This window comes from Polaromonas sp. AER18D-145 (assembly GCF_002379095.1).
Classification (GTDB): domain Bacteria; phylum Pseudomonadota; class Gammaproteobacteria; order Burkholderiales; family Burkholderiaceae_C; genus Polaromonas.
Genome location: NZ_NBZV01000004.1, coordinates 1 through 111930, shown reverse-complemented (window position 1 = coordinate 111930; position 111930 = coordinate 1). Strand labels below are relative to the sequence as shown.

General features: G+C 65.3%; 108 protein-coding genes and 1 riboswitch (1 of these 109 only partly in view). Of the genes, 69 read left to right on the top strand and 39 right to left on the bottom strand.

All coding sequences use genetic code 11. The annotated features are described in order from the left end of the window. The 4 genes in view from mobB to B7G52_RS04045 are tightly spaced (at most 1 nt apart) and all read left to right on the top strand, a layout consistent with a single transcriptional unit that may run on beyond the window. Positions 1 to 421: the 3' portion of a molybdopterin-guanine dinucleotide biosynthesis protein B gene (gene mobB / locus B7G52_RS04060; protein WP_096696374.1), read on the top strand. It extends 113 nt beyond the left edge of the window; 421 of the gene's 534 nt are visible here — the last part of the coding sequence; the start codon falls outside the window, past its left edge; the stop codon is at positions 419 to 421. Beyond that, complete coding sequence (gene glp, locus B7G52_RS04055) at positions 418 to 1692, top strand: gephyrin-like molybdotransferase Glp (protein WP_096696373.1); 1275 nt, start codon at positions 418 to 420, stop codon at positions 1690 to 1692. Before mobB ends, glp begins: the two co-directional genes overlap by 4 nt. Beyond that, on the top strand, positions 1689 to 1940 hold the full coding sequence (gene moaD / locus B7G52_RS04050; protein WP_096696435.1) for a molybdopterin converting factor subunit 1: 252 nt from the start codon (positions 1689 to 1691) through the stop codon (positions 1938 to 1940). The genes glp and moaD overlap by 4 nt, the downstream gene beginning before the upstream one ends. A gap of 1 nt (position 1941) precedes the next feature. Beyond that, positions 1942 to 2502, top strand: coding sequence for a molybdenum cofactor biosynthesis protein MoaE (locus tag B7G52_RS04045; RefSeq protein WP_096696372.1), 561 nt, complete (start codon positions 1942 to 1944; stop codon positions 2500 to 2502). Positions 2503 to 2637: 135 nt separating this feature from the next. Here the strand turns inward: B7G52_RS04045 and B7G52_RS04040 are convergent, their stop codons facing one another. Next, complete coding sequence (locus tag B7G52_RS04040; RefSeq protein ID WP_096696371.1) at positions 2638 to 3132, bottom strand: MarR family winged helix-turn-helix transcriptional regulator; 495 nt, start codon at positions 3130 to 3132, stop codon at positions 2638 to 2640. 141 nt (positions 3133 to 3273) lie between these two features. Between B7G52_RS04040 and B7G52_RS04035 the strand changes: the two genes are divergently transcribed. Then, positions 3274 to 4278, top strand: coding sequence for a tripartite tricarboxylate transporter substrate binding protein (locus tag B7G52_RS04035; RefSeq protein WP_096696370.1), 1005 nt, complete (start codon positions 3274 to 3276; stop codon positions 4276 to 4278). Positions 4279 to 4368: 90 nt separating this feature from the next. Further along, positions 4369 to 5607 carry a flavin-dependent oxidoreductase gene (locus B7G52_RS04030; protein WP_096696369.1) on the top strand — a complete coding sequence of 413 codons (1239 nt, stop codon included), beginning with the start codon at positions 4369 to 4371 and terminating at the stop codon, positions 5605 to 5607. Between the two features lie 45 nt (positions 5608 to 5652). Here B7G52_RS04030 and B7G52_RS04025 read toward each other — a convergent pair whose 3' ends face one another. After that, complete coding sequence (locus tag B7G52_RS04025) at positions 5653 to 6270, bottom strand: hypothetical protein (RefSeq protein ID WP_096696368.1); 618 nt, start codon at positions 6268 to 6270, stop codon at positions 5653 to 5655. A 334-nt stretch (positions 6271 to 6604) separates the two neighbouring features. Here B7G52_RS04025 and clpB point away from each other — a divergent pair, with 334 nt between their 5' ends. From clpB to B7G52_RS04000, 5 genes are all read left to right on the top strand, one after another. Continuing rightward, positions 6605 to 9205 (top strand): ATP-dependent chaperone ClpB, encoded by a 2601-nt coding sequence (gene clpB / locus B7G52_RS04020; RefSeq protein WP_096696367.1) that lies wholly within the window; start codon positions 6605 to 6607, stop codon positions 9203 to 9205. A gap of 190 nt (positions 9206 to 9395) precedes the next feature. Continuing rightward, positions 9396 to 9791: a type II toxin-antitoxin system RelE/ParE family toxin gene (locus tag B7G52_RS04015; RefSeq protein ID WP_096696366.1), complete on the top strand. Its 396-nt coding sequence runs from the start codon at positions 9396 to 9398 to the stop codon at positions 9789 to 9791. Continuing rightward, positions 9763 to 10113, top strand: a complete 351-nt coding sequence (locus tag B7G52_RS04010) for a DNA-binding transcriptional regulator (protein ID WP_096696365.1) — start codon at positions 9763 to 9765, stop codon at positions 10111 to 10113. The genes B7G52_RS04015 and B7G52_RS04010 overlap by 29 nt, the downstream gene beginning before the upstream one ends. A 240-nt stretch (positions 10114 to 10353) precedes the next feature. Continuing rightward, positions 10354 to 10848, top strand: coding sequence for a GNAT family N-acetyltransferase (locus tag B7G52_RS04005; protein WP_096696364.1), 495 nt, complete (start codon positions 10354 to 10356; stop codon positions 10846 to 10848). Between the two features lie 66 nt (positions 10849 to 10914). Next, on the top strand, positions 10915 to 11496 hold the full coding sequence (locus B7G52_RS04000) for a trans-aconitate 2-methyltransferase (protein WP_096696363.1): 582 nt from the start codon (positions 10915 to 10917) through the stop codon (positions 11494 to 11496). A gap of 49 nt (positions 11497 to 11545) precedes the next feature. Here the strand turns inward: B7G52_RS04000 and B7G52_RS03995 are convergent, their stop codons facing one another. Together B7G52_RS03995 and B7G52_RS23530 are read right to left on the bottom strand one after the other, a co-directional pair. Beyond that, positions 11546 to 11977 (bottom strand): GNAT family N-acetyltransferase, encoded by a 432-nt coding sequence (locus B7G52_RS03995; protein WP_170954673.1) that lies wholly within the window; start codon positions 11975 to 11977, stop codon positions 11546 to 11548. Next, positions 11968 to 12198, bottom strand: coding sequence for a hypothetical protein (locus B7G52_RS23530; RefSeq protein WP_170954672.1), 231 nt, complete (start codon positions 12196 to 12198; stop codon positions 11968 to 11970). The genes B7G52_RS03995 and B7G52_RS23530 overlap by 10 nt, the downstream gene beginning before the upstream one ends. Positions 12199 to 12258: 60 nt before the next feature. On the opposite strand from B7G52_RS23530, the gene B7G52_RS23215 reads away from it, so the two are divergent. Then, entirely contained in the window at positions 12259 to 12897 is a 639-nt protein-coding gene (locus B7G52_RS23215) for a hypothetical protein (RefSeq protein WP_141397379.1), read from the top strand. Positions 12898 to 13089: 192 nt separating this feature from the next. On the opposite strand, the gene B7G52_RS03985 is transcribed toward B7G52_RS23215, so the two are convergent. After that, the gene (locus tag B7G52_RS03985; protein ID WP_096696360.1) at positions 13090 to 13338 is read right to left on the bottom strand and encodes a DUF3297 family protein; all 249 of its coding nucleotides are present in this window, start codon (positions 13336 to 13338) and stop codon (positions 13090 to 13092) included. Between the two features lie 63 nt (positions 13339 to 13401). Beyond that, positions 13402 to 14115: a YebC/PmpR family DNA-binding transcriptional regulator gene (locus B7G52_RS03980; protein WP_096696359.1), complete on the bottom strand. Its 714-nt coding sequence runs from the start codon at positions 14113 to 14115 to the stop codon at positions 13402 to 13404. Between the two features lie 306 nt (positions 14116 to 14421). On the opposite strand from B7G52_RS03980, the gene B7G52_RS03975 reads away from it, so the two are divergent. Beyond that, complete coding sequence (locus B7G52_RS03975) at positions 14422 to 17001, top strand: cation-translocating P-type ATPase (protein ID WP_096696358.1); 2580 nt, start codon at positions 14422 to 14424, stop codon at positions 16999 to 17001. Between the two features lie 61 nt (positions 17002 to 17062). Here the strand turns inward: B7G52_RS03975 and B7G52_RS03970 are convergent, their stop codons facing one another. Both B7G52_RS03970 and B7G52_RS03965 read right to left on the bottom strand, forming a co-directional pair. Continuing rightward, the gene (locus tag B7G52_RS03970; RefSeq protein ID WP_096696357.1) at positions 17063 to 17767 is read right to left on the bottom strand and encodes a glutathione binding-like protein; all 705 of its coding nucleotides are present in this window, start codon (positions 17765 to 17767) and stop codon (positions 17063 to 17065) included. Between the two features lie 131 nt (positions 17768 to 17898). Continuing rightward, entirely contained in the window at positions 17899 to 18570 is a 672-nt protein-coding gene (locus B7G52_RS03965) for a hypothetical protein (RefSeq protein WP_141397378.1), read from the bottom strand. A gap of 291 nt (positions 18571 to 18861) precedes the next feature. Between B7G52_RS03965 and B7G52_RS03960 the strand changes: the two genes are divergently transcribed. The 10 genes from B7G52_RS03960 to B7G52_RS03915 all read left to right on the top strand — a co-directional run bounded on the left by B7G52_RS03960 (position 18862) and on the right by B7G52_RS03915 (position 28531). After that, the gene (locus tag B7G52_RS03960; protein ID WP_170954671.1) at positions 18862 to 19659 is read left to right on the top strand and encodes a LytTR family DNA-binding domain-containing protein; all 798 of its coding nucleotides are present in this window, start codon (positions 18862 to 18864) and stop codon (positions 19657 to 19659) included. A 154-nt stretch (positions 19660 to 19813) separates the two neighbouring features. Next, on the top strand, positions 19814 to 20677 hold the full coding sequence (locus tag B7G52_RS03955) for a xanthine dehydrogenase family protein subunit M (RefSeq protein ID WP_096668270.1): 864 nt from the start codon (positions 19814 to 19816) through the stop codon (positions 20675 to 20677). A 43-nt stretch (positions 20678 to 20720) separates the two neighbouring features. Next, on the top strand, positions 20721 to 21209 hold the full coding sequence (locus tag B7G52_RS03950; RefSeq protein WP_096696434.1) for a (2Fe-2S)-binding protein: 489 nt from the start codon (positions 20721 to 20723) through the stop codon (positions 21207 to 21209). Positions 21210 to 21238: 29 nt separating this feature from the next. Further along, on the top strand, positions 21239 to 23641 hold the full coding sequence (locus B7G52_RS03945) for an aerobic carbon-monoxide dehydrogenase large subunit (protein ID WP_096696354.1): 2403 nt from the start codon (positions 21239 to 21241) through the stop codon (positions 23639 to 23641). 65 nt (positions 23642 to 23706) lie between these two features. Beyond that, entirely contained in the window at positions 23707 to 24309 is a 603-nt protein-coding gene (locus tag B7G52_RS03940; protein ID WP_096696353.1) for a CoxG family protein, read from the top strand. A 163-nt stretch (positions 24310 to 24472) separates the two neighbouring features. Continuing rightward, a complete protein-coding gene (locus tag B7G52_RS03935) occupies positions 24473 to 25405 on the top strand; it encodes a MoxR family ATPase (RefSeq protein ID WP_096696352.1) in 933 nt (310 codons plus the stop codon). Between the two features lie 9 nt (positions 25406 to 25414). Continuing rightward, a complete protein-coding gene (locus tag B7G52_RS03930) occupies positions 25415 to 26587 on the top strand; it encodes a VWA domain-containing protein (protein WP_170954670.1) in 1173 nt (390 codons plus the stop codon). 39 nt (positions 26588 to 26626) lie between these two features. Then, on the top strand, positions 26627 to 27301 hold the full coding sequence (locus B7G52_RS03925) for an NTP transferase domain-containing protein (RefSeq protein ID WP_096696350.1): 675 nt from the start codon (positions 26627 to 26629) through the stop codon (positions 27299 to 27301). Next, positions 27298 to 27996, top strand: coding sequence for a TIGR02466 family protein (locus B7G52_RS03920; protein WP_229676310.1), 699 nt, complete (start codon positions 27298 to 27300; stop codon positions 27994 to 27996). The genes B7G52_RS03925 and B7G52_RS03920 overlap by 4 nt, the downstream gene beginning before the upstream one ends. A 58-nt stretch (positions 27997 to 28054) precedes the next feature. Then, a complete protein-coding gene (locus B7G52_RS03915) occupies positions 28055 to 28531 on the top strand; it encodes a PaaI family thioesterase (protein WP_096696349.1) in 477 nt (158 codons plus the stop codon). 54 nt (positions 28532 to 28585) lie between these two features. Here the strand turns inward: B7G52_RS03915 and B7G52_RS03910 are convergent, their stop codons facing one another. The 5 genes from B7G52_RS03910 to hutU form a co-directional block, all read right to left on the bottom strand. Then, on the bottom strand, positions 28586 to 29377 hold the full coding sequence (locus tag B7G52_RS03910) for an ABC transporter ATP-binding protein (RefSeq protein WP_096696348.1): 792 nt from the start codon (positions 29375 to 29377) through the stop codon (positions 28586 to 28588). Between the two features lie 2 nt (positions 29378 to 29379). Next, on the bottom strand, positions 29380 to 30153 hold the full coding sequence (locus tag B7G52_RS03905; protein ID WP_096696347.1) for an ABC transporter permease: 774 nt from the start codon (positions 30151 to 30153) through the stop codon (positions 29380 to 29382). 214 nt (positions 30154 to 30367) lie between these two features. Continuing rightward, on the bottom strand, positions 30368 to 31312 hold the full coding sequence (locus B7G52_RS03900; protein WP_096696346.1) for an ABC transporter substrate-binding protein: 945 nt from the start codon (positions 31310 to 31312) through the stop codon (positions 30368 to 30370). Positions 31313 to 31366: 54 nt separating this feature from the next. Continuing rightward, positions 31367 to 32920: a histidine ammonia-lyase gene (gene hutH / locus B7G52_RS03895; RefSeq protein ID WP_096696345.1), complete on the bottom strand. Its 1554-nt coding sequence runs from the start codon at positions 32918 to 32920 to the stop codon at positions 31367 to 31369. A gap of 103 nt (positions 32921 to 33023) precedes the next feature. Next, a complete protein-coding gene (gene hutU / locus B7G52_RS03890; RefSeq protein ID WP_096696344.1) occupies positions 33024 to 34742 on the bottom strand; it encodes a urocanate hydratase in 1719 nt (572 codons plus the stop codon). Between the two features lie 95 nt (positions 34743 to 34837). Here hutU and hutC point away from each other — a divergent pair, with 95 nt between their 5' ends. The 9 genes from hutC to B7G52_RS03845 all read left to right on the top strand — a co-directional run bounded on the left by hutC (position 34838) and on the right by B7G52_RS03845 (position 42785). Continuing rightward, on the top strand, positions 34838 to 35548 hold the full coding sequence (hutC, locus tag B7G52_RS03885) for a histidine utilization repressor (RefSeq protein WP_096696343.1): 711 nt from the start codon (positions 34838 to 34840) through the stop codon (positions 35546 to 35548). 46 nt (positions 35549 to 35594) lie between these two features. Next, a complete protein-coding gene (locus tag B7G52_RS03880; protein WP_096696342.1) occupies positions 35595 to 36155 on the top strand; it encodes a HutD family protein in 561 nt (186 codons plus the stop codon). Continuing rightward, positions 36152 to 37366, top strand: a complete 1215-nt coding sequence (gene hutI / locus B7G52_RS03875; RefSeq protein ID WP_096696341.1) for an imidazolonepropionase — start codon at positions 36152 to 36154, stop codon at positions 37364 to 37366. Before B7G52_RS03880 ends, hutI begins: the two co-directional genes overlap by 4 nt. Before the next feature lie 191 nt (positions 37367 to 37557). After that, positions 37558 to 38301, top strand: a complete 744-nt coding sequence (locus B7G52_RS03870) for an IclR family transcriptional regulator (RefSeq protein WP_096696340.1) — start codon at positions 37558 to 37560, stop codon at positions 38299 to 38301. Positions 38302 to 38321: 20 nt separating this feature from the next. After that, positions 38322 to 39065, top strand: a complete 744-nt coding sequence (locus B7G52_RS03865; RefSeq protein WP_096696339.1) for a transporter substrate-binding domain-containing protein — start codon at positions 38322 to 38324, stop codon at positions 39063 to 39065. Between the two features lie 24 nt (positions 39066 to 39089). Beyond that, positions 39090 to 39758 carry an amino acid ABC transporter permease gene (locus B7G52_RS03860; RefSeq protein WP_096696338.1) on the top strand — a complete coding sequence of 223 codons (669 nt, stop codon included), beginning with the start codon at positions 39090 to 39092 and terminating at the stop codon, positions 39756 to 39758. Beyond that, positions 39755 to 40519: an amino acid ABC transporter ATP-binding protein gene (locus B7G52_RS03855; RefSeq protein ID WP_096696337.1), complete on the top strand. Its 765-nt coding sequence runs from the start codon at positions 39755 to 39757 to the stop codon at positions 40517 to 40519. The genes B7G52_RS03860 and B7G52_RS03855 overlap by 4 nt, the downstream gene beginning before the upstream one ends. Positions 40520 to 40609: 90 nt before the next feature. After that, positions 40610 to 41410: an N-formylglutamate deformylase gene (gene hutG / locus B7G52_RS03850; protein WP_096696336.1), complete on the top strand. Its 801-nt coding sequence runs from the start codon at positions 40610 to 40612 to the stop codon at positions 41408 to 41410. Next, on the top strand, positions 41400 to 42785 hold the full coding sequence (locus B7G52_RS03845; RefSeq protein ID WP_096696335.1) for a formimidoylglutamate deiminase: 1386 nt from the start codon (positions 41400 to 41402) through the stop codon (positions 42783 to 42785). The genes hutG and B7G52_RS03845 overlap by 11 nt, the downstream gene beginning before the upstream one ends. Positions 42786 to 43013: 228 nt before the next feature. Here the strand turns inward: B7G52_RS03845 and B7G52_RS03840 are convergent, their stop codons facing one another. Beyond that, positions 43014 to 44318, bottom strand: coding sequence for an amidase (locus tag B7G52_RS03840; RefSeq protein ID WP_096696334.1), 1305 nt, complete (start codon positions 44316 to 44318; stop codon positions 43014 to 43016). Positions 44319 to 44519: 201 nt separating this feature from the next. Between B7G52_RS03840 and B7G52_RS03835 the strand changes: the two genes are divergently transcribed. The 6 genes from B7G52_RS03835 (at position 44520) to B7G52_RS03810 (ending at position 49579) form a co-directional block, all read left to right on the top strand. After that, positions 44520 to 45947, top strand: a complete 1428-nt coding sequence (locus B7G52_RS03835; protein ID WP_096696333.1) for a coniferyl aldehyde dehydrogenase — start codon at positions 44520 to 44522, stop codon at positions 45945 to 45947. Positions 45948 to 45999: 52 nt separating this feature from the next. Beyond that, positions 46000 to 46776, top strand: coding sequence for a molybdate ABC transporter substrate-binding protein (gene modA, locus B7G52_RS03830; protein WP_096696332.1), 777 nt, complete (start codon positions 46000 to 46002; stop codon positions 46774 to 46776). Positions 46777 to 46782: 6 nt separating this feature from the next. After that, positions 46783 to 47448, top strand: a complete 666-nt coding sequence (gene modB / locus B7G52_RS03825; protein ID WP_096696331.1) for a molybdate ABC transporter permease subunit — start codon at positions 46783 to 46785, stop codon at positions 47446 to 47448. Beyond that, positions 47445 to 48599: an ABC transporter ATP-binding protein gene (locus B7G52_RS03820; RefSeq protein ID WP_096696330.1), complete on the top strand. Its 1155-nt coding sequence runs from the start codon at positions 47445 to 47447 to the stop codon at positions 48597 to 48599. Before modB ends, B7G52_RS03820 begins: the two co-directional genes overlap by 4 nt. Before the next feature lie 70 nt (positions 48600 to 48669). Further along, positions 48670 to 49125, top strand: coding sequence for a YiiD C-terminal domain-containing protein (locus tag B7G52_RS03815; protein ID WP_096696329.1), 456 nt, complete (start codon positions 48670 to 48672; stop codon positions 49123 to 49125). Positions 49126 to 49141: 16 nt separating this feature from the next. Further along, on the top strand, positions 49142 to 49579 hold the full coding sequence (locus B7G52_RS03810) for a DUF2784 domain-containing protein (protein ID WP_096696328.1): 438 nt from the start codon (positions 49142 to 49144) through the stop codon (positions 49577 to 49579). Positions 49580 to 49674: 95 nt separating this feature from the next. Here B7G52_RS03810 and B7G52_RS03805 read toward each other — a convergent pair whose 3' ends face one another. The 4 genes from B7G52_RS03805 to B7G52_RS03790 all read right to left on the bottom strand — a co-directional run bounded on the left by B7G52_RS03805 (position 49675) and on the right by B7G52_RS03790 (position 53795). Then, positions 49675 to 50568, bottom strand: coding sequence for a CAP domain-containing protein (locus B7G52_RS03805; protein WP_096696327.1), 894 nt, complete (start codon positions 50566 to 50568; stop codon positions 49675 to 49677). Positions 50569 to 50711: 143 nt separating this feature from the next. Beyond that, positions 50712 to 52055: a (Fe-S)-binding protein gene (locus B7G52_RS03800; protein ID WP_096696326.1), complete on the bottom strand. Its 1344-nt coding sequence runs from the start codon at positions 52053 to 52055 to the stop codon at positions 50712 to 50714. Next, positions 52052 to 52732, bottom strand: a complete 681-nt coding sequence (locus B7G52_RS03795; protein ID WP_096696325.1) for a hypothetical protein — start codon at positions 52730 to 52732, stop codon at positions 52052 to 52054. Before B7G52_RS03795 ends, B7G52_RS03800 begins: the two co-directional genes overlap by 4 nt. A gap of 163 nt (positions 52733 to 52895) precedes the next feature. Beyond that, a complete protein-coding gene (locus B7G52_RS03790; RefSeq protein ID WP_170954669.1) occupies positions 52896 to 53795 on the bottom strand; it encodes a helix-turn-helix domain-containing protein in 900 nt (299 codons plus the stop codon). 91 nt (positions 53796 to 53886) lie between these two features. Between B7G52_RS03790 and B7G52_RS03785 the strand changes: the two genes are divergently transcribed. Next, complete coding sequence (locus B7G52_RS03785; RefSeq protein WP_096696431.1) at positions 53887 to 55137, top strand: MFS transporter; 1251 nt, start codon at positions 53887 to 53889, stop codon at positions 55135 to 55137. On the opposite strand, the gene B7G52_RS03780 is transcribed toward B7G52_RS03785, so the two are convergent. The 10 genes from B7G52_RS03780 to B7G52_RS03735 form a co-directional block, all read right to left on the bottom strand. Then, on the bottom strand, positions 55134 to 56171 hold the full coding sequence (locus B7G52_RS03780; RefSeq protein WP_096696324.1) for a glycerophosphodiester phosphodiesterase: 1038 nt from the start codon (positions 56169 to 56171) through the stop codon (positions 55134 to 55136). The two genes, B7G52_RS03785 and B7G52_RS03780, sit on opposite strands and share 4 nt — an antisense overlap. Before the next feature lie 61 nt (positions 56172 to 56232). Next, positions 56233 to 56802: a DNA-3-methyladenine glycosylase gene (locus B7G52_RS03775; protein ID WP_096696323.1), complete on the bottom strand. Its 570-nt coding sequence runs from the start codon at positions 56800 to 56802 to the stop codon at positions 56233 to 56235. A 7-nt stretch (positions 56803 to 56809) separates the two neighbouring features. Continuing rightward, complete coding sequence (locus tag B7G52_RS03770; protein ID WP_096696322.1) at positions 56810 to 57715, bottom strand: DMT family transporter; 906 nt, start codon at positions 57713 to 57715, stop codon at positions 56810 to 56812. 10 nt (positions 57716 to 57725) lie between these two features. After that, positions 57726 to 58328 (bottom strand): DUF6064 family protein, encoded by a 603-nt coding sequence (locus B7G52_RS03765; RefSeq protein WP_096696321.1) that lies wholly within the window; start codon positions 58326 to 58328, stop codon positions 57726 to 57728. A gap of 3 nt (positions 58329 to 58331) precedes the next feature. Next, positions 58332 to 59234 carry an aldo/keto reductase gene (locus B7G52_RS03760; RefSeq protein WP_096696320.1) on the bottom strand — a complete coding sequence of 301 codons (903 nt, stop codon included), beginning with the start codon at positions 59232 to 59234 and terminating at the stop codon, positions 58332 to 58334. A 70-nt stretch (positions 59235 to 59304) separates the two neighbouring features. Next, complete coding sequence (locus B7G52_RS03755; protein WP_096696319.1) at positions 59305 to 60207, bottom strand: sugar phosphate isomerase/epimerase; 903 nt, start codon at positions 60205 to 60207, stop codon at positions 59305 to 59307. Between the two features lie 92 nt (positions 60208 to 60299). Next, positions 60300 to 61487 (bottom strand): dihydrodipicolinate synthase family protein, encoded by a 1188-nt coding sequence (locus B7G52_RS03750; RefSeq protein ID WP_096696318.1) that lies wholly within the window; start codon positions 61485 to 61487, stop codon positions 60300 to 60302. A gap of 63 nt (positions 61488 to 61550) precedes the next feature. Next, positions 61551 to 62714, bottom strand: a complete 1164-nt coding sequence (locus B7G52_RS03745) for a Gfo/Idh/MocA family protein (RefSeq protein ID WP_096696317.1) — start codon at positions 62712 to 62714, stop codon at positions 61551 to 61553. A 119-nt stretch (positions 62715 to 62833) separates the two neighbouring features. Further along, positions 62834 to 63823 carry a tripartite tricarboxylate transporter substrate binding protein gene (locus B7G52_RS03740; RefSeq protein WP_096696316.1) on the bottom strand — a complete coding sequence of 330 codons (990 nt, stop codon included), beginning with the start codon at positions 63821 to 63823 and terminating at the stop codon, positions 62834 to 62836. Positions 63824 to 63958: 135 nt separating this feature from the next. Beyond that, the gene (locus tag B7G52_RS03735) at positions 63959 to 64618 is read right to left on the bottom strand and encodes a TetR family transcriptional regulator (protein WP_096696315.1); all 660 of its coding nucleotides are present in this window, start codon (positions 64616 to 64618) and stop codon (positions 63959 to 63961) included. A 142-nt stretch (positions 64619 to 64760) separates the two neighbouring features. Between B7G52_RS03735 and B7G52_RS03730 the strand changes: the two genes are divergently transcribed. Next, entirely contained in the window at positions 64761 to 65069 is a 309-nt protein-coding gene (locus tag B7G52_RS03730) for a hypothetical protein (RefSeq protein WP_096696430.1), read from the top strand. A 177-nt stretch (positions 65070 to 65246) separates the two neighbouring features. Beyond that, positions 65247 to 66950: a thiamine pyrophosphate-binding protein gene (locus tag B7G52_RS03725; protein ID WP_096696314.1), complete on the top strand. Its 1704-nt coding sequence runs from the start codon at positions 65247 to 65249 to the stop codon at positions 66948 to 66950. A gap of 132 nt (positions 66951 to 67082) precedes the next feature. On the opposite strand, the gene B7G52_RS03720 is transcribed toward B7G52_RS03725, so the two are convergent. Next, a complete protein-coding gene (locus tag B7G52_RS03720; RefSeq protein WP_096696313.1) occupies positions 67083 to 67538 on the bottom strand; it encodes an SWIB/MDM2 domain-containing protein in 456 nt (151 codons plus the stop codon). Positions 67539 to 67939: 401 nt separating this feature from the next. Between B7G52_RS03720 and rraA the strand changes: the two genes are divergently transcribed. After that, positions 67940 to 68479, top strand: coding sequence for a ribonuclease E activity regulator RraA (gene rraA, locus B7G52_RS03715; protein WP_096696312.1), 540 nt, complete (start codon positions 67940 to 67942; stop codon positions 68477 to 68479). Positions 68480 to 68496: 17 nt separating this feature from the next. On the opposite strand, the gene B7G52_RS03710 is transcribed toward rraA, so the two are convergent. Beyond that, positions 68497 to 69189, bottom strand: coding sequence for a helix-turn-helix transcriptional regulator (locus B7G52_RS03710; protein WP_096696311.1), 693 nt, complete (start codon positions 69187 to 69189; stop codon positions 68497 to 68499). 63 nt (positions 69190 to 69252) lie between these two features. Here B7G52_RS03710 and B7G52_RS03705 point away from each other — a divergent pair, with 63 nt between their 5' ends. Then, positions 69253 to 70347, top strand: coding sequence for a cytochrome P450 (locus tag B7G52_RS03705; protein WP_141397377.1), 1095 nt, complete (start codon positions 69253 to 69255; stop codon positions 70345 to 70347). Positions 70348 to 70359: 12 nt separating this feature from the next. Next, positions 70360 to 70704: an antibiotic biosynthesis monooxygenase gene (locus B7G52_RS03700; protein ID WP_096696309.1), complete on the top strand. Its 345-nt coding sequence runs from the start codon at positions 70360 to 70362 to the stop codon at positions 70702 to 70704. Positions 70705 to 70718: 14 nt separating this feature from the next. Here the strand turns inward: B7G52_RS03700 and B7G52_RS03695 are convergent, their stop codons facing one another. From B7G52_RS03695 to B7G52_RS03685, 3 genes are all read right to left on the bottom strand, one after another. After that, positions 70719 to 71537, bottom strand: a complete 819-nt coding sequence (locus B7G52_RS03695) for a sulfite exporter TauE/SafE family protein (RefSeq protein WP_096696308.1) — start codon at positions 71535 to 71537, stop codon at positions 70719 to 70721. 302 nt (positions 71538 to 71839) lie between these two features. Then, positions 71840 to 72205, bottom strand: a complete 366-nt coding sequence (locus B7G52_RS03690; RefSeq protein WP_096696307.1) for a cell division protein ZapA — start codon at positions 72203 to 72205, stop codon at positions 71840 to 71842. Further along, on the bottom strand, positions 72202 to 72462 hold the full coding sequence (locus B7G52_RS03685; protein ID WP_096696306.1) for a cell division protein ZapB: 261 nt from the start codon (positions 72460 to 72462) through the stop codon (positions 72202 to 72204). The genes B7G52_RS03690 and B7G52_RS03685 overlap by 4 nt, the downstream gene beginning before the upstream one ends. A 36-nt stretch (positions 72463 to 72498) precedes the next feature. Further along, positions 72499 to 72788: riboswitch (cobalamin riboswitch) on the top strand. Between the two features lie 82 nt (positions 72789 to 72870). Here B7G52_RS03685 and B7G52_RS03680 point away from each other — a divergent pair. From B7G52_RS03680 to B7G52_RS03590, 19 genes are all read left to right on the top strand, one after another. Further along, entirely contained in the window at positions 72871 to 74697 is a 1827-nt protein-coding gene (locus B7G52_RS03680) for a TonB-dependent receptor domain-containing protein (protein WP_096696429.1), read from the top strand. Positions 74698 to 74709: 12 nt separating this feature from the next. Further along, a complete protein-coding gene (locus tag B7G52_RS03675; RefSeq protein ID WP_096696305.1) occupies positions 74710 to 76044 on the top strand; it encodes a cobyrinate a,c-diamide synthase in 1335 nt (444 codons plus the stop codon). Continuing rightward, positions 76041 to 76841, top strand: a complete 801-nt coding sequence (locus tag B7G52_RS03670; RefSeq protein WP_096696304.1) for a cobalamin-binding protein — start codon at positions 76041 to 76043, stop codon at positions 76839 to 76841. The genes B7G52_RS03675 and B7G52_RS03670 overlap by 4 nt, the downstream gene beginning before the upstream one ends. Continuing rightward, a complete protein-coding gene (cobU, locus tag B7G52_RS03665) occupies positions 76834 to 77421 on the top strand; it encodes a bifunctional adenosylcobinamide kinase/adenosylcobinamide-phosphate guanylyltransferase (protein WP_096696303.1) in 588 nt (195 codons plus the stop codon). Before B7G52_RS03670 ends, cobU begins: the two co-directional genes overlap by 8 nt. Continuing rightward, positions 77418 to 78326 carry an ABC transporter substrate-binding protein gene (locus B7G52_RS03660; RefSeq protein WP_096696302.1) on the top strand — a complete coding sequence of 303 codons (909 nt, stop codon included), beginning with the start codon at positions 77418 to 77420 and terminating at the stop codon, positions 78324 to 78326. Before cobU ends, B7G52_RS03660 begins: the two co-directional genes overlap by 4 nt. Further along, positions 78323 to 79342 (top strand): iron ABC transporter permease, encoded by a 1020-nt coding sequence (locus tag B7G52_RS03655; RefSeq protein WP_096696301.1) that lies wholly within the window; start codon positions 78323 to 78325, stop codon positions 79340 to 79342. Before B7G52_RS03660 ends, B7G52_RS03655 begins: the two co-directional genes overlap by 4 nt. Before the next feature lie 23 nt (positions 79343 to 79365). Further along, positions 79366 to 80133 carry an ABC transporter ATP-binding protein gene (locus tag B7G52_RS03650; protein ID WP_096696300.1) on the top strand — a complete coding sequence of 256 codons (768 nt, stop codon included), beginning with the start codon at positions 79366 to 79368 and terminating at the stop codon, positions 80131 to 80133. 26 nt (positions 80134 to 80159) lie between these two features. Continuing rightward, positions 80160 to 80741, top strand: a complete 582-nt coding sequence (cobO, locus tag B7G52_RS03645; protein WP_096696299.1) for a cob(I)yrinic acid a,c-diamide adenosyltransferase — start codon at positions 80160 to 80162, stop codon at positions 80739 to 80741. Next, the gene (bluB, locus tag B7G52_RS03640; protein ID WP_096696298.1) at positions 80738 to 81409 is read left to right on the top strand and encodes a 5,6-dimethylbenzimidazole synthase; all 672 of its coding nucleotides are present in this window, start codon (positions 80738 to 80740) and stop codon (positions 81407 to 81409) included. The genes cobO and bluB overlap by 4 nt, the downstream gene beginning before the upstream one ends. A 56-nt stretch (positions 81410 to 81465) precedes the next feature. Next, a complete protein-coding gene (locus B7G52_RS03635; RefSeq protein ID WP_096696297.1) occupies positions 81466 to 81942 on the top strand; it encodes a MotA/TolQ/ExbB proton channel family protein in 477 nt (158 codons plus the stop codon). Beyond that, entirely contained in the window at positions 81939 to 82310 is a 372-nt protein-coding gene (locus B7G52_RS03630; RefSeq protein ID WP_096696296.1) for a DUF2149 domain-containing protein, read from the top strand. Before B7G52_RS03635 ends, B7G52_RS03630 begins: the two co-directional genes overlap by 4 nt. Next, positions 82307 to 86479, top strand: a complete 4173-nt coding sequence (gene cobN / locus B7G52_RS03625; protein ID WP_096696295.1) for a cobaltochelatase subunit CobN — start codon at positions 82307 to 82309, stop codon at positions 86477 to 86479. Before B7G52_RS03630 ends, cobN begins: the two co-directional genes overlap by 4 nt. Continuing rightward, entirely contained in the window at positions 86479 to 87483 is a 1005-nt protein-coding gene (gene cbiB, locus B7G52_RS03620) for an adenosylcobinamide-phosphate synthase CbiB (RefSeq protein WP_371328991.1), read from the top strand. Before cobN ends, cbiB begins: the two co-directional genes overlap by 1 nt. Next, positions 87483 to 88499, top strand: a complete 1017-nt coding sequence (locus tag B7G52_RS03615; RefSeq protein WP_096696294.1) for an aminotransferase class I/II-fold pyridoxal phosphate-dependent enzyme — start codon at positions 87483 to 87485, stop codon at positions 88497 to 88499. The genes cbiB and B7G52_RS03615 overlap by 1 nt, the downstream gene beginning before the upstream one ends. Beyond that, entirely contained in the window at positions 88496 to 90079 is a 1584-nt protein-coding gene (locus B7G52_RS03610; protein WP_096696293.1) for a cobyric acid synthase, read from the top strand. Before B7G52_RS03615 ends, B7G52_RS03610 begins: the two co-directional genes overlap by 4 nt. Positions 90080 to 90180: 101 nt before the next feature. Continuing rightward, a complete protein-coding gene (locus tag B7G52_RS03605; RefSeq protein WP_096696292.1) occupies positions 90181 to 90606 on the top strand; it encodes a potassium channel family protein in 426 nt (141 codons plus the stop codon). Between the two features lie 93 nt (positions 90607 to 90699). Beyond that, complete coding sequence (locus B7G52_RS03600) at positions 90700 to 93009, top strand: ATP-dependent DNA helicase (RefSeq protein ID WP_096696291.1); 2310 nt, start codon at positions 90700 to 90702, stop codon at positions 93007 to 93009. Between the two features lie 322 nt (positions 93010 to 93331). After that, positions 93332 to 94087 (top strand): Crp/Fnr family transcriptional regulator, encoded by a 756-nt coding sequence (locus B7G52_RS03595; protein ID WP_096696290.1) that lies wholly within the window; start codon positions 93332 to 93334, stop codon positions 94085 to 94087. A 2-nt stretch (positions 94088 to 94089) separates the two neighbouring features. Further along, the gene (locus tag B7G52_RS03590) at positions 94090 to 96009 is read left to right on the top strand and encodes a PAS domain S-box protein (protein ID WP_170954668.1); all 1920 of its coding nucleotides are present in this window, start codon (positions 94090 to 94092) and stop codon (positions 96007 to 96009) included. A 2-nt stretch (positions 96010 to 96011) separates the two neighbouring features. Here B7G52_RS03590 and B7G52_RS03585 read toward each other — a convergent pair whose 3' ends face one another. The 5 genes from B7G52_RS03585 to B7G52_RS03565 form a co-directional block, all read right to left on the bottom strand. After that, on the bottom strand, positions 96012 to 96389 hold the full coding sequence (locus B7G52_RS03585) for a cyclic nucleotide-binding/CBS domain-containing protein (RefSeq protein ID WP_096696288.1): 378 nt from the start codon (positions 96387 to 96389) through the stop codon (positions 96012 to 96014). A 45-nt stretch (positions 96390 to 96434) separates the two neighbouring features. Then, a complete protein-coding gene (ppsA, locus tag B7G52_RS03580; RefSeq protein ID WP_096696287.1) occupies positions 96435 to 98873 on the bottom strand; it encodes a phosphoenolpyruvate synthase in 2439 nt (812 codons plus the stop codon). A gap of 81 nt (positions 98874 to 98954) precedes the next feature. Continuing rightward, on the bottom strand, positions 98955 to 99905 hold the full coding sequence (locus B7G52_RS03575) for a 1-phosphofructokinase family hexose kinase (RefSeq protein ID WP_096696286.1): 951 nt from the start codon (positions 99903 to 99905) through the stop codon (positions 98955 to 98957). 47 nt (positions 99906 to 99952) lie between these two features. Then, positions 99953 to 103027 carry an FAD-binding and (Fe-S)-binding domain-containing protein gene (locus tag B7G52_RS03570; RefSeq protein WP_096696285.1) on the bottom strand — a complete coding sequence of 1025 codons (3075 nt, stop codon included), beginning with the start codon at positions 103025 to 103027 and terminating at the stop codon, positions 99953 to 99955. A 7-nt stretch (positions 103028 to 103034) separates the two neighbouring features. Next, a complete protein-coding gene (locus B7G52_RS03565; protein WP_096696284.1) occupies positions 103035 to 103730 on the bottom strand; it encodes a GntR family transcriptional regulator in 696 nt (231 codons plus the stop codon). 113 nt (positions 103731 to 103843) lie between these two features. Between B7G52_RS03565 and B7G52_RS03560 the strand changes: the two genes are divergently transcribed. The 4 genes from B7G52_RS03560 to B7G52_RS03545 all read left to right on the top strand — a co-directional run bounded on the left by B7G52_RS03560 (position 103844) and on the right by B7G52_RS03545 (position 108302). Beyond that, complete coding sequence (locus B7G52_RS03560; RefSeq protein ID WP_096696283.1) at positions 103844 to 105064, top strand: alanine--glyoxylate aminotransferase family protein; 1221 nt, start codon at positions 103844 to 103846, stop codon at positions 105062 to 105064. Between the two features lie 106 nt (positions 105065 to 105170). Then, the gene (locus tag B7G52_RS03555) at positions 105171 to 106139 is read left to right on the top strand and encodes a tripartite tricarboxylate transporter substrate binding protein (RefSeq protein WP_096696282.1); all 969 of its coding nucleotides are present in this window, start codon (positions 105171 to 105173) and stop codon (positions 106137 to 106139) included. Between the two features lie 151 nt (positions 106140 to 106290). Next, positions 106291 to 107529 carry a CaiB/BaiF CoA-transferase family protein gene (locus tag B7G52_RS03550; protein ID WP_096696281.1) on the top strand — a complete coding sequence of 413 codons (1239 nt, stop codon included), beginning with the start codon at positions 106291 to 106293 and terminating at the stop codon, positions 107527 to 107529. Continuing rightward, positions 107526 to 108302 (top strand): enoyl-CoA hydratase/isomerase family protein, encoded by a 777-nt coding sequence (locus B7G52_RS03545; protein WP_096696280.1) that lies wholly within the window; start codon positions 107526 to 107528, stop codon positions 108300 to 108302. The genes B7G52_RS03550 and B7G52_RS03545 overlap by 4 nt, the downstream gene beginning before the upstream one ends. 9 nt (positions 108303 to 108311) lie before the next feature. Here B7G52_RS03545 and B7G52_RS03540 read toward each other — a convergent pair whose 3' ends face one another. Then, positions 108312 to 109211 (bottom strand): LysR family transcriptional regulator, encoded by a 900-nt coding sequence (locus B7G52_RS03540; protein WP_096696279.1) that lies wholly within the window; start codon positions 109209 to 109211, stop codon positions 108312 to 108314. A gap of 184 nt (positions 109212 to 109395) precedes the next feature. Here B7G52_RS03540 and B7G52_RS03535 point away from each other — a divergent pair, with 184 nt between their 5' ends. Then, positions 109396 to 110277: a MaoC family dehydratase N-terminal domain-containing protein gene (locus B7G52_RS03535; protein WP_096696278.1), complete on the top strand. Its 882-nt coding sequence runs from the start codon at positions 109396 to 109398 to the stop codon at positions 110275 to 110277. A 141-nt stretch (positions 110278 to 110418) separates the two neighbouring features. Further along, positions 110419 to 111588 (top strand): acyl-CoA dehydrogenase family protein, encoded by a 1170-nt coding sequence (locus B7G52_RS03530; RefSeq protein WP_096696277.1) that lies wholly within the window; start codon positions 110419 to 110421, stop codon positions 111586 to 111588. Positions 111589 to 111930 lie beyond the last annotated feature (342 nt).

Genomic DNA, 111930 nt, shown 5'->3' with positions numbered 1-111930 from the left:
CCACCACAGCTTCGACATCGACCAGCCTGGCAAGGACACCTGGCGCCACCGGCAGGCCGGGGCCTTCGAGGTGGTTGTGGCCTCGGACAACCGGCTGGCGCTGATCCGCGAGTTCGAGCAGCCGAGGGTGCTCTCGGTGCACCACCTGATCGCCGAGCTGTACGAAGGCGTGGACTGGGTGCTGGTGGAGGGTTTCAAGAGCAGCGACCTGCTCAAGGTCGAGGTCTGGCGCGCCGACTCGGGCCAACCGGTGCGTTACCCGGACGACGATTTTGTGGTCGCGATTGCCACCGACTCGCCGGACCGGCTGCCCGAAACCACCCTCAGGCCGGTGCTGGATTTGAACGACGCCGATGCCGTCGCGGGCTGGTTGATCGAGAATCACGAACGATTTGTCTACTGCGCCGAGTTGTATGCATGAACGCTTCCGCCTTCACCTCCACTTCCCCCGCTGCGAAACCGGCCACGCGCCCGCTGCTTAAGGCCCTCGACGAGGCGCTGGCCGAGTTGCTGGGCCGCGCCACGCCGCTGGCGGGCAGCGACACCGTGTCCACCTTCGACGCCGACGGCCGGGTGCTCGCCGAAGATGTGGTTTCGGCGCTGCAGGTGCCGCCTGAAGACAACAGCGCCATGGACGGTTATGCCGTGCGTGCCGCCGAGCTGGCCGACGAGGGGGTGGTGCTGCGCGTGTCGCAACGCATTGCGGCCGGCAGCAGCGGCAGCGCGCTGGAGCCCGGCACGGTTGCCCGCATTTTTACCGGCGCGCCGATTCCGGCCGGCGCCGATGCGGTGGTGATGCAGGAAGACTGCGAGCCGCTCGCCGATCGCGAAGGGTATGTCAGCGTCCGGCAGCTTCCCAGGCCCGGCCAGTGGATACGCCGCGCCGGTGAAGATGTCACGCGCGGTGCCACGGTGCTCTCAAAAGGTGAGCGACTCACGCCCGCAGCGCTTGGGCTGGCGGCCAGTATTGGCATGGACCGGCTGCAGGTGGCGCGGCGCCCGCGGGTGGCGCTATTTTCCACCGGCGATGAACTGGTGATGCCCGGCGAGGTGGCGCCTGCACAGATGCGTCCCGGCGCCATCTACAACTCCAACCGTTTCTTTCTGCGCGCCTTGCTGCTGCGCCTGGGCTGCGAGGTCAGCGACCTGGGCATCGTGCCGGACCAGCGCGACGCCACGCTGGACGCGCTGCGCAGCGCCAGCCAGGCCCATGACCTGATCCTGACCAGCGGCGGGGTGTCCGTGGGCGAGGAAGACCACATCAAGCCGGCGGTGCAGCAGCTCGGCTCGCTCGATCTCTGGCAGATTGCCATGAAGCCGGGCAAACCCTTTGCCTATGGCCGGGTCGGTGCGGCGCACTTCATGGGACTGCCGGGCAACCCGGTCTCGAGCTTCCTGACCTTCCTGCTGCTGGTGCGGCCTTTTCTGCTCAGGCTCCAGGGTGTGCCTGACGTCGCTACCAAATCAATAGCGGCTGCCGCCCATTTCACCTGGCCCCGGGCCGATAAACGCCGTGAATTCCTGCGGGTGCGGCGCAATGCCGGCGGCGGGCTGGACCTGTTTCCCAACCAGAGTTCGGGCGTGCTGACCTCGGCGGTCTGGGGCGACGGCGTGGTGGACAACCCGTCGGGCCAGACCATCGCGCATGGCGACACCGTGCGTTTCATCGCTTTTTCGGAATGGCTGGCATGAACATCACCGTCAGGTATTTTGCGTCCGTGCGTGAAGCCATCGGGCAGGGCAGCGAGCAGATCGTCACCGCAGCCGCCAGCCTGGCCGCCCTGCGCGACGAACTGATCGCGCGCGGCCCGGCGTATGCCGAGGCGCTGGCGCGCGGCAAGTCGGTGCGCATGGCGCTCAACCAGGTCATGAGCGACGAATCGGCGGCGCTGACGGACGGCTGCGAAGTCGCCTTCTTTCCGCCAGTGACAGGGGGCTGAGATGGCCGATCGCGTGAACATCCAGACCGGCGACTTCAATCTCGCCGGGGAGATCGCCGCGCTGCGCGCCAACGACAAGCGCGTCGGTGCCGTCTGCAGCTTCATTGGCACGGTGCGCGACCGCAATATGGCCCCCACGCTCGGCACTGACGTGTCCTCGCTGCCCCCCGAGGGGGCTGAACTTGCTCGGGGCGGCCCTTCGCTGCGTTCGACGGCTGTGCCCGAAGTGCTTTCCATGGAACTCGAGCATTACCCCGGCATGACGGAAAAAGCCATCGAGGCCATGATTGACGAGGCCATGGTGCGCTTCGATATTTTCGGTGCCCGCGTGATCCACCGCGTCGGGCTGCTGCAGCCGCTGGACCAGGTGGTCATGGTGGCCGTGACCTCGGCGCACCGCGGCGAGAGTTTCCAGGCCTGCGAGTTCCTGATGGACTACCTCAAGACCCAGGCGCCGTTCTGGAAAAAAGAGCAGACGCCGGACGGCGCGCGCTGGGTTGATGCACGGGTCAGCGACGACGCGGCACTGGCCAAGTGGGGCATCCAGGCCTCCAATGCCTAACGCAATACTGTTCACATGCCGTTCGGGCTGAGCCTGTCGAAGCCTTGCAGCCCTTCGACCCTTCGTCAAGCTCGGGACAGGCCGAGCTCAGGGTGAACGGAGCTAACTGAACAGCTTGCGCCTGGACGCCCGGCTTCAGGCTTGCGCATCGGCTTCCTGGTTCGGCGGAACAAACGCTGCGCGCGCGTCGTTTTCCAGCCCCATCGTCAGCAATTGCAGCAACTCCAGCAGCTGGCCCTGTTGCGCCCTGCTCAACGGTGCCATCAGGCGGTCATAGGCGCGGTCGGCCGGTTCCTGGGCCTGCTCGAGCAGCTTCTGTCCCGCGGCTGACAGGCACACCGCCAGATTGCGCCGACTGGCCGGTGCTGGCGCGCGTTCTATCAGGCCCCGCGTTTCCAGGCCGCGCAGCACCCGCAGCACCGTCACCTTGTCGAAACCCAGCGCACGCGCCAGCGTGGACTGGTCCAGCCCCGGCGTGGCGCGCAGCACGCTGAGCACGCCGAACTGTGCCGGTGTCAGCCCCACGCTGCGGCATTCGTCCTCAAAAACGGCGGTCGATATCTGGTGTGCGCGGCGCAGCAGGAAGCCGGGGCGGGCATAAAGTTGGGAGAGTTTGTGGAATGTGAGCACGGCAGTAAAAATTTCTCGTCGACCCTGGCTTCAAGGACCTGTCCGCCAGTGCTTGGCAGACAGGTCCTAAGGGAATTCATGGATTGTGCCTTGTCGCTTCAGGCCAATAATTGTTAGCATGCAAACCTGAAAGGATGTTTGATGCAGATCAGTATTTCTTCACGCCGGCGGCTGGCGGTCAAGCTGGGGCTCCTGCTTGTCACGGCTGGCGCCAGCGCGGGCGCCTTGGCCCAGACCGCCCAGGCGCCGGTCCTGCCGCAGGCGCCGATTCGCCTGATCGTGCCTTTCACACCCGGCACCGGCATTGACCTGATTGCCCGCACGCTGGGCCCCAAGCTGTCCGAGCGCCTGGGACGGCCGGTGGTGGTGGACAACCGCGCCGGCGCGTCCGGCAACATCGGCACCGAGGCCGTGGTGCGTGCCGCGCCCAACGGCAGCACGCTGCTGGTGACGGTCAACACGCTGGTGATGAATGCCAGCCTGTACCCGCAACTGGCCTTCGACCCGGTGAAAGACCTGACCCCGGTGACGCTGACCAGCTGGGGCCAGTTGCTGCTGGTGGCCCACCCGAAGAGCGGTTTTAAAAGCGCCTCGGACCTGGTGGCGGCGGCGCGCCAGAAGCCCGGCCGCATCAACTACGGCTCGCCCGGGGTCGGCACGCCGCACCACCTGGCGATGGAGTTGTTCAAGACCACGGCGGGGGTGTTTGTCACGCACATCCCGTACCGCGGCACGGGGCCGGCGCTGACCGACCTGCTCGGCGGCCAGATCGAAACCATGTTCCTGCCCATCCACGTGGCCTTGCCGCATGTGAAGTCCGGCCGGCTGGTGGCGCTGGGCATTGGCAGCGACAAGCGCCACGCGCTGTTGCCCGACGTGCCGACGCTGGCCGAGGCCAGGGCCGGCAAGGTCAACGTGGACATGTGGTACGGCATTTTTGCGCCACCGGGCACCTCGCCCGAACTGGTCGCCCTGTACAACCGCGAGATCCGCGAGATCCTGCTGAGCGACGAGGTCAAAAAAGCCTTCCAGACCCAGGGCATGGACCCGACCGGCAGCACGCCGGGCGAGTTCAAAAGCCTGGTTGAACTGGATGCGAAGCGCTGGGCCGGGTTGATCCAGGCCCAGGGCATCACCGCGAACTGATCTGCTCCTGAATAGATAGCTGATGGTGCCCGTCTGTAAAGGGTTGGCGGCCATTCTGATCCATCAAACGGGGAAACCCACGAGAACACCATGAACATAGCCATCGTCGGCGGCGGCATAGGCGGGCTGAGCCTGGCGCTCGCGCTGCATCAACGCGGCATCCAGAGTGAGGTTTTTGAAACCGTGCCTGAGATCAAGGAGCTCGGTGTCGGCATCACGCTGCTGCCGCACGCCATGCGCGAGCTGGCGGCGCTCGGCCTGCAGCAGCAGCTCGAAGCCGTTGGCATCGAAAACGAGGAAAGCGTGTTTTTCAACCGCTTCGGCCAGTTCATCTACAGGGAGCCGCGCGGCCGCCATGCCGGCTACGCCTTGCCCGAGATCGGCATTCCGCGCGGCAAGCTGCACCGGCTGCTCCACGAGGCCGCGCTCGAGCGCCTGAGCCCCGATGCCATCCACACCAACCGCCGCTGTGTGCGTGTGGAGCAGGACGAGAACGGCGCCACCCTGCATTTCACGCAGACTTCCAGCGGCATGAGCCTGCCGCCGGTGAAAGCCGACGTGGTGATTGCCTGCGACGGCGTCAACTCCACACTGCGGCGCCAGTTCTACCCTGACGAAAAAGTCGCGTTTGCCGGCATCAACACCTGGCGCGGCGTGACGCGGCACCAACCCATCCTGACCGGCCGCAGCTACATGCGTGTGGGTTCCATCGACACCGGCAAGATGGTGATTTACCCCATCGTCGACAAGCTGGACGACGAGGGCCACCAGTTGATCAACTGGGTCGCCGAGATCCAGCGGGACAACGCAGCCATGAATGACTGGAACCACAAGGGCGATCTCAAGGATTTCCTCGGCATCTTCAAGGACTGGCGCTTTCCGTGGCTGGACGTTCCTGCGCTGATTGCCAACGCCGAGCAGATCCTCGAGTACCCCATGGTCGACAAGGACCCGGTGCCGCAGTGGACCTTCGGCCGCGTGACCCTGCTGGGCGACGCGGCGCACCCGATGTACCCGCGCGGCTCCAACGGCTCGGCCCAGGCCCTGATCGACGCGCGCGTGCTGGCCGAACAGCTGGCGCTGCAGGCCGGTGGCGATGCACGGGCCGCGCTGCAGGCCTACGAGCAGCTGCGGCTGGCCCCCACCGCGAACATCGTGCTGACGAATCGCTCGGTGCCGCCCGATTTCATCAACATCAAGGTCGACGAACTGAGCGGCGGCAAGCCTTTTGCGGACATCGATGCGCTGATCAGCCAGCAGGAGCTGCGCGCGATTTCGGACCACTACAAACAGGTGGCCGGCTTCTCGCTGGAGGCGGCCACGAAGTAGGGCGGGCAAGGGCCGGCGCGGGTGCCATGCGGAACCCGCAAGACCTCAGTTCAGGTACCGGGGCCGTGGCAGGTCAACGGGCAGATCGGCAGGCTCGGTGTCGGGCGCGGCGTCCTGCACCAGGGCATCATGAGGCACGGCCGCAGCGGCTGCCGGCACCGTGAGCCACTGCGAGAGCTTCACGCTCTGGTGCAGCAGATGCAGCAGGCCGTTGCTCAGCTGCGGGTCCATCATCACCTGGAAATCGCGCACCGTGGCTTGCCCGGGTAGCTTTTCAAACAGCTGCAGGCGCAGCTGGCCATTGCCCATCAGGGTGACCTTCACCTCGGTCAGCAGCAAGGGTTCGGGGCCCAGCTGTACGTCGGCGGGCGGGCCGGGCTGGTCGCGGTAAGGGGTTTCAAAATCCCCGCTGCGCAGCATCGCTTCTTTCTGGAAGCTTGTCAGCAGCTGGCCGCGCTGCTCGTCCAGGCTGGTGGCCGCCTCGTGGGGGGTGGCCGCCTTGCGGGTCTGGTCGGCCGCGGTTTTGTCGAGCACGGGCAGCAGCGCCAGCGCCAGGCGCCGGGTGAGCCATGCACGCAACTCGCCGCCGTCGCGGCCGTTGATGCGGATCATCAGGCGGTCCTGCTCCTGGACGTAACTGACCGACACCTGGTGAATGTTCATGGACTGATTTTAATCCGCCGCCTGTTCGCCGGTGTGCTTGATCTCCGTCAAGCCGCACTCTCGCCAAGCTGTGCATAAAGGGAAGCGCTGAACAAGTCCCCTGCGGCGCGCGATCAGCCGGGCTCGGGCGGTCTGCTGCGTTGAATTTCTTGCCAATAGCCAGCTATTGGCTGCGAAATCCGCCTTGCATCCCATCCCGATCCGGCTGCCGCGCCTCCGCAAGGACTCATTCAGCGCTTCCCGAGGAGCAATCAACCCGGTGGTGAGCAGGGGCTATTGAAAACCCCCGGGTCCAGCCCCAGATCTTCAGCAATCAAATTCACCAAGGGACGCCATGCGCCAGGACAAACTCACCACCAAATTCCAGGAAGCGCTCAGTGACGCACAGTCGCTCGCCCTAGGCAATGACAACGCCTACATCGAGCCGGTGCACCTGCTGGCCGCCATGCTGGGCCAGGAAGACGGCCCGAAGGCGCTGCTGCAGCGCGCTGGTGTCAATGTGGCCGCCTTGCAGGCCGCCACCGACGCCGCCGTGAAAAAGCTGCCGACGGTGTCGGGCCAGGAGCAGATCCAGGTCGGCCCCGAGCTCGGCAAACTGCTGCAGGCCACCGAAAAGGAATCCATCAAGCGCGGCGACCAGTTCATCGCCGGCGAGCTGTTTTTGCTGGCGGTGGCTGACAGCAAGGCCGAGGTCGGCCGTCTGGCCAAGGAAGCCGGCCTGACACGCAAGGCGCTGGAGGCGGCCATTGATGCCGTGCGCGGCGGCCAGGGCGTGGACAGCCCGGAGGCTGAAGGCCAGCGCGAAGCCCTCAAAAAGTACACCATGGACCTGACCGAGCGCGCCCGCATGGGCAAGCTGGACCCGGTGATCGGCCGCGACGACGAGATCCGCCGCGCCATCCAGGTGCTGCAGCGCCGCACCAAGAACAACCCGGTGCTGATCGGTGAGCCCGGCGTCGGCAAGACCGCCATCGTTGAAGGCCTGGCCCAGCGCATCGTGGCCGGCGAGGTGCCCGATTCGCTCAAGGGCAAACGTGTGCTGAGCCTGGACATGGCCGCGCTGCTGGCCGGTGCCAAGTTCCGCGGCGAGTTTGAGGAGCGCCTGAAAACCGTGCTGAAAGAACTGGCCAAGGACGAGGGCCAGACCATTGTGTTCATCGACGAGCTGCACACCATGGTGGGTGCCGGCAAGGCCGAAGGCGCGATGGACGCGGGCAACATGCTCAAGCCCGCGCTGGCGCGCGGCGAGCTGCATTGTGTGGGCGCGACCACGCTGGACGAATACCGAAAGTACATCGAAAAAGACGCCGCGCTCGAACGCCGCTTCCAGAAAATCCTGGTCGGAGAGCCGACGGTGGAGGCGACGATTGCCATTCTGCGCGGCCTGCAGGAAAAATACGAGGTACACCATGGCGTGCAGATCACCGACCCGGCCATCGTCGCCGCGGCCGAGCTCAGCCACCGCTACATCACCGACCGTTTCCTGCCCGACAAGGCGATCGACCTGATCGACGAGGCGGCGGCCAAGATCAAGATCGAGATGGATTCCAAGCCCGAGGTGATGGACAAGCTGGACCGCCGGCTGATCCAGCTGCAGATCGAGCGCGAAGCCGTGCGGCGCGAAAAAGACGAGTCCTCGCAGAAACGTTTCGGCCTGATCGAGGAAGAAATCACCAAGCTGCAAAAGGAAATCTCCGACCTCGACGAAATCTGGCAGGCCGAAAAAGCCCAGGCGCTCGGCTCCAAGGACGTCATGGAAGAAATCGACCGCATCCGCTTCCAGATCGAGGAGTTCACGCGCAAGGGCGACTTCAACAAGGTGGCCGAGCTGCAGTACGGCAAGCTGCCCGAACTCGAAAAACGCCTGAAGGAGGCGCAGGACACCGAAGACAAGAAGGGCGCAACCAGCGCGCCCACCCTGCTGCGCACCCAGGTCGGCGCCGAAGAGATCGCCGAGGTCGTGGCGCGTGCCACCGGCATCCCGGTCAGCAAACTGATGCAGGGCGAGCGCGACAAGCTGCTGCTGATGGAGGGCAAGCTGCACGAACGCGTGGTCGGCCAGGACGAAGCCATCGGTGCGGTCGCCAACGCGATCCGCCGCTCGCGCTCGGGCCTGAGTGACCCGAACCGCCCGACCGGCTCTTTCCTGTTCCTCGGCCCCACCGGTGTCGGCAAGACCGAACTGTGCAAGGCGCTTGCCGGCTTTCTGTTCGACAGCGAAGACCACCTGATCCGTGTCGACATGAGCGAGTTCATGGAAAAACATTCGGTGGCCCGACTGATCGGTGCGCCTCCGGGCTATGTGGGTTACGAGGAAGGCGGCTACCTGACCGAAGCCGTGCGGCGCAAGCCCTACAGCGTGCTGCTGCTCGACGAGGTGGAAAAAGCCCACCCCGATGTGTTCAATGTGCTGTTGCAGGTGCTCGACGACGGCCGCCTGACCGACGGCCAGGGCCGCACCGTGGACTTCAAGAACACCGTGATCGTGATGACCAGCAACATCGGCTCACCCATCATCCAGTCCATGGTCGGCCAGCCGTATGAAGACGTCAAGGAAGCGGTGGAGGGCGAGCTGAAGAACTACTTCCGCCCCGAGTTCCTGAACCGCATCGACGAGACCGTGGTGTTCCATTCGCTCGACGCGAAAAACATCGAGTCCATCGCGCGCATCCAGCTCAAGGTGCTCATGGAGCGGCTGCAGAAGATGGACCTCACGATGGAGGTGTCGGAAGCGGCGATTGCCGAACTCGCGAAGGTCGGTTTCGACCCAGTGTTCGGCGCGCGACCGCTCAAGCGTGCGATCCAGCAACGGATTGAAAACCCGCTCTCCAAGCTGCTGCTCGAAGGGCGCTTCCTGCCCAAGAGCACGATCCCGGTGGATGTGGACCCGGTGCGCGAGCCCGGTGTGTTCAAGTTCGATCGCACCACGCATTGAGCTCGCACTGAGCCCTTAATGAGCCCCGGAGGCGGCGCGGGTTGCTATTGAATCAGTAGCTGCTTGCGCCCGCCGAATAAGGGCTGGCGGCCTGTTCTATGGATGAAAATCCGAAACCCCGCTTTTGCGCGGGCAAAAGCGGTTTTTTTTTGAGGATGCATACTGAGGTACTAAGTGGCATAATTTGAAAATGAAGCGAGTGTTCAAAACCCGTCATTTCAGCCGCTGGATGCGTAAAACAGAATTGACCAATAGCGCCTTGTGCGCTGCAGTGACGGAAATGGCGCAGGGTTTGATTGATGCCGAATTAGGTGGCAGTGTGGTCAAGAAGCGCATCGGGATAGCGGGCCGCGGCAAGCGCGGGGGTGTCAGAACGCTTATCGCGACCAATAAAGGCGATCGATGGTTTTTCGTTTTCGGTTTTGAAAAAAATGATCGAGCGAATATTGCAGACGACGAACTTGAGGCCTTGCAGGGTATTGCCGAGCAGTTGCTAGCCAGATCAGGCCCGGAGCTCGATCAAGCCGTTATAGATGCATCGTTAGAGGAAATTTGCCATGACCCCAAAAAATCAGACCCAAGTTAAAGCCCGAAGTACCAAGGCCAAAAGCCCGATCTTTGACGCTGTGCACGAAACCGCTCGCGATTTTCATCGCCTCGGATTTATCAGCAAGCGCAACATGCATCAATTCGATGCGTTGTGTATGGAGTCCGTCCCCGACTATGACAGCGAGAAAATCCGTGCCCTGCGCGATCACCTTCAGCTTAGCCAGGCCGTGCTCGCCGCCGTTTTGAATACCAGCCTGTCAACCGTGCGCAAATGGGAGGGTGGAGAAAAGCACCCGAGTGGCCCATCTCTCAAATTGCTGAGTCTTCTTGACCGCAAAGGATTGGAAGCGGTTCTTTGACGGATTTTTTGCCGGGCGGGAAGCTGGCGGAAGGCCAAGCTGAGCGATTAGATGCTATTAAATAAGTAGCTGCTTGCGCCCGCCGAATAAGGGCTTACGGCCTGTTTGATGCATGAAAACCTCTATAATCCGCTCTTGCGCAAACAAAAGCGGGTTTTCGTTTGGGCAGATGCTCGCACAGCGGCCGCCCGGTTTGGATGTCAAGATCGGCGTTAAGCTGCTGGCATTTCTGACGGGGTGATGAGCGTGACGCTGTCGATAAGGAAAGCAACTTCAGCCGATGCAGACGGTCTCTGGCAAATCCTTGAACCCATCATCCGCGCGGGCGAGACCTACGACTTTCCGCGCGAGACAAGCCGGCAAGATGCCCTTCTGGCCTGGCTGGCGCCCGACAACCAGTGTTTTGTGGCCTGCGAGGGCGACACGCTTCTGGGCACCTATGTGTTGCATCCCAACCGCAAGGGCGGTGGGGCGCATGTGGCGAACTGCGGCTACATGACCGCAAGCGATGCGAACGGCAAAGGGGTGGCACGCGCCATGTGCGCGCACTCGCTTGAAGTCGCCCGCGCAGAAGGATTCCGCACCATGCAGTTCAACTTCGTGATCGCAAGAAACCACCGGGCCGTCAAGCTCTGGACGGGAATGGGCTTCGAGACCGTGGGCCGGATACCAGAGGCATTTCTTCACCCGGTGCACGGATACACGGACGCGCTGGTGATGTACCGGCGCCTGTAAAGTCACGTCGTGGCTCGCGGTTTCAATCCGCACTTTTCCGGGATATATCGAAGGCGTCTACAAATAATGTTCACCGATCCCTGGCTCAATCGATGGCTTTCTCTTGTGCTTGAGCGGGCAAACTCCGGCCCCGTGCTTGAGATCGGATGTGGCCACGGAGACGACACGGCTGTCCTTGCCGGCGCCGGGTTGAAGGTCCACGCTTTCGATCTTTCCAGTGTTTCGGCCGGCATCACGAAGGTTCGTGTACCGGCGGCGGCGGTTGAGTGCAGAGACGTGCGAGAGCCCTTCCCCGAGGTGGCACATGAGCTGGGGGTCGTCGTTGCCAGCCTGTCGATTCACTATTTTTCCTGGTCCGAGACGCAAGCCCTGGTAACGCGCATCCGTTCAGCCTTGCGTCCTGGCGGTGTCCTTCTTTGCCGGCTCAACTCGGACCAGGATCACAACTTCGGCGCCAGCGGCCACCCTGAAATCGAGCCCAAATTTTTCATGGTCAAGGGTGAGCCCAAGCGCTTCTTCGACGAGGCCGCGATTACTTCACTCTTTGCAGAAGGCTGGAACAGGCTTTCGCTTGAGCACTTCGTCACCAAAAAGTACGTCAGGTCCAAAGCCCTTTGGGAAGTGGTTCTTGAGCGCACGGATGCTTGAGTTTTCGCAGGGTGGACTTCTTTGTTGGGCTGACCTGAGCGCAGGCAGGTCAATCGCCCAGAAGCTTGTGCAGAAAGTGCCTGTCGTGAAGCTTGTCGATGCCCCGATAACCATGCAGAACACCTACCTCTTCGTATCCGACCTTCGGATAGAAATCAGGGGCCTGAAAGCTGAACGTGTTCAGGACAGCGTGCTTGCATCCCCGTTGAATGGCCTCGGACTCGGCCGCAGCCAGAATTTTTGACCCAAGGCCCGTCCCCCGATGCTCGGGTGCCACCCACAGGAAATACACGTCTAGGTAGTCCCAGTAGGTTTTGCCCGTAAGGCCACCCATGAGCGTGCCGTCATCTGCGCGCGCGAAGACGCAGAGCGTCCTGAAGACGCCTTCCGTGTGCGCGCGGTTATGTGCACGGACTTGAGCAGCGATGAGTTCCTCGTCTGCGGGTGTCGGCGACTCGGTCACTTCCAGACTCATTTGCATTTGTGTTCCGCTTTCAAATTGAATTGAGGCGTGTTCGGTGGAGTCCGATCCGCAGTCCATTGTCCTCTTTGAAAAAACGAGCAGAGGGAACGCCCGCCACTATGCTCAATTGAATCAGTAGCGGCCTGCGATTTTCCTATGGGCAATAGCTCGATATCCTTGCTTCGTTCTTCATTAGTGGCATGGGGAATAGGATCCGCCAAAGCAGGATAGGTCTTCACTTATGCTCCTGATCACCGCCCCACATTTGGCGATTGGTCATGCACGAGCTACCATAAGCCATGAACCCGCCAGATCTACAGCAAGCCTTATTAGATTCATTTTCCAAAGAGGCGACGGCCAACACACAGCGGTATGAACAAGCCGCTATTGGCGAAATTATTCGAGCAATGGCCTCTGCGAGTCCAACCTTAGACTCCTATGTCAACTGGTGCTTGGCGGGAACTGGTGCCACTACTGCACTATTGGCAGGCAACTTGGATAAAGTTGAGACTCTACTTGGAAGCGGCCTCACGACAGCCCTTTTTGCCTCATTGGTGTTATCCATCCTATGTGGCTCAGCCTCAAAATTCCTGTCGATAAGGCTTCAGGTCGGAACAGCGGTGACAAAACACATTGCCGCCGCAATTGGCCCTCTCAGTGACGAGTTTCATAAAAAACGTCGCGCGCTGATGCAAGAAGCTTCCGGAGCAGGAATTCAACTTCCAAATACAGTGGATCCCGACCGTTTTAAGACGGCGGTGGTTGAGGTTTTTCCGGCCTTTTATAGAGGCTTTGTGCGACGGCAGATCGAGGCCGTGGCAGAGGATGCCATGCGACCCCACAAAATGATGGCGGCGCAACTCGTCTGGCAGTTTTTGTGGTGCGTAGGACAGGTAGCATTTATAACCCTTGCCGTACTCTGCATCATCTTGGCCTAGCGATCGACCAGCGCACCGTGGACTAATAGCCTCTTTTGACTGACTCGTTCCGGATACATTCTTGCAGCGAAGGCTCTAGTAATAGTCGATCTAGGTCAGGCTGGGTGATCATGCCGACCAGCCGCTCGCCGCTGCCGATGATCGGGATGTGGTGGTGCCCGGTGCTGGCAAACAGGGGGAGCAGGGGGCCGCTTACTTGTAAAACGCCTCGACCTTGCCCTTGAGCTTGATCATCAGTGGCTGGCCCTTGCGGTCCAGCGCCTTGCCGGCGGGAACCTTGACCCAGCGTTCGCTGATGCAGTATTCCTCGACGTCCGTGCGCTCCTTGTCGTTCAGGCGGATGCCGATGTCGTGTTCGAACACGGCGGCGACATGGTGCGGGCTGCGCGGGTCGATCGACAGGCGGTCGGGCAAAGGGGTGCGTTCAGTGGTGTCGTTCATGGATATTTTTTGGGTTGGCGCGAATTGGTAGCCATTTTCCCTGATCTGGGCCGGGTCTCCGCTTCAACCCCCCAGGCCGGCAAACACATTCTGCACATCGTCGTTGGCGTCGATGGCGGCCAGGAAGGCTTCCACTTCTTCCAGATCCGCGGCGCCCAGGCTGGCCGGGTCGACGGGGTTCTTGGCCTTGTAGCCGAGTTTGGCCGACAGGACGGTAAAACCCTGGGCCGGCAGCGCGCGGCTGACCAGGTCGAGGTCGGTCGCATCGGTCAGAAACATCGTGGTGCCGTCTTCATCACCGGGCTCGAAATCCTGGGCACCGGCCTCGATCGCGGCCAGTTCCGGGTCGGCGCCGGCGGCCGCAGGTTCGGCTTCAATGATGCCGATGTGGTCGAAATCCCAGGACACCGAGCCGGAGGTGCCCAGTTGCCCCTTGCGGAACAACACGCGCATTTCAGGGGCCGTGCGGTTCAGGTTGTCGGTCAGGCATTCGACCATGACGGGGACGCGGTGCGGTGCGAAACCTTCGTAAATCACGTGTTCATAATGAACCGTGTCCCCCGTGAGGCCGGCACCCTTCTTGATGGCGCGCTCCAGGGTGTCCTTGGGCATGGAGACTTTGCGGGCCTGCTCGACGACCAGCCGCAGGCGTGCGTTCGATGCCGGGTCGGCGCCATTGCGCGCCGCGATCATGATGTCCTTGGCCAGTCGGCCAAACAGTTTGCCCTTGGCATTGGCTGCCAGTTCCTTGCCTTTTGCTTTCCACTGCGCGCCCATGCTTGAAATTCCTTGGTGTTGCGGCGCTTGCATGCGCCTGGCTGGTTCGGGGTGATGGGGTCATGCGCGTTTTTTGAAATGCCGCGCATCACCCAAGGCTTCTGGTTATACACCCATCCCCGGGGCGGTTCCGGCCGTCTGCGGAGGGGCGGGCGTAGGGGACCCTATTCCTGGCCGGTTAAACGCAGACTCGTCTACCATCCGAAAATGAGAGCCATGCCGCCGTGGCCGCCACTTGCCTAAACCCGGACCGAAAAACAGGCCATGCCCACTCCAGCGCCTCACCGGCCCCAGCCCCCCAGCGGCATGCCCGAGGCATTTTCCCGCCAGGGCCTGAGTGCAGGCGAGGCCGCACGCCGCCTCGCCGATCAGGGGCCCAACCTGCTGCCCGGCAGCGAACCCAAGTCCACCGCTGCCATCGTGCGCGAAGTGGTCACCGAACCGATGTTCCTGATGCTGCTGGCCGCCGGTGGCATCTACCTGGCGCTGGGCGACCGGGGTGAGGCGCTGTTCCTGTTGAGCTTTGTGTTTGTGGTCATCGGCATCACGCTGGTGCAGGAGCGCAAAACGCAGCGCGCGCTGGAGTCGCTGCGCGACCTGTCGGCCCCGCGTGCCCTGGTGATACGGGACGGCCAGGAGCAGCGCATTGCCGGACGCGAGGTGGTGCTGGGTGACTTGCTGGTGTTGCACGAGGGCGACCGCATTGCCGCCGATGCGCTGCTGGTGGACGGCCAGCTGGAGGTTGATGAATCGCTGCTCACGGGCGAGGCCGCGCCTGTGACCAAGCTGCCGGCACTGGGGGCCGGGGATGCCACCGCCCCCGCGCCGGGCGGCGACGGCACGCCAGGCCTGTTTGCCAGCACCGTGGTCACGCGCGGCGTGGGTCTGGCCGAGGTTTGCGCCACCGCTGCCCACACCGCGGTCGGGCGCATCGGCACCGACCTGGCCGCCACCACCGAGCCGCCTTCGGCGCTTCAGCAGCGATCGCGCAAGCTGGTGCGCCAGCTCGGTGTGGCCGCGCTGCTGCTGGCCAGCGCCCAGGTCCTGCTGGGCTGGTGGTGGAACGACCGGCCGCTGCTGGAGAGCCTGCTCTCCGGCATTGCGCTGGCCATGGCCATCCTGCCCGAGGAGATCCCGGTCATCCTCACCGTCTTCCTGGCGCTGGGCGCGTGGCGCATCTCCCGGCACAAGGTGCTGACGCGGCGCGTCACCGCCGTTGAGGCGCTGGGCGCCATCACCGTGCTCGCGGTGGACAAGACCGGCACGCTGACGGTGAACCGCATGGCGGTGGCCGAGCTCGCCACGGCCGACGCGAACTTCCGGCCGGAAGATGCCGACAGCCTGGTCGAAGAATTCCACCCACTGGTGGAATTTGCCATGCTGGCCACGCCCGGTGATCCGTTCGACCCGATGGAAAAGGCCATCCAGCATTTTGGCCACCACTGGCTGGCCGGTACCGAGCATGTGCACCACGGCCGCCAGCCCGAGTTTGAATACGCGCTGTCCGGAGAAATTCTGGCTATGACGCGCGTGTTTGCCAGTGCCGACCCCTCGCAGCACCTGCTGGCCACCAAGGGTGCGCCTGAGGCCGTGGCCGACCTGTGTCACCTCGACGCGGCGCAGCGCGATGCCATCGGCCGGCAGGTGGAAATCATGGCAGAACGCGGTCTGCGCGTGCTCGGCGTGGCGCGCGGGCGCTGGAGCGGGCAAGCCACCGCGCCGGACGCGGCGCCACCCTGGCCGCAAAGCCAGCACGATTTCGATTTCGAGTTTCTCGGCCTGGTCGCCCTGGCCGACCCGCCACGCGCCGAGGTGCCTGCCGCGCTGGCCGAATGCCGGCAGGCCGGTGTGCGCGTGATCATGATGACCGGCGACCACCCCGCCACGGCCCTGGCCATCGCGCGCCAAGTCGGCCTGTCGGAGCGCCCCGACTTGATGACCGGCGCCGAGATCGAAGCCCTGGACGATGCCGCCCTGCGCCAGCGGCTGCGCCATGTGGACCTGTGCGCGCGCCTGAAACCCCAGCACAAGCTGCGCCTGGTGCAGATGCTGCGCACCGATGGCGAGGTGGTGGCCATGACTGGCGACGGCGTCAACGACGCGCCCGCACTCAAGGCCGCAGACGTGGGCATTGCCATGGGCGAGCGTGGCACCGACGTGGCACGCGAGGCCGCCGCGCTGGTGCTGCTCGACGACAGCTTTGCGCGCATCGTGGCCGCCATCCGCCAGGGCCGGCGCATTGACGACAACATCCGCAAGGCCACGCGCTTTGTGTTTGCCGTGCACGTTCCCATCATCGCACTGGCGCTGGTGCCCACGCTGCTGCAATGGCCTGCGTTGTTGCTGCCGGTGCATATCGTGCTGCTACAGCTGTTGATCGACCCGACCTGTGCGGTGGTTCTGGAGGCTGAGCCTGAAGCCCCCGGCCTGATGGAGCGTCCGCCCCGCCCGGCGAGCGACTCCCCCTTTGCGCCGGCTGCGCTCGCCTACGCGGTGTTGCAGGGCGTGGGCATCGCGGTAGTGCTGCTTCTATGCACCGCGTGGTTGAGCGCCCATGGCGGGAGTGCTGCGCAAATCCGGACAGTTGTGTTTGGCACGCTGGTGCTGAATGTACTGCTGCTGATTTTGGCCAACCGCAACCCGGCCCGACCTGCCTTTCTGTCGGCAATGGCGCCAACGACCTGGCTATGGCGCATTGCCTCTGCGATGGTCACGCTATTGGTGGCGGTGCTCGGCCTGCCGTGGCTGCGGGGCCTGATGGGGCTTGCCCTGCCGGGCGCCCGGGAACTGGCGCTCGCGGCCGTGCTGGTGGCACTGTGTCTGGTCTGGCTGGAACTGGTGCGGATGCTGGGGCAGCGCCTGGGTCGTGCAAGGCGTGGCAACTAGAGCCCAGCTGAACCCTGTTGTGCGATTCATGCCCTGTGGACTTTGCCCACAGGCATGGCGGTCATGTCCGCGCCGGTATGCCCAGACCCTTGATGACCGCCGGCCGCGCCACAAAGGTTTCCAGCACGCGCAGCACGTTCGGAAAGTCCTTGATGCCGACCAGCTCACCGGCCGCGTAGAACCCGATCAGGTTGCGCACCCAGCCGAAGGTGGCGATGTCGGCGATGGTGTAGTCGTCGCCCATGATCCAGGTCCGGCCGGCCAGCCGCCGCTCCAGCACACCGAGCAGCCGTTTCGATTCGGCCACGTAGCGGTCGCGCGGGCGCTTGTCGTCGTAGTCCTTGCCGGCGAACTTGTGGAAGAAGCCGAGCTGGCCGAACATCGGGCCGATGCCGCCCATCTGGAACATCAGCCACTGGAGGGTTTCATAACGGCCGGCGGCGTCAGGCGGCAGGAATTTCCCGGTTTTTTCGGCCAGGTAGATCAGGATGGCACCGGACTCGAACAGGCCCAGCGGCTTGCCGCCCGGGCCGTTCGGGTCGAGGATGGCCGGGATCTTGTTGTTGGGGCTCAGCGAGATGAACTCCGGTGACATCTGGTCGTTGGTGGCAAAGTCCACCAGGTGCGGCTCGTAGGGCAGGCCGGTTTCTTCCAGCATGATCGAGACCTTGACGCCGTTGGGCGTGGGCAGTGAATAAAGCTGGATGCGCTCGGGATGCAGTGCCGGCCATTTACGGGTGATGGGAAAGGCGGAGAGATCGTTCATGGCGGGGTGGTGCTGTCCGGGGTCGGCTGTTGTTTGAACGGCAACTGTAGCCCAAGCCCGCGACAGGTGTGTTCGTATTCCGCGCTGCGGCGGGACCGCCGGTGTGACAGGCTTTTGGCGACGCGGCCCGGTCAAACGCGGTTGCGCAGGGTGAAGAAACCCCGGTACAGCGCCACACTGATCACCATGCCCCAGGTCATGCCGACAAACATGCCACCCAGCATGCCGGGCAGGGTGCTGTTTCCGGCCGGCAGCGGCCAGCGCGAAAACCACAGCGCGCCGGCTGTCATGCCGACCAGCATCCAGCCGGAACACAGCAGGTTCTGCGCAAACAGTGAACACAGGTAGCGACCGCAATGGGGCCGGAGCAGCCTCAGGCTGGGGATGGCGAGCAGCCCCCCGGCCAGCATGCCCGCATGCATGCCGGGCAAAAACTCAAGGTGCAGCCGGAGGCTGTCCACGAAGCCGAGAGACGTGGCCTGGGCACACAGGCTGTCCAGCCGGGCGGGACCTGCCTGGTAGACGTCGTACAGCAAGCCCAGCAACATGCCCCCGAAGCCGAGCGATAGCATCACCTGGGGCGGCGACAGCCCGACTCGTTGCGGACGCACCCAGGCCAGGGCAGCGCAGCCCGCAGCCACGGCTGCCAGTGTCAGAACCACGATGGTGGGAAGGTCTTTGTTGCCGGCCGCGCCGGACTGGCCCAGCGACCAGAGTGTCAGCCCGGCGAGCAGCACCAGAACCGCCGGGGTGAGGGCGGCCGAACCCATGCCGCGCGCCAGCCAGTGAGGGTGGGTGTTCACGGGACTTGTCATTGCATCTGCCCTGTCTTCCGAGGGGGCGGCGCACGGTTTATGTACTCGGGTAAACCCCGTAGCGACACGGCCGCAGCCGCATCAACATCCCGTGGCCGAGGTTCAAAAGAGGGGCGCATTGGCTTCTTCATGAGTCAAAACTCTAGCCGCTGCCCGGCTTGGAGGCCCAGCGTGTTAACGAAGCGCGCTTGGGATGCATGAGTGCCCGCCTGGCGGCACGAAAGCGATCCCGGCGCGTGGTTTGCAATGGTTTTGGCCTGCCTACAACATGGTATTTTGATGAAAACCTGTCCCGCTGGTTCCCCGTCGCCCGGGCCGTCAAGCTCGTGGCTTTATCTGCTGGAGCGTTTTGACGTCGGCGTGGTTCATCTTGACCTTGAGCTGCGGGTGATGGGCATGAATGACTACGCACGGCGCAGCCTGCCTGTGGCCGAAAAAATGCCGTTTGGCAAACTCGTGACCTCCTTTCATCCCGAAGCGGCCAGGGCCAAGGTGAAGTTTCTGCTGGGACAGGCCGAGTGCCCGGTGAACAACGCGCCGCCCATGGCCATGATGATCAATATCCCGGACCGGATGCTGCTGATCAAGGTGTCCAAGATCGGCGACGCCCAGGGCGCCACGACGGGCTACACCCTGGTGTTTTATGACATCACCGAGGTGGTCAGCCAGGAAGTCGAAGGTGGAGCCACGCGCAGCGCGCGTGAAGGCGGCGAAAAGCGCCAACTGCGCAAGATTCCGACCATCAAGCAGAACCGGGTGCTGCTGGTGGATGTGCCCAGTGTCTCCTTCATCCGTTCCGAGGGGCACTACACCTGGGTGCATACCGGCCACGGCAACCAGTTCTGCAACCTCAATATTGGCGACCTCGAGACCCGGCTCGATCCGCAGCTGTTCCTGCGCGTGCACCGCAGCTACATCGTCAATCTGTCCCATGTCGACGAAATCGTGCGCGGCGACGGCCGCATGACGCTGCGCATGATGGGATCCCCCCCGGTCGAGATTCCGGTGTCGCGTGCAAGCGCGCCGCGCCTGCTGGAGCAACTGGGGCTGACGGACGCCATACCGGCCAAAATCTGATCCGCAGATTTTCATGCATGACGAATTTTCATTCGTGCAATCATGCTGCCGTTCGTGCGGTGTGAGCGACGGTTGATTGCTTAGCTTCCCCAGCCGAATCGGCTGGCGCTAGAGTCGCGCTTCTAAAGGCCCCTGGGCCGCATAAGGAGACAACGTGATTCCACCCTCATTTGCGTACCACGCGCCCCGCTCCATTGGCGAGGCGCTTTCCCTGCTGACCGAGCTGGGCGACGATGCCAAGCTGCTCGCCGGCGGACACAGCCTGCTGCCCATGATGAAGCTGCGTTTTGCCCAGCCGGGCGTGCTGATCGACATCAACCGGATTCCCGAGTTGCGCGGGATCCGCGAGGAGGGCGGCAAGATCCGTATCGGCGCGATGACGACCGAAAGCGAGCTGATTGCCTCCCCGTTGCTGCAGGAGCGTCTGCCGCTGCTGGCCGAGGCGGCCCGCCTGATCGCCGACCCGCAGGTGCGCAACCGCGGCACCATAGGCGGCGACATCGCCCACGGCGACCCGGGCAACGACCACCCCGCGATTGCGATGGCGCTTGATGCAAGCTTTGTATTGCAGGGACCGGCGGGCGAGCGCCAGGTGCTGGCCGTCGATTTTTTCCACGGCACCTACATGACGGCCTTGGCCGAGAACGAAATCCTGACCGCCATCCTGGTGACGCCTTTCGCGTCGGGTACCGGTTATGCCTACCAGAAGCTCAAGCGCAAAACCGGTGACTGGGCCACGGCCGGTGCCGCCGTGGTGATGCGCATGGCCGGCGGTGTGGTGACGCAGGCCAGCATAGGCCTGACCAATGTGGCGCCGACGGCGCTGCGTGCCCGCGATGCCGAGAAGGCGCTGATCGGCCAGCCTGTCAATGACGCCTCGCTGGCCGCGGTGGTGCAGGCGGTGCGCGCGGTGTGCGACCCGGCGGAGGACTTGCGCGGCGATGTTGAGTACAAGACCGCGATGGCCGGTGAAATGGCGAAACGCGCCATTCTTGCCGCTGCCGCGCGCTGCCGCTGAACCCGCAGAAGAAGAACAAGCAGATCAACAGGAGACCCAGGCGATGATCAAGAAAATTGTTTCCATGACCCTCAATGGCCGCAAGGTGGAAGAGGCGGTCGAACCGCGCACGTTGCTCGTGCACTTCCTGCGCGAGAAGATGAGCCTGACCGGTGCCCACATTGGCTGCGAAACCAGCCACTGCGGCGCCTGCACGGTGGACATTGACGGGCAGTCCGTCAAGAGCTGCACGCATCTTGCCGTGCAGTGCGACGGCAGCGAGATCAAGACCGTGGAGGGGCTGGCCAATGCCGGCGTACTGCATGCGGTGCAGGAAGGCTTCTACAAGGAGCATGGCCTGCAGTGCGGTTTCTGCACGCCGGGCATGCTGATGCGCGCCTACCGCTTCCTGCAGGACAACCCGGACCCGACCGAAGAGGAAGTGCGTGTCGGCATGTCGGGCAACCTGTGCCGCTGCACCGGTTACCAGAACATCGTCAAGGCGGTGCTGCACGCCGCCCGGGTACTGCAACAAGACAAAGTCGCCGCGTAAGCGCAGGCGCCCATCCAAAGGAGACACGAATGAACGCACCAATGAGTGATCGGGAAAAGGCCCTGATGGGCATGGGCGAGTCGCGCCTGCGCAAGGAAGATGCACGCTTCATCCAGGGCAAGGGGAATTACGTCGATGACATCAAGCTGCCCAACATGGTGTTCATGGACATCGTGCGCTCGCCGGTGGCCCATGCCCGCATCAAGCGCATCAACAAGGAAGAGGCGCTGAAGATTCCCGGCGTGCTGGCCGTGCTGACTGCCGAAGACCTCAAGCCGCTCAAGCTGCACTGGATGCCGACCCTGGCCGGGGATGTGCAGGCGGTGCTGGCCGATGAAAAAGTGCACTTCCAGATGCAGGAAGTGGCGGTGGTGATCGCCGAAGACCGTTATGCCGCGGCCGACGGCGTGGAAGCCGTCGAGGTGGAATACGAGGAGCTGCAGGCCGTGGTGGACCCGTTTGAGGCACTCAAGCCCGGGGCGCCGGTGCTGCGTGAAGACCTGGCCGGCAAGACCGACGGTGCGCACGGCAAGCGTTACCACCACAACCACATCTTCACTTGGGATGCCGGCGACAAGGAGGCCACCGATGCCGCCTTTGCCAATGCGGCCGTCACGGTCAAGCAGGACATGTTCTACCCGCGCGTACACCCCTGCCCGCTGGAGACCTGCGGCGCGGTCGCCTCGTTCGATCCGGTGCGCGGCGAACTGACGACCTGGCTGACCAGCCAGGCGCCACACATCGTGCGCACGGTGGTGTCCATGCTCTCGGGCATTCCCGAGTCCAAGGTGCGCATCATCTCGCCGGACATAGGCGGCGGCTTCGGCAATAAGGTGCCGATCTACCCCGGCTATGTGTGCGCCATCGTGGCTTCCATCGTGCTGGGCCGGCCCGTGAAGTGGATCGAAGACCGCATCGAGAACATCTCCAGCACCGGCTTTGCCCGGGACTACCACATGACCGGCGAGCTGGCCGCCACCGCAGATGGCAAGATCCTGGCGTTGCGCACCAATGTGATCGCCGACCATGGTGCCTTCGACGCCTGCGCCGACCCGACCAAGTTCCCGGCCGGCATGTTCCACATCTGTTCGGGTTCCTACGATATTCCGGCCGCCTACTGCAAGGTGGACGGGGTCTACACCAACAAGGCGCCGGGCGGCGTGGCTTACCGCTGTTCGTTCCGCGTCACCGAGGCGGTGTACCTGGTCGAGCGCATGGTCGATGTGCTGGCGCAGAAGCTCAATATGGACAAGGCCGAGATCCGCGCCAAGAACTTCATCAAGCGAGAGCAGTTTCCTTACACCTCGGCCTTTGGTTTTGAGTACGACTCGGGCGACTACCAGACCGCGCTGGACAAGGTGCTCAAGGCGGTGGACTACAAGGGTCTGCGCGCCGAGCAGGAGGTCAAGCGAGCTGATCCGAATTGCCCGACGCTGATGGGCATCGGCCTGGTTACCTTTACCGAGGTGGTGGGCGCAGGCCCCAGCAAGATTTGCGACATTCTCGGCGTGGGCATGTTCGATTCGTGCGAGATTCGTGTGCACCCGACCGGCAGCGCGATTGCCCGCATGGGCACCATCTCGCAGGGGCAGGGGCACCAGACCACCTATGCACAGATCATTGCCACCGAACTGGGTATTTCGTCTGAAGTGATCCAGGTTGAGGAGGGCGACACCCACACGGCCCCCTACGGCCTGGGCACCTATGGTTCGCGTTCCACACCCGTGGCGGGTGCGGCCATTGCCATGGCGGCGCGCAAGATTCACGCAAAGGCCAAGAAGATTGCAGCCCACCTGCTGGAAGTCAGCGAGGCCGATCTCGAGTGGGAAATCGACCGTTTCAAACTGCGTGGCAATGACGACAAATTCAAGACGATGAAGGACATCGCCTGGGCTGCTTACAACCAGCCGCCACCCGGACTGGAGCCAGGGCTGGAGGCCGTGCATTACTACGACCCCCCCAATTTCACCTTCCCTTTTGGCGCTTACTTGTGCGTCGTGGACATTGACAAGGGCACGGGTGATACCAAGATCCGCCGCTTCTATGCGCTCGACGACTGCGGCACGCGCATCAACCCGATGATCATCGAGGGCCAGATTCATGGGGGTCTGACCGAGGGTTTTGCAGTGGCGATGGGGCAGCTGCTGTCGTTTGACAAGCAGGGCAACATCCAGGGCAATACGCTGATGGATTACTTCCTGCCGACCGCAGTGGAAACGCCAAAATGGGAAACCGACTACACGGTGACTCCCTCTCCGCATCACCCGCTGGGGGCCAAGGGTGTCGCCGAGTCCCCCCACGTGGGTAGCATCCCGACGTTCACGAGCGCCATGGTCGATGCGTTTGCGCACCTTGGGGTGACCCACTTCAATATGCCACACACCTCCTACCGCGTGTGGCAACAACTCAAAGCCGTCGGCATCGCCATCTGAGATCAGTTTGACCAGGGCGGGTGCACCGCAATGCACCCGCCCTCTTGTATTTTTAGAAAGAATCCATGGAAGTTGTCCTCGATAAAAAGTACCCGGTTGCCGCCGGTCTTGATGCCGGCTGGGCTGTGCTCTCGAATATGCATGAACTTGCCACCTGCATGCCCGGTGCGCAGATCACCGAGGAAATTGATGCCACCCATTACAAGGGCAGTGTTCGGGTCAAGGTGGGTCCGGCGGTCGCCGCCTTTGCCGGCACCATTGAAATTCTGATCCTGGACCCGGTGGCGCGCACCCTGAAGATGATGGGCAAGGGCGCCGACAAGGGCGGTTCTTCCGCCTCCATGGAGCTGACCGCCAAATTGGTAGCGGCAGAGAATGGCCACAGCACGCTGGAGGGGCATGCCGAGGTCATCGTCAACGGCAAGTTTGCCCAGTTTGGCGGCCGCATGATGACGTCTGTGTCCGACATGATCCTGATGCAATTCGCCGAGGTCTTCTCGCAAAAGGCGCAAGCGCTGCAAGGGGCTGCGACATCTGCGGAGGGTACCGGGGCTGCGTCGGCGGCAGTATTTGCTGCGCCGATCGTGGCAAAAGAATTTAACGCGCTAGCCTTCATTTGGGCCTTGATCCGGAAATTCTTTGCGGACTTGTTCGGTCGCAAAAACTGAGTGACCGGGCATTATCGAGAAGTTCATTAATCATGACAGGCACCTCCCTACCGTTCGCCCTGAGCTTGTCGAAGGGTCCTTCGTCCTTGCTCAGGACAGGCTTCGACAGGCTCAGCCCGAACGGTGTGGTGTCATGAGTTACGAGAACGTCAATAGTCACGCGATGCCACTGACTGATGCGCCGCCCACGCCCGAGGGTTTGCGCGAAAGCCTGTTCAATGCGGGCTATATTGCCGACGAAGACCTGGCAAGTCTGATCTGGATGGGGCTCACGCTGGAGCGTCCGCTGCTGATCGAAGGCGAGGCCGGCGTCGGCAAGACCGCCATTGCAGGCGCCTGCGCGCGTGCGCTGGGCCGGCCGCTGCTCCGCCTGCAGTGCTACGAAGGCCTGGACCTGAGTCAGGCCGTTTATGAGTGGAACTACAGCCGCCAGTTGCTGGAGATCCGGCTTGCCGAAGCGGGCCAGGGGGACCGTGCGGCGCTGCGTGACAACCTTTTTTCAGAAGCCTTTTTGCTGGAGCGGCCGCTGTTGCAGGCCATCCGTTCGCCGGAGCCCTGTGTGTTGCTGATTGACGAGATTGATCGCGCCGACGAGGCTTTCGAAGCCTTTCTGCTCGAGATGCTGTCGGAGTACCAGGTGACCGTCCCCGAGATTGGCACACTCACCGCGCGCAGCAAGCCGCTGGTGATTTTGACCAGCAACGGCACGCGCGACTTGTCGGATGCATTGCGTCGGCGCTGCCTGTTTCATTACCTCGATTTCCCGACGCTGCTGCGCGAGACGCAAATCGTCCGCACGCTGGTACCCGAGGCGGCCACCCGGCTGGTCGAGGAGGCGGTGGCTTTTGTCCAGCGCCTGCGTAAGGAAGACCTCGACAAGACGCCCGGCGTGGCCGAAACGCTGGACTGGGTGCGCGTGCTCTTTCATCTCGGTCATGGTGAACTGCCGGTGGACCCGCAGTCGCTGGTGCCCACGCTGGCCGCCTTGCTCAAGACGCGCAATGACCGCTGGCAGGTCACCGCCGAACGTGTGGGCAAGCTGGTCGATGGTCCGCGCATAGCGCAGGACGTCGGTGTGGCTGGTGCGATGAAATAAACCATGGCAATGGCTGCTGCCGTTACCACCGCCACGGACCCGAGGCAGCGCCTCGGCGAGTTTGCCCACTACCTGCGCGAACACGGCTTTGCGCTGGGTTATGCCGAGGTCGGGTTGATGGCCCAGGCTGCAGCCGCCTTGCCGCTGTCGCAGTGGCCCCGTATCGAGGCCTTGTGGCGCGGTATCGCCTCCGGCAGCCACAAGCAGTGGCTCAGGTACCCGGATTTGCACCAGGCCTTCTGGTTCCCGCACAAGGTCCGGGGCGCTGTCCGCAGCTCGGGCATCAGCCGGCGCGCCCGTTCGCTGCCCGAGCTGGTGCAGCAGATGCACAGCGAGATGGGCAACACAGCACCGGGCGAAGCCCGGTCCACGCTGGGCATGGCCGACCAGCCGGGCGAGGGCGAGCTTGAAGCCAGCGACGCACCGCCGCGTGCCCAAGGAGGCGCCAGCCGCACCGATGCGTTCGAGGAGCGTGATTTTGCCGACTGGCTGCTGTCCGACATGGACCGATTCGAACCCCTGGTCGAGGCTTTCAAGCGGCGGCTGCGTACTCGCCTGCTGCGCCGCCTGCAACGCCACCGGGACAGCGGCGTCATTCATCTGCGGCGTTCGATGCGTTCGGCGCTGTCCACCGGCGGGGAGCTGGTGCAGCTGCACCATGTGCGCCACCAGCGCCGCCAGCCGCGTGTGGTGGCGCTGGTGGACGTGAGCCGTTCCATGGAAGTGCACGCACAATTTTTCCTGCGGCTCACGCGCGCCTTCGTCGAGGTCATGGATGCACGGGCTTTTGTGTTCCATACCCGGCTCGCCGAGGTCACGCCGCTGATGAAGCGGCGCAGCGAACGTGTGCAGGACAAGATCAACGCGGTGACCTTCGGCTTTGGCGGCGGCACCCGCATTGCCAGTTGCCTGCACGAGGCGTTGCACCAGCACCTGGGTCGCTCCCTGGGTCGTGGGGACCTGTTCATGGTGTTCAGCGATGGTTTTGACACCGATGAACCCGAGGCCCTGGCCGGGGTGCTGGCGCAGGTGCGTGCCCGCGGTGCCCGCGTCTGCTGGTTGCACCCGACGGTGCAAGTACCCCAGTCGGCGGCGATGGCACTGGCTGCGCCTCATGTCACGCGGTTCATGCCGGCGCACAATCTGGCCAGCCTCGAGCGCCTGTCCGAGCTGCTGGCGTGAAGCATTTTTCTGACGTTTACAACTTCTGGAATCACAACCATGGGATGCCTGCTTAAACAAGGTGGCGGACTGTATGCCCGCCTGCGGGTCGGCGCGGTGTTGCTGGCCGCCGGCGAGGGGCGGCGTATGGGCGGCGTGAGCAAGCCTCTGATCCGCCTGCAGGGCGTGCCCCTGATCAACCGGCAGCTGATTGCGCTCAGCGGCGCCGGGGTGGACGAGGTCGTGGTGGTTACCGGCCATGCGCGTGATGCCATCGAGGCGCAGGTCCGGAGTTTCCCGGTCACGCTGGCGCACAACGCCGACTATGCCCAGGGCCAGCAAAGCTCGGTGCGGGCCGGTCTGGCGGCGCTTCGCGGCAATTTTGACGCCGTGTTCATCGTGCTGGCCGACCAGCCCCTGATCGGGTCGGCCGATCTGGTCGAATTGATGGCGGCCTTCAAGAAGCGCCCCTCGGGCAATCTCGTGGTGCCTGTCGTCAAGGGTCAGCGCGGCAACCCGATCCTGCTGGACGACGTGGCGCTGGCCCAGGTCCTGGCCAGCGATACCCATCTGGGTTGTCGCCAGCTCATCGAGCGTCAACCCGAGCTGGTGTATGCGTTTGAAACCAGCAATACCCGTTTCACCACCGACCTGGACACCGTCGAAGATGTGCTGCAACTGGCACAGCGTACTGGCTGGAAGCTGGAGCTGCCTTCCGGTGAGCTTGCTGCGTGAAGCTGGCTGTGGCCGACGGCGCGCTGCAGTGGCATTGGCCGGTCCCACTGGCCGTGCACCGCTTTGCTGGTGCTTCCGAAGTCAATCCGGTGCTGGCCCGGGTGTTTGGCGCCATGCGTGCCACGGATGCTGCGGCACCGGGGGGCAACTTCTACGCCAGCGCTGACGATCTGCTGCGCCGGGTGGATCTTCCGGAGTTCCATGCGCTGCTCAAGTTCATTGCCGCGTCCCTGCAGGCCACGGCGCAGCAGGCCAATGCCGGCGTGTGGCCGGCGGGCCGTCACGGGCTGCAGCTTGAACTGATGGGGGTGTGGTTCCAGATCCAGAACGGTGCAACTTTCCATGACATTCACACCCATGGGAACTGCTCGTGGTCGGGGGTGTATTACGTGCAGATCGATCCGGTGGCGCAGCGTCGGCAGCACCCCGACTTCGGCGACCTCAACGGCGCCACGCGCTTTTACAGCCCGATGTTCCCATTGCTGGGCGGTGCACACATCGACACGGGCAATGCCTGGTTGCAGCAGGCCACTCTGGACGTGACGCCGCAGGAGGGCGAACTCGTCCTGTTTCCCGCCATGCTGGCACACAAGGCCATGCCTTACGCCGGTGAGCGGGACCGCATCATCGTTTCCTTCAACGCGCAAATTCGCGCACCGGACGGGGACCAGCTGTTCCACTACGCGGGCACTTGAGTCACCGAGCAGTCGCCGAGCGGACGGGCCGCAAGCCGCGCCCGGGTTAGCATGAGGAATGCCTGACACCACCTCTTCCTGCGCTTCCGCCGTCCCCGATGGTTTTGTTCCTGTTCGTGTCGGTGGCCCCTTTATCGAGGTCAACGGCCCGTTTCACGCGAGGCTGGAAGGCCAGCGGCTGCTGCTGGGTTTTCGCGTCGAGGAGCGCCACAGCAACCCGCTGCAGATGTGCCACGGCGGCATGCTGGCGTCGTTTGCGGACATGCTGCTGCCCTGCGCGGCGATGTACCAGACCGACACCGACAGGCGCTTTCTGCCGACCATCAGCCTGCAAATCGATTACCTGGCGCCGGCCAGGCTGGGGGCGTGGGTGCAAGGCCAGGCCGACATCCTGCGCAGCACGCGCAACATGATTTTTATTCAGGGCCTGGTGACGGCCGACGGTGAGCCGGCCTTGCGCATCAGCGGCATCTTCAAGCAGGGCCCGCTGATTAGCGACGGCAAGGATCGCGACCCATTTTTGCTACGAAGTTGATAGCTGCTGACGCAAGCAAATAAAGGGCTGGAGGCTTCTTTTGCTTGAAATGAATCAGGCGGCCTCGGTCAGCAGACCGGCGGCACGCTGCACCTCGATGCGGATCTCTTCGGTCAGCCGCGCCTTCAGTTCGACAAACACCGGCGTGGTTTTGACCGAATAGTGGCGCGGGTGGGCGATCGGCACCGGCAGGTCGCACTTGATGCGGCCAGGGCGCGCGCTCATCACCACCACGCGGTTGCCCATGAAGATGGCCTCGTCGATGTCGTGGGTGACAAACAGCACGGTCTTGCGTTCAGCTTCCCAGATGCCCTGCAGCAGTTCCTGCATCAGCTCGCGGGTCTGGTGGTCCAGCGCGCCGAAGGGCTCGTCCATCAGCAACATGCGCGGGTCGTTGGCCAGGGCTCTGGCCAGCGCGGTGCGCTGCTGCATGCCGCCCGAGAGCTGTTTGGGGAAGTGGTTCTCGAAGCCCTTGAGGCCCACCTTCTGGATGAAGGGCCGGGCAATCGCGTGCTGCTCGGCCAGCGGCAGGCCTTTTTCGCGCAGGCCGAAGCAGACGTTCTCAAGAATGCTGAGCCAGGGGAACAGCGTGTAGCTCTGGAACACCATGCCGCGGTCGGCGCCGGGGCCGCTGACGGGTTTGCCGTCCAGTGTGATGCTGCCGGTGCTCGGCGTATCCAGGCCGGCGACCATGCGCAGCAGCGTGCTTTTGCCGCAACCCGAGGGCCCGAGGATGGTGATGAAGTCGTTCTCGGCCACGCTGAGGTCGGTGGCCTGCAACGCCACCGTGCCGCCGTTGGCCCCGGCGAAGGTCTTGGAGATCTGGGAAATTTCGAGGATGTTCATGGTCACAGTCTTGCCCAAGGGAACAGCTTGCGGTTCAGGGCCTTGAAGGCAAAGTCGGTGACCAGGCCGATGATGCCGATCACGATGATGCCGAAGATGATCTGGTCGGTGGCCAGCAGCGCCTGGCTGTCGGTGATCATGTGCCCGATGCCGCTGGACGCGCCTATCAGTTCGGCGACGATCACATAGGTCCAGGCCCAGCCCAGCACCATGCGCAGGGTCTCGGCAATCTCGGGTGCGCTGCTGGGCAACAGCACCCGCGTGACGATGCCGCGGTCGCCCGCGCCCAGCGTGTAGGCGGCTTCGACCAGGTCGCGCCGGGTGTTGCCCACACTGACCGCGAACATCAGCACCAGCTGGAAAAACGAGCCGATAAAAATCACCGCCAGCTTTTGCGCCTCGCCAATGCCGGCCCAGAGGATCAGCAGCGGAATGAAGGCCGAGGCCGGCAGGTAGCGCGCAAAACTCACGAAGGGTTCAAAAAATGCTTCGATGGGTTTGTAGGCGCCCATCAGCACGCCCAGCGGCACGGCCAGCACGGCAGCAATCAAAAAGCCGCCCAGCACGCGCCACACCGTCATACCGATGTCCTTGATGAAGCCCTGGTTGGCCAGCAGGTCGTAACCCGAGCGCACCATGGTCACCGGGTCGGCCAGGAAAGTCTTGGACACGTAGCCGCCAAACGTGGCGAAGGCCCAGACCGCGAAGAACAGGATGAAAAAACTGATCCCGAGCATGATGCGCATCCCGGGGTTCACCGCTTGAAGAGGTTTCATGCAAGACCCTTAAGGCACGCCGCAGCTCCTCGATGGCCTCTTGCGGCGCAGCGTGGACGACCGGAACCGTCCGCGCTAGGGTATGCATGCGGCCTTTTCATCAACCAAGCAGGGGCCGCGGGGCTGGCTTTGCCAGACCACAGGCGCAGCGTCCCCTTTTTCCATGCAAGGGGCAGGGCGCCGCCGCAGGCTCGCAGTGAGCAACCGTGGGGGCTCATTTGATAAAACGCGTGTCGGCGAGCTTGCTCATGTCGGGCAGGGCCTTGATGACACCGGCTTCGAGCAGCAGGTCGGCGGCTTCCTTGCTGAAGGCAGCGTGTTCGCCGGCAAAAAACTTCTGGTTGGCGGCGCGGTCCTGCCAACGCAGGTATTTCTGGCTGGCTTCGAACTTGTCGGCCGGCTGCTTCACGTCGGCGCCCATGATCTCGAAACTCTTCTGCGGGTCTTTCTTGATCATGTCCAGCGCTTCGAAGTAGCTGTCGGCCAGCGCCTTGGCGGCTTTCGGGTTGTCGGCCAAAAACTTGGGTGTGCAGCCCACGGTGTCCATGATCATCGGGTAGTCGAGTGTGGTGGCGATGATCTTGCCGGCTTCCGGTTTGGCACGCACCGCACCCAGGTAAGGCTCGTAGGTCATGGCGGCGTCGATGCCGTCGGTGCCGGCAATCATCGCGTTGGCGGCGGCTTGCGGCTCGAGGTTGACGATCTTCACGTCTTTCGGGCTCAGGCCGTTTTTCTTGAGCATCCAGGCCAGGGTGAACCAGGGCGCGGTGCCGGGCGCGCTGGCGGCCACGGTTTTGCCCTTGAGGTCGCTGATTTTGGCGATGTTGGGTTTGACCACCATGCCGTCGGCACCATAACTCTTGTCGAGCTGGAAAATCTGCGTGGTGGCCACGCCATTGGCGTTCCAGACGATCCAGGTCTCCACCGTGGTGGCGGCGCACTGCACGTCACCCGAGGCAATCGCGAGGTGGCGGTCTTTTTGCGGAATTTTCTTGATTGTCACGTCGAGGCCGTTCTTCTTGAAGATGCCGGCTTCCTTGGCCAGGGTCAGCGGCGCAAAGCCGGTCCAGCCCGACATGCCCAAAGTGATTTTGGTTTCCTGCGCCTGTGCGGAGACACAGACCAGGGCGACGAGGGACAGGGTCAGCAGCTTCTTCATGGGAACTCCTTGGGTTGACTTGTGAAGGGAAGGTGATCGGAGGGTATGCAGTGTTCATGCCAGCTTCAGGGCGTGCAGCTCGGGCATGTCGGCATCCAGTGCGCGTGCAATGTCACCGCTTGCCACAAGGTGGTGCACGGCTTCCATGTCGCGCGCCAGGCTGCGGTCTTCCATCATGGCCGGCGAGACGATGCGGATCAGGCGCAACACACGCTCCAGCGGCGCCGAGCTTTTGAGCGGGCGCAAAAATTCAATGCCCTGGGCCGCGGCCAGCAGCTCGATGCCGACAATATGCGCCGTGTTGCGCAGCATGGGCTGCAGGCGCCGGGCTGCAAAGGTGGCCATGCTGACGTGGTCTTCCTGGTTGGCCGAGGTTGGCAGGCTGTCCACGCTGGCCGGATGCGCCAGCGACTTGTTCTCGGACGCCAGCGCGGCCGCCGTGACGTGCACGATCATGAAGCCGGAGTTGAGCCCGGCATCGGGCGTGAGGAAAGGCGGCAGGCGCGACACCACGGTATCGACCAGCATGGCGATGCGGCGCTCGGTGATGGCGCCGATTTCTGCAATCGCCACGGCCAGCGCATCGCAGGCCAGCGCGACCGGCTCGGCGTGAAAGTTGCCTCCGGAGAGCAGGCTGCCCTCGTCGGCAAACACCAGCGGGTTGTCGGTGACGGCATTGGCCTCGATCGCCAGCACCCTGGCGGCGTAACGCATCTGGTCCAGGCAGGCCCCCATGACCTGCGGCTGGCAGCGCAGGCAATACGGGTCCTGCACGCGGTCGTCGTTGTCGAGGTGGGATTTGCGGATCTCGCTGCCGGCCATCAGCGCGCGGTAGGCCGCGGCGCAATCGATCTGCCCGGGCTGGCCGCGCACCGCATGAATACGCGGGTCAAACGGGCCGTCGCTGCCGCGCGCGGCGTCCAGCGTCAGGGCACCCGAGATCACCGCCGCTTCAAGCAGGCGCTCGGTGGCAAACAGTGCATCGAGCGCCAGTGCGGTCGAGACCTGCGTGCCGTTGATCAGCGCCAGGCCTTCCTTGGCCGAGAGCTGCAGGGCCGGCAGGCCGGCCTGCTTCAGCGCGGCGGCGGCCGGCAGGCGCTGGTCCTTGTAGAAAACTTCACTTTCGCCGATCAGGGGCAGGCACAGGTGCGCCAGGGGTGCCAGGTCGCCCGAGGCGCCGACCGAGCCCTGGCAGGGAATGACCGGGCAGATGCCGTGGTTGTGCAGATCAAGCAGCGCGTCGATGACCTCTTCGCGCACGCCGGAATAACCACGTGCCAGGCTGGCCGCCTTGAGCAGCAGGATCAGGTGCACCACACGCCGGGACAGCGGCTCGCCCACGCCGACGGCATGCGAGCGCAGCAGCTTGAGCTGCAAAATGGCCAGGTCTTCCTTGGCGATGCGCGTGTTGGCCAGCTTGCCGAAGCCGGTGTTCACGCCGTACACCGCGGCGCCACCGCTGGCCGCCCGGTGCACCAGTGCGGCGCTGGCACGCACGCCCGGGCGGCAGGCGGCGTCCAGCCGGACCGGTGGTGGCACGACCGCGCACAGGCGGCGCAACTGCGCCATGGACAGCTGGCCGGGAATCAGGAGTTCTTTGTCAGGCATGGTATTTTTTTGTCTCCGTTCGCCCTGAGCTTGTCGAAGGGTTCCCATGCAATTCGGGACAGGCTTCGATCCTTCGACAAGCTCAGGACAGGCTTTGGTGGGTTCAGCCGATCATGGGCAGGTTCAAACCGTTTTCTTTCGCACTGGCTTTGGCGATCTCGTAGCCGGCATCGGCATGGCGCATCACGCCGGTGGCCGGGTCGTTGAACAGCACCCGTTCAATGCGTTCTGCCGCTTCGTCCGTGCCGTCGCAGACGATGACCACGCCCGAATGCTGCGAATAACCCATGCCGACGCCCCCGCCATGGTGCAGGCTGACCCAGGTGGCGCCGCTCGCGGTGTTGAGCAGGGCGTTGAGCAGCGGCCAGTCGCTGACGGCATCGCTGCCGTCCTTCATGGCTTCGGTTTCACGGTTCGGCGAGGCGACCGAGCCGCTGTCGAGGTGGTCGCGGCCGATCACGATGGGCGCCTTGAGCTCGCCCGATTTCACCATCGCGTTGAAGGCCAGGCCAGCCAGATGCCGCTCGCCCAGCCCTATCCAGCAAATCCGTGCCGGCAGGCCCTGGAAGCTGATGCGTTCTTCGGCCATGTCCAGCCAGCGGTGCAGGTGCTTGTTCTCGGGGAAGAGTTCTTTCATCTTCGCATCGGTCTTGCGAATGTCTTCGGGGTCGCCGGAGAGGGCCACCCAGCGGAAGGGGCCGACGCCGCGGCAAAACAGCGGCCGGATGTAGGCCGGCACAAAACCGGGGTAGTCAAACGCGTTGGCGACGCCGAAGTCCTTGGCGACCTGGCGCAGGTTGTTGCCGTAGTCCACCGTCGGGATGCCCATGGCGTGAAATTCGAGCATGGCCCGGACGTGGACGGCACAGGATTCGCCTGCAGCTTTCGTGAGTGCCGCATGTTGCGCCGGGTCTTTCTGCGCGGCCTGCCATTGCGCCACGCTCCAGCCCGCGGGCAGGTAGCCGTTGATGATGTCGTGCGCCGAGGTCTGGTCGGTGACGAGGTCGGGGCGCATGCCGCCGGCCGCGGCGCGGCGTGCCAGTTCGGGCACGATCTCGGCGGCATTGCCACACAGGGCAATCGACACCGCTTCCTTGCGGCTGGTGTGGTGCTTGATCAGCGTCAGGGCCTCGTCGAGGTCTTTGGCCTGCTTGTCGACGTATCTGGTGCGCAGCCGGAAATCGATGCGCGACTGCTGGCATTCGATGTTGAGCGAACAGGCGCCGGCAAAGGTCGCGGCCAGCGGCTGCGCGCCGCCCATGCCGCCCAGGCCGGCAGTCAGCACCCAGCGGCCGGCCAGCTCTCCGCTGAAATGTTGCCGGCCGGCTTCGATAAAGGTTTCGTAGGTGCCCTGCACGATGCCTTGTGTGCCAATGTAAATCCAGCTACCAGCTGTCATCTGGCCGTACATCATCAGCCCGGCGCGGTCGAGCTCGTTGAAATGCTCCCAGGTCGCCCACTTGGGCACCAGGTTGGAGTTGGCGATCAGCACACGCGGCGCGCCGGGGTGGGTACGGAAGACGCCGACCGGTTTGCCTGACTGCACCAGCAGGGTCTCGTCGGGCTTGAGTTTTCGCAGCGAGTCGAGGATGGCGTCGAAGGCCGGCCAGTTGCGCGCGGCCTTGCCGATGCCGCCGTAGACCACGAGTTCGTCGGGGTTCTCGGCGACTTCCGGGTCCAGGTTGTTCTGGATCATGCGGTAGGCCGCTTCGATCTGCCAGTTGGCGCAACTGAGGGTGCTGCCGCGCGGCGCACGCACCGGCCTGGCCTTGCTGTCGAGGAAAGGGGTTTGTGAAAGGTCTGACACGGGTGGCTCCTTCATGGCTGTCTTGCCGGGCGGGGTAAAACTCGCAAGATTCGTTCCGGTAAATCCTAGTTGTCTATACAACTTGTGTCAACTGGGGTAATCTACGGCTTATGGCAAAACCCCTGTTGCCTGCCTATGAGCAGGTCAAGGCCTTCATCAAGACGCGCATCAGCGCCGGCACCTGGAAGCCCGGCGACCCGGTGCCCAGCGAGGCGGCGCTGGCGGCGCAGTTCGGCATCAGCCGCATGACGGTTAACCGTGCCCTGCGCGAACTGACCGCCGAGGGCATGGTGACGCGTGTGCAGGGTTCGGGCACGCGCGTGGCCGAGCTGCACCGCATCTCCTCCCGGCTCACGATTCGCGACATTCATGAAGAAGTGGTGGAGCGCGGCCATGTGCACACCACCCGGGTGCTGATGGTGGAGGCCGAAAAGGCCAGCGCCGACCTGGCCAGGACGCTGGGCCTGCGCACCGGCGCCCGGGTTTTCCACACCATGCTGGTGCATCTTGAAAACGGTGTGCCCATCCAGTACGAGGACCGCTACGTCAATCCGGCGGCGGCGCCCGATTTCCTGGAAACCGACTTTACACGGACCACGCCCACCCACCACCTGCTGCAACATGCACCGCTGACCGAGGCCAGTTATTCGATCGAGGCCTGCCTGCCCAGCGCGCAGGAGGCCAGACAGCTGGGCATCAAGCGCGGCGATCCCTGCCTGGCCATGATGCGGCGCACGGTCAGCGGGTCCCATGTGGCCAGCGTGGCCCGGTTGATTTATCCTGGCACGCGTTACAGCTTTGCAGGACAATTTCAGGCATGAATGGACACCCATTCCCAACGCGAACCCGTCAAGCGGAGGTCACCCCATGAGCTGGCAAAACATTCCCCTGGAAGAGGTGGCGCCCACGGCCTGGCGCAACGGCGGCGGCATCACGCGCGAATTGCTGGCCTGGCCCACCGCCGAGGACTGGGACTGGCGCATCTCGGTGGCCGAGGTTGAAAAAAACGGGCCGTTTTCGCGCTATGAAGGGGTGCAGCGCTGGTTCGCCGTGCTGGGTGGCGCGGGTGTGCGGCTGACGCTGGACGGGCAGATCCGGGAGTTGACGCCGCAAGGCGAGCCGCTGTGTTTTGACGGTGCCCTGGCCTGCAATTGCGAACTGATCGACGGTCCCACCGAAGACTTCAACCTGATGCTCAAGAACGGGCGTGGCAGCGCGCGCCTGGTCCGCGTTCTGGGTGCGCTGGATGTGGAGGTCAAACCGGGCACACGCGTCGCCGTGTATGCCTGGGACGAGCCGGTGACCGTGCAGGTCAACAGGAAGTTTGTGACGGTGCCGCCGCACACGCTGGCCTGGCGTGCGCTGGCCGACGGGGCTTCGGTGCGCATTGAAGCAACAAGCGCGCTCTGGATGGAAATGGCACGATGACGGTGCAGCTCTGGCGGCATTGCCGCGTGGCCACCCTGCAGCCTTCGCATCCCGCGCCTTACGGCCTGATCGAGGACGCGGCCCTGGTGCTGGAGGGCGGACGCATCGCCTGGGTCGGGCCGCGCCGCGAGTTGCCGGCGGACCTGGCGGCACGCTGCACAGGCGAGCACGATGCCGGCGGCGCGCTGGTCACGCCGGGCCTGATTGATTGCCACACCCACCTGGTGTACGGTGGCGACCGTGCCCACGAGTTCGAATTGCGCCTGCAGGGCGCGAGTTATGAAGACGTGGCACGCGCCGGCGGCGGCATCAATTCGACGGTGAAAGCCACGCGCGCCGCGACCGAGGCGGAACTGGAAGTGCAGAGCCTCAAGCGCCTGCGGGCGCTGGTCGCCGAAGGCGTGACCACGCTGGAGATCAAGTCGGGTTATGGCCTGGCATTCGAGCACGAACGCAAGGCCTTGCGCGTGGCGCGTGGACTGGGCCGTAGCCAGCCGGTGGACGTCCGCACCACCTTTCTGGGCGCCCACGCCATTCCCCCCGAGTTTGCCGGCCGCGCGGATGCTTACGTGGACGAGGTGGTGCGCATGTTGCCGCTGCTGCATGCCGAAGGCCTGGTCGATGCGGTTGATGCGTTTTGTGAACGGATAGCCTTCAGCACGGGGCAGACCGAACGGGTGTTTCAGGCGGCCCACGCACTGGGCCTGCCGGTCAAGCTCCATGCCGAGCAGCTCAGCGACAGCGGCGGCGCTGAGCTCGCCGCGCGTTATGGCGCGCTCAGCTGCGACCACCTGGAGTGGCTGGGCGAACAAGGGGCCGCCGCGATGGCGGCCGCCGGCAGTGTGGCCGTGCTGCTGCCCGGGGCGTTTTATTTTCTGCGTGAAACAAAACTGCCGCCGGTGGCCCTGCTGCGCCAGCACGGCGTGGCGATGGCGATCTCCACCGACTGCAACCCCGGCAGCTCGCCTTGCACCTCGCTGCTGCTGATGCTCAACATGGCCTGCACGCTGTTTCGCCTGACGCCCGAGGAGGCGCTGGCCGGCGTCACCCGCCACGCGGCGAAAGCGCTGGGGCTGGACGATCGCGGTGTCATCGCCCCCGGCAAACGTGCCGACTTCGTGTTGTGGGATGTGGCCCATCCCGCGCAACTGGCCTGTGCCCTCGGCGCCAATCCGCGCCTGCAGACGGTGTTCAAGGGTGAGCTGGTATGAGTTTTGCGGCGCACCGCAGCACAAGGACGGCGCCGGCATAGTCTCGATGCCGGCCATGCCGATGGCGGGCTCTGGCGGCTGGACGACGAATCCCTGGTTGCCCCTGGCCTGAATTCAAAAAAGAGAGGGCGATTCCCAGCCAATGAGAAATACTGTTTTACGCGTTCAGGCAAGAACCTGATACTGAAACGATGTTGCCTGATTCCCATGCTGTTTCTGCGGTTGATCGCGCCCTGGTGGTGCTTGCCACGCTGGCGCAGCAGGGGCATCCCATGACAGCAACGGACCTGGTGCGCAAGACCGGCCTGAGTCAGAGCACGCTTTACCGCCAGCTCCATGCCCTCAAGCGCTGGGGGTTTGTTCTTGAAGTGGAGGGGCGCTACGCCCCCGGCCCGTTGAGCCTGCAACTGGCGCTGGGTTTCGACATGGCGTCCCACCTGGCCCGGCAGGCACGCCAGGACATGCTGGTGCTGGCCCAGCAGTCCCAGGAAAGTGTCGGCCTGATCGTCGCGGTGAACGGCCAGGCGATTTGCATCGAGATGGTCGAGAGCCGGCAAGCCCTGCGCTGCTCTTTCGAAAAAGGCCGCAGCGTCCCTCTGGAAAAAGGCGCTTCGGCGAAATGCCTGCTGGCCCACCTGCCCGAGGCGGCCCGGGACGCGGCTTTGGCTGCAGCACACCCCGGCGTCCCGCTGGCCGAGCCGCTGGCCGAGCTGAGCGCGATCCGCAAGGCCGGCTTTGCCGTCAGCAACGGCGAGGTCGATGCCGGTGTCTGGGGCGTCAGTGCGCCCTTGTTCGCCATGGGAAAACAGGCCGTCGGTGCCTTGACGCTCATGGCACCCGGCGTGCGCATCCAGGACAAACATTCCCCCCTGATTCAGATGACGGTGGTCGCCGCCGCCCGTATTTCCCGAAGTTTGAGTAGCTTGATTCATTAACCCCCCCTGGAGAAAATCTCATGAACTTTCGCCGTCAATTTCTGCTTTCCTGCTTTGCCGTCCTCGGTTTGGGTGCGGTGGGCGCACATGCGCAAGATGTCCTTCGCGTCGGTACCGATGCCACCTTCCCGCCCATGGAGTACGTCGAGGGCGGCAAGCGCACCGGCTTCGACATTGAGCTGGTCGAGGCGGTCGGCAAGGTATTGAACAAGCGCATCGAATGGGTCGATATCGATTTCAAGGGCCTGATCCCGGGGCTGATTTCGAAGCGTTTTGACATGTCGGTGTCGGCCATCTACATCACCGATGACCGCAAGAAGGTCGTCGATTTCACCGACGCCTACTACGCGGGCGGTCTGGTGGCCATGGTCAAGGAGGGCAACACCGCCATCAAGACCCTGGCAGACCTGAATGGAAAAAAAGTGGCTGTGCAGGTTGGCACCAAGTCGGTGTCCTACCTGGCCGCCAACCACCCGCAGGTGCAACTGGTGGAGGTCGAGAAAAACCAGGAGATGTTCAACCTGGTCGAGATCGGCCGTGCCGATGCGGCCGTGACCGGCAAGCCCGCAGCGTTCCAGTATGTGCGCACCCGCGGCGGCCAGCGCGTGCTGGAGCAGCAGCTCACGACCGAAGAGTACGGCATGGCGCTGCGCAAGGACAGCCCCGAGCTGACCCGGTCCGTCAACGGTGCACTGGCCAAGCTCAAGGCCGACGGCACCTATGCACAGATCGTCAAAAAGTGGTTTAGCGGCACCACCAGGTAAACCGTCAACCGCGGAACGCATCAGATGGAACTCGATTTCTCTCCCGTATGGGCTGGCTGGCGCAACCTGCTGCAGGGCGGCCTGGTGACCGTGGAAATCACCGCGGTGTCCCTGGCGCTGGGTTGCGTCATGGGGTTGCTGGTGGGGATAGGGCGGCTCAACCCGAAAAGGCGCGTGGTGTATGCGCTGTGCACAAGCTACGTGGCCGCGATTCGGGGGACGCCCTTGCTGGTGCAACTGTTCCTGCTGTTTTTCGGGTTGCCGCAGTTCGGCATCCTGCTGCCGGCCTTTGTCTGCGGCGTGATCGGCCTGGGCATTTACTCCGGCGCCTATGTGTCGGAAATTGTGCGCGGGGCCATCCAGTCGATTGACCGGGGCCAGATGGAAGCGGCGCGATCCGTGGGCATGTCGTATGGCACGGCCATGCGCAGCATCATCCTGCCACAGGCGCTGGTGCGCATGATTCCGCCGCTGGGCAATGAGTTCATTGCGCTGATCAAGAATTCAGCGCTGGTGTCCCTGCTGACCATCCACGACCTGATGCATGAGGGGCAGAAAATCATCAGCGTGTCCTACCGCTCGCTGGAGGTTTACCTTGCCATCGCCGTGATGTATTTTGTTCTGACCGGGCTGACAACGCTGGCGCTGCGCCGCATCGAACAGCGGCTGCGTGCGGGAGGCATGGTGCAATGAAAAACGAACAGGCGATTGTCAGCATACGCGGCTTGCGCAAGTCTTTCGGCGACCACGCCGTGTTGAAGGGCATCGATTTCGATGTCCAGCCGTCGCAGGTGGTGGTGGTGATCGGACCCAGCGGGTCGGGGAAAAGCACTTTCTTGCGCTGTTGCAACGGTCTGGAGACACCCGAGAAGGGCCGGGTCGAGATCTGCGGGCGCACCTTGGTCGATGACGGCCAGATGCTGGGTGAGGCGGCCCTCAACCATCTTCGCGAAGACGTCGGCATGGTGTTCCAGTCCTTCAACCTGTTTCCCCACCTGCCGGTGATTGACAACGTCACCGTCGGCCCGCGCAAGGTGCGCGGTGTTTCCAGGAAACAGGCGCAATCCGAAGCCATGGCGTTGCTCGAGAAGGTGGGGCTGGCCGAAAAAGCCCATGCCATGCCCGCCAGCCTGTCCGGTGGGCAGAAGCAGCGGGTGGCCATTGCCAGGGCACTGGCCATGCAGCCCAAGGTCATGCTTTTTGACGAGCCCACTTCTGCGCTGGACCCCGAGCTGGTGGGCGAGGTGCTGCAGGTCATGAAGCTGCTGGCGAGCGAGGGCATGACGATGATGGTCGTGACCCATGAAATGGACTTTGCGCGCGAGGTGGGCGACGTGGTGGTGGTGATGGATGGCGGTGTGGTGATCGAAGCCGGGCCGCCCGCTATCATTTTCACCAACCCGGCGCAGACCCGAACGCGGGATTTCCTGCGAGCAGTCCTGTCCCGGAGTTGATCGCTTTTTGTTCGTTGCCGCCTGGTTCCCCGCGGGCCGTGTGTCCCTGGTGCCCGGGCGGCTTCCACTTGTTTTGAATGGTGAGCCTGTATGAGTTTTACCCTGCAACGCGGCAATGCCCCCCTGCTGGTCAGCATGCCGCACACCGGCACCGATATTCCACCTGAACTGCGCGGCGATTACACCGAACGTGCGCTGGGCGTGGAGGACACCGACTGGCACCTGCAGCGTCTGTACGATTTTTTGCCGGCGCTGGGCGCCAGCGTGATCACGCCGCGGTATTCGCGTTACCTGATCGACCTGAACCGCCCGCCCGACGACGCGCCCATGTACCCCGGCGCCTCCAACACGGAACTGTGCCCCACGCATTTCTTCAACGGCGATGCGCTCTACAAGGACGGCAGGGCACCCGACCCGGCCGAGCGCCTGCGCCGACGCGAAACGTACTGGCAGCCCTACCACGCGGCGCTGGCCGCGGAGCTGGCGCGCCTGAAGGCCCAACACGGTTTTGTGCTGCTGTGGGATGCGCACAGCATCCGTTCCGAAATTCCGTGGCTGTTCGAAGGCCGCCTGCCGGACCTCAACATCGGCACGGCCAATGGCGCGGCGGCGGATGTCTCCATCACCGCTGCCGCGGCGGCCGCCTGCGCCGGGGTTGCGGGTGTGAGCAGCATCGTCAATGGCCGCTTCAAGGGCGGCTACATCACGCGCCAGTATGGGCGGCCCGCTGAGCATGTGCACGCGGTCCAGCTCGAGAAATGCCAGCGCCTGTACATGCAGGAAGTGGCACCGTTTGCCTATGATGAGGTGTTGGCGCAAAGGATACAACCCGTGCTCAAGAACATGGTGACCGGCAGCCTGGCCGCTGCCTGCAAGCTGTATGGCCGCTGAGGTGACGCGTTATGTCGCGCCCCAGGCCTGGGTGGACGGCGCCTGGACGCAGGATGTGCTGCTGGCGGTGGCCGCCGACGGCACCTGGACCAGCATCGAGCCCAACGCGGTGGAGGAAGCGCAACGCGGGGCGGTGCGCCTGGCCGGGCCGGTGTTGCCGGGGCTGGTCAATGCCCACAGCCACGCTTTCCAGCGCGCCATCGCCGGGCTGACCGAGCGGTCCCTGGGCGGCGACGATGATTTCTGGAGTTGGCGCGACCGCATGTACAGCGCCGCGCTGCGCATCACGCCCGAACAACTTGAAGCCGTGGCGGCGCTGCTGTATGCCGAGTTGCTGCAGGCCGGCTACACCCAGGTCTGCGAGTTTCATTACCTGCACAACAACAGCGACGGCCAGCCGTATGCCGACCCGCTGGCCATGTCGCTGGCGCTGGTGCGTGCCGCGCAGCGCGTGGGCATGGGCCTGACCCTGCTGCCCACGCTGTACATGCGTTCGGGTTTTGCGGCCTCCGGCCTGCGCGAAGACCAGCGGCGTTTTGCCTCCACGCCCGATTCGGTGCTGCGCCTGGCCGAGGGCGTGTTGCGCCAGGGCGGCCACCACCTCAACATCGGCCTCGCCATACATTCGCTGCGTGCCGTGGACGAGGCGGCGCTGCACGACGTGGCAGCAGCGGCCCATGCAGGAGGCATGGCTGTGCATATCCACATAGCCGAGCAGATGCAGGAAGTGCAGGACTGCGTCGCCGCACTGGGCGGACGGCCTGTCGAGTGGCTGCTGGCACACGCACCGGTCGATGCACGCTGGAACCTGGTGCATGCCACCCAGTCCACCGTGGCCGAACTGCAGGGCGTGCAGCGCAGCGGCGCGGCGATTGTGATCTGCCCGACGACGGAGGCCAATCTCGGCGACGGCGTGTTCGACCTGCCGGCCTATGCGGCGGCGGGCGGCCGCTGGTCCATCGGCTCGGACAGCCATGTCACGCGCAGCTGGCAGGAAGAGCTGCGCCTGCTCGAGTATTCACAGCGCCTGAGCCTGCGCCAGCGCAACATCGCGGGGCGCCTGCTGGCCAGCTCCAGCAGTGCGGACAACCTGTTCAACGCTGCGCTGGCCGGTGGGCACGCCGCCACCTCGCTGCCGCTGGGCGGCATCGCGCCCGGGCAGCGCGCGGATTTTGTCGTCGTCGATACCGCATCGCCGGCCCTGCTGGGCATTCCGGCCGATCACCTACTGGACGCCATGGTGTTCTCCAGCCCCGACGCCCGCTTCAGCGAGGTGTTTGTGGCGGGGCAACGCGTGGTCAGCGGCGGGCGGGTGGCCGGCTGGCCGCGGCTGGCGGCGGAGTTTTCGCAGGCGATGCAGGCCCTGTGGGCTTGAGACTTGTCATCCTGGACGCGATCCGGAATCCATGCCTGCCAACCAGAGCCGCCTGATGGCCACCATGGATTGCGGCTCAGGCCCGCTATGACAAACCAGGCGCCGCGAGCCAGCATCCGATGATGCCGGCTCCACCTGCCTCGGCGCGTTACTATCAAATAAATAGCTGACTACGAAGGCACAGCAATGGCTGCAGCCGATTTTTATGTCAGACGGGCGCGTGACACCCTAACGCCCGGCGAGCAGCGCTTCCACCGCCGCACCCAGCGCCAGCAACTCCCGGTCCGCGCCTCGCCGGCCCACCAGCATCAGCCCGACCGCCAGCCCGCCGCCGCGCGGCAGCGGCAAGGTCAACGCCGGCAGGTCAAAGAAATTGAAGGCCGACGGGTTGCGCAGCAGCAGGGCGTTGGTGCGCAAAAATACCTCTTCGGCCTGCACCTCGGCGATACGCGGCGCCAGCAGCGGCACGGTGGGCAGCACCAGTGCATCGAGCTGTGTCATACGCGCATCGAGTGCCGGCAGCAGTGCGGCGCGCGCCTGCTGGATGCCGACATAAGTCGCCGCGTCCAGCGTCTGGCCGCGGCGTATGCGGCCCAGCACGATGGGGTCGTATTCCTCGGGCCGGCTATTGACCCAGTCGCGGTGAATCCACGCGGCCTCGGCGGCCACCAGGGTGCCGCGCTCCTGCAGGCGAAAGGGTTCGCCCAGCAAGTCGTCGAGGGCTTCATCCCGGACCTGGGCACCGGCGCCCGCGAGTTGCGCCAGGGCTTGTTCCACGGCGGCCAGCACCTCGTCTTGCGCCTGGCTGAACAACAGGCCGCGCGGCACGCCCAGGCGCAAGCCGCGTACATCGCGCTGCGGCAGGGCTTGCGGCGTGATGCCGGCCAGCACGCTGTCGGTGGCGGCGGCGTCCGCCACGCTGCGGCACAGCGGCCCCAAGGTGTCCAGGGTGAAGGACAGCGGAAAAGCGCCGTCGCGCGTGACCCGCGCCTGGGTTGGCTTGAAGCCCACCAGGCCGTTGAGCGCCGAGGGAATACGCACCGAGCCGCCGGTGTCGGAGCCGATGGCGATCTCGGCCATGCCGCGCGCCACCGACACGCCCGCGCCCGAGGACGAGCCGCCCGGGATGCGGCTGATGTCCAGCGCGTTGCCGGGTGTGCCGTAGTGCGGGTTGATGCCGACGCCCGAGAAAGCGAACTCGGTCATGTTGGTTTTGCCGATGATGACGGCGCCGGCGGCACGCAGGCGGCTGACCACCACGGCATCTTTGGCCGCCGGCGCGGCATCGCGCAGCAGGGCCGAGCCGGCGGTGGTGGCTTCGCCGGCCACGTCGAACAGGTCCTTGATCGAGACGATGCAGCCGTCCAGCGGGCCCAGGCACTGGCCGCTGGCGGCACGCCGGTCGGCGTCCAGCGCGGCCGTGCGGGCGGCGTCGGCGTACAGCCGCGTGAAAATGCGCCGGCCTTCATCGCCGGCAGCCGCAATCGCGGCCAGCGCCGCCTCGAGTTTCTGGGTGGAAGTGTTTGTGCTCATGGGGCCTTACCTTAACGCATTGCGGTGGCGCTTGCTGCGCGGGGCGCCCTGCACCGCCATGCCAGATGCTATGAAGTTGATAGCTGCCAGCGCCCGTCTATAAAAGGCTGGAGGTACTTTTTGCTTGCAAAATCGGCTGCCAGCCCAGGGAAGGACGCCTCATGGCAGCCCGGAAAGTGTGTTGCGGCCTATCATCGCCGGATGAACGCCACCTCCAACACCGCCGAACTTTCCCTTCGTTCCCTGTTTGATGCCCAGCACCGCGCCAGCCGCGCCCAGGTGGACGTGCCGCTGGCCTTGCGCCGGGACAGGCTGCAGCGCATGCGCCGCCTGCTCGATGAGCAAGGCTCAGCGCTGGCGGCAGCCGTGCAGGCCGACTTCGGCGTGCGTTCGCCACAGCTGACCGAAATTGCCGACCTGTTTGTACTGCGCACGCTGCTGTCGCACACGCTCAAACATCTGCCGAAGTGGGTCAGGCCGGTGAAGGTGGCCACGCCGATCTACCTGCAGCCGTCGAGCGCCTATTTGCAGCGCCAGCCCCTGGGCGTGGTCGGGGTGATCTCGCCCTGGAACTACCCGGTGCAGCTGGCACTGGCGCCGGCCATCACGGCCCTGGCGGCGGGCAACCGCGTCATGCTCAAGCCGAGCGAGCTGACGCCGCGCACCTCGGCGCTGATGGGCGAGCTGATCGGCCAGGCCTTTGCCGCCGACGAGTTCTGCGTGGTCGAGGGGGATGCGGCGCTGGCGGCGGCCTTCACCCACCTGCCTTTTGATCACCTGGTGTTCACCGGCTCCACGGCCACCGGACGCAAGGTGGCCGAGGCCGCCGCCGCCAACCTGACGCCCACCACGCTGGAGCTGGGTGGCAAGTCGCCGTGTATCGTCGATGCGTCCAGCGACCTCGACAGCGTGGCCCTGAAGATCGCGCACGGCAAGCTGCTCAACGCCGGGCAGACCTGCATTGCGCCCGACTATGTGCTGGTGCCGCAGGGCAGGGAAGCCGCTTTTGGCGACGCCTTTGCCCGCGCCGTGGCCAGGCTGTTTCCCACCATCGCCGGCAACCCCGACTACGCGGCCATCATCAGCCCGCGCCACCACGAGCGCCTGCAGGCGCTGCTGGCCCAGGCCGAAGGCGAGGGCGCGCGGCTGCAGGTGGTGAATCCGGGTGGCGCTGCGCCCGGAACCGCAAGGCAGATGGCGCCGGTGCTGGTGTTCGGCACCACCCCGGCCATGAAGTTGATGGACGAGGAAATTTTCGGCCCCGTCCTGCCGGTGCTGCCGTATGCCACGCTGGACGAAGCCATCGGCTACATCAACGACCGGCCACGTCCGCTGGCCCTGTACTGGTTCGGCACCGACACGGCCGCGCGTGACGCGGTGCTGGCGCGCACCGTGAGCGGCGGCGTGACGGTCAACGACACGCTGATGCACATCGCCCACGACAACCTGCCCTTTGGCGGTGTTGGCGACAGCGGCTGGGGCGCCTACCACGGCGAAACAGGTTTCCTGCGTTTCACGCAGCAAAAACCGGTGCTGGTGTCGTCGAAGTGGGCGCGCGGCGACCTGTTCTACCCGCCCTATGGCAAACGTTTCGACCAGATCATGGGGTTGCTCAAACGCTGGTTGTAAGGCGGTCGTCGGCCCTTGTCTTTTTCGGCAGGCGGGAAGGGATAATCAAACGATGTTGTTGAAAGCGTTCATCACGACCCTGTGGCTCAGTGCCGCCATGGGCCTGGGCGGCCTGCCGGGCCGCGCGCAGGCGCAGCCGGTGGTGGTCGCGGCGTCGGACCTGAAGTTCGCGCTGGAGGAAGTGGTTGTCCTGTTCGAGAAGGAAAAAAAGCACAAGCTTCGCCTGGTGTTCGGCTCGTCGGGCAACTTCTATTCGCAAATCCTGCAGGGCGCGCCTTTCCAGATGTTTCTCTCGGCCGACGAGGACTTCGTGTTCAGGCTGGCGGATGCCGGCAGGACGCGCGACCGCGGCAGGCTGTATGCACTGGGCCGCATCGGCATCCTGGTGCCGCACGGTTCGGCCCTGAAGGCCGACGGTGAGCTGAAGGACCTGGCGGCGGCGCTGAAGGACGGGCGGCTGCAGAAGTTTGCCATCGCCAACCCCGATCACGCCCCCTATGGCGCCCGGGCCAGGGAGGCGCTGCAACACGCCGGCCTGTGGACCCAGCTGCAGCCGCGGCTGGTGCTCGGTGAAAACATTTCGCAGGCCGCGCAGTTTGCCACCTCGGGCGCAGCCCAGGGCGGCATCATCGCGCAGTCGCTGGCGCTGGCGCCCAGCGTCGGCCGGCTGGGCACGTTTGCGCTGATTCCCGACAGCTGGCACCAGCCGCTGCGCCAGCGCATGGTGCTGCTGAAAAATGCCGGGCCGGCCGCCCAGGCGTTTTACGACTTCATCGGCACGCCGGCCGCGCAGGCGGTGATGGGCCGCTACGGCTTCGTGATGCCCTAAGCCGACATGGACTGGTCCGCCCTTTTTCTCTCGCTCAAGCTGGCCGCCGTCACGCTGGTGATCCTGCTGCCCGCCGGTGTGCTGACCGGGCGCTGGCTGGCCTACACCGGCTTTCGCGGCAAGGCCTGGGTCGAGGCCGTGGTGGTATTGCCATTGGTGCTGCCGCCCACCGTGCTCGGGTATTACCTGCTGGTGTCGCTGGGCGGCAGCTCGCCCATCGGGCAGTGGGCGCGGCAGTGGCTGGGGATCGAGCTGACCTTCAACTTCCTGGGCCTGCTGATCGCCTCACTCGTGTTCAACATTCCCTTCATGGTGCAGCCGGTGCAGCGCGCTTTCGAGGCCGTGCCCCGCAACTTGGCCGAAGCCGCCGCCGTCAGCGGCCTGGGCGGCTGGCAGACCTTTCGCCTGGTGGAGTTGCCGCTGGTCTGGCCCGGCGTGTTGTCGGCCATGGTGCTGACCTTTGTGCACACGCTGGGCGAGTTCGGCGTGGTGCTGATGGTGGGCGGGAGCATCCCGGGTGAAACCCGCACGATCGCCATTGCGATCTACGACCAGGTGCAGGGCTTCAACCTGGCGGCGGCCAACCAGATGTCGCTGGCCTTGCTGCTGCTGTCGCTGCTGGCGGTTGGTTTTTCCTTTGTCGCGTCGGCCCGGCTGGTGCGTCGTCCATGACTGCACCGGCAAGCAGGGCGCTGGTGGTCGAGGTGGAGCAGGCCCAGCCCATGGTCCTGTCGGCGCAGTTTCGCTGTGCGCCGGGCGAGATGCTGGCCCTGGTGGGGCCGTCGGGTGCGGGAAAAACATCCATGCTGCGCATCATGGCCGGACTCATGCGCCCGGCGCAGGGGCGTGTGGTGGTGGGCGAACAGGTCTGGTGCGACACGGCCGGCGGCGTGTTTGTGCCACCGCAAAAACGCCATGTCGGCCTGGTGTTCCAGAATTACGCGCTGATGCCGCACCTGAGCGCCCTGGACAACGTGGCGCTGGCGCTGCTGCACCTGCCGCGCGAGCAGCGCCGCGAGCGAGCGCGCCACTGGCTCGACCATGTGCGCCTGACGCCCGGCCAGCAGGCGCGCCGGCCCGCGCACCTCTCGGGCGGTGAGCAGCAGCGTGTGGCGGTGGCGCGGGCACTGGCACGCGAGCCGGCGCTGCTGCTGCTCGACGAGCCTTTTTCCGCGGTCGACCAGATGAGCCGCCACGGCCTGTATGCCTTGCTGGCCGAACTGCGGCGCGAGCTGGACATCCCCATCGTGCTGGTCACGCACGATCTCAACGAGGCGCGCCTGCTGTGCGACCAGCTGGTGGTGATTGACGCCGGGCGCGTGCTGCAGCAGGGCGCGCCGGCCAGCATCCACCGCGCGCCGCGCAACGCCCGGGTGGCTGACCTGGTGGGTATCCAGAACCGCTTTCACGGCGTGTGGCTGGGTCCGGACGACACATCGGGTGATGCGGGCTGGGGCCTGCTGCGCTGGACCGACGGCACATCGGCGGGTGCGGGTGGCGATGGCTGCCCCACCGTGCTGCGCGTGCGCGACAAGGGCCGCCTGGAGCCGGGCCAGGCCGTGAGCTGGGTGATTCACGGCGAAGGCATTCACCTGCTCGACGCCCCGTCACAGGCGAGCGGCGACTTCTGTGCCACCGTGGCCGAGTTGCGCCACCTGGGGGAAATCACCCTGGTGACGCTGCTGCTGGAGCCGTCCCCCGGCGCATCGCTGCGGCTCACCTTGTCCGGACCGCAAGCGGCGCCGCTGGTGCCCGGACAACGCACCTGTGTGCGCCTCGACTTGGCGCTGGTGCATGTGATGCCGGTGCGCAACGCCGGGTAAGCCCGGTCACCGGGCGAGGCCGTCCACGGGCTGCTACGCTTCGCTCTTGGCAGACACCTGAAAGGGCACCATGTCCCCCCGCGAACTTGAAACCTATCTCCACGCGCACATTCCGCTGTCCCGGGCCATGCAGGTCAGCGTGGTGCAGGCCGCGCCGGACGAGGTCGTGCTCAGCGCACCGCTGGCGCCCAACATCAACCACCGCGACACCGTGTTCGGCGGCAGTGCATCGGCCGTCGCCATCCTGGCCGCGTGGTCGCTGCTGCACACGCGCCTGAGCGCCGAGGGCCTGGCCAGCCGCCTGGTGATCCAGCGCAACACCATGTCGTACGGGCAGCCCATAGCGGGCACTTTCACCGCGACGGCCGCCGCGCCGGACGCTGAGGCCTGGCACCAGTTCCTGCGCGTGTTCCGGCGCAAGGGCAAGGCGCGCATCACGGTGGTGTCGGTGCTGCATTTTGCGGGCGAGGTGGCGGGGCGCCTCGAAGGCGAGTTTGTGGCGCTGGGGATGGATCAGCCGGCCTGAGCTGTTGAGTTGCCCCATGCGCGCCGACATTGCCTACCCGTTGCTCGCCGACATCGTGCTCACGCTGCATGTCGCCGTGGTGGCCTTTGTGGTGGGCGGCCTGCTGCTGGTGATTGCCGGCAACCTGCGCGGCTGGCGCTGGGTCAACGCCCTCTGGTTCCGGCTGGCGCACCTGGCTGCGATCGGGGTCGTGGTGGCCGAAACCTGGCTGGGCATGCTGTGCCCGCTGACCACGCTGGAGACGTGGCTGCGTGCCCGCGCCGGTGTCGCCGGCTATGGCGGCGGCTTCATCGAACACTGGTTGCAGCGCGTGCTGTATTACGAGGCGCCGTGGTGGGTGTTCGCCGTCGGCTACTCACTGTTCGGCCTGCTGGTGGTTGCGGCATGGGTTCGCTTTCCACCGGAACCCCGAAGGCGGGGTGACAAACCGGAAAGCAGCAGCAGCGGGGGTTAGCTCTTTTTTGATAGCTATCGGCGCTTGCTGGACAAGGCCCCAGGCCGGTTTTTTTGCGAAAAGCCGAAGGACCGCCGGCCCTGGCAAGCCGTGCATTACCTGGCCGTCCCGAACACCTGCACCCAGTAGATGCCCGCGCGGCTGCTGCTGTTCACCGCAAAGGCGCTACCCATCTCGGTGTAGTCCGGCGACATCACATTGGCGCAATGCTCGGGGCTGTCGAGCCAGCTGCGCATGACGGTTTCGGCCTGGGTGTGGCCGGCGGCGATGTTTTCGCCAATGCGGCGCCAGTTGTAGCCGCTGCTGCTGGCGCGGTCTGCCACATGTTTGCCATCGCGGCCGACGTGGTCGAAGTAGTTGTGGCGTGCCATGTCGGCGGCGTGGGCAGCGGCGGCGGCCTGCAGTTTGGCGCTGAAATGTAGCGGGCGCGTCGCGGCGAAAAACTCGGTGCCGCAGCGGCGTGGGCGGGCGCGGGCTTCGTTGACCAGGGCCAGCACACGCGAGCGTACGTCATCGGCCTGCGCAGCACCGGGGGCTGAGAAGGGGGCGGCGACGACGATCCAGGTTTGAGCGGCCTGCTGGTGAAAGCCGGCTTCGGTCAAATTGGGCTGGGTGATCAGGCTGCAGGACTTGCCCAGGCTGGCCCCCGTCAACTGGGTGGCGTGACCCGGGCCGCGCAGCACGATCTGCGCCCCGCTCACCGCGCGGTAGCCGGCAGCTTTCAGTGCCTCTTCCAGCCTGTCACCACCGGACAGGCGGGCGGCGGCGGCCGACAGGGCGGCGTTCTCGCGCAGGGGGTCGGCTTTGCCGGGCTGCCCTGCGCAGCCTTGCTGCCGCAGCGCGTTGATGTCGCGCAGCAGGCCCGGGTGACTGGCGCTGTCCGCCTGGGCATGCACCTGTCCGGTGGCGGCCAGCAGGGCCAGCGCCAGACCCGTTGCGGCGCTGCGCCATGTTTCACGTGTTTTTACCAGGGTGCGGACAGCGTTCATTGGCCCATGGTAGCGGGTTGCCCTTGCCCGGCGCGCCGCAGGGCTGCTTCAAGGCTGGAGCGATCCGGTCCGTCTGCCTGGATGGATGGCCGCTGTCGCCCGCCGGTGGCGGGCGACAGCCTGCATGGTCCGCAAATGGCCACTCAGTGCGCCGTGTCGCCGGGCAGGTGGTCGGCCACCAGTTCGACCAGGCTGACGATGCGTGTGGACCACTGGTCAACCTCTGCGCCTTCCATGAAGTTGAGACGGCAGCTCGCGCAGGACACCACCACCGCGTCGGCGCCGGTGGCGTCGATCTGCTGGCGCTTGATCTCCCAGGCCTTGTGCCGCAGTGGCGCGGCGCGGTTGATCAGGAAGGCGCCGGCACCGCCGCCGCAGCACCAGTTGAGTTCTGCCGTGGGGGAGGTTTCCCGGAACTCCACCCCCAGGGCCGCGATCGCCGCACGCGGCTCGTCGATCACGCCGCCGTGCCGTGCCAGCTTGCAGGCATCGTGGTAGGTGACGACCTGGTGGGTGTCGCCTGAGCGCACCTCAAGCCGTCCGCTCTCGATTTCGCGGCCGACAAACTCCGAGGCGGCCAGCACCTCGAAGGGCAGCGGCTCGCCGCCGGGCAGCCGGGCTTCCCAGCGCAGCGCCGGGTAGGCGTGGCCGCACTCGGGCAGGATGACGGTGTGCGCGCCCACGGCCAGTGCCTCGGCTATCAGCCGCTGGCTGGCCGCTTTCTGCAGGGCTTCGTTGCCCGACAGCAGGCCAAAGTTGGCCGCCTCGAAGCCGCCGCTGCGCAGCGTCCAGCGCAGGCCCAGGTGGTTGAGAATACGCGCCGTGGCCGCCAGCGCGTCCTGGTAGAGCAGCACGTCGATGACCGTGGTGACCAGCATCACGTCGGCGGCGGGTTCGTCCAGCGGAATGGCAATGCCTTGCGCGCGCAGGGCTTCCACGGTTTTGGCGAGTTCGGCAGGGCCGACGCCGAACACCGTGCCGCGCCCGGCCTGCTCCTGCGCCACCGCCATCAACTCCAGCGGCATCAGGCCGGCTTCGGACAGCGCCTCGCGCATGACGTTGACGCCGCGCGCGATGTTGATGCCCATGGGGCAGGCCATGCTGCAGCGGCCGCATTCGGTGCACGCGTCGTACACCAGCTCCTGCCATTCCTGCAGGTCGGCGACGGTGATGTCGGGCTTGAACAGGCGATGCAGGGGCGCAAACGCCGAGGTCTCGCGCATGTGCACGCGCCGCAGCAGGTCGAGCTTGCGGGTCGGCGTGTACTTCGGGTCCTGGGTGCTCTGGTAGAAGTGGCAGGCCTCGGAGCAGTAACCGCAGTTGACGCAGGACTCCAGGTCCATGGCCAGCGCGCGGTCGGTCTTGCGGTGCATCACGGCCTTGGCCCGCGACAGCCGGGCGGCGTCGGTGAGTGGTTCCGGCTGCGCCATCCCGCCCAGGTGGCGGATCGCCTCCTGGAATTGTTTGAAAACGGCCATGTCGATCATGTGCGCACTCCACGGCGTCCGAGAAAGCGGGCCAGCTGCATGCGGTTGGGCAGCACCAGAAAGGCGTGCATCAGTTTGCCGAAGGGAAACCACACCAGCAACAGCTCCAGGCTCAGCAGGTGCACGGCCAGCGGGCCGCGGTACAGCGGGCTGGCTTGCGCCAGCAGGGCCGACGAGGGTTCACCCACGACGGCCATGCCGGTCATCAGGGGCAGCATGGTCAGCGCCCAGGTCAGCATGTCGTCGGCGCGGGATATTTTTTTGAGCACGGGGTCGGTGAGCCGGAACAGCAGGGCGATGAGCAGCGACACGATGGTGGCCGCAGCGGCGATGTACATCACCATGTCGGGCAGTGCCGGCCAGCCCAGGCCGGTCAGGCGGCGGATGAAGGCGATGTGCGGCGCGTAGCCGAAGAAGACCAGGGCCAGGCCGATGTGAAAGACGTAGGGGTTGACCGTTACCAGCGTGGCGCTGGGATGAAAGCCGCGGTGCGGCGCCATGCGGAAAAGGCTGGCCTTGAGTGCGTCGGTGGTGCCGAAGGCCTGGCGCGCCGGTGCGGGCCGGCCTGCGGGCGCTGGCAGGCGCCACAGCGAAAAAAGCCGCCATGCCACGCCGGCCGCAAAAACCGCGATGGCGACCGCGAGCAGGGGGCCGCGCGCCCAGTCGAGCAAATCCATGGTGTGCTGCCTCTTGTGTTGTGTGTGTGGTTGGCGGTGAAAGGGTTCAGGCTAGTGCCCTGGCTGCTGCACTGGCTTGATGCATGTCAAGGGCGCGGCACGCGGCCGCCTCAGCTTCGGAATGCTATTGAATCAATAGCTGCTGGCGCATGTCCTGAAAGGGCTAGAGACCGTTTTTATTCTGAAAATGACTCGGCGACTGGCCCATGGCGGCCTTGAACATGGCTGAAAACGCGCTGTCGCTGGCGTAGCCGCTGGCGGCTGCCACCTGGCTGACGGACTGGCCGCGGGCCAGCAGGGGCAGGGCGTGGGCCAGCACGGCCTGCTGGCGCCACTGCTGGTAGCTCAGTCCCAGCTCATCGCGAAACAGCCGCGCCACCGTGCGTTCGCTGGCCCCTATGGCCGCGGCCCACTCGGCCAGCGTGGCGCGTTCGGACGGTGCGCGCAGCACCGCCTCGCAGAGGGCGCGCAGGCGCTTGTCGCCGGTTTGCGCATTCGGCAGGGGCACGCCCAGCACCTGGGTGTCGGCGTGCAGGAGTTCGTCCAGCACCAGGCGGGTCAGCAATTGCTCACGCGATGGACTCAGGGGGGATGTTTTTCCGCCGGGCCGCCCCAAGGAAAAATGCGCCCCCTCGGGGGGCAGCGAAGCGTGGGGGCCGGTGTTGTCCAGGGCACGGATGGTTTCACGCAGCAAGGCAGAAACGACGATCACGCGGCAGCCTTGCCAGTTCTCGGGCGTGGCACTGGCGTCGATGTACAGCGTGCGGAACTCCGCCGCCTCGAGCACGGTGATGTGGTGCTGCGCGCCCGGCGCAATCCACACCGCGCGCGAGGGCGGCACGATGTAGGCAACTTCATCGGCCTTGTGGCGGCTCTGCTCGGCCGTGACCTGCACGATGCCGCTGGCGCAGTAGGCCAGTTGCGCCCAGGCATGGGCATGCGGCTCGAAGTGCGAGTCCACCGGCATGGAGCGCGCCCGCACACGCACCGGGCGCTCGCGGCTGGGCGTGAAGGGGTCGGTGTCGCCGACCGGCATGAAGTGGAGCCGGGAGCTGCGGGGCATGGATGGAGGGGATCAATGGTTTGTCTGAAATTCGCTGAAACATGGCTTTTTGTCGCATTTCAGAAGCCTGCGCCGATACTACGATGGCGCCATGAATACATCAAGCACCCTCGCGGGCCCCGGCGTTGTTCCCTTGCGCAGCGATGCCAGCGTCATTGGCCTGGTCGGGCTGGCGCACCTGATCAGCCATTTCAGCCAGCTGCTGCTGGCGCCGCTGTTTCCCTGGCTCAAGGACGAGTTCAGCGTCAGTTATGCCGAGCTGGGGTTTTTGATGACGATTTTTTTCGTGGTGTCCTGCGCGGTCCAGGCCCTGTCCGGGTTCTGGGTAGACCGCCTCGGCCCGCGGCCGATTCTGTTCGGCGGTCTGAGCCTGCTGGGCATCGCGGCCTTCGGGTATTCAATCAGCACCAGCTACTGGATGATGGCCGGCTTCGCGGTGCTGGCCGGGGTCGGCAACGGCGTGTTTCACCCGGTGGACTACACGCTGCTCAACCGCAAGGTCAGCGCGCCGCGCCTGGGCCACGCCTACAGCGTGCACGGCATCACCGGCAGCCTGGGCTGGGCGCTGGCGCCGGCGCTGGTGGTGACGCTGACGTTTGCGTATTCGTGGCGGGTGGCGCTGGCGGCCGCCGGCGTGCTGGCTTTTGCCGTGCTGGCCGTGCTGGTGCTGCACCGCGACAAGCTGACGATCAGGATAGCCCCGCCCGTCAAGGGCGCGCCGGTGGCCGACAGCTCACTGGGCTTTCTGAAGATCCCGGCGGTGTGGATGTGTTTCGCCTTTTTCTTCTGGTACGCCATCGTGCTCAGTGTGGTGCAGGCCTTTGCACCCGAAGCCGCGCGGCAATTGCACAAGGTGCCGCTGGGCCTGGTGGCCATGTGCCTGACGATTTACATGGTGTGCAGCGCGGGCGGCATGGTGCTGGGCGGTTTCCTCGCGTCGGATCCGGCGCGCTGCGAGCGCATCGTGGGCGCCGGCTTCGGGCTGGCGGCGGTGGTGGCGCTGGTGCTGGCCCTGGGCAGTTTTCCGGCGTGGATGGTGCCCGTGCTGTTTGGCGCCATGGGGTTTGCCTCGGGCATCGCCGGGCCGTCGCGCGACCTGCTGGTCAAACGTTCGACGCCCGACAATGCCTCGGGCCGCGTTTACGGCGTGGTCTACGCCGGCCTGGACATCGGGCAGGCCATCTCGCCGCTGATCTTCGGCGTGATGATGGACCACGGGCAGTTCCGCGGTGTGTTGCTGGGCCTGGCGCTGATGCAGGGGGTGCTGATTGCCAGCGCCTTCAATGTGCGGCGGGTGCGCCGCACCGCGCTGGCGCAGGCGTCCGGGACGGTTGCCGGCTAACGCGTCGCCGGCACCGACAGCAGGGGCTTGAGGCCTTTGCGCCCGAGTGCTTCATGCACCCGATCCGGCCGGTCGCTGACGATGCCGTCCACACCCAGATCCAGCATGCCGGCGATGTCGGACGGTTCGTTGACTGTCCAGGCCAGCACCTTGAGTCCCAGTGCCTGCGCCTCTTTCACCTTCGCGGCGGTGAGGTCGCGGTGAAACGCCGACCAGCTGTGGCCACCGGCCGCCTTGATCATTCGGGGGACCGACCCATGGTCCCGGTAACGCAGACCGGCGGTCCAGGCCGACGGTTCTGACTGGCCGTCGCCGATGTTGTCAAAGCCGCGTTGCTGCATGCTGAGGTACACGGTGGGAATGTCTGGCGCCTCCTGCTGCACGGTTTTCAGGGCGCGCCAGTCGAAGGAGAGGATGGAGGTGCGCGACGCCAGCTTCGCCTCCCGGACAGCGGCCACCACAGCGCGCGCCAACACCTCGGGGCTGGACGTGAGCTCGGGCGCCAGCGGCGACACCTTGGTTTCAATCGCAAAACGCACCTGCTCGTTGCCCGACTTTTTCACCATGTCAAACAGGTCGGACAGGCGCGGAATCCGCGCGCCGTCAACGGGTCGCTGTTTGGGGTAGAGCTTGGCGTACGCCGTGCCCGGCTTGATCCGGCCCACGTCGTAGCGGCCCAGCTCCTCAAAGCTGAGGCTGGAAATCGCCGGGCCGCGCGACGCGAGAAAGCTGCCGTCCGGGCCGCGTGTGATGTCCGGGTTCAGCGTCGGGTCATGGCTGATCACCAGCACGCCGTCGCGCGTGATCGCAATGTCCAGCTCCAGCGTGCTCACGCCCAGGCTGAGTGCCAGCGCAAAGGACGCGAGGGTGTTTTCCGGCGCCAGGGCCCGGGCGCCGCGGTGGCCCTGCACGTCGATGGAGCGCTCCGCCGGCTGGCCGAACGCACCGGCCGGCAGGCACAGGCCGGCCAGCAGCGCCAGCAGGACGGACCAGGCACGGGGGCACCGGGGGTGTGAAAAACGATGAACTCTCATGTCGTCTCCTGGGGCAGGTCGGCCGGGCATTTGCAGCGCGAGTTCAGGGGCTGTTCGTTTGCTAAAGCTGGCGAAACGGCCGGCTCAGAAAGGGTGAGCCGGCCAGGCCGAAACGCCAGGGCTGGTCCACCGCTTTGGAAATGCCTATGCGCGGGCCGCTGACCACCTTGACCTTCGGCGGCGCGGGCAGCAACTCGAAGGGCGGTGCATCGACGGCCAGTGCGTTGTGCGCGCGCGTGATGCTTAGCGCCTGACCCACGCGGCCCGGTCCGGCGCAAAGCAGCCGCACGTCGTCCAACCCGCGCCGCGCACGCATGGTGTCCAGCCCGGCCACGGGTTCAATGGCGCGTATCAGCACCCCCGCGCCGTGGCCTTCTTCGCGGCAGACGATGTTCAGGCACCAGTGGATGCCGTAGGAGCGGTACACATAGGCATGGCCGGGTGGGCCGAACATGGCGGCGTTGCGCGCCGTTGGTCCGGCAAAGCTGTGCGAGGCCGGGTCGTCGCGGTCGTAGGCCTCGGTCTCGACGATGATCCCGCCGACGCCATCGACCAGCAGGGTCGCGCCTATCAGCCGGCGCGCGAGCGCCGGCGAGGAGGCCATGAAATCGATGGAGGTGCTGCTGCCCATGCCGTCCTCAGTCCGGCGGCGGCGCCGCGGCGGCCACGGGCATGCGCCGCTTCTCGCTGACAAGTACGTACAGGCCCGAGGCTATCAGCAGCGCGATGCCGAACCAGGCCAGGGTGTTGGGCACCTCGCCCCATACCGCGTAGCCGAGGACCAGCGCAAACAGCAGGCCGCTGTAGCGAAAGGGCGCGACCAGCGTCATCTCGCCGTGGCGCATGCTGCTGATGATGAAGTAGTAGCCGCCGGTGAGGAACACGCTGGCCAGGCCCAAGAGCCCGAACTCGAAGGCGCCGAAGGGTCGCCAGCCCTGCAGCAGCGAGCCCACGCCCGACACGACGGTGACCGCTACCGCGGTGGCCAGCGTGATCAGGATGGACGGGATGCCGGCGTGGATGCGCCGCGTCATCAGGTCGCGCGCGGCATGGAACAGCGTGCCGAGGAGGCAGACCAGCGCCCAGCTGTTGAAACCTTGGGCGCGCGGCTGGATCACCAGCAGCACGCCGAGGAAACCGAAGCCGACGGCCAGCCAGCGCGCGCCGCGCACGCGCTCGGCCATGAACAGCGCGGCAAACATCGTCATGAACAGCGGCGCCGCCAGGTTGATGGCGGTGGCGTTGCCGATGGGCAAGTGAAACAGCGAGCCGAGGTACAGCATGGTGGCGGTCGCATCGACCAGGGCCCGGCCCGCGACCCAGCCACGCGTGGCCTCGCGCAGGCGGGCGGTGGCGCCCAGCGCATGGGCGACAGCCAGCACCAGCAGCACCGACATGGCGCCGCGGATAAAGATCAGCTGCGCGCTGGGCATGCTCTGGCTGGCGAACTTGACGAGGGCGTCGTTGGTGACGAAGCAGCCCATGGCGCCGACCATGCAGAGGATGCCGCGGCGGTTCGCGGCGGCGGAAGCGCTCAGGGTCATGGCGAAGTGTTCAATTCAAAAAAGTCCAGGCTGTTGCCGCGCCCAGCAGCAGGCAGAGCAGGGGAATGGCAAAAAGCAGGGTTCGGCCCGCGCGTGAGACCGGCTGTCCGCTGAGCAGCAGCAGGCCCAGCGTGAACAGCGCGGTGGGTTCCGGCGCCATGCCGAAGACCTCGGCCTGGACCCATGGGCGGCCGGCAGCCAGGCCCACCAAGGGATACAACAAGCCGGCCACAGCGAGCAGCCAGCCGAAACCGCGCACGGCTGCCCCGGGCGGCCGGGACGCCGGCCTGCAGACCACGCCCGCGGCCAGCAGCAACGCAGCCTGCACAGCAAAGGCCAGCGCCACATACTGCGCGGCCCAGTTGATGGTGGCATAACGCTCCCAGATAAAAGCCCAGCCGACCCACAGCCAGGCGGCCGAGAGAGCAAAGGCGACCCAACGAAAGGCTTGCACGCGCCGGGCAGCGGCCATCCAGAGCGCGGCCAGGCCGGCCGCGAGCAGCGGCAGTTGCCAGGGCCAGAAGTCGCGGTTGTAGAGCTCGATCAGGCGCCAGTAGGTCCTGGGTGAGAACATCAGGAAGTCCGACAGCGTGTAGGTCCACCACTCCGACATGGTTCAGAGCCTGGCCACATGGTCGGCCAGGCGCTGGCGCAGGGCAGCGTCCGGCAGGCGGCCGCACGCCGCACCCATGTTGTCGCGCAGGTGGGCGGGGTTGCTGGTGGCCGGGATGGTGCAGGTGACCGCCGGGTGTGAAACGATGAACTTCAGCGCAAGCTGCGCCCAGCTCGTGCAGTCGATCTCGGCGGCCCAGGCCGGCAGCGGGTGGCGCTGGAGCTGGCGCAGCAGCGCGCCTTCGCGGAAGGGCCGGTTCACCAGCACCGCGATGCCGCGTTCGCGCGCCAGCGGCAGCAGCCGCTGCTCGGCCTCGCGGTCCAGCAGGTTGTAGCTGAGCTGGATGAAGTCGATGCGCTGGCTGCGCATGATCTGCTCGAACTCGCCGTGGCGCCGCCCTTCCGACGTAGTGATGCCGACATAACGCAACTGCCCCGCGGCTTTCATGGCCTGCAGCAGGGGGAGCTGCTTTTCCCAGGCCAGCAGGTTGTGGACCTGCAGCAGGTCGAAACGCGGCGCCTGCCAGAACTTGCGCGAGGCCTCGATCTGCGCCGCACCGTCCGAGGAGGTCCAGACCTTGTCGGCCGAAAACACCTTGGGCTGGGCCTGCAGTTTTGCCAGCGCCTCGCCGATCACGCCCTGGGAGGAGCCATACATGGGCGAAGAGTCGATCAGCCGGCCGCCGGCGGCGAAGAATTGCCGCATGACCTCGGCGCACTGCTCACGCGCGGCACGGTCGTTGCCGACATTGAAGGTGATCCAGCTGCCGAGTCCGATTACCGGGATGGGCTCGCCCGAGGAAGGAATGGGCCTCGTCAGAGGCTGAGGCTGGGCAGGGGTTTGTGCGAACGCGCCTGCTGCGCCCAGTGCGGGAACCAGCTGCAGCAGGAGATCGCGGCGTCTCATGGGCTTACCGTATCACAGGGCAGGCGGAGGCAGGGCGGAAAGTGCACAAGCCCTGAAGGGGACCCGGGCTTCAGACCGCGCTGCGGTGCCTGGCGATGCAGGTGTCCAACACCTCGCCGACGTCGCGCTGCCACCAGTTGCCGGAGGAGAAAATCTCCACCTCGCTGTAGCCCGCAAAGCCCTGGGTCTCGACCCAGCCGCGGATGCGCGGGATGTCGATGACACCGTCGCCCATCATGCCGCGGTCGTTGAGCAGATCGGTGGTTGGCGTCAGCCAGTCGCAGACGTGGAAGGCCATCAGCCGGTCCTTGCCCGCGCGTTCGATTTGCTGCTGCAGCTTCGGGTCCCACCACACGTGGTACACGTCCACCGCCACGCCCAACGCAGCTTGCTGCGTTTTCCCGTCTTCGCCGCTGCGCGCCGGATCGAGCGCATCGCAGACATCGAGCGCCTGCTCCATGGTGTTGATGCAGGCGCGGTCGGCCGCGTACATCGGATGCAGCGGCTCGATGGCCAGTGGCATCTTGCTGGCTTTCGCGTATTCCAGCAGTTCGGCAATGCCGTCGCTGACCTGGCTGCGCGACAGCGCGAGGTCCTTGTGCGCGGCCTGGCCGGCGAGTGCGCCGGGCAGACCACCCACCACCAGCACCAGGCAGGCGGCGTTGAGTTCACAGGCTTCGTCCACCGCGCGGCGGTTGTCGTCGTGCGCTGCCTTCCGGCCGGCCGCATCCACCGCGGGGAACATGCCGCCGCGGCAGTAGCCCGACAACTGGAGCCCGTGGGTCTTGACGAGTTTCGAGATCGCCGGCAGGCCGGCGGCCGCCACCTGGTCGCGCCACGGCGAGATCGCCGTGATGCCGCGCCGCACGCAGGCTTCGATGATGTCGGTCAGCGGCTGTTCGACGCCGCGGCCTTTGCGGACGGTCGCGGTGTTGATGGAGAGCCAGCGGTGGTCGGCGGAAAAGTCGCGCATTATTTAAATCCCTTCATGCCGGACTCGATCCGGCATCCATGTTGGTGCGCCTGGATGGATCCCGGGTCCAGCCCAGGATGACAGGCGCGGGTTTAGTGTTCGATTCCGTGCATCGCCAGCAGCGTTTTCATGCGCCGCACCGCCAGCTCCGGTTGTTCCAGCAGGTTGGCCGCATCGGCCAGCCGGAACAGTTCGGCGAAATGCTGCAGCGAACGCGTGCTCTGCTGGCCGCCGACCATGGTGAAATGGCTTTGGTGGCCGTTGAGCCAGGCCATGAAGACCACACCGGTTTTGTAAAAGCGCGTGGGTGCGGCAAAGATGTGGCGCGACAGCGGCACCGTGGGGCCGAGGATGGCGTGGAATTTTTCCACGTTGCCTTGTGCGAGTTCGCCCAGCGCGGCGCTGGCGGCCGGCGCAATCGCGTCGAAGATGCCCAGCAGCGCATCACTCTGGCCGTGGAGCAGCTCGCTGCCGTGACCGTCGCCGGCAATCAGCTCGGCGTAGTTGAAGTCGTCGCCGGTGTACATGCGCACGCCGGCAGGCAGGCGCCGGCGCATGGCGATTTCCTTGTCCTTGTCGAGCAGGGAAATCTTGATGCCGTCGACCTTGTCCGGGTGCGCGGCGATGATGCCCAGCGCCGTGTCCATGGCCTGTTCGACATCGCTGCTGCCCCAGTAGCCGGCCAGCGTCGGGTCGAACATCTCGCCCAGCCAGTGCAGCACCACCGGTTGCCTCGCCTGGCTCAGGATGTGGTCGTAGACGCGTTCGTAGTCGGCCGGGCTTTTGGCCACCCGGGCCAGCGCGCGGCTGGCCATGACGATGAGTTTGCCGCCGAGCTTTTCAATCGCGGCCATCTGTTCTTCGTAGCCGGCAATCACCTCGTCCACGGTCTTCACGTTTTCCAGCACCAGGTGGTCGGTGCCGCAGCCCGAGGCGACCAGCGCACCGGGCACATCCCTCGCGGCTTCCAGCGAACGGCGAATCAGTTCCAGCGAGGTTGGCCAGTCCAGGCCCATGCCGCGCTGGGCGGTGTCCATGGCTTCGGCCACACCCAGGCCCAGCGACCACAGATGGCGGCGGTAGGCGATGGTTGCGTCCCAATCCACCGCGCAGTTGATCCACGGATCGACCCCGGCCAGCGGGTCGGCCACCACATGGGCGGCCGAATAGGCGATGCGGTTGAAGGCCACGCCAGCGGTGGGCTTCACCGGTGTGCTGCCTTGCAGCGTGTGGGGCTGCAGGCCGCCCGTGGCAACCGGCAGGGTAAGGGTCAAAGCCATGGAATCTACCTTTTCATATACAAAATATGCCTCTAGCCCTTATATGACGGGCGCAAGCAGCTATCAAACCTGTAGCGCAGGAACGTCCACCCAGCGGCGCTCTTTCCAGCTCTCCAGCGCGGCCTCGACCAGCTGCACGCCCTTGGCGCCTTCGGGCAAGGTCCATTTGTAGGGCTCGTTTTCCACCACGTGGCGGATGAAGTGTTCCCACTGGATCTTGAAGCCGTTGTCGTAGACCTGCGAGTCCGGGATCTCCTGCCACTGGTCCATGAAGTTCATGGTCTGCTTCTCGTCGGGGTTCCAGACCGGGCGCGGCGTGGCCACACGCGACTGGGCGCGGCAGGAGGACAGGCCGGCGACGGCCGAGCCGTGGGTGCCGTCGACGTGGAAGGTGACCAGGTCATCGCGGCGCACGCGGGTGGCCCATGACATGTTCATCTGCGCAATCACCGGCTCGCCGTTGTGGCCGATCAGTTCGGCCGTGGCGTAGGCCGCATCGTCGGCGGTGGCCTGGTAGGGCTTGCCGTCTTCATCCCAGCGCTCGGGGATGTGGGTCGCGCCTATGCAGGAGACGGACTTGACCTCGCCGAACAGGTTGTCCAGCACGTAGCGCCAGTGGCACATCATGTCCAGGATCATGCCGCCGCCGTCTTCCTTGCGGTAGTTCCAGCTCGGGCGCTGGATGGGCTGCAGGTCGCCCTCGAACACCCAGTAGCCGAACTCCAGGCGCACCGACAGCATCTTGCCGAAGAAGCCGGCACGGCGCAGCATGTCGAGCTTGCGCAGGCCGGGCAGGAACAGCTTGTCCTGCACCGCGCCGTGTTTCAGGCCCGACTTTTCGGCCAGGCGGGCGATCTCGACGGCTTCGTTGAGGTTGGTGGCAATCGGCTTTTCGCAGTAGACATGTTTGCCGGCGCGAATCGCCTTGGCCAGCAGCGTGGGGCGCATCTGCGTGGTGCCGGCATCAAAAAAGATGCTGTCGTCCTGGTTTTTCAGCGCCTCGTCGAGGTCGCTGCCCCAGCGTTCGATGTTCCAGGTTTTGGCCAGGGCCTCGATTTTTTCGGCATTGCGGCCGATCAGGATCGGGTCGGGCATGACCTTGTCGCCGTTGGAGAGCAGCACGCCGCCCTGTTTGCGGATCGCGACGATGGAGCGGATCAGGTGCTGGTTCATGCCCATGCGTCCGGTGACGCCGTGCATGATGATTCCTAGTCGTTGGGTGGCCATGGGGGTCCTTGTGATGGCGGTAAAAATGCGGCGGCCGCACCCTGGGTCCGGCGGGGGATCAGGGCGGGCCCGGCGCAGGGCCGGGCGTGGCAGTCGCGGGGTTAAAAAGGAGTTAAGACTTACTGGGCGGGGGAGAGTCCGGCGGCCTTGACCAGCACGGCGTTGCTCTTGATTTCATCGCGGAGGTAGGTGTCAAACTGCTCGGGCTTCATGGTCCAGGCTTCGGCGCCCAGCGCGGCAAAACGCTCCTTGACTTCCGGAGTGTTCAGCGCCTTGACGACCTCGTCGTGCAGGCGGTTGACGATGTCGCGCGGTGTCTTGCTTGGCGCCATCATGCCGATCCAGAAGTTGAACTCGGAACCGGGCACACCGGCTTCGGCGGTGGTCGGCACCTGGGGCAGGGCGCTGGCGCGTTTGGGCGAACCGACCGCCAGCGCCACCAGCTGACCGTTCTTGATCTGGCCGATCACCGGCGCGATCGGCGAGAAGTAGTAGTCCACCCGGCCGGACATGACCTCGGTCACGGCTTCTCCTGAGCCTTTGAACGGGATGTTGGTGGCTTCGATCCTGGCGGCGAGCTTGAATTTTTCGGCGTTCAGGTGGGTCGCGCTGCCCTGGCCGGCGGAGGCGAAGTTCATGCTGCCGGGCTTGGCGCGGGCGGCGGCCAGCAGTTCCTGCAGCGTCTTGATGTTTTTGGATGGCGACATCACCAGCACGTTGGGGGTGCTGGAAATCGGCGTCACGCCGGCGAAGTCGCCCAGCGTGTCAAAGGGCAGCTTGGCGAAGGTGGAGGGGCTGACCGTGTGCGAGGACGAATGGACCATGATGGTGTAGCCGTCCGGTGCGGCCTGGGCCACCGCCGCCTGACCTATCGTCCCGCTGGCGCCGCCGCGATTGTCGATCACCAGGGTCTGGCCCATGCTCTGGCCCATCTTGTCGGCAATGGCGCGGGCAATGATGTCGGTCGTACTGCCGGCGGCAAAGGGCACGATCACACGGATCGGCTTGTTCGGGTAGGCACCCTGGGCGCTGGCGGCCAGCGGCGAAAGCGCGGCCAGCACGGTGAGGGAAGTGAGCGAAGCCAGGGCGGCGCGGCGTGCAAAGGTCATGGTTGTCTCCTGAAGGGCATTTGGAAGAAACGGAAGTCCGGCAACACAAGCAGGCCGGAGTTTACGCTTAATTCACCATTAAGTGAATTAGGAATTGTAAAAACAATGCCGACCGTGCGTCAATGCGGTGTCGCTTCAGTTTCTAAGGACATACCCTAGGATCACCTCGCACATGTGCGAGAGGCGCTCATGGCGGGCCTTGGGGGTCATCAGGTCGCGCCCGAAAATCGCCGACAGCGTGTGGTTGTTGGAGAGGTAGAAATACGCCATGCCGGCAATCGACACGTAGAGTTGCACCGGGTCGATGCCGCCGCGGAACAGGCCTTCGGCGCGCCCGCGTTCCAGGATTTCGGCGAGCGTCTCGATCAGCGGCGAGTTGGTTTCCCGGGCCCGGCTGGACATCGCCAGATGCCGGCCCTGGTGCAGGTTTTCACTGTTGAGAAGGGTCAGAAACTCCGGGTGTTCGAGGTAATACTCCCAGGTGAATTCGGTGAGCCGCCGGATCGCCTGGGCCGGCGGCATGTCACGCAGGTGCAGCTTTGTTTCCGCCTCGCGGATGTGCGCGTAGGCGTGCTCAAGCACCGCCAGAAACAGCTCGTCCTTGCTCTTGAAGTAGTAGTAGATCAGCCGTTTGTTGATGTCGGCGCGCTCGGCAATGCGGTCCACCCGCGCTCCGCCCAGGCCGTGCTGGGCGAACTCGTCGCGGGCGGCCAGCAGGATGGCCTGCTGCGAGCGGTCGGCATCGCGCGAGCGGGGTTCGGCAGGTTTTGCTGTTTTGCTTTTGGGGCTTGGCATGGCGGATAATTTAACTGTTTGGTGAATTAAATCAAGATTCGCAGGTGATGGGTGATTGGCTGACACCGCTGCGCCAAGCGTACCTCCATAATGAAGCAGGGACCGGCCAGCCGCGCCGGTGCCGACATGCAAGGAGATGGTCATGACGAATTCGGACACCCCCAAAGACGGTGACTTCACACACTGGGTTGATGAAAAGGCCGAGGCGCTGAAATTCAAGTTGGGCGAAAAATTCCCGGTGCCCCCGACCGAGCTGCATTCACCCTCCGTGCATGTGGAGACCGGCCGGCAGAAGCTGGAAGAAGTGCTGCTCGAGCACGAGCAACCCACGCCGGAGTTTCTCGAGGAATTGCGGGCACTGGAAGAGGCGCCGCCGCTGAGTGAGGAAGAGCTGGGCCGGCAGGCGCTCGAAGCCGGCGGTGCCGACGGCGACAACAAGACACCGGAGTAGCTTCGCGCGCCTGTGGGGCAGTGAACGACACGCGGTGAGCGAGCGGGGAGCCTCCTTTTCAAGCAGGGGCCGCGGAACCGGCTTTGCCGGGCCGCAGGCGCAGCGCCCCCTCGGGGGGCAGCGAACCACACGAAGTGGGGAGCGTGGGGGCTCTCATTCCGGCGGCACAATTGGGGTATGACACAACAACTCGCCGGCCATCTTCTTGTTCAATGCCTTGTGGCCCAGGGCGTCACCCACGCTTTCGGCGTGCCGGGTGAAAGTTACCTCGCGGTGCTCGACGGCTTTCATGCCTGTCGTGACCAGATCAGCTTCATCACCAACCGGCAGGAAGGCGGTGCCGCCTTCATGGCCGAAGCCCACGGCAAGCTGACTGGCCGGCCCGGCATCTGCTTCGTGACGCGCGGTCCCGGCGCCACCAACGCCTCCATCGGTGTGCACACCGCCTTCCAGGATTCCACGCCGATGATCCTGTTTGTCGGCGACGTGGCCAGCGACACGCGCGACCGCGAAGCTTTCCAGGAACTCGACTACAGCAGCTTCTTCGGACCGTCCACCAAAGGCATGGCCAAGCGTGTGGAGCGCATCGACGATGCGCGGCGCATTCCCGAGTACGTGGCGCGCGCGTTTGCGACCGCGATGAACGGGCGGCCCGGCCCGGTGGTGCTGGTGTTGCCCGAAGACATGCTGACCCAGATGGTGGACGCCCAGCCGCTGCCGCGCGTCGAGGCGGTGGAGGCCTGGAGCGACCCCGGCTCGCTGCGCAAGCTGCGCGAACTGTTGCTGCAGTCGCAGCGGCCGCTGGTGATTGCCGGTGGCGGCGGCTGGACGCCGCAGGCGGCGCAGGCCCTGCAGCGTTTTGCCGAAAACTGGTCGCTGCCGGTCGGCAATGCCTTCCGCTTCCAGGACACCTTCGACAATCACCACCCGCTGTATGCCGGCGATGTCGGCATCGGCCTGAACCCCAAGCTCGCCGCGCGCATCCAACAGGCCGACCTGATCCTGGCCATCGGCCCGCGCCTGGGCGAAATGACCACCGGCGGCTACACGCTGATCGAGGCGCCGCGGCCGAAGCAGAAGCTGGTGCACATCCATGCCAGCGCCGAAGAACTCAACCGCGTCTTCCAGGCCGACCTGGCGATCAACGCCACCATGAATGCCGCGGCACGCTCGCTGGAAGTGCTGACCGCGCCCGTTTCCGTGCCCTGGCAGGCCTGGGCCGAGTCCGCCAACGCGGATTACCTCGCCAACATCGATCCGGCCAACGGCGGCGTGGTGCTGCCCGGCAGCATCGACATGCCGGCCATCGTCGCCACGCTGAAAAAACTGCTGCCGGAAGACGCCGTGCTGACCAACGGCGCCGGCAACTTTGCGAGCTGGGTGCACCGCTTCTTCCCGCACCACGGGCTGGTCAAGGGCCTGAAAACGCAGCTCGCACCGACCGTGGGCGCCATGGGTTACGGCGTGCCGGCCGGCATCGCGGCCAACATCGTGTCGGGCCGCACCGCCTTCACGATTGCCGGCGACGGCGACTTCCTGATGAACGGCCAGGAGCTGGCGACAGCGGTGCAGCATGGTGCCAAAAGCATCATCGTGCTGCTCAACAACGGCATGTACGGCACCATCCGCATGCACCAGGAGCGCGAGTACCCGCGCCATGTGAGCGGCTCGCATCTGCAGAACCCCGACTTCTGCGCACTGGCGCGCGCCTACGGCTACAGCGCCACACGCATCACCCGCACCGACGAGTTCGAAGCCGCGCTGCGCCAGGCGCTGGAGGGCAGGCAAGGGGCGCTGATCGAGATCATGCTGGACCCGGAAGTCATCAGCACGCGCGGCACGTTGAGCGGCATCACCAGCGCGGCGCTACAAAAAGCGTAGCGGGCTGCACAGTTTTCATAAGGGTTTGGACCGATTTTGATCTGAAAAAAAGCATAAAAAAAGGGCCACTTGCGTGGCCCTTTCTACGGGGTCCTGTCCCGCGCGAACGCGGGGCAAGCCCTTCGCGTCGAGTTACTTGACGTGCTTGCCGATCAGGCCAGCCATCTCGAACATCGACACTTGCGCCTTGCCGAAAACGGCACGCAATTTTTCGTCGGCGTTGACCATGCGCTTGTTGATCTTGTCCTGCAGACCCTTGGCCTTGATGTAGACCCAGAGCTTGCGCACGATCTCGGTGCGGGGCAGCGCAGCAGCGCCAACCACGGCCGACAAGGCGGGGCTCAGTGTCAGTGGCTTCATGAACGCTGCGTTGGGCGTACGCTTTTTGGCGGGCGCTTTTTTCGCAGGTGCTTTTTTCGCCACTACTTTTTTTGCAGGAGCTTTCTTCGCCACTACTTTTTTGGCCGGGGCCGCTTTTTTGGCAGCGACTTTCTTGGCCGGAGCTGCTTTCTTCGCAGCTACTTTCTTTGCCGGTGCAGCTTTTTTTGCGGCTGCTTTTTTTGCCGGTGCTTTTTTTGCAGTTGCCATGATTGATTTTCCTTCTAGAAGTTGATAAATCACCAATGCAGATAACTACTCTTCACTGGCAAGGGGGATGCTACTGGAGAAAACAGCGGTTTCATAGGGAAAACGCAATTTTTTTGGGTCTGGATGTTGCAGATTTACTTCGACAGGATCGAAAACACTGCACCCGGAGCGACGCAGCGAGCGCGCAAGGTCGCGCTGCGGCGGATCTCACAGGCGGCAAAGCAGGCGGCAAAGGCTGCGCCGCAGACAGCGGCACGTGCTCACCCAGCACCGGAGGAAGCCGGCTTAACACCGCGCCAGCACACAGCATTTGTGCCACAACGTCCCCGGCTGCACGGTATGCTTGCGGCAGTTTTTCTTCCGCATCTCGCCGGCACTCGCACCCTGAAAGGACACCGCCCATGACCAGCCCCTCCACCACTGCGCGCTTTGCCACCTGCGATTTGTGTGACGCTCATAAAAACGACAGCTCGGGGCGATTTCGCGTCCTGCCCCCTGTGTTCCGGCCTTTCGGCGGTGTCTCCCGCTTCTGCGGGCCGGTCGTCACCCTCAAGTGTTTTGAAGACAATTCGCTGGTCAAGGCCGCTGTCGATGGCAGCGGCCTGATGGAAACACCCGCGGGTCGCGTGCCCGCTGTGCTGGTGGTTGACGGTGGCGCCTCGCTGCGCCGCGCCCTGCTGGGCGGCAATCTCGGTGCAGCGGCTGCCAACAACGGCTGGGCCGGCGTGGTGATCGACGGCTGCGTGCGCGATGTTGCCGAGCTCGCGCAGTGCCAGGTCGGCATACGCGCACTCGCCGCCATGCCGCTGCCCACGGAAAAACGCAACGAGGGCCAGCGCGGCGTGGCGGTGCAGATCCAGGGCGTGTGGGTGTACCCCGGCGACTGGCTGTATGCCGATGAGGACGGCATCGTCGTGATGCCGGTGCCGCTGCAGGCCTGAGCGACCGGACGTTTTGTTCAGCCGGACAGCTTGAGGCCGAGGCGGCTGAAGCGTGCGGCGCCTTCGGTCGTGACCTGCACCACGCGCGAGTGTTTTTTGCGCGTGATCCAGCCCTGCTGCGTGAAATGGCTTGCCAGCGCCGCGCCGAGCGCGCCGCCCAGGTGGTCCCGGCGTTCCGACCAGTCCAGGCAGGTGCAGGCGAACTGCCGGCGCCTGCTGCGCAGTTCGGTCAGGTCCAGGCCCAGGGCCTGCAGGGCTTTTTCGCCCACTGCCGTGACCAGCAACTGCCGGGCATCATTGGTGTCCCCCGCCAGCCAGCGCCTGCGCAGCAGCATGGCCAGCAAGCCGGTGCCCAGGCTGCCGGCGAGGTGGTCGTAGCAGAAGCGGGCATGGCGTATCGGCTCCTCCACCGCCGGAGTTGGCCGGTTTTTGCGTTTAGGCGCCACGCGCATCAGCGACTCGACCAGCTCCGCCACCTCCGCGGAGGCAAAGCGGAAATACTTGTGGCGGCCCTGCGCGGTGGCGGCCAGCAGACCGTCGTCGAGCAGGCGCTGCAGGTGGGTGGTGGCCGTGCCCGGCGCAATGCCCGCGCCCAGCGCGAGTTCCTTGGCCGTCAGTGCGCGGCCTTCCATCAGCCGCACCAGCATGCGGATGCGGCTGGCGTCGCCGATGGTGGCGGCGATGCGGGTGATGTCGGGTTCCACGGACATGCTTCGATCTTAGCCAAACTGTTGGCGCTGGACAAGAAAGGCGCCGCTGGGGACACTGGGGCCATGCCTTTTCCCCATGATGTTCCCCGCGACGCCGTGGAGGCGGTGACCCACCCCGACCCCTTTCCCTTCTACCGCCGCCTGCGCGAGGAGCGACCACTGTTTTTCGACGCGCATCTCGGTCTCTGGGTAGCCAGCAGCCACGCCGCCGTCAGCGCGGCGCTGGGCCATCCGGCGCTGCGTGTGCGTCCGCCGGCCGAGCCGGTGCCGCAGGCGCTGCAGGGCCGGGTCGCCGGCGAGGTCTTCGCGCAACTGGTGCGCATGACGGACGGCCCCTTCCATGCCGTCCACAAACCCGACGTGGAGCGCACCGCGCGGGGCTGGACACTGGCCGACGTGGCGCGCGCCGCCGAAGACGCGGCGCGCGACCTGCGGCCGCGCCTGCCCGTCAACGCGTTCATCGCCGCGTTGCCGGTGCAGACCATGGCACGGCTGCTTGGTGTGCCTGCCGGCGAACGCGAGGCCACCTGCCGCTGGGCCGCGCAGTTCACTGAAGGAATCGCGCCCGGCGCCGATGCGCAGGCCGTGGCGCTGGCCGACGCGGCGGCTGCGGCCCTCATGGACCAGGGCCAGGCGCGGGGCCTGTCTGCGGTGCAGGCTGCCAACCGCATCGCCTTCATGCAGCAGGCCCTCGATGCGGGCAGTGGCCTGCTCGGCCATGTCGCGCTGCAGCTCGCGCAGGACCCGCGGCAGGCGTCTGCCGCCGACGCATCACGGGAAGCCATGCGCGCCCTGGTGCGCGAGGTCGAGCGCTGGGCATCCCCCATCCAGAACACCCGGCGTTTCGCGGCCGAACCCCTGACGCTGCTGGGCCAGCCGATTGAAGCGGGCCAGGCCGTCCTGCTGGTGCTGGCCAGCGCCAACCGCGATGAAACCTTCAACACGCAGCCCGACCGTTTTGATGTACACCGCGAAGGTGGCCGGAGCATGGGCTTCGGCGCCGGACCCCATGCCTGCCCGGGCGCTGCGATTGCTATTGAAATGGTAGCTGCCTGCGCAGATTGGATGAGGGCTGCAGGCCAATTTGATCACTATTTCTGGCCTTGCATCGGATTCCGGCCGCTGCCCAATGCGCGCATTCCTGTTTTCAGCCACTGAAGGAGAAGTCACATGGTGTCGGTTATTTTTGAAGTCTGGCCCGACCCGGCGCACCGCGAGGGTTACCTGAACTGGGCCGCCGAGCTCAAGGCCGAGCTGCTGAAGATGGACGGGTTCATCTCGATCGAACGTTTCCAGAGCCTGAGCGAGCCCGACAAGCTGCTCTCGCTGCAGTTCTGGCGCGACGAGTCCTGCCTGCAGGCCTGGCGCAACCTGGAGGCGCACCGTGCCGCGCAGGCGGCCGGCCGGTCCACCATGTTCAGGGATTACCGCCTGCGGATCGCCGAGGTGATCCGTGACTACGGGCTCAGGGAGAGGGACGAGGCGCCGGCCGATTCACGCCGGGCGCATGGCTGAGTCCTTGCAGCATCCTAGAGGCTGCTCAGGCCCTTCCAGAGCATGTAGGCGGCCAGCACATAAAGGATGCTGGCAAAAACGCGCTTGAGCTTGCTCACCGGCAGCTTGTGCGCGACCCTGGCGCCCAGTGGTGCGACGAAAAAACTGCAGGCGGCAATGACCACCAGCGCCGGCAGCCAGATGTAGCCGAAGGAGGCGGGCGGCAGGCCCTGCACCGACTGGCCGCTGATCACGTAACCGAGCACATTGGCCACGGCAATCGGAAAGCCGAGCGCGGCCGAGGTGGCCACCGCGTTGTGGATGGCGACGTTGCACCAGGTCATGAAAGGCACGCTGATGAAGCCGCCGCCCGCGCCCACCAGCCCCGAGAGGAACCCGATGCCGCCGCCGGCCGCAAACTGGCCGGCCGTGCCCGGCATCTGGCGCGTCGGTTTGGGCTTCTTGTCCAGAAACATCTGGGTGGCCGAGAAGCTCACAAAGAGGCCGAAGAAGATCGCCAGGTAAGAGCCCTTGAGCAGGGCAAACACGCCCAGGCTGCCGATGATGCTGCCGACCACGATGCCGGGAGCCAGGCGCCTGACGATGTCCCAGCGCACGGCGCCGCGCTTGTGGTGGGCACGCACGCTGGAGATGGAGGTGAAGATGATGGTGGCCATCGAGGTGGCAATCGCCATCTTGACGGCCAGGTCCGGCGCCACGCCGCGCTGCGCCATGATGATGGTGATGAAAGGCACCATCAGCATGCCGCCGCCTATGCCCAGCAGGCCCGCGAGAAAGCCGGTGCCGACACCCAGCAGGGCAAGTTCAAGAATGAGCAGGGGTTCGAAGGTCATGCGGCGTAAGGACAGGCTGCTCGGCGGGGCAAGCGGGTTGGACGGGGAAGGCGGCGGGGGTGGCGACGGCGTGAAAAGAGGTGTCTGCGAATACCACCGGACCGTCATCCTGAACCAGGGTTCAGGTGGGCGAGGGCAGTCAGGTTTCGGGTTCGTCTAACGCGAGACGATCACGCCTGCCTGACAATTTACCAAGCCCGTGCTCTAAGAGCATTGGTACAAGGAAATATAAAGCCCGGTGTGTACCGCAGACGGTTCGATTGTAGGCCTTTGGCGCGCGCCACGCTGGCCCGGGGCGCGCTTTACAGCAGGCGGCCGTCCACGCCCAGCGCGTTGTCCAGGCGTTGCAGCAAGGCCGCCAGTAGCGGCTGCGCTGCGGCTTCGGCTGCCGATACGCCCGTGCCGTTGGACCTGGCCGGGCCGGCGGCCGGCGCCGGGGTGCTGTGCGCAGCCTTCAGCGCATTGGCCTCCATCTCCGACAGCTCGAAAGCCAGGTTCAGGGCGGCCAGCACGGCGATGCGGTCACGCGCCTTGATTTTTCCGGCGTCACGGATCTTGCACATGGCCGCGTCGACCTTTTCCACGGCGTCGAGCAGCCTGGTCTCGCCGCCCTCGGGGCAGCCGAGCAGGTAGCTCTGACCCATGATCTGTACGTCAAGCTGCTTCATGAGTCCGATCCCACGGGTGTCCTGCCATGGGCCGGGCCGGCCGCCGACATCGGCGCCGACGAATCCGGCAGGCGTTCGAGCAGGGCATCGACCCTGGCGCGCGCGGCACTCAGGCGCGAGCGCAGCGAATCACGCTCCTGCGTGAGTTCGTGCACCTGCTCGGTGAGCAGGGCATTGGTGCGCTGCAACTCTTCGTAGCGCAGCAGGAGCCGCTCGACGCGTTCGGCGATCTGGTCGATGTGGGTTGGGTTCGCCATGGAAGTGCCAATTGTAGGGTTTGCACAGTTTTGGCGCGTAGAATCTTGCCTGTTGGTGCTCGCGGTGTGGTTCACACGCTGCAGTTCAACGGGAAGCAGGAGGGAATCAACGCCATCCGCACCGGGTCAGCCCGGGCCGATTGCGCCTAGATTTTTAACCTGCGCTGCCCCCGCAACGGTAAACGGACGAATGTCGCACCCCTGATTCAGGCTCGGGGCACATTCAGCTTTCATCATCAGCCACTGAGCGTTCTGAACACGCGCTTGGGAAGGCGATGAGAGCAGTTCCGTCAGCCCGGATACCGGCCAACAAGGTGAACGCGCGCGTCTTTCATTGGACCGGGCGTTTGTAACGCTCATGCACTGGCGGGGAAGCCGGTGAGGGCCTTTTGTTGAATGTTTCTCATCATGAAAATCTGTGTTTCTCGTGTACGCCTTGCCGTGCTGCCGCTGGCTTTGGCCGCGGCTTTTCCTGCCTTTTCCCAAATCCAGGGAACAGGCGCCACTCTTAAAGAAACGGTGGTCGCGGCCACACGCACACCGACACGGGCTGACGAACTTGTCAGCGACGTGGTGGTGATCGACCGGACCGGGATCGAAAAATCGGCAGGCAGAACCCTGCCTGAAATCCTGTCCCGGGTTCCCGGTGTCCAGTTCAGCTCCAACGGCGGCCTGGGCAAGAACAGCAGCATCAACATTCGCGGCACCGAAGCCCGCCATGTCATCTTGCTGGTAGACGGCGTGCGCTATGGCTCAGCCACCACCGGTACGCCATCGTGGGACACCATTCCGGTGGACATGATCGAGCGCATTGAAATTCTGAAAGGCCCGGCCTCGGCGTTGTATGGCAGCGAGGCGGTGGGCGGTGTCGTGCAAATATTTTTGCGCAAAGGTACCAAAGGTTTCAGCCCTTACGCCTCGGTGTCTTTGGGGAGTGAAAAATACCGCCAGGTGGCCACCGGTTTGACCGGGGGAACTGGCGAGGTCAGCTACGCCCTGGGTGTTCAGAAAACCCGTGATGCCGGTTTTTCCAGCACCAATGCCAGAGTGGGAAGCAACTTCAACCCTGATCGTGACGGCTTTGACCAGGAGGCATTGAACGCCTCGGTGGCCTTGCAGATCAATGCCGCATGGAAGGTCGATGCCGGCCTTCTGCATGCAGACAGTGTGAACCACACTGACGATGGCCTTAACCGCGATACCCGCTACGCAGGACGGACCCAAACACTGCGGACCGGTGTTGAGGGCCGGCTCCTGCCGGGCTGGAAAACACAGCTGCGCTTCGGCCAAAGCGTGGATTCAAGCCGGGCCATCGAGGCTGCGCCCGCCCTGTTTCCCAGCCTGTTCAAGACGACGCAGCAACAGTGGACCTGGCAGAACGATGTCGACACGCCGCTTGGCGTTGCGCTGCTTGGCATGGAGCACCTGGCGCAAAAAGTTGACAGCACGACCCGGTACACCGTGAACGAACGTACGGTGGCGTCCTGGTTTGCCGGACTCAATGGCAGCGAAGGCCGGCACCGCTGGCAACTCAATTTGCGCAGCGACAGCAATTCGCAGTTCGGCAGCGGCAACACCGGCTTTGCCGGTTACGCGTTCAATCTCACACCCGCCTGGCGCGTGCATGCCTCGCATGGCACCAGTTTCGTGGCGCCATCGTTCAACCAGCTGTATTTTCCCGGTTTTGGCAATTCCGCGCTGCAGCCTGAACGCGGCCGCAATACGGATATGGGCATCACCTGGAGTGATGCGGGCCATACCGTGAAGCTGGTCCACTTTGACAACAAGATCCGTGGCTTCATTACCAGCACGACAACCCCCGTCAACGTGCCCCGGGCGCGGATTGATGGCTGGACGCTGGCTTATGACGGCTCGTTCGGTGCACTGACGCTGCGTGCTTCGGTGGACGCGCTCGAGCCGCGCAACGAAATCACCGGCAAGCGCCTGCCGCGCCGCAGTGCCAGCCAGGTGATGCTGGGTGCCGACTACGGCGCAGGCGTCTGGACGGTGGGTGGCTCGGTGTTGCGGGCCGGAGGGCGTTTTGATGACACGGCAAACCTCAAGCCCGTTGACGGCTACACCACGGCCGATGTTTATGCAGACTATGCGCTCAACAAGGACTGGAAGCTGCAAACCAGGGTCAACAACCTGACCAACCGGCAATACGAAACCATTCTGGGCTACAACCAGCCCGGGCGTGGCGTGTTTGTCACCTTGCGCTACCAGCCGAAATAAAAGGAAGCTGTCTTGCCCAAAAACCGCTGTCCCGCCATTCTCATCGCCGCCCCGGCCTCCGGCCAGGGCAAGACCACGGTCGCGTGTGCGCTGGCGCGCCTGCACACGCGCCAGGGACGGCGTGTGCGGGTCTTCAAGTGCGGGCCGGATTTTCTGGACCCGTACTGGCTGGCCCTGGCCAGCGGCGCGCCGGTGCACCAGCTCGACCTGTGGATGACCGGCGAGGCCGACTGCGCGCAGCGGCTGCATGATGCGGCGCAGGAGGCCGACCTGATTATTGTCGAAGGCGTGATGGGGCTGTTCGACGGGCAGCCGAGCGCGGCCGATCTGGCGCAGCGTTTCTGCCTGCCGGTGCTGGCGGTCATCGACGCCGGGTCCATGGCCGGCACCTTCGGCGCGCTGGCCTGGGGCCTGCAGCATTACCGGGACGGACTGCGGTTTGCCGGCGTGCTGGCCAACCGGGTGGCCTCCGACAGCCATGCGCTGATGCTCGAGGAAAGCCTGCGTGAGCCGGATCACTGGCTGGGCGCCCTGATGCGCAGCAGTGCCATGACGCTGCCCGAGCGGCATCTGGGCCTGGTGATGTCCGATGAACTCGGCGACGCCACGCAGCGGCTGGACGCCGCCGCCGATGCGCTGGCCACCACCCCGCTGGGCCAGATGAGCGCGGACGACCTGCAAGCCTGGGCGGTTCCCTTCAAGGCGCCGGATCTGCCGGGGTTTCCGGCCGGTGCATTGCAGGGCCGGACCGTTGCGGTGGCACGGGATGCCGCCTTCTGCTTCATTTACGCGGCCAATCTCGATTGTCTGCGCGAGCTCGGCGCGCGGCTGGTATTTTTTTCGCCGCTGGCGGACGCCGCCTTGCCCGCCTGCGACGCGCTCTGGCTGCCCGGCGGTTACCCCGAACTGCATCTGGAGGCCCTGGTGGCCAACCGCGCCATGAAGGACAGCCTGGCTGCGCATGTGCGCGCCGGCAAGCCGGTCTGGGCCGAGTGCGGCGGCATGATGGCGCTGTTTGAGGAGTTGCACACCATTGAAGGCCAGCGCCACCCGATGTGGGGCGTGCTGCCCGGCAGCGTCAGCATGCAAAAACGCCTGGCCGCGCTGGGTCCGCAGCAGCTTGGTCTCGACGGCGGCACCCTGCGCGGCCACACCTTCCACTACTCGACCTGCACCACGCCGCTGCAGCCCGCCACCCGCACCGAAGCGGCGCCGGGGCGCAAGCTGCGCGGCGAGGGCGAGGCGCTTTATGTCTCGGGTTCGGTCCGCGCCAGTTATTTCCACGCCTGGTTTGCGTCCAGCCCGGCAGCGACCGCCCGCCTTTTTTCAGCGGAGCCGCAGCCATGAGGTACGGCCCGCAGCGCATCGTCTGCATGACCGAGGAAACCACCGAGTGGCTGTATCTGCTCGGGGAAGAGAGCCGCATCGTCGGCATCTCCGGCTACACCGTCCGGCCGCCGCGCGCACGTGCCGAAAAACCCCGGGTCAGCGCTTTTCTCAGCGCCAAAATCGACAAGATCCTGGAACTCCAACCCGACTGCGTGTTCGGTTTCTCGGACCTGCAGGCCGACATTGCGGCCGAGCTGATCCGCAAGGGTGTGCAGGTCACGGTGTTCAACCAGCGCAGCATCGCTGAAATTTTCTCGATGATGTACCAGGTCGCGGCCATGGTCGGACAGGGCGAGCGCGGGCTGCAGCTGATGCAGGTCATGCAGGACAGGCTGGCTGCCATTGCCCAGGCTGCGGCCGGCCTGAAACGGCGGCCCCGCGTGTTTTTTGAGGAGTGGGACGAGCCGCACATCAGCGCCATCGCCTGGGTTTCCGAACTGCTGGGCGTGGCCGGTGGCGACGACTGCTTTCCCGAACTGGCGCGCATGGCCATGGGCAAGGACCGCATCATTGCCGACGGCGTGCAGATCATCGAACGCAATCCCGACATCATCATCGGCTCCTGGTGCGGCAAGAAGTTCCGGCCCGAAAAAGTTGCGGCGCGGCCCGGTTGGGAGAACGTCAACGCCGTCAAAAACGGCCAGTTGTTCGAGATCAAGTCGGCCGACATCCTGCAACCCGGACCGGCCGCGTTGACCGACGGGGTGGAGCAGTTGCACCGCATCGTCATGGACTGGAGTGCGACCCATGAATAACCTGTCCCTGGTTCGTAGCGAACTGATCCTCGGTGGTCAGCGCAGCGGCAAGTCGCGCCGTGCCGAAAGGCTGGCGCAGGGCTGGCTTGCGCAATTGCCCGGGCATCGTGCGGTGCTGATCGCCACCGGCCAGCCCTGGGACGACGAGATGCGTCAACGCATCGCGCGCCACCAGCAGGACAGGGCCGAGCGGGTTCCCGGCATGACCACGGTCGAAGAGCCGCTGCAGCTTGCGCAGGCCATCACGGCGCACGGCAACGCGCAGACACTGGTGGTGGTCGATTGCCTGACGCTGTGGTTGACCAACTGGCTCATGCCTGTCGAAGATCCAGATGAAAAAGAGGCTGTAGCCCAATACCCACGGTCGCAGGCAGCTATGCTTTTGGAAGCAATCGAAGGTTGCCCCGGGCCGCTGGTGCTGGTCGGCAACGAGATCGGGCTGGGCGTGATACCGCTCGGGCGCGAGGTGCGCGCCTTTGTGGACGCGCTGGGCCGGCTCAACCAGGAGGTGGCGCAGGCCTGTGAACGCGTGACCCTGATGGCCGCCGGTTTGCCGCTGGTTTTGAAAGGCCAGCCATGAATTTTTCTTCATGCTCCCTCGCCCTCTGGGAGAGGGTTGGGGTGAGGGCGGCGCTGCTGCTTCTTCTAGCCGTGGCGCCAGCCCACGCCCTGCAACTGACCGACGACCGCGGTGTCAGTGTGAGTTTTGCGCAAAGCCCGCAGCGCATTGTCAGCCTGCTGCCCTCGCTGACTGAAAGTGTCTGCGCGATGGAGCAGTGCCAGCGCCTGGTCGGTGTGGACCGGTATTCGAATTACCCGGCCAGCGTGCGCAGCCTGCCGGTGCTGGGCGGCGGGCTGGACCCGAACATCGAAGGCATCGTGGCGCTGCGGCCCGACGTGGTGCTGCTGGCCACGTCCTCACGCGCCAGCCAGCGCCTGGAGTCGCTGGGCATCAAGGTGGTCGCGCTCGAGCCCAAGAGCCACGCCGACGTTCGGCGTGTGCTTGGGAAAATCGGTGTGCTGCTCGATATCCCCGAGGCAGCCGGTGCCGCACGGTTGTGGCGCACCATCGACGCCAGCATCTCGGCGGCAGCGCAGTCGCTGTCGCCCCGGGCCAGACGCGCGCGGGTGTACTTTGAAGTCAACCGCGGGCCGTATGCCGCCGGCGAGACCTCCTTCATCGGGGAGACACTCACGCGCCTGGGTGTCAACAACGTGGTGCCTGCGTCGCTGGGCCCCTTCCCGCGGCTCAACCCCGAGTTCGTGGTGCGCGCCAACCCCGACGTGATCATGGTCGGCAACCGCAGCATGCAGGCCATGGCGTCTTATCCCGGCTGGGGCAGCATCAAGGCCGTGAAGGAGCAGCGCATCTGCGTGTTCGGCGTGGTGGAGTCCGACGTGGTCGTGCGGCCCGGCCCGCGCATGGCCGAGGCGGCCCGCCTCATGGCCCGTTGCCTCGAAGACAAGGCGCCGGGCACACCATGAGTCCGCGTTTTCCCAACCAGCACCGCGTGGCCCTGCTGCTGGCAGGCGGCCTGCTGCTGGCCAGCGCGGCCCTGCTGCTGCTGGGGGTGAGTGTGGGCAGCACCGGTTTTGAAAGCGTGCGCAACATGTGGCACGACGCGCAGGCCCTGCAGATCGTCCGCGAGATCCGCCTGCCGCGCACGGTGGGGGCCTGGCTGGCCGGCGCCTTGCTGGGCCTGGCTGGCGCGGTGGCGCAAGGCCTGTTTCGCAACCCGCTGGCTGATCCCTACCTGTTGGGCAGCGCCTCGGGCGCTTCGCTGGGCGTGGCCAGCGCCATGGCGCTGTTCGGCGTCTCGCCACTGGCCATGCACTGGCTGGCGCGCATCGGGCTCACCGGCGCGGCCTTTGTCGGCGCCGTGCTGGCCGTGCTGCTGACCCTGCTGCTGGCCAAGGGCGTGCAGCATACCCTGCGCCTGTTGCTGGCCGGTGTGATTGTCGGCGTGGTGCTGGGGGCCATCACCTCGCTGATCCTTCTGCTGACGCCCGAGATCATGCAGGCTATGCAGTCCTTCATGCTGGGCAGCACGGCCTTTGTCGGCTGGGCCGCCTGCGCTGTGATGGCGACGGTGCTCACCTTCAGCGTGCTGGCCGCCTGGATGATGAGCCATGTGCTCGACGGCCTGGCGCTGGGCGAAGCCACCGCGCAAAGCCTGGGCCTGCGCCTGCCGCAGATGCGGGTGGCGCTGGTGGCGGTGCTGGCGCTGGCCACCGGCACCGCCGTGGCGCAGACCGGGCTGATTGCTTTTGTGGGCCTGGCCGCACCGCACCTGGTGCGCTCCGTCGTCAAGACCACCCACGGCCGCCTGACCGTGCTGGCCGCCCTGATGGGTGCGGTGCTGTTGACGGCCGCCGACACCCTGGCGCGCTGGCTGGTGGCGCCGCAGGAGCTGCCGGTGGGCGTGCTGACGGCGGTGCTGGGCGGCGGCTACCTGCTCTGGCTGATGCACCGGCACACCGGAAGAGGGGCGGGGCTGTGATGCCGAACACCGCTCCAGTTGCTATGGATTCAGTAGCTATTGACGCCCGCTCCATCAGGGCCAGCCTCGGAAATGTCGAGGTACTGCACGGTATTCCCCTGGTCCTGCCGGCCGCGCGCTGGACCAGCATCGTCGGCCCCAACGGCGCCGGCAAGTCCACCCTGCTCAAGGTGCTGGCGGGCTTGCTGCCGCATCACGGCGAGGTGGCCTTGCTGGGCCAGCCGCTGGCCAGCCTGCGCGGGCGCCAGCGTGCGCAGCAGCTGTCCTGGCTGGGCCAGAACGAAAGTTCGGCCGACGACCTGACGGCTTACGACGTGGCCATGCTGGGCCGCCTGCCGCACCAGGCCTGGCTGGCCGCGCCCAGCGCCGCCGACCATGCCGCCGTCGAACGCGCCCTGCGTGCCACGCAGGCCTGGGACTGGCGCGCCCGCGCCCTCGGCCAGCTTTCGGGCGGCGAGCGCCAGCGCGTGTTGCTCGCGCGTGCGCTGGCGGTCGAGGCGCAGGTGCTGCTGATGGACGAGCCGCTGGCCAACCTCGACCCGCCGCACCAGACCGACTGGCTGCTGATGGTGCGCGCGCTGGTGACCCAGGGCAAAACCGTGGTCAGTGTGCTGCATGAAATCTCGTTTGCGCTGCAGGCCGATGAGCTGGTGCTCATGGACCAGGGCCGCATCGTCCACCAGGGGGCTTGCGGCGACGCGGCCACCCACCGCGCGCTCGAGACGGTGTTTGACCAGCGCATCGCCGTGCACCAGCTGGCCGGCCAGTGGCTGGCTGTGCCGAAGATATAACCGAGAGAACCGAGAGAAGACCGTCCATGCACATCGAAACACCCCCGACCGACAAGCCCTACGACAAGCCCGAGGGCGAACGCCGCGGCCTGCTGATCGTCAACACCGGCGACGGCAAGGGCAAAAGCACGGCTGCGTTTGGCCTGGCGCTGCGCGCGCACGGCCGCCACCATGTGCACGGCAAGGCCGTGAAAATTTTCCAGTTCATGAAGGTGCCGAGCGCGCGGTTTGGTGAACACCGCATGTTCGAGAAACTGGGCATTCCAATTGAAGGCCTGGGTGACGGCTTCAGCTGGAAAAGCCAGGACCTGGAGCATTCCGCCCAGCTGGCCCGCAAGGGCTGGGAAAAAGCCAAAGCCGCCATTTTGAGCGGCGAGAACTTCATGGTGGTGCTCGACGAGCTGACTTACCCGCTGATCTACGGCTGGATGCCGCTGGACGATGTGCTGCAGACGCTCAGGGACCGGCCGAAGGACGTGCATGTGGTCATCACCGGCCGGCGCTGCCCGCCCGAAATCATCGAACTGGCCGACACCGTGACCGAGATGACCAAGGTCAAACATGCCTTCAACGCAGGTGTTCCGGCGCAACGCGGGATTGAAGATTGAGCAACCTGTTTTCCAGTCACGCCTTTTCTGCGCCCGAGATCGCTGCGGTTTACCGCGCCATTGACGAGCGGCGTGACATGCGGCATTTCTCGGGCGGCGAGGTGGCGCCTGCGCTGATGCGGCGTTTGCTGCAGGCGGCGCACCACGCGCCCAGCGTGGGTTTCATGCAACCCTGGCGTTTCATTCGCATATCGACTCGTCCGCTGCGCGAGGCGCTGCATGCACTGGTGGAACAGGAGCGTGTATTGACGGCGCGCGCCCTTGGCGAGCGCGAGGACGAGTTCATGCGGCTCAAGGTGGAAGGCCTGCTCAGCGCGGCGGAAGTCTGGGTGGTGGCGCTGGCCGACGGCCGCGAGAAACACGTGTTTGGCCGCCGCACCCTGCCGCAGATGGACCTGGCTTCCGCCGCCTGCGCCATCCAGAACCTCTGGCTGGCGGCCCGCGCCGAAGGGTTGGGCATGGGTTGGGTGTCGCTGTTTGAGCCGAGCGCCGTCAGTGCTCTGCTGCAGATGCCGGCCGGTGCCGAGCCGATTGCCTTGCTGTGCCTCGGGCCGGTGAGCGATTTTTATGAAGAGCCAATGTTGCAGCAGCAGCGCTGGGCACAACGCTGCCCGCTTGACGACCTGATTTTCGAAAACAGCTGGGGCCAGCCCATGGTGCCAGCCTGAGCCTGGCACGACCGGGCCGCCAGCCCCAAATTTTGATTTGAAGAAAGACCGTCCTCATGTTTGCGTTTGAAGCCATTCTGTTCGAGCTGGCCCGGCTGTTCCTGTGGCCCGTCACCCTGGGCGTGCTGCTCTCCTTTGTCTACGCGCTTTACAGCCTGGGTGGTTTCGGCGTCGAGTTTGTGCAGCGCAGGCGCTACCCGATGCGGCCGCTGGTGCTGCATTCGCACGGCAACGACCAGGACCAGATGGAGCTGGCGCTGCTGAAGGACCTGGAAGGTGTGCGCCTGTGCAGCCGCGTCGCACCCATGCTGGGCCTGATCGCGACCATGATTCCCATGGGCCCGGCGCTGGTGGCCGTCGCTTCGGGCGAGTCGCAGGGCGTGGCGCAAAGCCTGGCGCCGGCCTTTGCCAGCGTCATCGTGGCGCTGGCTTCCGCGTCCATCACCTTCGTGGTCTACACCGTGCGCCGCCGCTGGCTGATGCGCGAGCTGGTGATGATCCTGGACGCGCAAACCGTGCAGGAGAAGGTATGAGTAAAAGGCAATTTTCGATTCTCAATAGCCTGGACGCGGACGATGACGACCCGGTGTTGTCCACCATCAACCTGATCGACGTGTTCATGGTCGTCATCGGCATGCTGATGATTGCGGTCATCAACAACCCGATGAATCCGTTTGCGCAGGACAAGCTGACCATCATCCGCAACGAGGGTCAGCCCAACATGGAAATCATCACCAAGGAAGGCCAGAAGGTCACGCGCTTCAAGGCCAGTGGCGCTTCGGGCGAGGGGGATGGCGAAAAAGCCGGCACCGCCTACCGCATGAAAGACGGCACCATGGTGTATGTGCCCGCCGTACCTGATGCAAAGGCACCTGCAGCCGTGCCCGCGGCCCGGCCATGAGTTTCCTGCTTCGCCTGCTTCTTTTGCTGGGGGCATGCGTGGGACTGGTCGCAGCCCAGCCTTCGACAGCTTCCACCGTGTTGTTGACGACCTACGTCGTGACGCCGCCGCGCCTGGCGCAACTGGTTGCGGCAGCGCGGCAGGCCGGGGTGCCTTTGAAGGTCTTGTCCGCCGAGCGGGACACGCCCGAGGCTCTTGAACAGGCGTTGCGCGGCGCGCAGCTGCTGGTGATCGACGCGCCGCACGGCAGCGTGGCGCAAAACGCAGCGGCCCGGTTTGGCGAGGTGCTGGCCAGCGGCAACACGCCCTATGTGCTGGTCGGCGAGTTCAGCACGGTGGCAAAAAACCTGTCGTCCGCGGCTGCACCGCTGGCGGCCGAACGCGGCGTCAGCGCCGCATGGGCGCAGCGCCTGCGCGAATACTGGCGTTTTGGCGGCACGGCCAACATCGCCCTGGCAATGGGCGCGCTCAAGCAGGCCGGCACGGCAGATGCGGCGAGCCTGCCGCCGGCCGTGCAACTGCCGCTGGTCGGGTTTTACCACCCGCGCTGGCCGCAGATTGAAGGCCAGGCCGGCGCGCTCGACAAACTCCCGTTTGGTGCATCAAATGTGTCACCAGCCCATGCCGGCCGGACGCAAGCAGCTCCTGAAACAGTAGCAATCGCCGTCAACAACGCGGTTTTCACCGGGGCCGACACCGGCTGGCTGGACACGCTGATTGCCGCGCTCGAGCAGCGCGGCCTGCGCGCCTATGCCTTCTACGGCCCGCGCCAGCAGAAAGACCTGTTCTTCCAGGCCACGCATATTTCCACCGCTGCGGGCCAGCGGCGCGTGGCCGACGTCATCATCAACGCCGCGCTGGTCTTCAACCCGACCGAACGCAAGGCCGAGCTCGAGCGCATCGGCGTGCCGGTGCTGCAAACCATGCCGGCGCTGGCGAAGAACCCGGCCGAATGGGCGCAGAGCAGGGACGGGCTGGCGCTCAGCGACGTCTCCTATTACTACACGCCGAGCGAACTCTCCGGCATGGTCGATGCCATGCTGATCACCGCGCGCGACACCGCCAGCGGCTCGCTGCTGCCGATCACCGGCCAGATCAACGCCGTGGCCGACAAGGCGGCAGCCCTGGTGCGGCTGCAGCAGGCGTCACCGGCACAGCGCCGCGTGGCGATGATGGTCTACAACTACCCGCTGGGGGAGGGCAACTTCGGTGCGTCCTTCCTGAATGTGCCGAAGAGTCTGCACAACATGCTGGCAGCCATGAAAGCCGCCGGCTACCAGACCGAGGCACCGGCCGCGGAGCAGATCACGCCGCAGGTGCAGGCCACCATGGCAGCGTTTTACAAACCGGAAGTGGTGCAGGGCCTGCAAGCCCAGGGGCTGGCCGAGGCCTTGCCGCTGTCCCGCTACCTGGCGTGGTTTCGCAGCCTGCCGCCGGTGACACAAAAGCGCATTGAAGATTACTGGGGCCCTGCCGACAAGGCGGCCATGGTGCGCACATCCGGCGCGGCAGGCCAGCCCGGGCAGCTGGAGGCGGCCTTCATCATTCCGCGCCTGCAACTGGGCAACGTCGTCATCCTGCCGCAGCCGCTGCGCCATGAGGTGACGGCCGGTACGTCGGCAGAGCTGCGCAAGAAACGCATAGGTCACCGCTCGCAGGTGCCGTTGAGCCACAACTACCTGGCGACCTACCTGTGGCTGCGCACCCAGCTGGGCGCGCATGCGCTGGTGCATGTGGGCACGCACGGCACGGTCGAATGGGCGCCCGGCAAGGAGCGCGGCCTGTCGGCGCAGGACGACCCGCTGCTGGCGCTGGGCGACATGCCCAATGTCTACCCCTACATCATGGACAACCTCGGCGAGGCGCTGACCGCCAAGCGGCGTGGCCGCGCCGTGCTGGTCAGCCACTCGACGCCGATGTTTTCGCCGGCCGGTTTCCGTCCGCAGGTGCACGAGATGCACGACCTGATGCACGACTGGGAGACCGTCGCCCCGGGGCCGGTGAAGGCCGAACTGGAAGCGCGCCTGATCGCCCATTTTGTCGAGCAGAAATTCCACCTTGACCTGAAGTGGAACCAGGAAAAAATTCGCACCGACTTTGCCGGCTTCATGGAAGTGCTGCATCCTTTCCTGGACGACCTGGCGCAGACCGCCCAGCCGCTGGGCCTGGCGGCGTTCGGCGAGGTACCGGACGCGCAGCGCCGCCTGCTGACCGTGCTGCAGACCCTGCGCAAACCGCTGATCGAGGCGCTCGGTGAAGACATCGACGAGGTGTTCCTGCTCGACGGCGCGCTCCTGATGCAGTCGCGCCCCGCGCTCTGGCTGCAGGTGGCATTGAAAGACCCGCAAGCCGCAAGCCGGCTGGACCTGCGTGCCGAAGACGCGAGGAAGGCGAAGACTTCGGTTCCGAATCGCGCCGAGGCCAAGCTGCTGGACCCGCAGGTGCTGCTGGTGCTGGCGCAACGCGCCGTCCAGCTGGATGCCGCGCTGGCCAACAACGAGGAGATCAGCGGTTTCCTGAAAGCGCTGGACGGCCGGCACCTGGCCGCCAGTTACGGCGGCGACCCGGTGCGCAACCCCGAGAGCCTGCCGACGGGCCGCAACCTCTATGGCTTCGACCCCAGCCGCGTGCCGACCCGCCAGGCCTGGGACACCGGCGTGGCCGCCTTCGATGCCTGGATGGCGCAGCACCGCGCAGAGAACAAGGGCCAGTGGCCGGAGAAAATTGCCTTCACCCTGTGGGCCGGCGAAACCATGCGGCACCAGGGCGTGATGGAAAGCCAGGCCCTGCATGCCATGGGCCTGCGCCCGCGCTGGGATGACGCCGGGCGCGTGGTGGGCTTGGACACCGTGCCTGCAGGCACGCTGAAACGCCCGCGGCTCGACGTGCTGCTCAGCGTGACCGGCTCCTACCGTGACCAGTTCCCGACCGTGATGCGCTGGCTCGATGAAGGCGTGCAGCAGGTGGCCGCCTTGCATGAGGGCGACAACTTCGTCGCGCGCAACTCGCAGGCCATTGCCAAAACCATGCTGGCCGGCGGCGCCAGCGCCGCGCAGGCGCAGCGCTGGTCCACCGCGCGGGTGTTCTCCAACGAACAGGGCACGTACAGCACCGGCCTGTCCGATGCGGCGCGTTCCACCGATCTCTGGAAAACCGCCGGCAAGGGCGGCGGCGACGCGGAGATGGCCAGCCTGTACATGGCGCGCATGGGCCACGCCTATGGTGACGGTCTGGGTGACAATCCGGGCCAGGGGCAGGCGCTGGAAAAAATGCGGAGCAAGGCCTATGCGAACAACCTGGTGCAGGTCGATGCGGCCCTGCTTTCGCGCACGTCCAACACCTACGGCATGCTGACCAGCGACGACCCCTTCCAGTACCTGGGCGGCATTGCGCAGGCGGTGCGCCAGCTGACCGGCAAGGACCCGTCGCTCTATGTGCAGAACCTGCGCGACAACAGCGAAGTCAAAACCGAAAGCGCGGCCAGCGCGCTGACCAAGGAAATGCACACCCGTTACCTGCATCCGCAATGGATCAATGCGCAGAAGGCCGAAGGCTACAGCGGCACACTGCAGGTGCTCAAGACCGCGCAGTTCCTCTGGGGCTGGCAGGTGACTGCGCCGCAGGCCGTGCGGCAGGACCACTGGCAGTCGCTGCACAACGTGTATGTACGCGACCAGTACAAGCTCGGTACGCGCGAGTGGCTGGAGGGCGGCAACCGTGCCGCTTTCGCGCAGACGCTGGAGCGCATGCTGGACGCGGTGCGTCTCAATTACTGGCAGCCCGACGATGCGACCAAAAAGGAACTGGTGCAGGCCTACCAGGAAGCGCTCAAAGCCACCGGCCTGCGCGAAAGCAATTCTGCGGTGAAGCGGTTTGCAGCCGCACAGGCACAGGCCGCCAGCCCTGCTGCGCCGGGCCAGGCCCGGCCTGCGCAGGCGGCCGCCGCTGCCCGGCCGTCGGAGGCGCCCGTTGATCCGGACGCACCCGTGCCGGTGCAGGGCCTGAAACTCGAACCGCAGTCCACGCCGGCTGCGCCACCGGTGACGCCGGTGGTGTTCAGCCTGGCGGCGCTGTTTGGCACGGCGGTGTTGATGGCGCTGGGTGCCTGGCGCCAGTCGCGCCGTACCCATGCCCGTACCGCCGGCCCGGTGCTGCTGCAGGCCCGCTGATGCTGTTCGCCCTGTCTGCCCCGCACGACCCGATGGGCCTGGTTGTCCTGGCCGCCGCTTTGCTGGTTGCCCTGTGGCTGGCGCTGGGCATCGATTGGCGCTGGGGCGAGCCCGCTGTGGCCTGGCACCCGGTGGTCTGGATGGGGCGTTACCTCGGCGCCTTCGGCAAGCGTCTGACAGTTTTGCCGCCAGCCGCGGCTTTTGCTGGCGGCGCGCTGGCCTGGTGCGCGGGTGCGGCTGCCGTGGGCGGGCTCGCGTTCGGGCTGCAATGGCTGTTCGTGCGTCAACTGCTGCGCCTTGACATCGCTGCGGTCGGGGACGGGCTTCTGGGCGCCGCGCTGGTGCTGCTGCTGGCACTGCTCCTCAAACCGCTGCTGGCCTGGCGCATGCTGCGCGATGAGGTGCAGGCCGTGGAAGCCGCCTTGCAGACCTCGCTTGCGGCGGGGCGTGAAAGGTTGTCGTGGCTGGTCAGCCGCGATGTCAGCCAGCTCACGGAAGCCGAGGTGCGCGAAAGTGCGATCGAGTCGCTCGCCGAAAACCTCAACGACTCGGTGGTGGCGCCGGTTTTCTGGTTTGTGCTGCTGGGCTTGCCCGGCGCGGCCGTTTACCGCTTTGCCAACACGGCCGACGCGATGTGGGGCTACCGGGGTGAATGGGAATGGGCGGGCAAGTGGGCCGCGCGCGCCGACGATGTGTTGTCCTGGCTGCCCGCGCGCCTGACCGCGCTTCTGTTGTGGCGGGTGGCTGGTGGTTTTCGCCTGGCCGGCCTGCGCGCTGAAGCGGTGCTGACCCCGTCGCCCAACAGCGGCTGGCCGATGGCGGCCATGGCGCTGGCCCTTGGGGTATCGCTGCGCAAGCCGGGGGTCTATGTCCTGAACAAGGCGGGCAGGGAACCGGAGGGCACCGACACCCTGCAGGCCATTCGTATGGCGTCAAAAGGGGTTCTGGCCCTTTGTGTGTTTGCGCTGCCGGCTACTGTATTGATAGCATCTGGAATCGCCTGATGGCTGAAAACCCGGCCTTCCCGACGCGCAGTCACGGCGGCCCCGACAGCGAGGGCGTGCCGTTGCATGACTTCTCCACCAACAGCAACGCCTGCGGTCCATGCCCGGCGGCGCTGGCCGCGGTGCAGCAGGCCGACGCCGGCCGCTACCCCGATGCCGGCTATGCCGCCTTGCGCCGACAACTCGCCGCCTTCCACGGGGTGGATGTGCAACGTGTGCTGCTGGCCGGCAGCGCCAGCGAGTTCATTTTTCGTATCACCGCGCTGGCGGTGCAGTGCGGCGCCACGGCGGTCTGGTTGCCGCCACACAGTTATGGCGACTACGCGCAGGCGGCGCAGGCGTGGAAGCTGCCGGTGGTGGCGCAGCCGGCGCTCGCGCAACTGCGCTGGGCCTGCGACCCGTCGAGTCCGCTGGGTGCGGCGCATCCAGCCCTTGATCAACTGGCCGATCCGTCGGCGCTGTGTGTGCTGGACCGCGCCTACGAGCCGCTGCGGCTTGAAGGCGCCCTGGCGCTGCCGGATGAGGCGCTGCAAAACTTCTGGCAGCTCTGGACACCGAACAAGGCGCTGGGCTTGACGGGCGTGCGCGCTGCCTATGTGATTGCGCCACCCGATGCCGGTGATGCGGTGATGCAGCTCGACAAGCTGGCGCCGTCGTGGCCGGTGGGCGCGCATGGCGTGGCCATGCTGCAGGCCTGGACCACGCCCGAGGTGCAAGCCTGGCTGGCCGCCAGCCTGGCCACGCTGCGCGAATGGAAAGCGCGGCAGATCGCGCTGTGCGAAGCGATGGGCTGGACCTGCCTGCCCAGTGCCGCCAATTTTTTCTGCGCGCGGCCGCTGCTGCCGCACGGCATGAGTCTGCCGCAGTTGCTCGCCGAACTGCGGGGGCAGGGCATCAAGCTGCGCGACACCACGTCCTTCGGTTTGCCGGGGCAGGTACGCCTGGGCGTGTTGGCGCCGGCGGCGCAGGACGCATTGCTCAATGCGTGGCAACACATCATCAGGAAAGCAACATGACTGCCAAAAGCGTGATGGTTCTGGGCACCACCAGCGGCGCCGGCAAAAGCTGGCTGACCACCGCGCTGTGCCGCTACTACGCCAACCAGGGCCTCAAGGTCGCGCCCTTCAAGGCGCAGAACATGAGCAACAACGCAAGAGTGGTCACCCAGGGCGAAATCGGCAGCGCGCAATACTTCCAGGCGCTCGCGGCACGCGCCGTGCCCGAGGTGCGCATGAACCCGCTGCTGCTCAAGCCCGAGAAAGACACGCACAGCCAGGTGATCCTGATGGGCCAGGTCAACGCCGAGCTTTCACGCATGGCCTGGCGCGGCCGCAGTGCCTCGGTCTGGCCGGTGATTGCGCAGGCCCTCGACGAACTGCTGGAAGAAAACGACGTGGTGGTGATCGAAGGCGCGGGTTCGCCGGCCGAAATCAATCTCAAGGACAGCGACATCGTCAACATGCGGGTCGCGCAACACGCAAATGCGGCCTGCCTGCTGGTCACCGACATCGACCGCGGCGGCGCCTTTGCGCACCTGTACGGCACCTGGGCCATGCTCGACGAAGCGGAACGCCGGCTGATCAGGGGTTTTGTGCTCAACAAGTTCCGCGGCGACGCCAGCCTGCTCGCCCCGGGCCCGCAGATGTTGCAGGACCTGACCGGTGTGCCCACGGTGGCGACCTTGCCGATGTGGTGGCAACACGGCCTGCCCGAGGAAGACGGTGTTTTTGATATGGCCCCCACGCTCGTCGCTGCGCGTACTTCGCTGCCCCCCGGGGGGGCCGCTGCGCCTGTGGCCCGGCAAAGCCGGTTCCACGGCCCCGGCTTGAAAGGGTCGGGAAACGGCACTTCGAGCTATGGCCCCCCAACGACCATCGCGGTGGTGGCCTACCCGCGCATCAGCAACCTCGACGAATTCCAGCCGCTCAAGAATGTGCCGGGCATTCATCTGAAGTGGGTGCGCAACCCGGGCGAGCTCGCCGGCCTGGCGCCTTCCGACTGGATCATCCTGCCCGGCTCCAAACACACGAGCGGCGACTTGGCCTGGCTGCGCGCGCAGGGGCTGGACAGTGCGATTGCCGCGCACGCCGGGCGCGGCGGGGCGGTGCTCGGCATTTGCGGCGGACTGCAGATGCTGGGCGAGGCGCTGATCGATCCGCACGGCATCGACGGCAACGGGCCGGGCCTGGGGCTGCTGCCGGTGGTCACGCTGTTTGAAGCCGACAAGACCGTGCAGCACCGGCAGGCGCGTTTTGCGTCGGTCGGTGGGCCGTGGGCGGCCTTGTCCGGGGTGGACGTGCAAGGCTACGAAATCCATCACGGGCAGACCGCGCCGCACAGCGCCATGGCGGCGGCCGGCGATGTGGCGCACGCCGTGTTGCCCGGCGGCCTGGCCTGGCAAAACGGCAGCGGCAATGTGCTGGGCGTCTACCTGCACGGCCTGTTTGAAGACCCGGCGGTGTTGCACGCGCTGTTCGGGGCCAGCACGCCGACGCTGGAGTCGGTGTTTGAGGGGCTGGCCGACTACATCGGGCGGCATTTCGAAGCTGGGGTGCTGGACGCGCTGATCGCACCCGCGCCCGGGCGCGCCACCTGACAGGCCGCTGCGCGGGAGGCTTATAGTTGCGGTGCACCGCCTCCCGCGCTCCGGCGGCATGAAGGCTTCCGCGTTTTCCAACAAGCGTCCGAAGGATACCCGTGCTCACTGTGGTGCTGGCCAATATTGCCGTCGTGTCTATCGCCGTGATCATTCACTACGAATGCCTGCTGCGGCTGACCCTGTTGCTGGCCCGGGTGAAGATCCGGCACCGCCTGCGCATCCTGCTGGGCGTCGGCGGTGCGCTGCTGGCCCACGCGGTGGAGGTCTGGGTGTTTGCCTTCGCCTACTATTTCATGCACCACGCCAAGGCTTGGGGCGGCCTGACAGGAAACTTCAATGGCAGCCTGATGGACTGCGTGTATTTTTCCTTCACGACCTTCACCACGCTGGGCTTCGGCGACATCCAGCCCACCGGTGACCTGCGCTTCCTGACGGGCATCGAGTCCTTGACCGGCCTGGTGCTGATCACCTGGACGGCGTCCTTTCTTTTTGTCGAGATGCAGAAGTTCTGGAACTCGAAGTAGTTCCCGAAGGCGCGCCTCCAGGGTGCCATGGGACTTGCGGGCTACAATACTGGTTATTCATACAGCCTTTCAGCCCGACCCAGACCGCCTTCCATGACGACAGCCATCGACAAGGACAAGCCCTACGTTGTCGCCGTGCGTGCGCTGTGCGAATTCACGGCCAAACTCGGCGACCTTGATGTGCGTTTCACGCCCTCGCCGTCGGCCCTCGAAGGCATGGCGGGCCACCGCGTGGTGGCGATGCGCCGGCCAGCGCATTACCAGACCGAAGTCAGCCTGAGCGGGGTCTACAAGGACTTGCTGGTGCGTGGCCGCGCCGACGGCTACGACCCCGAACTCGGCCAGCTCGAAGAGGTCAAGACCTTCCGCGGTGACCTGGAGGCCATGCGCGCCAACCACCGGCATCTGCACTGGGCGCAGCTCAAGGTCTACGGCCACCTGCTTTGCCAGAAAGAAGGCTTGTCCCAGGTCAAGCTGGCATTGGTGTATTTCAACATCGCCACGCAGGACGAAACCCTGCTGACCGAAGCCTTCAGCGCTGCCCAGCTGGAAGGGTTCTTTGAAGAACAGTGCGATCGGTTCCTCGACTGGGCCCGCCAGGAGATGGCCCACCGCGCCGCGCGCAACGAGGCGCTGCAGACGCTGGCGTTTCCGCATGAGCGTTTTCGCCCCGGCCAGCGCGACCTGGCCGAAGCCGTCTACAAGTCGGCCAGCAGCGGGCGCTGCCTGATGGCGCAGGCGCCCACCGGCATCGGCAAAACCGTGGGCACGCTGTTTCCGCTGCTCAAGGCCTGCCCGACGCAGCAGCTCGACAAGGTGTTTTTCCTCGCGGCCAAGACGCCGGGCCGCCAGCTAGCGCTGGACGCCGTGGCCCGCATCCAGCGCAGCGCGCCGGCGCTGCCGCTGCGTGTGCTGGAACTGGTGGCCAAGGGCAAGGCCTGTGAACACCCGGACAAGGCCTGCCACGGCGACGCCTGCCCGCTGGCCCAGGGTTTTTACGACCGCCTGCCGGCGGCGCGCCGTGCTGCCGTGACCGTGGCTGGCCCGCTCGACAAGGGCGCGCTGCGCGAGGTGGCGCTGGCGCACGGGGTCTGCCCGTATTACCTCGGCCAGGACCTGTTGCACTGGAGCGATGTGGTCGTCGGCGACTACAACTACTACTTCGACATCAATGCCATGCTGTATGCGCAGACGCTGGCCAACCAGTGGCGCGTCAGCGTGCTGGTCGACGAGGCGCACAACCTGGTCGAACGCGCGCGCAAGATGTATTCGGCCGAACTGGACCCGGCCCGCCTGGCGCTGGCGCGGCAGGGTGCGCCCGTCGCCATCAAACGTGTGCTGGACCGCCTCCAGCGCAGCTGGTACGAGCTGCACCAGGACCAAGCGCAGGCCTACCAGGTGTACGACGAGGTGCCGCAGGCCTTTCGCGGCGCGTTGCAGCAGACGGCCAACGCCATCCTGGACCACCTGGCCGATCACCCGGCCGGCATCGACGGCAGGCTGCAGGACTTTTTCTTCGAGGTGCTGCATTTCTCGCGCATGGCTGAGTTGCTGGACACGCATTCGCTGTTCGACATCACCGATGCCGCGGGCAGCGGGGGCGGCGCCGTGTTGTGCCTGCGAAACGTCGTGCCGGCAGGTTTTCTGTCCCAGCGGTTTGCGGCGGCACGTTCGGCGGCGCTGTTCTCGGCCACCCTGAGCCCGGCGCACTACTACAGCGACATGCTGGGCCTGCCCGAGGACACCGCCTGGATCGATGTGGCCTCGCCGTTCCGGGCCGAACAGCTCTCGGTGCAGGTGGTGGACGACGTGTCCACGCGTTTCCAGCATCGCGGGCATTCGCTGTCACCCATGGTCAACCTGATGGCCCGGCAATACGCGGCGGCGCCCGGCAACTACCTGAGTTTTGTCAGCAGCTTCGACTACCTGCAGCAGCTGGCGGAACTGTTCAAGGCGCGTTACCCGGCGATTCCGGTCTGGGAGCAGTCGCGCGGCATGGAGGAAGGCGCCAAGCGCGGCTTTCTCGAACGCTTCACGCCAGTCTCGCGCGGCATCGGCTTTGCCGTGCTCGGCGGCGCGTTTGCCGAGGGCATCGACCTGCCGGGCAAACGCCTGATCGGCGCTTTTGTCGCCACCCTGGGCCTGCCCCAGATCAACCCGGTCAACGAGCAGATCAAGCAGCGCATGGAGGCCAGTTTCGGCAAGGGTTACGACTACACCTACCTGTACCCGGGCCTGCAAAAGGTGGTGCAGGCCGCGGGCCGGGTGATCCGCACCGAGTCCGACCGCGGCGTGGTCTATCTGATTGACGACCGGTATGCGCTGGCCCAGGTGCGCGAGCTGTTTCCGGGCTGGTGGGAGGTGGCCCATCTACAGGCTCGGCCGCAAAAGCCGCGCGCATGAAACGCCCGGTATGTCCCCAAGGCGATCGCCCATGCGCCGGACCTGGCGGGTGTGACTAATCAAGCATTGAATTTTCCCAGCCCAGCCCAGCCCAGCTCAGACCAGCCCGCGTTCGCGCCGGGAGCCCAGCCTTTCGGCCATGCCGGACCCGCCATGGTCAGGGAGGATTTGAGTTATGTCAGTAAATACTCATTCAGTGACGAAACGCGCAGTTACACCGGCAATGGGTCGATACAGTGCACAGGGAACTGGGTAGACTTAAAGTTTTAATGAGTAACAAATTGCGACAATTTCTTGTCGGGGAAATTTGGGGACAAATCTTATGACGCTCAGCGGCTGCGATGCTTCGCCTGGCGGGGCTGTCGAGAAGGTCGTTGCAGGTTTTGATGCCAGCCCATTGCTGCCCGGAAAATGCGGCAACTGTGCCTCGTATGAGTTTTGCATCACGCGCGGTCTGTCCCTGAGAGATTCAGTCGATGGCGGAGTACTGATCAAAGAACACAGCTTCAGGAAGGGCGAAATACTGGCGCGGGAAGGCGAGCATGTGCCTCACCTGAGGGTCGTGAAGGTCGGGAGCGTGTGTCTGGGCCGCAGTAGCCCCGGCGGACATATCGATCCAGTCGCCATTTTGGGACGCGGCGCGGTCGTTGGTCTTTGCAGTTACTTCGGGCAACCGAACCAACTGGGAAGCGTTGCCCTGAGCAGCGGTCGGTATTGTGAAATATCAACGGAAGCGCTGGCCTGCCTGGCGCGCAGTGACCAGAAAATCTGGGATCAGGTCGGCCGAGCCTGTAGCGTCGCTTTTGGAACGATCGCCGGATGGACGCAGGCCACCAGCCGTCGCCAGATAACAGGACGGGTCGCCCATAGCCTGCTCTTGCTGATGGAGGTTCACCACAGTCCGACCGTGACCCTGCCGTCGCACGTTGCGCTGGCGCAGCTGCTGGGCACGACCCGCGAATCGGTGGCGCGTGCGCTGGCCTTGCTCGAAGCCCAAGGCTGTATCGCTCGGCGCGGAAGCCGGGTCTGCGAAATCCGGCCCAAGCCCTTGTCGCAATGGGTGTTCCGGCACCCATGAGCATGAAATTACCCATCGACAACCCTGACTCTTGGGGCAGTGATCCGGCCAACGCGGCTGCACTGCTGGCGGGCGTGCTGAACTCGGCCATGGACGCCATCGTCACGGTCGATGAGCAGCAAAGAATTGTTTTGTACAACCGTGCGGCCGAGGAAATATTCGGCTGGCCCCGGCACGCTGTCCTGCTGCAACCTCTCGAGAAACTGGTTCCCGAACGTTTTCGCCCAAGCCACGCCGAGCAGGTCAGCCGCTACGGCAGCACGGGCGTGACGTCCCGCCGCATGGGCGGGCGCAGTGTCGTCTACGGGCTGCGAGCGAACGGGGAGGAGTTTCCCCTGGAGGTTTCCATCTCCTATTTCGACACTTCAGAGGGCAAGCTTTTTACGGCGATCGTGCGCGATATCTCCGAAATGGAGCGGCTGGCGCGCGAACAGGCCGAAAGCCTCGCGCGCTTGCAGGAGAGCCAGCGCAGGTTGCTGAAGGCGCAGCATCTGGGTCGCATCGGCTACTGGCAGCTTGACCTCACGACTGGCCTGATATGGTGGTGTGACGAGTCCTGCGACGTGCTCGGTGTCGATCGCAGCGTTTTCGACAGCAGCTATGACGGGTTTCTCCGGCTGATTCATCCGGCTGACCGCGCTGTTTTCGACGCAGCGTGCAACGCGGCCGTTCAGGCCGGCCTGGCCCTGGACATCGAGTTCCGGGTTGTCCCGTCTGAGGGCGAGGTGCGCTGGATTCATCTGCTTGGCCAGGCCGATGGCGACGACGAGGGCGCGCAGCGCAAGCGCCGAACAGGGATGATCCAGGAGATCACGGTCCACAAGCTCGCAGAACTGGCCACGGCCAGCAGCGCCGAGCTGTTGAAGCGCACCGGCGCGTTGGCCAGGGTGGGCGGGTGGGAAGTGGACGCGGAGACCATGGCGCCTTATTGGTCTGAAGAGATTTACCGCATCTGCGAGATGGATGCACCGGCAGACCTGGCGCTGGAAAAATTGGCAGGCTTTTACGCGCCGGAGGCACAGCCCGCGATCAGGGCTGCCTTCATGGCGGCGCTTGACCAGGGAGCCCCCTGGGACCTCGAGCTTCCCCTGGTGACGGCAAGAGGGCGGCGTATCTGGGTCCGTACACAGGGTCGCGCGCTGTTGCAGGACGGCAAGGTGGTACGGCTCGTGGGTGCACTGCAGGACATCACTGAAATCAAGGGGATTGAAAACAAGTTGAAATTTTCGAATCAGGAGCTTGAAGCCTTCTCCTATTCGGTTTCGCACGATTTGCGTTCGCCGCTCAACACCATTCATGGCTTTAGCCATTTACTGGCGAAACAGCTCGGCAAGCATGCAGATGAAAAGGCTCAGCACTACCTGTCGCGTATTCAGGCCGGCGCCTTGCAGATGGGGCAGTTGATTGAAGGCCTGCTGTCGCTCTCGCAGATGTTGCGCGTGCAGCTTCGCAGCGAGTCGGTCGACCTGTCGATGCTGGCGCGAAATAGCCTGAACGCCCGGCAGGCGTTCGAGCCTGAGCGACGGGTGACGCTTCACATTGCTAGTGGCCTGATGGCCCATGGTGATGAGCGCCTGCTCCGGGTGGTGATGGAAAATCTGTTGGGCAACGCGTGGAAGTTCAGCGCGCAACGGGCGCAGGCCGAGATCAAGGTCGGACAGACCAGCGACGCCGCAGGAGAGCAGGTATTTTTTGTGTGCGACAACGGCGCCGGATTCGATATGGCTTATGTGGACAAGCTTTTCGAGCCCTTCCAGCGCCTGCATGGGGTCTCGGAGTTTCCCGGAACCGGCATCGGGCTGGCCACGGTGCGCCGCGTCATCGAGCGGCACGGTGGCCGGATATGGGCTGAATCCTCCCCCGGGAAAGGGGCCTGCTTTTTCTTTACTTTGCCGGCAGAATCCGCACGCCAGCAAGCATGACCCTAAACCACAAAAGTCCGCACAAAGTCGAGTGAGGAGACCACGCCCTTGAGGTTCGGGCCCTCGGCCACCACCACGTGGTGGATGTTGCCCTCTGTCATCAGCCTGGCCACCTCGCCGAGCGTGGCGTCCGGGCGCACGGTGACCGGCTTGTAGGTGCACAGCTGCCACGCGCTGACCTTGGGGGCGGTTTTCCCCTCGGCATGCGCGCGCAGCAGGTCGGCGCTGCTGATCACGCCCATCACCACGCCGCTGGCGTCGACCACCGGCACCCATGACAGGCCTTGGGCCACCAGCTTCGCCTCGACGGCTTGCAGCGTGTCGTCCGGACCCACCTGGGTCACTTCGCGGTGCATCAATGATGAAATGGTCTGGCTCATGACAGTCTCCCGGTAGCCGTGGTTGGTACGGAGGTTGCGGTTGATTCAGGCGGTGTGGAAGAGGGCTGCGCTGCGGGGTTCACGTCCCAGCCGCGCTTCCACGGCCAGCACGTCGACCGTGATTTTCATCAGTGTATCGGGCGTTACACTGATGGCGTCAATGCCGAGCTCCACCAGGTATTGCGCGATCTCGGGATAGTCCGAGGGCGCCTGGCCGCAGATGCCCACATGGCGGTGGTTGCGGTGCGCGCCCTCTATGGTCTGGCGGATCATCTCCTTGACGCCGGGGTCGCGTTCGTCGAAGTCGAAGGCCACGATGTCCGAGTCGCGGTCCACGCCCAGCACCAGCTGGGTCAGGTCGTTGGAGCCGATGGAGAAGCCGTCGAACAGGCGGGCAAAGGCATCGATCTGGATCACGTTGTTGGGAATCTCGCACATCACGTAGATCTCCAGGCCATTGGCACCGCGCGTCAGCCCGTGCGTTGCCATGGCCTGCAGCACACGTTCGCCTTCCTCGACACGGCGGCAAAACGGGATCATCAGCTTGACGTTGACCAGGCCCATCTCGTCGCGCACGCGTTTCATGGCCGCGCACTCGAGTGCAAAGCCCTCGGCATAGGCCGGATGCGCGTAGCGAGAGGCGCCGCGAAAACCGATCATGGGGTTGGCCTCGTCCGGCTCGAACCAGCGTCCGCCGAGCAGGCTGGCGTATTCGTTGGTCTTGAAGTCGGACATGCGCACGATCACCGGCTTGGGGTAGAAGGCCGCGGCGATGGTGGCCACACCTTCGGACAGCTGGCGCACGAAGTAGTCGGCCGGCGTGGCATACGAACGCGTGAGGCGGGCGATCTCCTCGCGAACCGCCGCGTCTTCGACTTTCTCCGGGTGCACCAGCGCCATCGGGTGCGCGCGTATGTGTTCGGCAACGATGAACTCCATGCGCGCCAGGCCCACGCCGTCGTTGGGCAGCAGCGCGGTCTGGAAGGCCGTGTCGGGGTTGGCGATGTTGACCATCAGATGTGTCTGCGGCCGCGCCAGGCCGGCCACGTCAATGCTGCGCTTCGTGAACGGCAGCAGGCCGGCGTAGACCCGGCCCTCGCTGCCTTCGGCGCAGGACACCGTGATCTCGTCGCCGGTGCGGATGGCGGTGGTCGCATGGCCGCAGCCGACCACGGCCGGAATGCCCATCTCGCGCGCCACGATGGCCGCATGGCAGGTGCGTCCGCCGCGGTTGGTCACGACGGCAGAGGCAATTTTGAGCACCGTTCCCCAGTCCGGCATGGTGGTGTCCGCCACCAGCACCTCGCCGGGCTGGAACTGGTTGAGCTCGCTGATGTTGTTGATCACGCGCGCGCGTCCCGTGGTGATTGCGCCGCCCACGGCGCGGCCGCTGATGCAGAGCTTGCCCTTCGCATCCAGCCGCCAGGTGTCCACCGTGCCGGGCGTTTTGCGCGAGGCCACGGTTTCGGGCCGCGCCTGCAGGATGTAGAGTTTGCCGTCGATGCCGTCCCTGGCCCATTCGATGTCCATCGGCGTGGCATGCCCGGCCTTGCGGCTGTAGTGGTCCTCGATGCGGACGGTGGCGTCGGCCAGTTCCAGCACCTCCTCGTCGCTGATGCAATAACGCGCCTGGTCCTTCGGCGGCGTCGGCAGGTTGTGCGTGGTCTCGCTGCCCCCGGCCTGCGTGTAGACCATGCGGATTTCCTTGCCGCCGAGCTTGCGCCGGAGTACCGCGCGGTGTCCCTGCTTCAGCGTGGGCTTGAACACATAGAACTCATCCGGGTCGACCGTGCCCTGCACCACGTTTTCGCCCAGGCCCCAGGCGCCGGTGATGAACACGACGTCGCGAAACCCGGTTTCGGTGTCGATCGAAAAGATGACGCCGCTGGAGGCGCGATCCGAGCGCACCATCTTCATCACGCCGACCGATTGCAGGACAGTGAAATGATCGATGCCGTTTTCAACGCGGTAGGCAATGGCGCGGTCGTTGAACAGGCTGGCAAAACACCGACGGATCGCTTCGAGCAGGCTGGCCAGGCCGGCCACGTTGAGAAAAGTGTCGTGCTGGCCGGCAAAGCTGGCGGTGGGCAGGTCTTCGGCGGTGGCCGAGCTGCGCACTGCCATTGTCAGCTGCTCACCATATTCGGCCTGCAGGCGCTCATGCGCGGCGGCGATCTCCGCCACAAGATCGTCCGGCAGCACGGCGCTGTGGATGATCTCGCGCGCCCGCCGCGCACGGCGCGCGAGGTCATCGACATCCTGCACGTCCAGGCCGTCGAGGGCCTCATGCAGGCGCGGCAGGGCGCCGGACTGCGCCAGCACATAACTGTAGGCCTGCGCTGTGACGGCAAAACCGTTGGGCACCCGCACGCCCTGCGCGCCGAGCTCGCGCACCATTTCGCCCAACGAGGCATTCTTGCCGCCCACCAAAGGGACATCGGCGATGCCCAGTTCCGAAAACCAGCGTATGTGAGGTGTTGTCATATTCCCGGACGCGCGCGCCGTCTCCTGTGCCTGTTTTCTGCCTACGGTAGACGCCGGGCGCCGCTGCCGCCTTGCGCCAGATCAAGCGCCGGCCGGTGTGACGATCACTTCCCTGGCAAGGCGTTCCACATCGGCCGGCTGGCACAGCGCGGTTCCAGCGGTGAGCAGGGCGGCGGCTGCGGATCCCATGGCATAACGAAAGGCCTGCGCCAGATCGGTCTGCCGGCTCAGCGCCCAGACCAGGCCGCCGACAAAACTGTCGCCCGCGCCTATGGTGCTTGCCACTTCGACCGGTACCGCGCTGGCCCGCAGCGCCTGGTCTGCCGTGACGAGCAAGGCGCCTTCCTCGCCGAGCGACAACGCCACGATCTGTGCCTGCCCGGCCGCGATGATGGTCCGGGCCGCGGCCAGCCGCTGCGTGTCGGTTTCCAGCGGCAGGCCGGTCAACTCGCGCAGCTCGCGCAGGCTGGGCTTGATCAGGTACACGCCTTCCGCCAGCGCCGCCGCCAGCGCCGGGCCCGAGCTGTCCAGTACCACGCGGCAGCCGCGCGTGCGTGCCAGCCGCGTGAGCTGCGCATAGAAGTCAGCCGGCACGCCGGGCGGCAGGCTGCCGCTGGCCACCAGCCAGGACGGCGGAGCTGCCATGGCGCTGACAACATCGAGGCAGGCCTGCCACTCGGACGCGCTCAGGGTCGGTCCGGGCAGGACAAAGCGGAAGTCCCGCCCGCTGGCCGTTTCGTGCACATGGAAACTCTCGCGCGTCTCGCCTGCGATGGCCAGGCACTGGCTGGACACCTGCTCCTGGTCCAGCAACTGGCGCAGCCTTTGCCCGTTCATGCCGCCGGCCGGGTACAGCGCCAGGCAATTGCTGCCGAGGCGTTGCAGGACGCGGGCCACGTTAATGCCGCCGCCGCCGGGATGGTATTGCGCGGCGGCGCAGCGCAGTTTGTGTGTGTCCGTGACCTTGTCCGTGGATGTTGACACATCCAGGGCGGGGTTCATGGTGAGGGTCAGGATGTCAGGGGTGCGCATCGCCGCCACTGTACTCCGGCCGGGCCGTGCCCCATCCGGAGCAGGCGTCAGGCCCGCAACTGCTGCGCCATCAGCACCGCCACATGAATCGCTTCGCGCTGCGCGCCGTCGCGGATCTGGTGCCGGCAACTGGTGCCGTCGGCGACCACGATGGCATCGGGCTGCTGGCGCACGGCGGGCAGCAGGCTCAGTTCGGCCATCTGCATGGACACCTCGTAATGGCTGGTCTCGTAGCCGAAGCTGCCGGCCATGCCGCAGCAGCTGGACTCGATCAGCTCGGGCTTCGCGCCGGGGATCAGCCTGAGCACATCGAGGATGGGGCTGACCGCCCCGAACGCCTTCTGGTGGCAGTGGCCATGCAGCAAGATGGCCTGCTCCACCGGCTGTAGCCTGGTTTTCAGCTGGTCGAGCTTGCCGACTGCGGCCTCGCGCGCCAGAAATTCTTCAAACAGCAGGGCCTGGCCCGCGATGGTTTGGGCCGCTTCACCCAGGCCCATCACCAGCATTTCGTCGCGCATCGTCAGCAGGCAGGACGGCTCCAGCCCGATAATGGCGATGCCGCGCTCGGCAAAGGGCAGCAACGCGTCGACCAGCTCCCCGGCCTTGGCCTTCGCTTCATCAACCATGCCGCTGGCCAGGTAGGTCCGTCCGCAGCACAGGTGTTTTCCATCTGCTACTTTTTTGATAGCTACATGCGTCGTGTAGCCGGCGGCTTGCAGCACTTTTAATGCCGAAGTCGCATTGTCCGACTCGAAGTGGCCATTGAAGGTGTCGACAAACAGCACCACCGGCTTGCTGGCGGCCAGCACCTCCTCGCGCGTGGCGCTCACCGGGGGACGGTTGAAAAAGGTGCGCCTCTTCCACTGCGGCAAGGTGCGTCTGGCCGAAAAGCCGGTGAACTTCTCGCTGAGCGCGGCCAGGCCGGGAATTTTGTCGCGCAGGTTCAGCAGCGGCGCCAGGCGGCTGGCCCAGTGCGCGTAGTCGGGCAGGCGCGCGACCAGCTTGTCCTTCAGCGTGTAGCCATGCCTGGCCTTGTAGTGGTGCAAAAACTCCACTTTCATTTTGGCCATGTCCACGCCGGTCGGGCAGTCGCGCTTGCAGCCCTTGCAGCCCACGCACAGGTCCAGCGCGTCCTTGACCGCTTCGCTGGTGAATGCCTCGGCTGCATTCATGCCTTCGAGTTGCCCCGACAGTGCCAGGCGCAAGGTGTTGGCGCGGCCGCGTGTCAGGTGTTGCTCGTCGCGCGTCACGCGGTAGCTGGGGCACATGGTGCCGGCATCGAACTTGCGGCAGTGGCCGTTGTTGTTGCACATCTCCACGGCCTTGGCCAGGCCCTGGGCCGGGTCGCCGCCGCTGCCCGGAGCGCTGGTCAGCTCGGTGACCGGGTCGTTCTGCACGTCCCAGGCGCGCCAGTCGAGCGCTGTCTGGATCGGGATGACCTTGTAGCCCGGTGCGAAACGCATGAGCCGCGTGTCGTCCATCTTGGGCGGGTTGACCATGCGGCCCGGGCTCAGCAGGTTGATCGGGTCCATCGCCTGCTTGATGGCCGCAAACGCCTCGTTGATCTGCGGGCCGAACTGCCACTGGATCCACTCGCCGCGGCACAGGCCGTCGCCGTGTTCGCCACTGTAGGCGCCCTTGAACTTGCGCACCAGCTCGGACGCTTCCTCGGCAATCGCGCGCATCTTGGGCGCGCCCTCGCGCCGCATGTCGAGAATCGGCCGCACATGCAGCGTGCCGACCGAGGCGTGGGCATACCAGGTGCCCTTGCTGCCGTATTTGCGGAAGACCTCGGTCAACGCGGCGGTGTATTCGGCCAGGTGCTCCAGGGGCACGGCGCAGTCCTCGATAAAACTCACCGGCTTGCCGTCGCCCTTGAGGCTCATCATGATGTTGAGCCCGGCCTTGCGAACTTCCCACAGGTTTTTCTGCGGGGCGTCGTCCACCATCTCGACCACCGAGTCGGGCAGCAGCAGATCGCCCATCAGCTCGCCCAGATGTTTCAGGTGGGGCAGCAGGTCGGCCTTGCTGGCACCCGAAAACTCGACCAGCAAAATGGCCGCGGGCTGGCCGATCAGCGCGCTGCGTATGGTCGGCGCAAAGGCCGGGTTCTGCAGCGACAGGTCGATCATGGTGCGGTCCACCAGCTCGACGGCCGTCAGGCTGCCGTTGCCGAGTTTGACGATGTGCTGCGCGGCATCCATGGCGCGGTAAAAGGTCGGGAAGTTCACCACGCCCAGCACCTTGGCCCTGGGCAGTTCGCCAAGCTGCAGCGTCAGTGATTTGGTCAGCGCCAGCGTGCCTTCGCTGCCGATCAGCAGGTGCGACAGGTTGACCGAGCCGTCGCTGGTGTAGGGGCGCTCGCTCTGCGGGTCGAAGATGTCCAGGTTGTAGCCGCCCACGCGGCGCATGACCTTGGGCCACATCCGGTTGATGGCTGGGTGCAGTTCCTCGGCCAGCGAGCGAACCTGGTTGCCCAGCTCACGTGCCTTGCCGCTGCTGGCGGCGTAGGGCCCCAGCTGCAGCAACTGGCTGCCCGAGGTCCAGGCCTGCGCGCCCAGCACGTTGTGCACCATGTTGCCGTAGGCAATGCTGCGGCTGCCGCAGGAATTGTTGCCGGCCATGCCGCCCAGCGTCGCCTGCGCGCTGGTGGATACATCGACCGGGTACCACAGGCCGTGCTTTTTCAGCGCGGCGTTCAGGTGGTCCAGCACGATGCCGGGCTCGACCTCGGCGGTGCGCTTGTCCACATCCACATCGATGATGTTGCGTATGTGTTTCGCATAGTCGATGACCAGCCCGGCGCCCACGGTCTGGCCACACTGGCTGGTGCCGCCGCCGCGCGGAGCTATGGGCACACCCATGTCGCGGCAGATGTCGAGCGCGGTTTTGACGTCAGGCGCACTGCGCGGCACAAATACGCCGACCGGCATCACCTGGTAAATCGACGCGTCGGTGGCGTAGCGGCCGCGGTCTGCGGCGGAAAAAAGCACCTCGCCACGGGTTTCACTGGCGAGCCGGGCGGCCAGCCGGCCGGCCACTTCGTTGCTGATGCGGGCGACGTTGTCGTAAGCGTGTGCCGCAGTTTCCTGCGTGACTTTCAGGGGCAAGGGGGCGTTCATGGGGCTTTCATGCCTTGGCAGGCGTCTGGCGTGCCGATTGGGCCGCGCGCAGCTGTTCGATGACCACGCTGAGCTTGTTGCCCAGGTGGTTGGCCAGCACGGCGCGCATGGCGACCGGGTCGCGTGCACTGAGCGCTTCAACCATCAGTTCATGTTCCTTCACGGCCGCGCGCCATTTGTCGCCGTCCTGGTTGGAGCGAAAGCGCAGGGCCTGCAGGCGCGCATTGACCTGCTTGTAGGTGGCCGTGAGCACCGGGTTTTTGGCCGCGGCATTGATGGCCGCGTGAATCGCGGCATTGAGCCGGTAGTAGGCGGGCAGGTCGCGGCGGGTGTAAGCGGCCATCATCTCGTAATGCATGGCCTTGATCTCGGCCAGTTCGGCATCGGTGATGCGCTTCGCGGCCAGCTCGCCCGACTGCGCTTCCAGCCCGGCCATGACTTCAAAGGTGTGGAGCACGTCGTCTTCGGTCAACTCCACCGCAATCGCGCCGCGATTGGGCAGCAGCTCCACCAGGCCCTCCGCGGCCAGCATCTTGATGGCTTCGCGCAGCGGCGTGCGTGACACGTTGAGCTCTTCCGCGAGCGCGCGCTCATTGAGCTTGGCGCCCGGTGCGATGCGGTTTTCGACCAGCATCTGGCGCAGGCGGTGCGCCACCTGCTCATGCAGGGCGGCACGTGGGATGGCGATGATGTCAGCAGTCATGGGTAAATATTGTATGCAAAAAAATGGGTATCAAATTGAGATATAGGGATAAAGCGGTTGACAAATGAATTTTGTATGCAAAAAATGGTGGTTATTCATGGAGCCCCCGAAATATGCTGACGCTTGACTTCCATCCCACCGGCCGCCACTTCCTGCAAATTCCCGGGCCTTCGCCCGTGCCAGATCGCATTTTGCGCGCCATGAGCCTGCCCACCATCGACCACCGCGGCCCCGAGTTCGGCGCACTGGGCCTGAAGGTGCTGGCCGACATCAAGAAGATTTTCCAGACCCGACAGCCGGTCATCATTTATCCGGCCTCGGGCACGGGCGCCTGGGAAGCTGCGCTGGTCAACACCCTGAGCCCCGGCGACCACGTGCTGATGTACGAAACCGGCCACTTCGCCGCCCTGTGGCAAAAGCTGGCCACGCGTGTCGGCCTGAAAACCGAGGTGATGACCGACCCCGGTACTGAAGTCTGGCGCCACGGCGTGCGCGCCGACCTGATCGAAGAGCGGCTCAAGGCGGACACGCAGCACAGCATCAAGGCCGTGTGTGTGGTGCACAACGAAACCTCCACCGGGGTGACCAGCAACATCGCCGCCGTGCGCAAGGCGATTGACGCCGCCAGACACCCGGCGCTGCTGCTGGTGGACACCATCTCCGGCCTGGCCTCGGCCGAGTACAAACACGACGAGTGGGGCGTGGACGTCAGCATCAGCGGCTCGCAGAAGGGCCTGATGCTGCCGCCCGGCATCAGCTTCAATGCGGTGTCCGCCAAGGCGCTGGAAGCCAGCAAGAGCGCCAAACTGCCCAAGGCCTTCTGGGCCTGGGACGAGATCATCGAGATGAACAAGACCGGTTACTGGCCGTCCACGCCCAATACCAACCTGCTCTACGGCCTCAACGAAGCCTGCGACATGCTGCTCGAGCACGGGCTGGACGTGGTGTTTGCGCGCCACCAGCGCTGGGCCGAGGGTGTGCGCGCCGCGGTCAAGGCCTGGGGTCTGCAGATCCAGTGCGCCGATGCATCGGTCTATTCACCCATCCTGACCGGCGTGATGACGCCCGAAGGTGTGGACGCCGATGCCGTGCGCAAGATCATTTACGAACGTTTCGACTGCTCGCTGGGCACCGGCCTCGGCAAGGTCAAGGGCAAGATGTTCCGCATCGGCCACCTCGGCGACTGCAACGACCTGACCCTGATGGCGGCGCTCTCGGGCTGCGAGATGGGCCTGAAAATCGCCGGCGTCAAGCTGGCCGGTTCGGGTGTACAGGCGGCGATGGACCATTTTTCCAGCCATGCCGCCGTTGTGCCGCTGCGCAAGGCGGCCTGACAGCCGCCGATTGCTGTTCCCTTTCCTGCTGTCCCCTGCCTTTTCTGCTTTCCCGCGCATCCGCTTCCTTCCGACGATTTCAAAAACAACCCACTGGAGACAAACCATGCAACGCAGAACCCTTGTGACCGCCGGCGCCGCGGCCCTGGCCTTTCCCTCACTGATCCTTGCGCAGAACCTGCCCACCGGGCCGGTGCGCATCATCGTCGGCTTCGCGCCCGGCGGTGGCACCGACATCCTGGCCCGCGTCATCGGCCAGAAGCTCGGTGAGATGTGGAAGACGCAGGTCATCGTCGAGAACAAGGCCGGCGCCTCGGGCACCATCGCCGCCGACTACGTGGCCAAGCAACCCGGCGACGGCGCCACCTTGCTGATGGCCCACATCAACAGCCAGGCCATCACGCCGGCGCTGCAGAAGGTCAACTACGATGCGGCGAAAGACTTCCAGCCGGTTGTGCTGGTCGGCGTCACGCCCAACCTGCTGATCTGCAACGAAAACCAGCCGGCCAAGACCGTGAAGGACCTGGTCGAGCTGTGCCGCGCCAACCCCGGCAAGATCAGCTTCGGCTCGGCCGGCACCGGCAGCGCGCAGCACCTGGCGCTGGAGATGTTCATGCTGGCTGCCAAGGTCAAGGCCATCCACGTGCCGTACAAAGGCTCGGGCCCGATGCTCACCGACCTGATCGGCGGCACCATCCAGTACAGCTTCGACACCATGACGGCCGCCACGCCGCATGTCAAAAGCGGCAAGGCGATTGCGATCGCGCAGACGCGCCAGCAGCGCGTGCCCGCCTACGCCAACGTGCCGACCATGGCCGAGTCGGGCTTCCCGGGCTTCGAGGCCACCACCTGGTACGGGCTGGCCGGTCCTGCAAAGATGCCGCTGGCCATGGCCAAACGCATGAACGAGGACGTCAACAAGGTCATGCTGATGCCTGACGTGATGGAAAAGCTGGCCGCCTCGGGCGCCCAGGACGGCGGCGGCTCGACCGAGAAGTTCGGGGACTTCATGCGCGCCGAGCAGATCAAGTGGGCCAAGATCATCAAGGACGGCGGCGTCAAGGCCGACGCCTGAGCCATGTCGTGGGCGGCGGGGCGCGCTGAGCGTCCCGTGCGCCTTGTTGTCCTGCCGGCCCGCCTGCCGGCATCTCCATTGCTCCTCCCATCCCAAGGGGGGGTATTCCCTTTTCGCAAGCCGCGTAACAGCCATCAACAAGGACTACTGAGTGAAAGAAGCGTCAACCAACGAACAGGCGAACAAGGCGGCGCGGCCGTTGCCGCTGGCCGGTGTCCGCGTGCTGGACATCAGCCAGGTGATGGCTGGCCCCTACGCCTGCATGCTGCTGGCGGACATGGGTGCTGACGTTGTCAAGATCGAACCGCCGGGCAGCGGCGACCAGACACGTGGCGCCATGGGCTTCAAGATGAAGGGGCCCGATTCACTGGGCTTCCTGAACATGAACCGCAACAAGCGCAGTGTCGCCCTCAACCTCAAGTCCGAGGCTGGCCGCAAGGTGTTGCTGGCGCTGGCGAAGGAGGCCGACATCCTGCTGGAGAACTACCGCCCCGGCGCGATGAAGCGGCTGGGCCTGGGCTACGAGGTGCTCAGGGAAGTCAACCCGCGCCTGGTCTACACCAGCATCTCGGGTTTCGGCCAGACCGGCCCCTGGTCCGACCGGCCGGGGTTCGACCTGATGGCGCAGGCCATGTCCGGGGTGATGAGTGTCACCGGTTACCCGGGTGGTCCGCCGGTGAAGGCCGGTGTGCCGGTGGCCGACATTGGCTGCGCGCTGTTCGCGGTGTATGCAACCCTCTCCGCCTACATCGGCGCCAAGGCCAGCGGGCAGGGGCAGCACGTGGACGCCTCGCTGTTCGACTCGGCGCTGGCTTTCTCGGTCTGGGACATCTGCGACTACTGGGGCACGGGCAAGCCGCCCGAGCCGCTGGGCACCTCGAACAAGATGACCGCGCCGTACCAGGCGATGGCCTGTTCGGACGGCTACTTTGTGATGGGCGCCAACAACCAGAAGCTCTGGCTGCAGCTGTGCAAGCTGATGGGCCGCGAAGAGCTGCTGGCCGACGAGCGTTTTTCCACCATCTCGCTGCGCCTGGCCAACCGGCATGCCCTCGAGGTGGAGCTGGAGAAAACCTTCCGCCTCCAGCCCAAGGACTACTGGGTGTCCACCTTCCTGGAAGCCGGCATTCCCGCCGGCCCCATCCTGACCTATCCCGAAGCCTTTGACAGCGACCATGCCAAGGCCCGCGAGATGCGCATGGAGATAGCCCATCCGGTCGAAGGCAAGGTGCCCAACATCGGTTTTGCCGTCAAGATGTCCGGCACACCGCAGCAGGTGCGCCGCCATCCGCCGCGCCTGGGCGAACACACGGCCGAGGTGCTGGCGGAACTGGGCATCGACGCCGAGGCGCAGGTCCGGCTCGGCGAGCAGGGGGCCTTTGCAGCATGAGTGAAGGCGCAGTCCACCTGAGCATCAGCGGGGGCGTGGCCTCGGTGGTGTTTGACCGCCCCGCGGCGCGCAACGCCATGACCTGGGCCATGTACGAACTGCTCAACCAGATCTGCGAGCAACTGGCAGCCGAGACCTCGGTGCGCGTGGTGACCTTTCGCGGCGAGGGCGGGCAGGCCTTTGTGGCCGGCACCGACATCGAGCAGTTCCGCAATTTCCGCAGCGGCGAGGACGGCGTGGCCTACGAGCAGCAGATTGACGAATGCATCGCCCGGCTGGAGTCGCTGCCCATGCCGACCGTGGCGCTTGTCGAGGGCTGGGCCATAGGCGGCGGCCTGGCGATTGCCACGGCCTGCGACTTTCGCATCGCCACACCCGGCTCGCGTTTCGGCGTGCCGATCGCCCGAACCCTGGGCAATTGCCTGTCGGTGGCCAACCTGGCGCGGCTCAGCGCCGTGTTCGGCATTCCCCGCGTCAAACGCATGCTGATGCTGGCCGATGTGTTGACGGCCGACGAGGCGCTGGTTTGCGGTTTTCTCACACAGGTCAGCGAGGCCGGCGAGATCGACGCGGTGCTGGCGAGCCTGTGCGAACGCCTGGCGGCGCTGGCGCCGGTGACCCAGCGTGTCAGCAAGGAAGGCCTGCACCGGCTGGTCAGCCATGGGTTGCCGTCCGACGCGGATTTGATTCGCCGCTGTTACGGCAGCGACGACTTTCGCGAGGGTGTGTCGACGTTTCTTGCCAAAAGAAGCCCGGCCTGGAAAGGCGTCTAGCCAAAGCGCTCAGGCGCCATCGCGGTAGTGCGCGCACAGCGTCTCGATCAGCGACTCGGCATAACGCGGCAGCGCATCGCGCTTGCGCACCAGGATGTAACGCTCGCGCACGCTCCAGGGCTCCAGCAGCTCCACCAGCGCGATGCCCATGGCCTCCTGGTTGCGCCGCGCGGCCGATTCCGGAACGATGCCGACGCCTACGCCCGCACCTATCATGCGGCACATCGCGTCAAAGCTCGAGAGCTGGATGCGCAGTTTCAGCGGCTTGCCCAGGCGCTCGACCACCTGCGCCAGGAAGGTCTGCAGCGTGCTGCCCGACTGCATGCCCACCGCGTCTTCGTCCAGGGTTTCGGCAAACGCAATTTTCTTGCGCCGCGCAAAGCGGTGGTTTCTGGCCGTGGCCAGCACCAGCCGGTCGGTGCTGAAGTGGATTGCTTCCAGCCCCAGCGTGTCCACCTGGCCGGCCACGATGCCCATGTCGGCGCGGCCGTCGAGCACGCCGCGCGCAATCTCGGCGTTGGGTCTTTCCTGCAGGTCGATGTTGATCTTCGGGTTGTCCGCCAGAAAGCCCGGCAGGATCTCCGGCAGGAAGTCCGTGACCGCGGTGGTGTTGGCAAACACGCGCAAATGCCCGCGCAGGCCACCGCCGTATTCCTGCAGGTCGGCCCGCAACTGCTCGGCTTGCCGCAGCACCCCGCGCGCGTGGAACAGGAAGGCTTCACCGGGTGGCGTCAGGCGCACACCGCGTGCCTCGCGGTAGAGCAGGCTCAGGCCCGACTGGGCCTCGAGCGACTTGATGCGCGCGCTGGCCGCCGCCAGCGAGAGGTGCTGGCGCCCGGCAGCGCGGGTCATGTTGCCCTCGTCGGCGGTCGCCACAAAAAGCCGCAGGTCCGTCAGGTCGAATTGCATGGCAGCATGCTACCGCAAGTCAGCAAAGCCTTCCGTTTGGACGAAGCCTTGAATCAGGCCATCCCCAATGAGAAACGGCAGACACAGGGGCTCGCGAAAGCATTCAAGGCTTCGGAATTGGCGAAGTCTGGCTGTTGAAATGGCTGATTGCGTTGTAGCCCGTCCTGCGCCACCATGTCAAACCATGACGACTGACATTCGCACGATAGATGCCGCCACCTTGGCCCACCTGCAAAGCTGGGTGGGCCGCACCGAAACCCTGGTGGACGACATCGCCGCCGCGCCGCTGCGCGGGCTCTCCGCCACGCTGGACCGCGACGACCCGCCGCCTGTGGCCGGAACGGCCGTGCCGCCGCTGTGGCACTGGCTGTACTTTTTGCCGCAGCCGCGCCGCTCCGAGATCGGGCCCGACGGCCACGCCCGCCGTGGCGGCTTCTTGCCGCCCGTGCCGCTGCCGCGCCGCATGTGGGCCGGCGGTCGGCTGCATTGGCACCAGCAGGTGCTGCAGGTCGGCGACGCGGTCAAGCGCCTTTCACGCATCGAGTCGGTCACCCACAAGTCCGGGCGCACCGGTGACCTGGTGTTTGTGCTGGTCCGCCACGAGATCCACAACGCGCAGGGCCTGACCCTCAGCGAAGAACACGACATTGTGTACCGCGCCAACCCGCAGCCCGGTGATCCGGTGCCCCCACCTCAGCCGGCCGCCAAAGAGGCGGCGTGGACGGAAACCGTCACGCCCGACGACGTGTTGCTGTTCCGTTATTCGGCGCTGACCTTCAATGGCCACCGCATCCACTACGACCGGCGCTACGTCACCGAGGTCGAGGCTTACCCCGGCCTCATCGTGCATGGCCCGCTGATCGCCACGCTGCTGGCGGAACTGGTGCGCAAGCACATGCCCGGCGTCCGCCTGCTGAAGTTCGAGTTCCGTGCCGTGCGCCCGGTGTTCGATCTGTGGCCTTTCAAGCTGCACGGGCTGCCATCGGCCGACGGCAAGAGCGTCAGCCTCTGGACCGAAGACCACGAAGGCTGGCTCACCATGCAGGCCACGGCGACGCTGGTTTGAGCTGAGAACAACTGGCCACACACCGTTCGCGTTGAGCCTGTCGAAACGCAGCAGTCCGCCAGAAACCGCCTTCGACAGGCTCAGGCCGAACGGAGAGTGGGTTGAGCACCTCGCCAAAATTGAAACTGATCAGAAAGATTCATGAAAACACAAATCCCCACCCCCGACGCCTACCAGGAGATGCGCGAAGCGCTGCGCGGCATGCTGGCCTCGTTTGACTCCGCCTATTGGCAGAAGGTGGACCACGAGCGCGGCTACCCCGAAACCTTTGTCAACGCCCTGACCGAAGCCGGCTGGCTGGCGGCGCTGATCCCGGCCGAGTACGGCGGCTCGGGCCTGGGTCTGGCCGAAGCCTCGGTCATCATGGAAGAGATCAACTTCGCCGGCGGCAATGCCGGCGCCTGCCATGGCCAGATGTACAACATGGGTACCTTGCTGCGCCATGGCTCGGACGCGCAGAAAAAGTTGTACCTGCCCCGAATCGCCAGCGGCGAGCTGCGCCTGCAGTCCATGGCCGTGACCGAACCGACGACAGGCACCGACACCACGCAACTCAAGACCACCGCGGTGAAGAGGGGCGACAAATACGTCGTCAACGGCCAGAAGGTCTGGATCTCGCGCATCCAGCACTCCGACCTCATGATCCTGCTGGCCCGCACCACGCCGCTGGCCGAGGTGAAGAAAAAATCCGAAGGCATGTCGATCTTCATCGTCAACCTCAAGGACGCGATCGGCCACGGCATGACGGTGCAGCCGATTGCCAACATGGTCAACCACGAGACCAACGAAGTCTTTTTCGACAACCTGGAAATTCCCGCGGAAAACCTGATCGGCGAGGAAGGCAAGGGTTTCAAGTACATCCTCGACGGCCTGAACGCCGAACGCACGCTGATTGCCGCCGAATGTATTGGCGACGCCTACTGGTTTGTCGACAAGGCGCGCAACTACGCGAGCGAACGCGTGGTGTTTAACCGCCCCATCGGCCAGAACCAGGGCGTGCAGTTCCCGATTGCCGACGCCTACATCGAGACCGAAGCCGCCAACCTGATGCGCTTCAAGGCCTGCGCGCTGTTCGACGCCGGCAAACCCTGCGGCGCCGAAGCCAACATGGCCAAGTACCTGGCCGCCAAGGCCTCGTGGGAAGCAGCCAATGTGTGCCTGCAGACGCATGGCGGTTTTGGCTTTGCCAATGAATACGACGTGGAACGCAAGTTTCGCGAGACGCGGCTGTACCAGGTGGCGCCGATTTCCACGAATTTGATTTATTCGTATGTGGCGGAGCATTTGCTTGGGTTGCCGAGGTCGTTCTGATCGCCTAACTGCCGTCATGAAGTTCTCTCCAAACCAGTTGTTTGCATGCAAGCCGGGGCTCGCTTCGGTGGGCGAGGCGGGTCCGTACACGGGCGCATGCACCGTTCGGGCTGAGCTTGTCGAAGCCGCCTTTGCCGCGTGCATTGGAGGTTCGCCAGCAAGCCGGGGGTTGCCCGGCAGCAACTCACTTTTTTTTTGCGTCGCCTGTATGGACTGGACACATACGAAACAGGTGTTCGGAGACATAGGAAACACTTCTTCAGCGCCATTGGCGCAAGGAGAAGCACATGCCCTGGCAACCGAGAGACCTGATGGACACCAAACGCGAGTTCGTGGAATTGG

Coding starts and splice junctions, on each gene's coding strand:
- glp (WP_096696373.1), top strand. CDS start 418: ATGAACGCTTCCGCCTTCACCTCCACTTCCCCCGCTGCGAAACCGGCC.
- moaD (WP_096696435.1), top strand. CDS start 1,689: ATGAACATCACCGTCAGGTATTTTGCGTCCGTGCGTGAAGCCATCGGG.
- B7G52_RS04045 (WP_096696372.1), top strand. CDS start 1,942: ATGGCCGATCGCGTGAACATCCAGACCGGCGACTTCAATCTCGCCGGG.
- B7G52_RS04035 (WP_096696370.1), top strand. CDS start 3,274: ATGCAGATCAGTATTTCTTCACGCCGGCGGCTGGCGGTCAAGCTGGGG.
- B7G52_RS04030 (WP_096696369.1), top strand. CDS start 4,369: ATGAACATAGCCATCGTCGGCGGCGGCATAGGCGGGCTGAGCCTGGCG.
- B7G52_RS04025 (WP_096696368.1), bottom strand. CDS start 6,270: ATGAACATTCACCAGGTGTCGGTCAGTTACGTCCAGGAGCAGGACCGC.
- clpB (WP_096696367.1), top strand. CDS start 6,605: ATGCGCCAGGACAAACTCACCACCAAATTCCAGGAAGCGCTCAGTGAC.
- B7G52_RS04015 (WP_096696366.1), top strand. CDS start 9,396: ATGAAGCGAGTGTTCAAAACCCGTCATTTCAGCCGCTGGATGCGTAAA.
- B7G52_RS04010 (WP_096696365.1), top strand. CDS start 9,763: ATGACCCCAAAAAATCAGACCCAAGTTAAAGCCCGAAGTACCAAGGCC.
- B7G52_RS04005 (WP_096696364.1), top strand. CDS start 10,354: ATGAGCGTGACGCTGTCGATAAGGAAAGCAACTTCAGCCGATGCAGAC.
- B7G52_RS04000 (WP_096696363.1), top strand. CDS start 10,915: ATGTTCACCGATCCCTGGCTCAATCGATGGCTTTCTCTTGTGCTTGAG.
- B7G52_RS03995 (WP_170954673.1), bottom strand. CDS start 11,977: ATGCAAATGAGTCTGGAAGTGACCGAGTCGCCGACACCCGCAGACGAG.
- B7G52_RS23215 (WP_141397379.1), top strand. CDS start 12,259: ATGAACCCGCCAGATCTACAGCAAGCCTTATTAGATTCATTTTCCAAA.
- B7G52_RS03985 (WP_096696360.1), bottom strand. CDS start 13,338: ATGAACGACACCACTGAACGCACCCCTTTGCCCGACCGCCTGTCGATC.
- B7G52_RS03980 (WP_096696359.1), bottom strand. CDS start 14,115: ATGGGCGCGCAGTGGAAAGCAAAAGGCAAGGAACTGGCAGCCAATGCC.
- B7G52_RS03975 (WP_096696358.1), top strand. CDS start 14,422: ATGCCCGAGGCATTTTCCCGCCAGGGCCTGAGTGCAGGCGAGGCCGCA.
- B7G52_RS03970 (WP_096696357.1), bottom strand. CDS start 17,767: ATGAACGATCTCTCCGCCTTTCCCATCACCCGTAAATGGCCGGCACTG.
- B7G52_RS03960 (WP_170954671.1), top strand. CDS start 18,862: ATGAAAACCTGTCCCGCTGGTTCCCCGTCGCCCGGGCCGTCAAGCTCG.
- B7G52_RS03950 (WP_096696434.1), top strand. CDS start 20,721: ATGATCAAGAAAATTGTTTCCATGACCCTCAATGGCCGCAAGGTGGAA.
- B7G52_RS03945 (WP_096696354.1), top strand. CDS start 21,239: ATGAACGCACCAATGAGTGATCGGGAAAAGGCCCTGATGGGCATGGGC.
- B7G52_RS03940 (WP_096696353.1), top strand. CDS start 23,707: ATGGAAGTTGTCCTCGATAAAAAGTACCCGGTTGCCGCCGGTCTTGAT.
- B7G52_RS03935 (WP_096696352.1), top strand. CDS start 24,473: ATGCCACTGACTGATGCGCCGCCCACGCCCGAGGGTTTGCGCGAAAGC.
- B7G52_RS03930 (WP_170954670.1), top strand. CDS start 25,415: ATGGCTGCTGCCGTTACCACCGCCACGGACCCGAGGCAGCGCCTCGGC.
- B7G52_RS03925 (WP_096696350.1), top strand. CDS start 26,627: ATGGGATGCCTGCTTAAACAAGGTGGCGGACTGTATGCCCGCCTGCGG.
- B7G52_RS03915 (WP_096696349.1), top strand. CDS start 28,055: ATGCCTGACACCACCTCTTCCTGCGCTTCCGCCGTCCCCGATGGTTTT.
- B7G52_RS03910 (WP_096696348.1), bottom strand. CDS start 29,377: ATGAACATCCTCGAAATTTCCCAGATCTCCAAGACCTTCGCCGGGGCC.
- B7G52_RS03905 (WP_096696347.1), bottom strand. CDS start 30,153: ATGAAACCTCTTCAAGCGGTGAACCCCGGGATGCGCATCATGCTCGGG.
- B7G52_RS03900 (WP_096696346.1), bottom strand. CDS start 31,312: ATGAAGAAGCTGCTGACCCTGTCCCTCGTCGCCCTGGTCTGTGTCTCC.
- hutH (WP_096696345.1), bottom strand. CDS start 32,920: ATGCCTGACAAAGAACTCCTGATTCCCGGCCAGCTGTCCATGGCGCAG.
- hutU (WP_096696344.1), bottom strand. CDS start 34,742: ATGAAGGAGCCACCCGTGTCAGACCTTTCACAAACCCCTTTCCTCGAC.
- hutC (WP_096696343.1), top strand. CDS start 34,838: ATGGCAAAACCCCTGTTGCCTGCCTATGAGCAGGTCAAGGCCTTCATC.
- B7G52_RS03880 (WP_096696342.1), top strand. CDS start 35,595: ATGAGCTGGCAAAACATTCCCCTGGAAGAGGTGGCGCCCACGGCCTGG.
- hutI (WP_096696341.1), top strand. CDS start 36,152: ATGACGGTGCAGCTCTGGCGGCATTGCCGCGTGGCCACCCTGCAGCCT.
- B7G52_RS03870 (WP_096696340.1), top strand. CDS start 37,558: ATGTTGCCTGATTCCCATGCTGTTTCTGCGGTTGATCGCGCCCTGGTG.
- B7G52_RS03865 (WP_096696339.1), top strand. CDS start 38,322: ATGAACTTTCGCCGTCAATTTCTGCTTTCCTGCTTTGCCGTCCTCGGT.
- B7G52_RS03860 (WP_096696338.1), top strand. CDS start 39,090: ATGGAACTCGATTTCTCTCCCGTATGGGCTGGCTGGCGCAACCTGCTG.
- B7G52_RS03855 (WP_096696337.1), top strand. CDS start 39,755: ATGAAAAACGAACAGGCGATTGTCAGCATACGCGGCTTGCGCAAGTCT.
- hutG (WP_096696336.1), top strand. CDS start 40,610: ATGAGTTTTACCCTGCAACGCGGCAATGCCCCCCTGCTGGTCAGCATG.
- B7G52_RS03845 (WP_096696335.1), top strand. CDS start 41,400: ATGGCCGCTGAGGTGACGCGTTATGTCGCGCCCCAGGCCTGGGTGGAC.
- B7G52_RS03840 (WP_096696334.1), bottom strand. CDS start 44,318: ATGAGCACAAACACTTCCACCCAGAAACTCGAGGCGGCGCTGGCCGCG.
- B7G52_RS03835 (WP_096696333.1), top strand. CDS start 44,520: ATGAACGCCACCTCCAACACCGCCGAACTTTCCCTTCGTTCCCTGTTT.
- modA (WP_096696332.1), top strand. CDS start 46,000: ATGTTGTTGAAAGCGTTCATCACGACCCTGTGGCTCAGTGCCGCCATG.
- modB (WP_096696331.1), top strand. CDS start 46,783: ATGGACTGGTCCGCCCTTTTTCTCTCGCTCAAGCTGGCCGCCGTCACG.
- B7G52_RS03820 (WP_096696330.1), top strand. CDS start 47,445: ATGACTGCACCGGCAAGCAGGGCGCTGGTGGTCGAGGTGGAGCAGGCC.
- B7G52_RS03815 (WP_096696329.1), top strand. CDS start 48,670: ATGTCCCCCCGCGAACTTGAAACCTATCTCCACGCGCACATTCCGCTG.
- B7G52_RS03810 (WP_096696328.1), top strand. CDS start 49,142: ATGCGCGCCGACATTGCCTACCCGTTGCTCGCCGACATCGTGCTCACG.
- B7G52_RS03805 (WP_096696327.1), bottom strand. CDS start 50,568: ATGAACGCTGTCCGCACCCTGGTAAAAACACGTGAAACATGGCGCAGC.
- B7G52_RS03800 (WP_096696326.1), bottom strand. CDS start 52,055: ATGATCGACATGGCCGTTTTCAAACAATTCCAGGAGGCGATCCGCCAC.
- B7G52_RS03795 (WP_096696325.1), bottom strand. CDS start 52,732: ATGGATTTGCTCGACTGGGCGCGCGGCCCCCTGCTCGCGGTCGCCATC.
- B7G52_RS03790 (WP_170954669.1), bottom strand. CDS start 53,795: ATGCCCCGCAGCTCCCGGCTCCACTTCATGCCGGTCGGCGACACCGAC.
- B7G52_RS03785 (WP_096696431.1), top strand. CDS start 53,887: ATGAATACATCAAGCACCCTCGCGGGCCCCGGCGTTGTTCCCTTGCGC.
- B7G52_RS03780 (WP_096696324.1), bottom strand. CDS start 56,171: ATGAGAGTTCATCGTTTTTCACACCCCCGGTGCCCCCGTGCCTGGTCC.
- B7G52_RS03775 (WP_096696323.1), bottom strand. CDS start 56,802: ATGGGCAGCAGCACCTCCATCGATTTCATGGCCTCCTCGCCGGCGCTC.
- B7G52_RS03770 (WP_096696322.1), bottom strand. CDS start 57,715: ATGACCCTGAGCGCTTCCGCCGCCGCGAACCGCCGCGGCATCCTCTGC.
- B7G52_RS03765 (WP_096696321.1), bottom strand. CDS start 58,328: ATGTCGGAGTGGTGGACCTACACGCTGTCGGACTTCCTGATGTTCTCA.
- B7G52_RS03760 (WP_096696320.1), bottom strand. CDS start 59,234: ATGAGACGCCGCGATCTCCTGCTGCAGCTGGTTCCCGCACTGGGCGCA.
- B7G52_RS03755 (WP_096696319.1), bottom strand. CDS start 60,207: ATGCGCGACTTTTCCGCCGACCACCGCTGGCTCTCCATCAACACCGCG.
- B7G52_RS03750 (WP_096696318.1), bottom strand. CDS start 61,487: ATGGCTTTGACCCTTACCCTGCCGGTTGCCACGGGCGGCCTGCAGCCC.
- B7G52_RS03745 (WP_096696317.1), bottom strand. CDS start 62,714: ATGGCCACCCAACGACTAGGAATCATCATGCACGGCGTCACCGGACGC.
- B7G52_RS03740 (WP_096696316.1), bottom strand. CDS start 63,823: ATGACCTTTGCACGCCGCGCCGCCCTGGCTTCGCTCACTTCCCTCACC.
- B7G52_RS03735 (WP_096696315.1), bottom strand. CDS start 64,618: ATGCCAAGCCCCAAAAGCAAAACAGCAAAACCTGCCGAACCCCGCTCG.
- B7G52_RS03730 (WP_096696430.1), top strand. CDS start 64,761: ATGACGAATTCGGACACCCCCAAAGACGGTGACTTCACACACTGGGTT.
- B7G52_RS03725 (WP_096696314.1), top strand. CDS start 65,247: ATGACACAACAACTCGCCGGCCATCTTCTTGTTCAATGCCTTGTGGCC.
- B7G52_RS03720 (WP_096696313.1), bottom strand. CDS start 67,538: ATGGCAACTGCAAAAAAAGCACCGGCAAAAAAAGCAGCCGCAAAAAAA.
- rraA (WP_096696312.1), top strand. CDS start 67,940: ATGACCAGCCCCTCCACCACTGCGCGCTTTGCCACCTGCGATTTGTGT.
- B7G52_RS03710 (WP_096696311.1), bottom strand. CDS start 69,189: ATGTCCGTGGAACCCGACATCACCCGCATCGCCGCCACCATCGGCGAC.
- B7G52_RS03705 (WP_141397377.1), top strand. CDS start 69,253: ATGCCTTTTCCCCATGATGTTCCCCGCGACGCCGTGGAGGCGGTGACC.
- B7G52_RS03700 (WP_096696309.1), top strand. CDS start 70,360: ATGGTGTCGGTTATTTTTGAAGTCTGGCCCGACCCGGCGCACCGCGAG.
- B7G52_RS03695 (WP_096696308.1), bottom strand. CDS start 71,537: ATGACCTTCGAACCCCTGCTCATTCTTGAACTTGCCCTGCTGGGTGTC.
- B7G52_RS03690 (WP_096696307.1), bottom strand. CDS start 72,205: ATGAAGCAGCTTGACGTACAGATCATGGGTCAGAGCTACCTGCTCGGC.
- B7G52_RS03685 (WP_096696306.1), bottom strand. CDS start 72,462: ATGGCGAACCCAACCCACATCGACCAGATCGCCGAACGCGTCGAGCGG.
- B7G52_RS03680 (WP_096696429.1), top strand. CDS start 72,871: ATGAAAATCTGTGTTTCTCGTGTACGCCTTGCCGTGCTGCCGCTGGCT.
- B7G52_RS03670 (WP_096696304.1), top strand. CDS start 76,041: ATGAGGTACGGCCCGCAGCGCATCGTCTGCATGACCGAGGAAACCACC.
- cobU (WP_096696303.1), top strand. CDS start 76,834: ATGAATAACCTGTCCCTGGTTCGTAGCGAACTGATCCTCGGTGGTCAG.
- B7G52_RS03660 (WP_096696302.1), top strand. CDS start 77,418: ATGAATTTTTCTTCATGCTCCCTCGCCCTCTGGGAGAGGGTTGGGGTG.
- B7G52_RS03655 (WP_096696301.1), top strand. CDS start 78,323: ATGAGTCCGCGTTTTCCCAACCAGCACCGCGTGGCCCTGCTGCTGGCA.
- B7G52_RS03650 (WP_096696300.1), top strand. CDS start 79,366: ATGGATTCAGTAGCTATTGACGCCCGCTCCATCAGGGCCAGCCTCGGA.
- cobO (WP_096696299.1), top strand. CDS start 80,160: ATGCACATCGAAACACCCCCGACCGACAAGCCCTACGACAAGCCCGAG.
- B7G52_RS03635 (WP_096696297.1), top strand. CDS start 81,466: ATGTTTGCGTTTGAAGCCATTCTGTTCGAGCTGGCCCGGCTGTTCCTG.
- B7G52_RS03630 (WP_096696296.1), top strand. CDS start 81,939: ATGAGTAAAAGGCAATTTTCGATTCTCAATAGCCTGGACGCGGACGAT.
- cobN (WP_096696295.1), top strand. CDS start 82,307: ATGAGTTTCCTGCTTCGCCTGCTTCTTTTGCTGGGGGCATGCGTGGGA.
- cbiB (WP_371328991.1), top strand. CDS start 86,479: ATGCTGTTCGCCCTGTCTGCCCCGCACGACCCGATGGGCCTGGTTGTC.
- B7G52_RS03615 (WP_096696294.1), top strand. CDS start 87,483: ATGGCTGAAAACCCGGCCTTCCCGACGCGCAGTCACGGCGGCCCCGAC.
- B7G52_RS03610 (WP_096696293.1), top strand. CDS start 88,496: ATGACTGCCAAAAGCGTGATGGTTCTGGGCACCACCAGCGGCGCCGGC.
- B7G52_RS03600 (WP_096696291.1), top strand. CDS start 90,700: ATGACGACAGCCATCGACAAGGACAAGCCCTACGTTGTCGCCGTGCGT.
- B7G52_RS03595 (WP_096696290.1), top strand. CDS start 93,332: ATGACGCTCAGCGGCTGCGATGCTTCGCCTGGCGGGGCTGTCGAGAAG.
- B7G52_RS03590 (WP_170954668.1), top strand. CDS start 94,090: ATGAAATTACCCATCGACAACCCTGACTCTTGGGGCAGTGATCCGGCC.
- B7G52_RS03585 (WP_096696288.1), bottom strand. CDS start 96,389: ATGAGCCAGACCATTTCATCATTGATGCACCGCGAAGTGACCCAGGTG.
- ppsA (WP_096696287.1), bottom strand. CDS start 98,873: ATGACAACACCTCACATACGCTGGTTTTCGGAACTGGGCATCGCCGAT.
- B7G52_RS03575 (WP_096696286.1), bottom strand. CDS start 99,905: ATGCGCACCCCTGACATCCTGACCCTCACCATGAACCCCGCCCTGGAT.
- B7G52_RS03570 (WP_096696285.1), bottom strand. CDS start 103,027: ATGAACGCCCCCTTGCCCCTGAAAGTCACGCAGGAAACTGCGGCACAC.
- B7G52_RS03565 (WP_096696284.1), bottom strand. CDS start 103,730: ATGACTGCTGACATCATCGCCATCCCACGTGCCGCCCTGCATGAGCAG.
- B7G52_RS03560 (WP_096696283.1), top strand. CDS start 103,844: ATGCTGACGCTTGACTTCCATCCCACCGGCCGCCACTTCCTGCAAATT.
- B7G52_RS03555 (WP_096696282.1), top strand. CDS start 105,171: ATGCAACGCAGAACCCTTGTGACCGCCGGCGCCGCGGCCCTGGCCTTT.
- B7G52_RS03545 (WP_096696280.1), top strand. CDS start 107,526: ATGAGTGAAGGCGCAGTCCACCTGAGCATCAGCGGGGGCGTGGCCTCG.
- B7G52_RS03540 (WP_096696279.1), bottom strand. CDS start 109,211: ATGCAATTCGACCTGACGGACCTGCGGCTTTTTGTGGCGACCGCCGAC.
- B7G52_RS03535 (WP_096696278.1), top strand. CDS start 109,396: ATGACGACTGACATTCGCACGATAGATGCCGCCACCTTGGCCCACCTG.
- B7G52_RS03530 (WP_096696277.1), top strand. CDS start 110,419: ATGAAAACACAAATCCCCACCCCCGACGCCTACCAGGAGATGCGCGAA.